Annotated in this window: 105 protein-coding genes and 4 pseudogenes (2 of these 109 running past the window's edge); 50 read left to right on the forward strand and 59 right to left on the reverse strand. The window is 59.5% G+C overall.

The window, feature by feature from the left end:
- Both chrA and ACYZT2_RS12690 read right to left on the reverse strand, forming a co-directional pair.
- Nucleotides 1–444, reverse strand: the 5' end (the start) of a protein-coding gene (gene chrA / locus ACYZT2_RS12685) for a chromate efflux transporter (RefSeq protein WP_461972550.1). The gene continues 915 nt to the left of window position 1, outside the view; only the first 444 of its 1359 coding nucleotides appear in the window; its start codon is at nucleotides 442–444; its stop codon lies off the left edge, out of view.
- 54 nt (nucleotides 445–498) lie between these two features.
- Entirely contained in the window at nucleotides 499–1350 is an 852-nt protein-coding gene (locus tag ACYZT2_RS12690) for a CAP domain-containing protein (RefSeq protein WP_461972552.1), read from the reverse strand.
- Nucleotides 1351–1537: 187 nt separating this feature from the next.
- Between ACYZT2_RS12690 and ACYZT2_RS12695 the strand changes: the two genes are divergently transcribed.
- The 3 genes from ACYZT2_RS12695 (at nucleotide 1538) to ACYZT2_RS12705 (ending at nucleotide 5037) form a co-directional block, all read left to right on the forward strand.
- Nucleotides 1538–2158 carry a cell wall hydrolase gene (locus ACYZT2_RS12695; protein WP_461973092.1) on the forward strand — a complete coding sequence of 207 codons (621 nt, stop codon included), beginning with the start codon at nucleotides 1538–1540 and terminating at the stop codon, nucleotides 2156–2158.
- A gap of 139 nt (nucleotides 2159–2297) precedes the next feature.
- Nucleotides 2298–4010: an amidase gene (locus ACYZT2_RS12700; RefSeq protein ID WP_461972554.1), complete on the forward strand. Its 1713-nt coding sequence runs from the start codon at nucleotides 2298–2300 to the stop codon at nucleotides 4008–4010.
- Between the two features lie 547 nt (nucleotides 4011–4557).
- Nucleotides 4558–5037, forward strand: coding sequence for a cupin domain-containing protein (locus ACYZT2_RS12705; RefSeq protein ID WP_461972556.1), 480 nt, complete (start codon nucleotides 4558–4560; stop codon nucleotides 5035–5037).
- 83 nt (nucleotides 5038–5120) lie between these two features.
- Here the strand turns inward: ACYZT2_RS12705 and ACYZT2_RS12710 are convergent, their stop codons facing one another.
- Nucleotides 5121–5861 carry a Mut7-C RNAse domain-containing protein gene (locus ACYZT2_RS12710; protein WP_461972558.1) on the reverse strand — a complete coding sequence of 247 codons (741 nt, stop codon included), beginning with the start codon at nucleotides 5859–5861 and terminating at the stop codon, nucleotides 5121–5123.
- 26 nt (nucleotides 5862–5887) lie between these two features.
- Here ACYZT2_RS12710 and ACYZT2_RS12715 point away from each other — a divergent pair, with 26 nt between their 5' ends.
- Nucleotides 5888–6118 (forward strand): hypothetical protein, encoded by a 231-nt coding sequence (locus ACYZT2_RS12715; RefSeq protein ID WP_461972560.1) that lies wholly within the window; start codon nucleotides 5888–5890, stop codon nucleotides 6116–6118.
- Between the two features lie 7 nt (nucleotides 6119–6125).
- Here the strand turns inward: ACYZT2_RS12715 and ACYZT2_RS12720 are convergent, their stop codons facing one another.
- Entirely contained in the window at nucleotides 6126–6425 is a 300-nt protein-coding gene (locus tag ACYZT2_RS12720; protein WP_461972562.1) for a hypothetical protein, read from the reverse strand.
- Nucleotides 6426–6575: 150 nt separating this feature from the next.
- On the opposite strand from ACYZT2_RS12720, the gene ACYZT2_RS12725 reads away from it, so the two are divergent.
- The 3 genes from ACYZT2_RS12725 to ACYZT2_RS12735 all read left to right on the forward strand — a co-directional run bounded on the left by ACYZT2_RS12725 (nucleotide 6576) and on the right by ACYZT2_RS12735 (nucleotide 8119).
- Complete coding sequence (locus tag ACYZT2_RS12725; protein WP_461972564.1) at nucleotides 6576–6968, forward strand: GFA family protein; 393 nt, start codon at nucleotides 6576–6578, stop codon at nucleotides 6966–6968.
- Nucleotides 6969–7044: 76 nt separating this feature from the next.
- Entirely contained in the window at nucleotides 7045–7662 is a 618-nt protein-coding gene (locus ACYZT2_RS12730) for a LysE family translocator (protein ID WP_461972566.1), read from the forward strand.
- 58 nt (nucleotides 7663–7720) lie between these two features.
- A complete protein-coding gene (locus tag ACYZT2_RS12735) occupies nucleotides 7721–8119 on the forward strand; it encodes a DUF1801 domain-containing protein (RefSeq protein ID WP_461972568.1) in 399 nt (132 codons plus the stop codon).
- A 75-nt stretch (nucleotides 8120–8194) separates the two neighbouring features.
- Here ACYZT2_RS12735 and ACYZT2_RS12740 read toward each other — a convergent pair whose 3' ends face one another.
- A complete protein-coding gene (locus tag ACYZT2_RS12740) occupies nucleotides 8195–9385 on the reverse strand; it encodes an MFS transporter (RefSeq protein WP_461972570.1) in 1191 nt (396 codons plus the stop codon).
- A gap of 145 nt (nucleotides 9386–9530) precedes the next feature.
- Here ACYZT2_RS12740 and ACYZT2_RS12745 point away from each other — a divergent pair, with 145 nt between their 5' ends.
- The 4 genes and pseudogenes from ACYZT2_RS12745 (at nucleotide 9531) to ACYZT2_RS12760 (ending at nucleotide 15580) form a co-directional block, all read left to right on the forward strand.
- The gene (locus tag ACYZT2_RS12745; RefSeq protein WP_461972572.1) at nucleotides 9531–9863 is read left to right on the forward strand and encodes a hypothetical protein; all 333 of its coding nucleotides are present in this window, start codon (nucleotides 9531–9533) and stop codon (nucleotides 9861–9863) included.
- 94 nt (nucleotides 9864–9957) lie between these two features.
- Nucleotides 9958–11214 carry a TolC family protein gene (locus ACYZT2_RS12750; protein ID WP_461972574.1) on the forward strand — a complete coding sequence of 419 codons (1257 nt, stop codon included), beginning with the start codon at nucleotides 9958–9960 and terminating at the stop codon, nucleotides 11212–11214.
- A pseudogene (locus ACYZT2_RS12755) lies at nucleotides 11211–12425 on the forward strand (efflux RND transporter periplasmic adaptor subunit); the annotation flags it as partial. The gene ACYZT2_RS12750 and the pseudogene ACYZT2_RS12755, both read left to right, overlap by 4 nt.
- An 11-nt stretch (nucleotides 12426–12436) precedes the next feature.
- Nucleotides 12437–15580: an efflux RND transporter permease subunit gene (locus ACYZT2_RS12760; RefSeq protein WP_461972576.1), complete on the forward strand. Its 3144-nt coding sequence runs from the start codon at nucleotides 12437–12439 to the stop codon at nucleotides 15578–15580.
- Nucleotides 15581–15631: 51 nt separating this feature from the next.
- Here the strand turns inward: ACYZT2_RS12760 and ACYZT2_RS12765 are convergent, their stop codons facing one another.
- The 3 genes from ACYZT2_RS12765 to ACYZT2_RS12775 form a co-directional block, all read right to left on the reverse strand.
- Complete coding sequence (locus ACYZT2_RS12765) at nucleotides 15632–16330, reverse strand: dienelactone hydrolase family protein (protein WP_461972578.1); 699 nt, start codon at nucleotides 16328–16330, stop codon at nucleotides 15632–15634.
- A 47-nt stretch (nucleotides 16331–16377) separates the two neighbouring features.
- Nucleotides 16378–16854, reverse strand: a complete 477-nt coding sequence (locus ACYZT2_RS12770; RefSeq protein WP_461972580.1) for an HvfX family Cu-binding RiPP maturation protein — start codon at nucleotides 16852–16854, stop codon at nucleotides 16378–16380.
- 95 nt (nucleotides 16855–16949) lie between these two features.
- A complete protein-coding gene (locus tag ACYZT2_RS12775; protein ID WP_461973094.1) occupies nucleotides 16950–17579 on the reverse strand; it encodes a ferric reductase-like transmembrane domain-containing protein in 630 nt (209 codons plus the stop codon).
- 229 nt (nucleotides 17580–17808) lie between these two features.
- Between ACYZT2_RS12775 and glsB the strand changes: the two genes are divergently transcribed.
- From glsB to ACYZT2_RS12795, 4 genes are all read left to right on the forward strand, one after another.
- Nucleotides 17809–18717, forward strand: coding sequence for a glutaminase B (gene glsB / locus ACYZT2_RS12780; RefSeq protein ID WP_461972582.1), 909 nt, complete (start codon nucleotides 17809–17811; stop codon nucleotides 18715–18717).
- Nucleotides 18718–18805: 88 nt separating this feature from the next.
- A complete protein-coding gene (locus tag ACYZT2_RS12785) occupies nucleotides 18806–19924 on the forward strand; it encodes a DUF3616 domain-containing protein (RefSeq protein ID WP_461972584.1) in 1119 nt (372 codons plus the stop codon).
- Between the two features lie 83 nt (nucleotides 19925–20007).
- Nucleotides 20008–21510 (forward strand): aldehyde dehydrogenase family protein, encoded by a 1503-nt coding sequence (locus ACYZT2_RS12790; RefSeq protein WP_461972586.1) that lies wholly within the window; start codon nucleotides 20008–20010, stop codon nucleotides 21508–21510.
- Nucleotides 21511–21774: 264 nt separating this feature from the next.
- Nucleotides 21775–22125: a BON domain-containing protein gene (locus ACYZT2_RS12795; RefSeq protein ID WP_461972588.1), complete on the forward strand. Its 351-nt coding sequence runs from the start codon at nucleotides 21775–21777 to the stop codon at nucleotides 22123–22125.
- Between the two features lie 102 nt (nucleotides 22126–22227).
- On the opposite strand, the gene ACYZT2_RS12800 is transcribed toward ACYZT2_RS12795, so the two are convergent.
- Entirely contained in the window at nucleotides 22228–22887 is a 660-nt protein-coding gene (locus ACYZT2_RS12800) for a carbonic anhydrase (RefSeq protein WP_461972590.1), read from the reverse strand.
- A gap of 199 nt (nucleotides 22888–23086) precedes the next feature.
- Nucleotides 23087–23554: a cyanase gene (cynS, locus tag ACYZT2_RS12805; protein WP_460146384.1), complete on the reverse strand. Its 468-nt coding sequence runs from the start codon at nucleotides 23552–23554 to the stop codon at nucleotides 23087–23089.
- A 118-nt stretch (nucleotides 23555–23672) separates the two neighbouring features.
- On the opposite strand from cynS, the gene cynR reads away from it, so the two are divergent.
- Nucleotides 23673–24575, forward strand: coding sequence for a transcriptional regulator CynR (cynR, locus tag ACYZT2_RS12810; RefSeq protein ID WP_461972593.1), 903 nt, complete (start codon nucleotides 23673–23675; stop codon nucleotides 24573–24575).
- On the opposite strand, the gene ACYZT2_RS12815 is transcribed toward cynR, so the two are convergent.
- From ACYZT2_RS12815 to ACYZT2_RS12835, 5 genes are all read right to left on the reverse strand, one after another.
- Nucleotides 24561–24860, reverse strand: coding sequence for a hypothetical protein (locus ACYZT2_RS12815; RefSeq protein WP_461972595.1), 300 nt, complete (start codon nucleotides 24858–24860; stop codon nucleotides 24561–24563). The two genes, cynR and ACYZT2_RS12815, sit on opposite strands and share 15 nt — an antisense overlap.
- Before the next feature lie 126 nt (nucleotides 24861–24986).
- Nucleotides 24987–25316 carry a hypothetical protein gene (locus ACYZT2_RS12820; protein ID WP_461972597.1) on the reverse strand — a complete coding sequence of 110 codons (330 nt, stop codon included), beginning with the start codon at nucleotides 25314–25316 and terminating at the stop codon, nucleotides 24987–24989.
- Between the two features lie 638 nt (nucleotides 25317–25954).
- Nucleotides 25955–26494, reverse strand: a complete 540-nt coding sequence (locus ACYZT2_RS12825; RefSeq protein ID WP_461972599.1) for a GNAT family N-acetyltransferase — start codon at nucleotides 26492–26494, stop codon at nucleotides 25955–25957.
- A gap of 179 nt (nucleotides 26495–26673) precedes the next feature.
- A complete protein-coding gene (locus ACYZT2_RS12830) occupies nucleotides 26674–28614 on the reverse strand; it encodes a DNA topoisomerase III (RefSeq protein WP_461973096.1) in 1941 nt (646 codons plus the stop codon).
- 115 nt (nucleotides 28615–28729) lie between these two features.
- Nucleotides 28730–29059, reverse strand: a complete 330-nt coding sequence (locus ACYZT2_RS12835) for a DHCW motif cupin fold protein (RefSeq protein ID WP_461972601.1) — start codon at nucleotides 29057–29059, stop codon at nucleotides 28730–28732.
- Between the two features lie 147 nt (nucleotides 29060–29206).
- Between ACYZT2_RS12835 and ACYZT2_RS12840 the strand changes: the two genes are divergently transcribed.
- On the forward strand, nucleotides 29207–29569 hold the full coding sequence (locus tag ACYZT2_RS12840; protein ID WP_367371855.1) for a DUF427 domain-containing protein: 363 nt from the start codon (nucleotides 29207–29209) through the stop codon (nucleotides 29567–29569).
- Between the two features lie 248 nt (nucleotides 29570–29817).
- On the opposite strand, the gene ACYZT2_RS12845 is transcribed toward ACYZT2_RS12840, so the two are convergent.
- Together ACYZT2_RS12845 and ACYZT2_RS12850 are read right to left on the reverse strand one after the other, a co-directional pair.
- Nucleotides 29818–31440, reverse strand: coding sequence for an MFS transporter (locus ACYZT2_RS12845; protein ID WP_461972604.1), 1623 nt, complete (start codon nucleotides 31438–31440; stop codon nucleotides 29818–29820).
- A 192-nt stretch (nucleotides 31441–31632) separates the two neighbouring features.
- Nucleotides 31633–33279 carry a GMC family oxidoreductase gene (locus tag ACYZT2_RS12850; RefSeq protein WP_461972606.1) on the reverse strand — a complete coding sequence of 549 codons (1647 nt, stop codon included), beginning with the start codon at nucleotides 33277–33279 and terminating at the stop codon, nucleotides 31633–31635.
- Between the two features lie 133 nt (nucleotides 33280–33412).
- On the opposite strand from ACYZT2_RS12850, the gene ACYZT2_RS12855 reads away from it, so the two are divergent.
- The 3 genes from ACYZT2_RS12855 (at nucleotide 33413) to ACYZT2_RS12865 (ending at nucleotide 35550) form a co-directional block, all read left to right on the forward strand.
- A complete protein-coding gene (locus tag ACYZT2_RS12855; protein ID WP_461972608.1) occupies nucleotides 33413–34309 on the forward strand; it encodes a LysR family transcriptional regulator in 897 nt (298 codons plus the stop codon).
- Nucleotides 34310–34529: 220 nt separating this feature from the next.
- Nucleotides 34530–34745 (forward strand): DUF4287 domain-containing protein, encoded by a 216-nt coding sequence (locus tag ACYZT2_RS12860; protein WP_461972610.1) that lies wholly within the window; start codon nucleotides 34530–34532, stop codon nucleotides 34743–34745.
- Between the two features lie 445 nt (nucleotides 34746–35190).
- Nucleotides 35191–35550, forward strand: a complete 360-nt coding sequence (locus ACYZT2_RS12865; RefSeq protein WP_461972612.1) for a DUF6124 family protein — start codon at nucleotides 35191–35193, stop codon at nucleotides 35548–35550.
- 133 nt (nucleotides 35551–35683) lie between these two features.
- On the opposite strand, the gene ACYZT2_RS12870 is transcribed toward ACYZT2_RS12865, so the two are convergent.
- Both ACYZT2_RS12870 and ACYZT2_RS12875 read right to left on the reverse strand, forming a co-directional pair.
- A complete protein-coding gene (locus ACYZT2_RS12870) occupies nucleotides 35684–36784 on the reverse strand; it encodes a DNA alkylation repair protein (protein WP_461972614.1) in 1101 nt (366 codons plus the stop codon).
- A 160-nt stretch (nucleotides 36785–36944) separates the two neighbouring features.
- Nucleotides 36945–38753, reverse strand: a complete 1809-nt coding sequence (locus tag ACYZT2_RS12875) for a monovalent cation:proton antiporter-2 (CPA2) family protein (protein ID WP_461972616.1) — start codon at nucleotides 38751–38753, stop codon at nucleotides 36945–36947.
- Between the two features lie 223 nt (nucleotides 38754–38976).
- On the opposite strand from ACYZT2_RS12875, the gene ACYZT2_RS12880 reads away from it, so the two are divergent.
- Nucleotides 38977–39441, forward strand: coding sequence for a hypothetical protein (locus ACYZT2_RS12880; protein ID WP_461972618.1), 465 nt, complete (start codon nucleotides 38977–38979; stop codon nucleotides 39439–39441).
- 162 nt (nucleotides 39442–39603) lie between these two features.
- Nucleotides 39604–39942 (forward strand): FKBP-type peptidyl-prolyl cis-trans isomerase, encoded by a 339-nt coding sequence (locus ACYZT2_RS12885; RefSeq protein ID WP_461972620.1) that lies wholly within the window; start codon nucleotides 39604–39606, stop codon nucleotides 39940–39942.
- A 230-nt stretch (nucleotides 39943–40172) separates the two neighbouring features.
- On the opposite strand, the gene ACYZT2_RS12890 is transcribed toward ACYZT2_RS12885, so the two are convergent.
- From ACYZT2_RS12890 to ACYZT2_RS12905, 4 genes are all read right to left on the reverse strand, one after another.
- Complete coding sequence (locus tag ACYZT2_RS12890; protein WP_461972622.1) at nucleotides 40173–40508, reverse strand: hypothetical protein; 336 nt, start codon at nucleotides 40506–40508, stop codon at nucleotides 40173–40175.
- 25 nt (nucleotides 40509–40533) lie between these two features.
- The gene (locus ACYZT2_RS12895; RefSeq protein ID WP_461972624.1) at nucleotides 40534–40773 is read right to left on the reverse strand and encodes a pyocin S6 family toxin immunity protein; all 240 of its coding nucleotides are present in this window, start codon (nucleotides 40771–40773) and stop codon (nucleotides 40534–40536) included.
- Nucleotides 40774–40788: 15 nt separating this feature from the next.
- Complete coding sequence (locus tag ACYZT2_RS12900; protein WP_461972626.1) at nucleotides 40789–42012, reverse strand: colicin E3/pyocin S6 family cytotoxin; 1224 nt, start codon at nucleotides 42010–42012, stop codon at nucleotides 40789–40791.
- Nucleotides 42013–42311: 299 nt separating this feature from the next.
- Complete coding sequence (locus tag ACYZT2_RS12905) at nucleotides 42312–42599, reverse strand: DUF6124 family protein (RefSeq protein ID WP_461972628.1); 288 nt, start codon at nucleotides 42597–42599, stop codon at nucleotides 42312–42314.
- Nucleotides 42600–43128: 529 nt separating this feature from the next.
- Between ACYZT2_RS12905 and ACYZT2_RS12910 the strand changes: the two genes are divergently transcribed.
- Nucleotides 43129–43404, forward strand: a complete 276-nt coding sequence (locus ACYZT2_RS12910; protein WP_019648873.1) for a metal/formaldehyde-sensitive transcriptional repressor — start codon at nucleotides 43129–43131, stop codon at nucleotides 43402–43404.
- An 11-nt stretch (nucleotides 43405–43415) separates the two neighbouring features.
- Nucleotides 43416–44345: a CDF family Co(II)/Ni(II) efflux transporter DmeF gene (dmeF, locus tag ACYZT2_RS12915; protein WP_461972631.1), complete on the forward strand. Its 930-nt coding sequence runs from the start codon at nucleotides 43416–43418 to the stop codon at nucleotides 44343–44345.
- Between the two features lie 8 nt (nucleotides 44346–44353).
- On the opposite strand, the gene ACYZT2_RS12920 is transcribed toward dmeF, so the two are convergent.
- The gene (locus ACYZT2_RS12920; protein ID WP_461972633.1) at nucleotides 44354–45460 is read right to left on the reverse strand and encodes a cytochrome P450; all 1107 of its coding nucleotides are present in this window, start codon (nucleotides 45458–45460) and stop codon (nucleotides 44354–44356) included.
- Nucleotides 45461–45541: 81 nt separating this feature from the next.
- Between ACYZT2_RS12920 and ACYZT2_RS12925 the strand changes: the two genes are divergently transcribed.
- Nucleotides 45542–46306, forward strand: a complete 765-nt coding sequence (locus ACYZT2_RS12925; RefSeq protein WP_461972635.1) for an ArsR/SmtB family transcription factor — start codon at nucleotides 45542–45544, stop codon at nucleotides 46304–46306.
- On the opposite strand, the gene ACYZT2_RS12930 is transcribed toward ACYZT2_RS12925, so the two are convergent.
- Nucleotides 46303–46911, reverse strand: coding sequence for a LysE family translocator (locus ACYZT2_RS12930; protein WP_461972637.1), 609 nt, complete (start codon nucleotides 46909–46911; stop codon nucleotides 46303–46305). The genes ACYZT2_RS12925 and ACYZT2_RS12930 overlap by 4 nt on opposite strands.
- Nucleotides 46912–47016: 105 nt before the next feature.
- Between ACYZT2_RS12930 and ACYZT2_RS12935 the strand changes: the two genes are divergently transcribed.
- Nucleotides 47017–47943: a LysR substrate-binding domain-containing protein gene (locus tag ACYZT2_RS12935; RefSeq protein ID WP_461972639.1), complete on the forward strand. Its 927-nt coding sequence runs from the start codon at nucleotides 47017–47019 to the stop codon at nucleotides 47941–47943.
- Here ACYZT2_RS12935 and ACYZT2_RS12940 read toward each other — a convergent pair.
- The 6 genes from ACYZT2_RS12940 to ACYZT2_RS12965 form a co-directional block, all read right to left on the reverse strand.
- A complete protein-coding gene (locus ACYZT2_RS12940) occupies nucleotides 47933–48274 on the reverse strand; it encodes a hypothetical protein (RefSeq protein ID WP_461972641.1) in 342 nt (113 codons plus the stop codon). The two genes, ACYZT2_RS12935 and ACYZT2_RS12940, sit on opposite strands and share 11 nt — an antisense overlap.
- 194 nt (nucleotides 48275–48468) lie before the next feature.
- On the reverse strand, nucleotides 48469–49488 hold the full coding sequence (locus tag ACYZT2_RS12945; RefSeq protein WP_461972643.1) for a branched-chain amino acid aminotransferase: 1020 nt from the start codon (nucleotides 49486–49488) through the stop codon (nucleotides 48469–48471).
- A 268-nt stretch (nucleotides 49489–49756) separates the two neighbouring features.
- Nucleotides 49757–51139: a dihydrolipoyl dehydrogenase gene (gene lpdA, locus ACYZT2_RS12950; RefSeq protein ID WP_461972645.1), complete on the reverse strand. Its 1383-nt coding sequence runs from the start codon at nucleotides 51137–51139 to the stop codon at nucleotides 49757–49759.
- A 17-nt stretch (nucleotides 51140–51156) separates the two neighbouring features.
- On the reverse strand, nucleotides 51157–52425 hold the full coding sequence (locus ACYZT2_RS12955) for a dihydrolipoamide acetyltransferase family protein (RefSeq protein WP_461972647.1): 1269 nt from the start codon (nucleotides 52423–52425) through the stop codon (nucleotides 51157–51159).
- Nucleotides 52426–53490 carry an alpha-ketoacid dehydrogenase subunit beta gene (locus ACYZT2_RS12960; RefSeq protein ID WP_461972649.1) on the reverse strand — a complete coding sequence of 355 codons (1065 nt, stop codon included), beginning with the start codon at nucleotides 53488–53490 and terminating at the stop codon, nucleotides 52426–52428.
- Nucleotide 53491: 1 nt separating this feature from the next.
- The gene (locus tag ACYZT2_RS12965) at nucleotides 53492–54727 is read right to left on the reverse strand and encodes a 3-methyl-2-oxobutanoate dehydrogenase (2-methylpropanoyl-transferring) subunit alpha (protein WP_008005369.1); all 1236 of its coding nucleotides are present in this window, start codon (nucleotides 54725–54727) and stop codon (nucleotides 53492–53494) included.
- Between the two features lie 185 nt (nucleotides 54728–54912).
- Here ACYZT2_RS12965 and bkdR point away from each other — a divergent pair, with 185 nt between their 5' ends.
- The gene (gene bkdR / locus ACYZT2_RS12970; protein ID WP_017339472.1) at nucleotides 54913–55401 is read left to right on the forward strand and encodes a Bkd operon transcriptional regulator BkdR; all 489 of its coding nucleotides are present in this window, start codon (nucleotides 54913–54915) and stop codon (nucleotides 55399–55401) included.
- Nucleotides 55402–55421: 20 nt separating this feature from the next.
- Here the strand turns inward: bkdR and ACYZT2_RS12975 are convergent, their stop codons facing one another.
- Nucleotides 55422–56285 (reverse strand): MBL fold metallo-hydrolase, encoded by an 864-nt coding sequence (locus ACYZT2_RS12975; protein WP_461972652.1) that lies wholly within the window; start codon nucleotides 56283–56285, stop codon nucleotides 55422–55424.
- 103 nt (nucleotides 56286–56388) lie between these two features.
- On the opposite strand from ACYZT2_RS12975, the gene ACYZT2_RS12980 reads away from it, so the two are divergent.
- The 7 genes and pseudogenes from ACYZT2_RS12980 (at nucleotide 56389) to ACYZT2_RS13010 (ending at nucleotide 61561) form a co-directional block, all read left to right on the forward strand.
- Nucleotides 56389–56724 (forward strand): ArsR/SmtB family transcription factor, encoded by a 336-nt coding sequence (locus ACYZT2_RS12980; protein ID WP_032830345.1) that lies wholly within the window; start codon nucleotides 56389–56391, stop codon nucleotides 56722–56724.
- A gap of 171 nt (nucleotides 56725–56895) precedes the next feature.
- Nucleotides 56896–57282, forward strand: a pseudogene (locus tag ACYZT2_RS12985) (FAD-dependent oxidoreductase); the annotation flags it as partial.
- 129 nt (nucleotides 57283–57411) lie between these two features.
- Nucleotides 57412–58218, forward strand: coding sequence for a sulfite exporter TauE/SafE family protein (locus ACYZT2_RS12990; protein WP_461972654.1), 807 nt, complete (start codon nucleotides 57412–57414; stop codon nucleotides 58216–58218).
- A 744-nt stretch (nucleotides 58219–58962) separates the two neighbouring features.
- A complete protein-coding gene (locus tag ACYZT2_RS12995) occupies nucleotides 58963–59508 on the forward strand; it encodes a reverse transcriptase domain-containing protein (protein WP_461972656.1) in 546 nt (181 codons plus the stop codon).
- 429 nt (nucleotides 59509–59937) lie between these two features.
- Nucleotides 59938–60243 (forward strand): annotated as a pseudogene (locus tag ACYZT2_RS13000) (porin); the annotation flags it as partial.
- Nucleotides 60240–60667 (forward strand): annotated as a pseudogene (locus ACYZT2_RS13005) (transporter substrate-binding domain-containing protein); the annotation flags it as partial. The pseudogenes ACYZT2_RS13000 and ACYZT2_RS13005, both read left to right, overlap by 4 nt.
- A gap of 273 nt (nucleotides 60668–60940) precedes the next feature.
- Nucleotides 60941–61561, forward strand: coding sequence for a TetR/AcrR family transcriptional regulator (locus ACYZT2_RS13010; protein ID WP_461972658.1), 621 nt, complete (start codon nucleotides 60941–60943; stop codon nucleotides 61559–61561).
- Nucleotides 61562–61704: 143 nt separating this feature from the next.
- On the opposite strand, the gene preA is transcribed toward ACYZT2_RS13010, so the two are convergent.
- The 3 genes from preA to hydA all read right to left on the reverse strand — a co-directional run bounded on the left by preA (nucleotide 61705) and on the right by hydA (nucleotide 65998).
- Nucleotides 61705–62979: an NAD-dependent dihydropyrimidine dehydrogenase subunit PreA gene (gene preA, locus ACYZT2_RS13015; protein ID WP_461972660.1), complete on the reverse strand. Its 1275-nt coding sequence runs from the start codon at nucleotides 62977–62979 to the stop codon at nucleotides 61705–61707.
- Entirely contained in the window at nucleotides 62980–64347 is a 1368-nt protein-coding gene (locus ACYZT2_RS13020; protein ID WP_461972662.1) for an NAD(P)-dependent oxidoreductase, read from the reverse strand. It lies immediately after the preceding gene.
- Between the two features lie 211 nt (nucleotides 64348–64558).
- On the reverse strand, nucleotides 64559–65998 hold the full coding sequence (gene hydA, locus ACYZT2_RS13025) for a dihydropyrimidinase (protein ID WP_461972664.1): 1440 nt from the start codon (nucleotides 65996–65998) through the stop codon (nucleotides 64559–64561).
- 622 nt (nucleotides 65999–66620) lie between these two features.
- On the opposite strand from hydA, the gene ACYZT2_RS13030 reads away from it, so the two are divergent.
- From ACYZT2_RS13030 to ACYZT2_RS13055, 6 genes are all read left to right on the forward strand, one after another.
- On the forward strand, nucleotides 66621–68105 hold the full coding sequence (locus ACYZT2_RS13030) for an NCS1 family nucleobase:cation symporter-1 (protein WP_461972666.1): 1485 nt from the start codon (nucleotides 66621–66623) through the stop codon (nucleotides 68103–68105).
- 243 nt (nucleotides 68106–68348) lie between these two features.
- Nucleotides 68349–69632 (forward strand): Zn-dependent hydrolase, encoded by a 1284-nt coding sequence (locus ACYZT2_RS13035; RefSeq protein WP_461972668.1) that lies wholly within the window; start codon nucleotides 68349–68351, stop codon nucleotides 69630–69632.
- 190 nt (nucleotides 69633–69822) lie between these two features.
- The gene (locus ACYZT2_RS13040; protein WP_056741746.1) at nucleotides 69823–70257 is read left to right on the forward strand and encodes a carboxymuconolactone decarboxylase family protein; all 435 of its coding nucleotides are present in this window, start codon (nucleotides 69823–69825) and stop codon (nucleotides 70255–70257) included.
- A gap of 3 nt (nucleotides 70258–70260) precedes the next feature.
- Nucleotides 70261–71154 carry an RNA polymerase sigma factor SigJ gene (sigJ, locus tag ACYZT2_RS13045; protein WP_461972670.1) on the forward strand — a complete coding sequence of 298 codons (894 nt, stop codon included), beginning with the start codon at nucleotides 70261–70263 and terminating at the stop codon, nucleotides 71152–71154.
- Nucleotides 71155–71305: 151 nt separating this feature from the next.
- Nucleotides 71306–72802: a helix-turn-helix transcriptional regulator gene (locus ACYZT2_RS13050; RefSeq protein WP_461972672.1), complete on the forward strand. Its 1497-nt coding sequence runs from the start codon at nucleotides 71306–71308 to the stop codon at nucleotides 72800–72802.
- A 192-nt stretch (nucleotides 72803–72994) separates the two neighbouring features.
- Nucleotides 72995–73243 carry a DUF1652 domain-containing protein gene (locus tag ACYZT2_RS13055; protein WP_461972674.1) on the forward strand — a complete coding sequence of 83 codons (249 nt, stop codon included), beginning with the start codon at nucleotides 72995–72997 and terminating at the stop codon, nucleotides 73241–73243.
- A 577-nt stretch (nucleotides 73244–73820) separates the two neighbouring features.
- Here ACYZT2_RS13055 and ACYZT2_RS13060 read toward each other — a convergent pair.
- From ACYZT2_RS13060 to ACYZT2_RS13070, 3 genes are all read right to left on the reverse strand, one after another.
- Entirely contained in the window at nucleotides 73821–74936 is a 1116-nt protein-coding gene (locus ACYZT2_RS13060) for a Gfo/Idh/MocA family protein (RefSeq protein WP_461972676.1), read from the reverse strand.
- A gap of 311 nt (nucleotides 74937–75247) precedes the next feature.
- Nucleotides 75248–76015 (reverse strand): SDR family oxidoreductase, encoded by a 768-nt coding sequence (locus ACYZT2_RS13065; protein WP_461972678.1) that lies wholly within the window; start codon nucleotides 76013–76015, stop codon nucleotides 75248–75250.
- A gap of 38 nt (nucleotides 76016–76053) precedes the next feature.
- Nucleotides 76054–77121, reverse strand: a complete 1068-nt coding sequence (locus ACYZT2_RS13070; protein WP_461972679.1) for a phosphotransferase family protein — start codon at nucleotides 77119–77121, stop codon at nucleotides 76054–76056.
- A gap of 189 nt (nucleotides 77122–77310) precedes the next feature.
- On the opposite strand from ACYZT2_RS13070, the gene ACYZT2_RS13075 reads away from it, so the two are divergent.
- Nucleotides 77311–77706, forward strand: a complete 396-nt coding sequence (locus tag ACYZT2_RS13075) for a DUF4280 domain-containing protein (RefSeq protein ID WP_461972681.1) — start codon at nucleotides 77311–77313, stop codon at nucleotides 77704–77706.
- A gap of 193 nt (nucleotides 77707–77899) precedes the next feature.
- Here ACYZT2_RS13075 and ACYZT2_RS13080 read toward each other — a convergent pair whose 3' ends face one another.
- The 11 genes from ACYZT2_RS13080 to tssB form a co-directional block, all read right to left on the reverse strand.
- Nucleotides 77900–78442: a toxin-antitoxin system YwqK family antitoxin gene (locus ACYZT2_RS13080; RefSeq protein WP_461972683.1), complete on the reverse strand. Its 543-nt coding sequence runs from the start codon at nucleotides 78440–78442 to the stop codon at nucleotides 77900–77902.
- A gap of 12 nt (nucleotides 78443–78454) precedes the next feature.
- The gene (locus ACYZT2_RS13085; RefSeq protein WP_461972685.1) at nucleotides 78455–80464 is read right to left on the reverse strand and encodes a type VI secretion system Vgr family protein; all 2010 of its coding nucleotides are present in this window, start codon (nucleotides 80462–80464) and stop codon (nucleotides 78455–78457) included.
- Nucleotides 80465–80585: 121 nt separating this feature from the next.
- The gene (locus ACYZT2_RS13090; protein ID WP_461972686.1) at nucleotides 80586–81251 is read right to left on the reverse strand and encodes a hypothetical protein; all 666 of its coding nucleotides are present in this window, start codon (nucleotides 81249–81251) and stop codon (nucleotides 80586–80588) included.
- A 120-nt stretch (nucleotides 81252–81371) separates the two neighbouring features.
- A complete protein-coding gene (locus ACYZT2_RS13095; RefSeq protein WP_461972688.1) occupies nucleotides 81372–81734 on the reverse strand; it encodes a hypothetical protein in 363 nt (120 codons plus the stop codon).
- Nucleotides 81735–81801: 67 nt separating this feature from the next.
- A complete protein-coding gene (gene tssH / locus ACYZT2_RS13100; protein WP_461972690.1) occupies nucleotides 81802–84345 on the reverse strand; it encodes a type VI secretion system ATPase TssH in 2544 nt (847 codons plus the stop codon).
- 2 nt (nucleotides 84346–84347) lie between these two features.
- Nucleotides 84348–85373, reverse strand: coding sequence for a type VI secretion system baseplate subunit TssG (gene tssG / locus ACYZT2_RS13105; protein WP_461972692.1), 1026 nt, complete (start codon nucleotides 85371–85373; stop codon nucleotides 84348–84350).
- Complete coding sequence (gene tssF / locus ACYZT2_RS13110; protein WP_461972694.1) at nucleotides 85337–87130, reverse strand: type VI secretion system baseplate subunit TssF; 1794 nt, start codon at nucleotides 87128–87130, stop codon at nucleotides 85337–85339. The genes tssG and tssF overlap by 37 nt, the downstream gene beginning before the upstream one ends.
- Nucleotides 87114–87557 carry a type VI secretion system baseplate subunit TssE gene (tssE, locus tag ACYZT2_RS13115; protein ID WP_461972696.1) on the reverse strand — a complete coding sequence of 148 codons (444 nt, stop codon included), beginning with the start codon at nucleotides 87555–87557 and terminating at the stop codon, nucleotides 87114–87116. Before tssE ends, tssF begins: the two co-directional genes overlap by 17 nt.
- A gap of 15 nt (nucleotides 87558–87572) precedes the next feature.
- Nucleotides 87573–88076 (reverse strand): Hcp family type VI secretion system effector, encoded by a 504-nt coding sequence (locus ACYZT2_RS13120; RefSeq protein WP_038984147.1) that lies wholly within the window; start codon nucleotides 88074–88076, stop codon nucleotides 87573–87575.
- A gap of 74 nt (nucleotides 88077–88150) precedes the next feature.
- Entirely contained in the window at nucleotides 88151–89638 is a 1488-nt protein-coding gene (tssC, locus tag ACYZT2_RS13125; RefSeq protein WP_123495146.1) for a type VI secretion system contractile sheath large subunit, read from the reverse strand.
- Nucleotides 89639–89666: 28 nt separating this feature from the next.
- Nucleotides 89667–90215, reverse strand: a complete 549-nt coding sequence (tssB, locus tag ACYZT2_RS13130; protein WP_320390854.1) for a type VI secretion system contractile sheath small subunit — start codon at nucleotides 90213–90215, stop codon at nucleotides 89667–89669.
- A gap of 228 nt (nucleotides 90216–90443) precedes the next feature.
- Here tssB and ACYZT2_RS13135 point away from each other — a divergent pair, with 228 nt between their 5' ends.
- The 5 genes from ACYZT2_RS13135 (at nucleotide 90444) to tssA (ending at nucleotide 98060) form a co-directional block, all read left to right on the forward strand.
- Nucleotides 90444–90893, forward strand: coding sequence for a type VI secretion protein (locus ACYZT2_RS13135; RefSeq protein WP_461972699.1), 450 nt, complete (start codon nucleotides 90444–90446; stop codon nucleotides 90891–90893).
- Between the two features lie 131 nt (nucleotides 90894–91024).
- Nucleotides 91025–92356 (forward strand): type VI secretion system baseplate subunit TssK, encoded by a 1332-nt coding sequence (tssK, locus tag ACYZT2_RS13140; RefSeq protein WP_461972701.1) that lies wholly within the window; start codon nucleotides 91025–91027, stop codon nucleotides 92354–92356.
- Between the two features lie 18 nt (nucleotides 92357–92374).
- Nucleotides 92375–93142: a DotU family type IV/VI secretion system protein gene (locus tag ACYZT2_RS13145; protein ID WP_461972703.1), complete on the forward strand. Its 768-nt coding sequence runs from the start codon at nucleotides 92375–92377 to the stop codon at nucleotides 93140–93142.
- Nucleotides 93139–96975 carry a type VI secretion system protein gene (locus ACYZT2_RS13150; RefSeq protein ID WP_461972705.1) on the forward strand — a complete coding sequence of 1279 codons (3837 nt, stop codon included), beginning with the start codon at nucleotides 93139–93141 and terminating at the stop codon, nucleotides 96973–96975. Before ACYZT2_RS13145 ends, ACYZT2_RS13150 begins: the two co-directional genes overlap by 4 nt.
- Nucleotides 96972–98060, forward strand: a complete 1089-nt coding sequence (tssA, locus tag ACYZT2_RS13155) for a type VI secretion system protein TssA (protein WP_461972707.1) — start codon at nucleotides 96972–96974, stop codon at nucleotides 98058–98060. Before ACYZT2_RS13150 ends, tssA begins: the two co-directional genes overlap by 4 nt.
- An 8-nt stretch (nucleotides 98061–98068) precedes the next feature.
- Here tssA and ACYZT2_RS13160 read toward each other — a convergent pair whose 3' ends face one another.
- From ACYZT2_RS13160 to ACYZT2_RS13170, 3 genes are all read right to left on the reverse strand, one after another.
- On the reverse strand, nucleotides 98069–99040 hold the full coding sequence (locus ACYZT2_RS13160; RefSeq protein ID WP_461972709.1) for a 2-hydroxyacid dehydrogenase: 972 nt from the start codon (nucleotides 99038–99040) through the stop codon (nucleotides 98069–98071).
- A 193-nt stretch (nucleotides 99041–99233) separates the two neighbouring features.
- On the reverse strand, nucleotides 99234–99671 hold the full coding sequence (locus ACYZT2_RS13165) for a hypothetical protein (RefSeq protein ID WP_461972711.1): 438 nt from the start codon (nucleotides 99669–99671) through the stop codon (nucleotides 99234–99236).
- A gap of 62 nt (nucleotides 99672–99733) precedes the next feature.
- On the reverse strand, nucleotides 99734–100246 hold the full coding sequence (locus tag ACYZT2_RS13170; protein WP_461972713.1) for a DUF4822 domain-containing protein: 513 nt from the start codon (nucleotides 100244–100246) through the stop codon (nucleotides 99734–99736).
- A 678-nt stretch (nucleotides 100247–100924) separates the two neighbouring features.
- On the opposite strand from ACYZT2_RS13170, the gene ACYZT2_RS13175 reads away from it, so the two are divergent.
- Nucleotides 100925–102205 (forward strand): serine/threonine transporter, encoded by a 1281-nt coding sequence (locus ACYZT2_RS13175; RefSeq protein WP_461972715.1) that lies wholly within the window; start codon nucleotides 100925–100927, stop codon nucleotides 102203–102205.
- Between the two features lie 217 nt (nucleotides 102206–102422).
- On the opposite strand, the gene acnB is transcribed toward ACYZT2_RS13175, so the two are convergent.
- Entirely contained in the window at nucleotides 102423–105023 is a 2601-nt protein-coding gene (acnB, locus tag ACYZT2_RS13180) for a bifunctional aconitate hydratase 2/2-methylisocitrate dehydratase (RefSeq protein ID WP_461973098.1), read from the reverse strand.
- 407 nt (nucleotides 105024–105430) lie between these two features.
- Between acnB and ACYZT2_RS13185 the strand changes: the two genes are divergently transcribed.
- On the forward strand, nucleotides 105431–105901 hold the full coding sequence (locus ACYZT2_RS13185) for a DUF1289 domain-containing protein (protein WP_461972717.1): 471 nt from the start codon (nucleotides 105431–105433) through the stop codon (nucleotides 105899–105901).
- Between the two features lie 104 nt (nucleotides 105902–106005).
- Here the strand turns inward: ACYZT2_RS13185 and ACYZT2_RS13190 are convergent, their stop codons facing one another.
- Entirely contained in the window at nucleotides 106006–106869 is an 864-nt protein-coding gene (locus tag ACYZT2_RS13190; protein ID WP_461972719.1) for a universal stress protein, read from the reverse strand.
- 161 nt (nucleotides 106870–107030) lie between these two features.
- Between ACYZT2_RS13190 and ACYZT2_RS13195 the strand changes: the two genes are divergently transcribed.
- Nucleotides 107031–107639: a MiaE family protein gene (locus ACYZT2_RS13195; protein WP_008010271.1), complete on the forward strand. Its 609-nt coding sequence runs from the start codon at nucleotides 107031–107033 to the stop codon at nucleotides 107637–107639.
- A 170-nt stretch (nucleotides 107640–107809) separates the two neighbouring features.
- On the opposite strand, the gene ACYZT2_RS13200 is transcribed toward ACYZT2_RS13195, so the two are convergent.
- From ACYZT2_RS13200 to ACYZT2_RS13215, 4 genes are all read right to left on the reverse strand, one after another.
- Nucleotides 107810–108298 (reverse strand): GFA family protein, encoded by a 489-nt coding sequence (locus ACYZT2_RS13200; RefSeq protein ID WP_461972721.1) that lies wholly within the window; start codon nucleotides 108296–108298, stop codon nucleotides 107810–107812.
- Between the two features lie 196 nt (nucleotides 108299–108494).
- Nucleotides 108495–109112 (reverse strand): DNA-3-methyladenine glycosylase family protein, encoded by a 618-nt coding sequence (locus ACYZT2_RS13205; protein ID WP_461972723.1) that lies wholly within the window; start codon nucleotides 109110–109112, stop codon nucleotides 108495–108497.
- 74 nt (nucleotides 109113–109186) lie between these two features.
- On the reverse strand, nucleotides 109187–109999 hold the full coding sequence (locus tag ACYZT2_RS13210) for an isocitrate lyase/PEP mutase family protein (protein ID WP_461972725.1): 813 nt from the start codon (nucleotides 109997–109999) through the stop codon (nucleotides 109187–109189).
- Nucleotides 110000–110044: 45 nt separating this feature from the next.
- Nucleotides 110045–111127 carry a bifunctional transcriptional activator/DNA repair enzyme AdaA gene (locus ACYZT2_RS13215; protein WP_461972727.1) on the reverse strand — a complete coding sequence of 361 codons (1083 nt, stop codon included), beginning with the start codon at nucleotides 111125–111127 and terminating at the stop codon, nucleotides 110045–110047.
- 126 nt (nucleotides 111128–111253) lie between these two features.
- On the opposite strand from ACYZT2_RS13215, the gene ACYZT2_RS13220 reads away from it, so the two are divergent.
- A complete protein-coding gene (locus ACYZT2_RS13220) occupies nucleotides 111254–111667 on the forward strand; it encodes a VOC family protein (RefSeq protein WP_461972729.1) in 414 nt (137 codons plus the stop codon).
- A 3-nt stretch (nucleotides 111668–111670) separates the two neighbouring features.
- On the opposite strand, the gene ACYZT2_RS13225 is transcribed toward ACYZT2_RS13220, so the two are convergent.
- Nucleotides 111671–112070: the 3' portion of a LysE family translocator gene (locus ACYZT2_RS13225; protein WP_461972731.1), read on the reverse strand. The gene runs 221 nt beyond the window's last position; 400 of the gene's 621 nt are visible here — the last part of the coding sequence; its start codon lies beyond the right edge, outside the window — the gene reads right to left on this strand; its stop codon occupies nucleotides 111671–111673.

The following is a 112070-nucleotide window of genomic DNA, read 5'->3' on the forward strand; positions in this document are numbered from 1 at the left end:
GCCGATTCGGTGGGCTGCCTGCACCACAATGGCGGTCACGGCAGGTTTGATCCCATAAAAAAGTCCGGCCACCACCGGCACTTCGCCAAAGGCGATGTATACCCAGGACAATACGATCAGGATGAACAGCGAAGGCAGCACAAACAGCGCGCCGGCAATCAGCCCGCCCCACGTCCGGTGCATCAGCCAGCCGATGTAGGTCGCCAGCTGCTGAGCCTCAGGCCCAGGCAGCAACATGCAGTAGTTTAGGGCATGCAGAAAGCGCCGTTCCGAGATCCAGCGTCGGCGCTCCACCAACTCCTGATGCATGATAGAGATCTGTCCGGCCGGCCCGCCGAAACTGATGAATCCAAGCTTCAGCCAGAATAGAAACGCTTCCCGCAGGCTGATCGCCTCAGGCTTCGACAGGTCCTGTTCGACGGTCGAGGAGGGGGCTTTATTCAAATGATGATTCCTTTTTCAAATAGTGATTCCTTATTCAAATGGCGGTTCAAGCCTTCACGGCGTACCAAACATCGCCGTCCAGTAAATCCCCGCGTCACTCTTCGGGTCCACGGCATAAGCCGCACCCAGCTCGCGAAATTGCGGGTTCATCAGGTTGGCGCAATGTCCCGGGCTGGCCAGCCAGCCATCGACCACCTTGCGCACCGTGTCTTGCCCGGCGGCGATGTTCTCAGCGACCTGCTGGCCCGCATAACCGGCCAGTTCAGCCCGATCACCCGGCGTGCGACCATCGCGGTCCTTGTGATCGAAATAGTTATTGTTGGCCATGGCCCGGCTGTGGGTCTCGGCCGCGGAGCCCAGCGTGGCGTTCCAGGCCAGCGGCGTCGTGGCGGTAAAGGCTTGGGTGCCGCACTGGCGCCTCTGAGCGCGGGCGCTATTCATCGCTTCAAGCAGCTTTTGCCCCTCTGCCTGCCAGTCGCCCAGACGCCCGGTCAACAGCGGACGCGCCAGCACGATGCGCCATTCACGGCCATCGCGGCTGACGCCGATGTCGACGAATTGCGGGTCCAGCACCACTTGGCAGAAGCTCTCCTGAATCGCCTTCATGGCGGACGGCGCATCACGCGGGCCAGACAAGCTGATCGCCTGCACATTGACCATCGGATAAGCCGCGCGGGCCAGTGCCTGCTGCAAGTCGCCGATGCTGTTGGCGGACAGGACCAGACGCGGATCGCTCGCCAGCGGCGGCAACTCCGCAGACGCCTGGCCGCCGCAGCGCTGCACCTGACTGCGGTAAACGTTGATCGACTCGACCAGCTGCGTTTCATCAGCCGCCGACGCGGCGACGCTGAACACCAGCCCGAATGACAACACGGCAAGATGCAAAACGGATGACAGGCTGCGCATGAAAATCTCCCTTGAACGGACTGCGCCCATGATGCGCGATTTCACCCCTGCGGACGCAATGCCTTTTTGCACCGAAACGCGTTTATTGTCAGGCGGCTGGAATGACTTGCGACGACTACAATCACAGCAGGTCAGCACGACAACATCGCCGTTTCATTGCTCAAGCCAGTGTCTCGGAAGGATCGATATGCAATTAAAATGGGTACTCACCTGCTTCGCAATCATCCTTCTGTGTGGCCAGGTGTCGTTGGCTGACCAGGAGCAAAAACAGGAAGTGGCCGAAGACAAGGCGCAGGTCCTTGAACAGAAAGCCGCCGAAAAGGACAGCGAACTTCCGGTGCCCAAGTCCGAAGCCATTACCACCTCTGAAGTGCAGGCAGTCGATCCGGCGGGCGCCGCGCCGCTGGACGACGCCATTACTTGCCTTGCACGCAGTATCTATTGGGAAGCCAAAGGTGTGGTACCTGCCAACATGGAAGCCGTTGCCAGCGTGGTCATGAACCGGCTCGGCCATGGTGGGTTTCCCGATACGGTGTGCGCCGTGGTCAAGCAGGGTTCTGAACGGGGCTCCTGCCAGTTTTCGTGGTGGTGCGACGGACGTGCAGATCAGGTAAAGGAAGACGACGAATATGCCCTCGCCAAGGAAATCGCGCGCAAGGCACTCAACAAGCAACTCACGGATCGCACCCATGGTGCTTTGTATTTCCACGACAGAACGGTAAAGCCCGCCTGGGCGAAGAAATACACCAGGACGGCCGAGACCCGAAAGTTTATGTTTTATAAACCTCGTGGCGGGACGGCGCAGTAGGCGGCCGCAAACCATCGCGGGTCCAGGCGCGCTGTCGCATAATGCCGTGCAATGACAACTGATATGAAAATCCATTTTGAGATAAGTGATGTCCCTGAGCCCAACATCAAGTAATCCATCAGCCGCCGGCGGTAATAGCATGATTGAGGTCACCGAGGTTTCCATTGCCCAACTGCGTGCTGCGCTCGAATCGGGCCAGACGACGGCGGTTGAGCTGGTCCAGGCCTATCTCGCCAGGATCAATGCCTATGACGGACCCGACACAGCCACGGCCCTCAACGCAGTGGTGGTTCGCAACCCCGATGCGCTCAAGGAAGCTCTTGCGTCCGATGCCCGTCGGGGCAAGGGTGAAACGCTAGGTCCGCTCGATGGCATTCCCTATACAGCCAAGGACAGTTATCTGGTGAAAGGGCTCACCGCAGCCTCCGGAAGTCCCGCCTTCGCGAACCTGATTGCTTATCGCGATGCGTTCACCATCGAACGGCTTCGTGCTGCTGGCGCGATTTGCCTGGGCAAAACCAATATGCCGCCCATGGCCAACGGCGGCATGCAACGCGGGGTCTACGGCCGTGCCCAGAGCCCGTACAACGCTGACTATCTCACCGCCCCCTTCGCATCGGGTTCATCGAACGGTGCCGGCACTGCAACCGCCGCCAGCTTCGCTGCATTTGGCCTCGCCGAAGAAACCTGGTCGAGTGGACGTGGCCCGGCGTCGAACAATGGTTTGTGTGCCTATACGCCTTCGCGCGGAGTGATCTCGGTGCGCGGGAACTGGCCGTTGACGCCGACCATGGACGTTGTCGTGCCGTTTGCCAGAACCATGGCCGACCTGCTCGAAGTGCTCGATGTGGTGGTGGCGGTCGATCCCGACCCACGCGGCGATCTGTGGCGGATGCAACCCTGGGTGCCCATCCCGAGTGTCGCCTCGGTGCGTCCCGCTTCCTACGGGTCGCTTGCCGCGAATACCGATGCCCTCGTCGGAAAACGCTTCGGCGTTCCTCGTATGTACATCAACGCGGATCCCGAGGCGGGCACGAGCGATGCGCCTGGTATCGGTGGTCCGACGGGCCAGCGAATCAATACCCGTGCCTCCGTGATCGGGCTCTGGGAAGAGGCTCGCAAGGCACTCGAAGCCTTTGGTGCCGAAGTGATCGAGGTCGACTTTCCGTTGGTCTCCAATTGCGAAGGCGATCGTCCTGGTACACCGACGGTGTTCAACCGCGGCCTGGTTTCCAAAGAGTTCCTTCACCATGAGTTGTGGGATCTGACGGCCTGGGCGTTCGACGATTTTCTGCGGGCCAACGGCGATCCAGAACTCAATCGCCTGGTCGACGTGAACGGGCCCCTGATCTTCCCGCACGATCCGGGGACGCTGCCCAACCGTGAGGGCGATCTTGCCGCTGGCATGGACGAGTATGTGCGGATGGCCGAGCGCGGCATCACTCCTTGGGATCAGATCACCACGGTGCCTGACGGATTACGCGGCCTTGAGCAGACGCGCCGAATCGATCTTGAGGACTGGATGGATCGGTTGGGGCTCGACGCGGTGATTTTCCCGACGGTGGCTGACGTTGGGCCGGCGAATGCCGATCTCGATCCGAAGTCTGCGGACATCGCGTGGAGTAACGGTGTCTGGGTCGCGAACGGCAATCTTGCCATCCGCCACTTGGGTGTTCCCACAGTGACTGTGCCGATGGGCGTGATGCCGGACATCGGCATGCCCGTCGGGCTGACCTTCGCCGGTCGTGCTTATGACGATTCGACGCTGCTGCGCTTGGCCTCGGCGTTTGAGTCGACGGGGACGAAACGATTGATTCCGCCTCGAACCCCACCGTTGTCGGGTGGTCAATAATAGGAAGGGCGGGATTGGAGCTCTCGGTACACGCTCCAATCCCGCCCGGTAATGGTAAGCCAGTCGCTTGCAAAAATACTTTGCAGCGCTGCCGATGCGTGTTCCCGGTAATGGTGCAATGCCTTGTCTTTCTAACGCAGTCCTGTCCAGGTTGAGAGGTGGATTTCATGAACAACATCATCTACATCGTCGGGGTAATTGTGATCGTCGTGGTTATCCTGTCGTTCCTGGGGTTTGCCTAGCGTCGAAGACCATCGTTGTATTGATTTTTCCTGACGTAGACGTCCGCCTCATCACCGCTGCTTCGATGGTGTCACGGGCGTCACCCGTCACATGACGATGGCGATATCGTCTGTAACCTGCTGCTGGTTAAAAGTAGGCGTTAGCAGATGGCTGCTTAACTACGTAGATCAACTCGCAGAGGAAATGATTGAGTCGTGATTGGATTCTGCAGCAGGTTTCAATCGGTCAGCTTTACAAATAGGCGGTGAATCAATAAATGGTGGCAGCCTTGGGCAACATTTGTTCCGCTCGAAAGGAGCAGAAAATGTACAGATTAAGAGTCTTTGTGATGTGCGCGTTCACATTCGCTGCATTCATGATGTTACCCGTGTCGAGCGCTGAGCAACCGATGGCGGGCCACATATCAGTTCTACCCTCCGATCTCAAATGGTCTGATGCGCCATCGGTCGCACCCGGCGCCCAAATCGTAGTCATTGAAGGCGACCTGAAAACTGCAGATCCGTTTACTTTTCGGCTCAAGCTACCTGCCAACTCTAAAATAGGTGTCCATACTCACCCGGTAGTGGAACGTGTCACCGTAATTTCCGGCACTTTTCACTTGGGAATCGGCGACAAATTTGACCCCGCCAAAGCCAGGGCCTACACGCCGGGCGGTATCACGATCATGCCTGTTGGTATGCCGATGTATGTATTTACCCAAGAAGAAACTGTCGTGCAGATCCATGGGACCGGCCCGTGGGGTATCAATTTTCTCAATCCCGCGGATGACCCCAGGAAGAAGTGACCTTATTTGACCGCTTTTAGCCGTTATCTACCTGATACAAAAGCCAGTTATCCCCGGCAACGCAGCCAACCCGATGCGCTCGGCTATCGGCCCAGCAGAGGTGCCAGCAGGGCACACATGCTGCGCCAGTGCGAACCCTCCCAGTAAACCCGTTGGCAGGCGTCGCAGCGCAGGAAGTGCGAATAGAGGACGCCAACGCGTGGCGGCACTTGCGACCGGGCCAGTTCCGGGCTGATCTCGCGTAGCGGCAGGTTGCAATGAAGGCACAGGCTGAATGGCCGCGCGCTACGCGCCAGGTCGAGGCGCTCGTACAATTCGCGCAGCTGCAGCGACGGCTTCAGGGCATGCACGTAACAGCCGTGGCTGATGATCCGCCGCTTGAGCAGTTCGCGGTCGCGGGTTAGCACGATGCGTCCTTGTTGCGCAGCGACCTCGGCGATCTCGCTATCCTCGAAACCATTGTCGTAGAGGGTGTCGAAGCCGCTCATGCGCAGCAGGTTGGCCAGCCCGCCAAGGTGCGCATCAGCGACGAAACGCAGCACCCGTAAAGGTTGCGCACGAACCTTGAGCAGCGGGCTGATGTCCAGCGCTTCGAACTTGGGATACACCGCCAGCCGGTCACTGTCGAAAATCACCCGTTCGAAGCCCACCGATTCGCCGTTGAGCAGCACCAGCTCGACTTCGGTGTGCGGTATCCCGAGCGCCTCGATCATATGCTTGACCGTCGCCCCTCGCGCGCACTCGCAAGTGAAGGACTGCCGCCGCCGTTCGGCCGGCAGGAAATCGTTGAGCTCCTCGTAGAAGCGGAAGGTTGCACTGGTCATGCTCAACAGTATGGCAGGGCTGCAGGATGAGCGAGTCTGGTCTGGACATCTTCCAACGCTGGTTAACCCTTAACAGCCGCTTCAATCGCAGTGATGTCGATCTTGCCCATCTCCATCATGGCGTGAATGCGCGCTTGGCCGCCGCTCGATCAGGATCGTTTATCACCAAATTGGCGTGTTATTCAGTGCTAATCGGTCATGACCGACTGGCATTTGTTCAGGCGATTGGCCGCGAACAGAATGGACCGTTTCGATGACGCTCTATTAATTTTTGCACTCCGCCAACACCACCTGGCAGGTATTGGGCGTACCACCGGATCGGCCGGCATAGCGGATGCAATTATCCATGGATTTTTTGCGAGCCATGCTCAAGGTATCGCCCCATGCCAGGCCACCTTCGCCGACAGTGGGCATCGCTTTTGCGTAGCAGCTTGAGCCTATGTTTGAGGCCGAATAGCGAGCCGTGGAAGCTTTGCCTGCACATCCCGCCATCAGCGCCAGGTTGATGGCGAGCAGGGAGGGCAGGACCCATGACGAGCATTGGCGCGCTGTTTTTCCGGTCATCCCGTTTCCCCTGAGGCTAGAGGCGTGTTTGTGATCGTGCTCTACTCAGATTAGTCGACCCATGGCGGTGGCTTCGCTACTATTTTCACAACCACTCGATAATGGCCGTTTGAAAGGTTACAACGGGCGCTTGATTAGAGGAGATGCAGCATGGACCGATTCACCGGCGGTTGCCTGTGCGGCAACGTCCGAATTGAGGCGTCGGGCCTCCCATACCGGGTCGGCCTTTGTCACTGTATCGACTGTCGCAAACATCATGGGGCGCTGTTTCACGCCTCCGCGATATTCCCTCAGGACGCGGTGACGATCGAGGGCGAAACACGTGACTACGCCGGGCGGTTTTTCTGTCCCCGCTGCGGCTCCTCCGTTTTCGCCCGCACCGGTGATGAAATCGAAGTGAACCTGGGATCCCTGGATGCCCCTGACCAACTGACGCCCACCTACGAAAGCTGGATCATCCGTCGCGAGTCCTGGTTGCCGCCGTTTCCGCTGACGCGACGATACGAGCGTGATCGTGACGCCACGGGTCGCTTTGAGGAGTAGGCTTGTCGGAATGAACACAAGATTCGACCTGTTATCGACTAGGTCTCCCGGCCCCAACTCTCGCAAAGGAATGCACATGATCGATGGTCCCGCCGTATTAACAGTTTTTTTGGTTTACCTGGCCGGTGTCGTTATTCCAGGGCCAAATTTCGTTGCAGTGGTCCACAAAGCGGTGGCGGCTACGCGGTCAGAAGCATTGGCCCTGGTCGCAGGTATCGTATTGGTCAACTTATTCTGGGCCACCTGTGCAATTGCGGGTATTGGCGTTGTATTTGCTGCGTTCCCTTGGGCGGCGCTAATCGTAAAAGTTCTGGGGGCAGCCTATCTGATGTGGTTTGGATTGCGACTCTTGATCAAGGCCGGGAAGAGTGCGCCTGCCCCTTGTAACAATGCTGTAGTCGGAAACTTTCGGCAGTCATTCATTCAAGGGGTCGTTACGAATATCGGGAACCCTAAATCCATGGCCTTTTACGCCGCTATTTTTTCAGCGGCAGCCCCGGCCCACGTTTCGCCAGGCACGTTTTTATCGATGCTGGCGGTCGTAGTGGTGGTTTCGATGACTTGGTATGGCGTGGTCGCAATCACTCTTTCGCAACCTGAGATCGCATCAGGGTATCGAAGGAGCAGGAAGGCAATTGATCGACTATGTGGCAGTTTGATTTTGGCTCTGGGGATCCGACAGTTGGTCCAATAAGCCACGATTGAGTCTCTTGCCGAATGGGTCGACGCCGGACACCCTGAGGAGTGACATCATGAAGAAAACCGACACAAAGGAAAGTGAACTGGAAGGCTCTGCCTCAGCGCTGATAGACGCAAAAATCAAGGCGCTGAGTGACTGGCGGGGCGAAACGCTCGCCCAAGTACGGACGCTGATCAAGCAGGCCGACCCCGACGTGGTCGAGGAGTTGAAGTGGAGAGGGGTCCCGGTGTGGTCGCACGCCGGCATTATCTGCACCGGCGAGACATATAAGAATGCCGTGAAGATGACCTTCGCCAAGGGCGCTTCGCTGGAGGACCCTTCAGGGCTGTTCAACGCCAGCCTCGAAGGCAACACCCGACGCGCCATCGATATTCATGAGAGCGAGAGGGTTGATGAAGAGGCGTTGAAGGCGCTGATCCGCGCCGCGGTGGCGTTTAACACGTCGGTGTGAACGGCTGACCGCACTATTCAGTCTCAGAGGTATCCAGGAGAGGGTTCTGCGGATCAGATTCGCGGCTGCGGTGGATTAAGGCTTACGCAACAGAAGCAAGAACAACGCCGCAGCCGCCAGCCCCGCACCGACGATGAAAGTGCTCGCCGAGCCCGAAGTCTCCCACAGTGCGCCGGCCAGCACACTGGCGATCAACAGGCACACGCCGCTGATCAGATTGAACAGGCCGAACGCCGTGCCTCTGAGATGTTCGGGCGCAGTGTCGGCGATCAGCGTCGCGAGAATGCCCTGGCTGAAGCCCATGTGCAGGCCCCACAGGGCCACTCCCGCGAGCATGGTCATGATCGAATCGGCTTGCGCCAATAACAGGTCTGCCAGGATCAGCAGGACTATGCCGATGCACAATACTTTGGTGCGGCTGATTCGATCTGACAGCCAGCCGGCGGGGTAGGCGGACACCGCATAGAGCAGCGACATGACCACCATCACCATCGGCACCCAAGTGGCCGTCAGGCCTGTTTGCTGTGCTTTCAATACCAGAAAGGCTTCGCTGAAACGGGCCAGCGTGAAGAACCCGCCGATGATCACGACCCACCAATAATTGCGCGAAAAATCCCACAGAACCTTCCAGTGGATGGGGGGGCGGAAGGTGCGTTCGCCAGCGCCAACGGTCGGTTCTTTTACTCCACCGACAATCAGCGCCACTGATATCACCGCCGGGATCACCGCAAACCACAACACCAGATGGATCTGCCCGAGCCAGAGCATCAACACGATAGCCAGAATCGGGCCAAGAATGGCGCCCACGGTATCCATCGACTGGCGCAAGCCAAAGCAGGCGCCACGGATTTCGGCGGGTGCGATATCGGCGACCAGCGCATCGCGCGGCGCACCACGAATGCCTTTGCCGATGCGATCCAGAAAACGCGCGGTGAACACCACCTCTACCGACTGCGCGAGGGGAAAGAGCGGTTTCGACAAGGCGGCCAGACCGTAGCCCATCAACAGCAGGCCTTTGCGCCGGCCGATAAAGTCGCTGATGGCCCCGGAGAAGATCTTGGTCAGCATCGCGGTCGCTTCGGCGATGCCTTCGATCACGCCGACGGTCAACGCGCTCGCGCCCAAGGTCGTGACCAGAAACACTGGCAGCAGGCTATGTACCAGCTCTGAAGACAGGTCCATAAACAGGCTGACAAAACCCAGGGCCCAGACCGTGGAGGGGATACGTAATGAGGCCGGTTTGGGCTTTGAGAGATGTTTGTCCATGCTTTGCTTCCGGGGTTGGATGCTCCACGAGGGTGTACCTGAACTGTGCGGCGGTATCGCGAGACGGTTTTACAGTGCAGTACGCAGGAGTGTAGAGAACAACTGTAATTGTAAGAGCCGTTTCCTGAAGCTAGACTCCATCTCCATGAAACGCTATCTGCGGTTTTGCCTCATCTTGCTGATCAGCTTCGCGCTTCCCCTTAGCGGAATGGCGGGTGTTCAGGCACCCACAGAACCTTGCCCGATGAAAACCATGGGCATGGCGATGATGGATAAAGATTGCTGCCAGGACATGAGCACCCCGTCCGAGCACGGCAAACCCTGTAAGCCCGGTCAGGAGTGCAAGACCGGCGGCATGCTGCAAGTCACCCTCGCCAAACCTCCAGTCACCTTGTTCAGCCCCATCATCGGCACGTTTTTTATAGACGCACTGCCTGCTCATACCCCGTCCGGGGTATGGCGCCCCCCTCGCGCCTGATTCCTGTTCCACGCTGAGCCCCATCCGCCTTCGCGGGATGGCGTTGCTGTGCGCCTTTGAAAGCGCGCAGCGAATCATCACAGGAATTGTGAACATGAACTCCATGTGCTTTCGCCCAGGGTGGCCGCTATTGGCTGCGCTGGCGGCAAGCGTGCTGGCTTTGCCGTGCGTTGCTGCGCCATTGACTCTCGATGAAGCCCTTCGGCTGGCTGACGACAACGCGCCGTCCCTCACTGCCCAGGCCGAAAAACTCCAGGCGGCACGAAGCGCCGCCATTCCTGCCGGCGAGTTGCCCGACCCCAAGCTAGTGCTTGGGGTACAGAACTTTCCCGTGAGCGGTCCTGATCGCGGGACGCTGGATCACGACTTCATGACCATGCAGATGGTCGGTGTGATGCAGGAAATGCCCAATGGCGACAAACGTCGGGCGCGCACTGAAGTCGCCGAGGCCGCGGTTGAACTGGCCGCTGCGCAAGGTCGTGTCGAACGCTTGAACGTGCGACAGGCCACGGCGCTGGCCTGGATCGGCAGTTATTCGGTGGAGCTGAAACAGACGCTGTTCCAGGAGTTCTACCGCGAAAATCGACTGCTCGCCGAAACCGTTCGCGCGCAGATCGCCAGCGGGCGTGCGCAGCCTGCCGATGCGGTGACACCGAAGCAGGAAGCGGCGCAACTGGAAGAGCAACAAGACCAATTACTGCTTCAGCGCGCGCAAGCCCGCGCGGCGCTCAAGCGCTGGATTGGTCCCGCCGCCAATGAACACCCGGTCGGAAATTGGCCCCAGTGGCCCATCGATGCGTCGGGTTACATCCACAAGCTTGAACATCACCCCGCTGTGGCTGCATTTGCGCCAATGACCCGTAAGGCTCAGGCCAAAGTCCGTGAAGCCGAGGCTGACAAACGGTCCGACTGGAGTTGGGAGCTCGATTATCAGCGGCGCGGGCGGGAGTTTGGCGACATGGTCAGCGTGCAATTCACCTTTGATCTACCGCTGTTCCCCGATACCCGGCAGAACCCGAAGATCGCTGCCAAGCGTGCTGAACTGAATCAACTGGAGGCCGAACGCGAAGCCCTGACTCGCGAGCAAACCCAGCAATTGGAAGAACAATTGGCCGACTATCAACGGCTGGACCGTGCTGTGCGGCGCCAACAGGAGAGCCTGTTGCCGCTCGCCAAAGAAAAGGCCGAGTTGACCCTAGCCAGTTATCGGGCGGGCAAAAGTGACTTGTCGGCAGTCGTCGCCGCCCGGCGAGAGTTGATTGAGGCTCGCCTGAAACAGATCGATGTCAACGAACAGAAAGCGCTGACCAGTGCTCGGCTGTATTTCGCCTATGGGGAGGCTAGCCAATGAGCATTCAGCGTTTTAAAGGTGTTCTATGGGTTGCTGGTGCATTAGCCCTGGGCGGTGTCGGCGGCTACTGGTTTGCCCATCAAGCAGAGCCCGTTGTTCAAGGCGCCATGACCCAGGAGGAACGCAAGGCCTTGTATTGGTACGACCCGATGTACCCGCAACAAAAGTTCGACAAGCCCGGCAAATCGCCTTTCATGGACATGGAACTGGTGCCGCGCTACGCCGACGGTGCCCAGGACACAGCTACCGTGCAAATCGACGCGAGCGTGACGCAGAACCTGGGGCTTCGTCTGGCTACCGTTACCCGTGGCGTTCAGGCTTCCAGCCTCGAAGCGGTAGGTGTGCTGACCTACAACGAACGCGATGTCGCGGTGATCCAGGCCCGCACTCCGGGTTTTGTCGAGCGGGTATATGCCCATGCACCGGGCGATGTGCTCAAGGCTGGCGCGCCACTGGCGGATGTTCTAGTACCTGAATGGGCCTCGGCTCAGGAGGAGTTCCTGGCACTCAAACGCATGGGCGATGCCAGCTTGTTGGCAGCGGCCCGCCAACGCCTGCGTCTGACCGGAATGCCGGCGGATTTGATTGCCCGGATCGAGCGCAGCGGGAAGGTACAGCTGAACCAGACCATCACCACGCCCATTGCTGGCGTGTTGCAGGAGTTGAATGTCCGTAGCGGTATGACCCTGGCTGTCGGCGATACGCTGGCCCGGGTCAACGGCCTTGATAATGTGTGGTTGGCGGTATCCGTGCCAGAGTCGGCAGCCGGGGGAGTCCAGGTCGGTCAGACGGTGGAGGCCAGGCTTGCGACGTTTCCGGATGCAATCCTTCGCGGTACGGTCAGTGCGGTCCTGCCACAAACCAGTCCGGACAGCCGAACTGTCAGCGTACGGGTTGAATTGCCCAATCCCGACGGCCGCCTGCGTCCCGGTCTCACGGTGCAGGTGCGGTTGAAGCGTTCGACTGAGCAAAGCGTGCTGTGGGTGCCGAGCGAGGCATTGATTCGCACCGGACGGCGCGTGTTGGTGATGCTCGCCGAAGAGGGCGGACGCTATCGCCCGGTAGAGGTGCAAGCAGGGCAGGAAAACGATGGACAAACGGCGATCCTGAAGGGTCTGGAGGAGGGACAACAGGTCGTCAGTTCGGGCCAGTTCTTGCTCGACTCAGAAGCCAGTCTCAAAGGCATTATTGTTCAGCCTCTTGAGAAATCCGGAGCCCAGCCATGATTGCCGGATTGATTCGCTGGTCCGTGGCCAACCGTTTCCTGGTGCTGCTGGCAACCTTGTTTGTCACGGCCTGGGGCATCTGGTCAGTGCAAAGCACCTCCATCGATGCGCTACCGGATCTGTCCGATGTTCAAGTGATCATCCGTACACCCTATGCAGGCCAGGCGCCACAGATTGTCGAGAACCAGGTGACCTATCCACTGGCAACGACCATGTTGTCGGTGCCGGGAGCCAAGACAGTGCGTGGCTATTCCTTTTTCGGCGACAGCTTTGTCTACGTGTTGTTCGAGGATGGAACTGATTTGTATTGGGCGCGCTCACGGGTGCTGGAGTACCTGAGCCAGGTCCAGAGTCGGCTGCCGGCCAGCGCCAAACCGGCGTTGGGACCGGATGCCACCGGGGTTGGCTGGATTTATCAGTACGCGCTGGTGGATCGCACCGGCAGGCATGACCTCGCGCAACTGCGCGCCCTGCAGGACTGGTTCTTCAAATTCGAACTCAAGACCCTGCCCAACGTTGCCGAAGTGGCCACCGTCGGCGGGATGGTCAAGCAATATCAGGTTCAGCTCGATCCGCTGAGAATGGTCAGCCTGGGAATCACTCAGACCCAGGTCACCGAGGCAATCGGCAAGGCCAATCAGGAAACCGGTGGTGCGGTGCTGGAGATGGCCGAAACCGAATTTATCGTGCGTGCTTCGGGCTATCTGAAAACGCTTGATGACTTCCGTGCCATTCCCCTCAAGCTCGGAGTGGGCAGCGTGCCCGTGACCCTCGGCGATGTGGCGACGATTCAACTGGGGCCAGAAATGCGTCGCGGCATCACTGAGCTCGATGGCGAAGGTGAGACCGTGGGCGGCGTGGTGATTTTGCGCAGCGGCAAGAATGCTCGCGAAACCATTGCGGCGGTCAAAACGAAGCTCGATGAATTGAAAAGCAGCTTGCCGGCCGGCGTAGACATTGTCACCACCTACGACCGCAGTAAGCTGATTGATCGCGCTGTGAAAAATCTCAGCCACAAGCTGATCGAGGAGTTCATCGTAGTCGCACTGGTCTGCGGGATATTTCTTTGGCATCTACGCTCGGCGCTGGTGGCGATCATCTCTTTGCCGATTGGCGTGTTGATTGCTTTTATCGTCATGCGTCATCAAGGGATCAACGCCAACATCATGTCGCTGGGTGGGATTGCGATTGCCATCGGAGCCATGGTCGACGCCGCGGTGGTGATGATCGAGAACGCCCACAAGAAGATCGAGGCCTGGCATGCCGCTCACCCGTTGGAAGAACTGAAAGGTGAGCGTCATTGGCAAGTCATGATTGACGCGGCGGTAGAGGTTGGACCGGCGCTGTTCTTCTGCCTGTTGATCATCACACTGTCGTTTATTCCGGTGTTTACTCTGGAGGCCCAGGAAGGACGCCTGTTCGGACCACTGGCGTTCACCAAAACCTACGCAATGGCCGCAGCGGCGGGGCTGTCGGTGACTTTGGTGCCAGTGTTGATGGGCTACTGGATTCGCGGGCGGATCCCCGATGAACAACGCAATCCGTTGAATCGCTGGTTGATCAGGCTCTATCAACCGGCCCTGGACGCGGTGTTGAACCGACCGAAAAGCACCCTGCTGGTGGCGTTGCTGATCTTCCTCAGCGCGTTATGGCCGATGTCTCGCTTAGGGGGCGAGTTCCTGCCGCCGCTGGATGAAGGTGATTTGCTTTACATGCCCTCGGCCTTGCCGGGATTGTCTGCACAGAAAGCGGCGCAGTTGCTGCAGCAGACGGACCGGCTGATCAAAACCGTGCCGGAAGTCGAACACGTTTTCGGCAAGGCTGGCCGTGCAGAAACCGCCACCGACCCGGCACCGCTGGAGATGTTTGAAACCACCATCCAGTTCAAGCCACAAGAACAATGGCGCCCAGCAATGACCCAGGAAAAATTGGTGGAAGAACTGGATCAAGTAGTCCGCGTCCCCGGGCTGACCAATATCTGGATTCCACCGATTCGCAACCGTATCGATATGCTCGCCACCGGCATCAAAAGCCCGATCGGGATTAAGGTTTCCGGGAACAATCTGGCGCAGATCGACACGGCCACGCAGGGGATCGAGCGCGCCGCCAAAGGCGTGCCGGGCGTCAGTTCCGCGCTGGCCGAACGTCTGACTGGCGGGCATTACATCGATGTGGATATTGACCGTAAGGCTGCTGCTCGTTACGGACTCAATATTGCCGATGTGCAATCGATCGTGGCCGGTGCCATCGGCGGTGAAAACGTTGGGGAAACGATCGAAGGTCGTGCACGGTTCCCGATCAACGTGCGTTATCCCCGTGAGTGGCGTGACTCTCTGGGCGCTCTGGAGCAACTGCCAATCTACACGCCGCTGGGAGGCCAGATCACCCTCGCTACGGTAGCGAAGGTCAAGGTAGCTGATGGTCCATCGATGCTCAAAAGCGAGAACGCCCGCCCGTCCGGCTGGGTGTATATCGACGTGCGTGGACGGGACATCGCGTCAGTGGTCGCCGACCTGCGCCGGGTCGTCAATGAGCAGGTCAAATTGCAGCCCGGCATGAGCCTGAGCTATTCCGGGCAGTTCGAGTTTCTTGAACGGGCCAACGCGCGACTCAAGTGGGTAGTGCCCGCCACGCTGCTGATCATCTTTGTGCTGCTTTATCTGACGTTCGCGCGTTTCGACGAAGCCTTGCTGATTATGGCGACACTGCCTTTCGCACTTGCAGGTGGGGCGTGGTTTCTCTATTGGCTGGGGTTCAATCTGTCGGTGGCTACGGGTGTCGGCTTCATTGCGCTGGCCGGTGTGTCCGCCGAGTTTGGCGTGATCATGCTGCTCTATCTGAAGAACGCCTTGGCAGAGCGTGAAGACGCTGGTGATCGCACTGAGCTCGGGCTGGATGCCGCGATTCGTGAGGGGGCGGTGCAGCGCGTCCGACCCAAGGCCATGACTGTTGCGGTGATCATTGCAGGGTTGTTGCCGATCCTGCTGGGTGGAGGCACCGGTAGTGAGGTCATGAGCCGAATCGCCGCGCCAATGGTCGGCGGCATGATCACCGCGCCCCTGCTTTCTCTGTTTGTCATCCCGGCAGCGTATCGCTTGATGCGCCGTCGTCAGCTCCAGATCGATCATGTAGTGAAATAGCGCTCAGCTTCCCGGCGGCACGAATGCGATTCGGCTGCCGGCTTGTCTGATTCAGAGGTTCTGACTCAAAAAGAGCAACGTATTGCCATGCGCCTCAACCGCCGCCCGCTGGTTGTAGCTGTCACGGTGTGAGCAGTTGAAGCCGTGTTCCGCCCCCGGATACACCTCGATATCGACGTCGTCGTTGAACTCGAAACGCTCGGCGATTTGCTTCACGGCGTCGATGGGGATGTGGCTGTCCTGTTCGCCGAAATGCATCAGCACGGGCACTTTGATTTCGTTGGCTCGATCCAATTGGTTTTGAATGCCGCCGCCGTAGTAGGCGATCGCCACGTCGACAAAACCGTTGGCTGCGGTGTTGTACGACAGCATGCCGCCGAAGCAGAAACCGATAGAAGCGATTCTGCCGTCCAGGCCTGGTTGCGCCTTCAGGGCGTCGATGGTCAGTTTGATGTCGGCCTGCGCTTCTTTGATATCGGTGGCGTTCATCAGCTCGACGGCGCGTTTCCAGCCGGCTTCGTCGTAGCCCAGTTCGATACGGCGGCCGTGGCGCCAGAACAGATCCGGCGCGATGACCAGATAGCCGTCGGCGGCGTATTGCTCGGCGACCGAGCGGATGTGCTCGTTAACGCCGAAGATTTCCTGAATCAGCACAATTCCCGGACCTTTACGGGTGTGGGGGATGGCCAGGTAAGCGCCGAATGTGCCCTCGGCGCTGGTGATCTCGATCCATTGGGTGGTCACGCTCATGATGGCTCCTTTACATAAGTTGGATGGGTTATCGAGACGCTGGCGTATCAGCGGTGACTGCGCCGCCAAAAGTATCGAGCCAACAGCGCGTCGACGCTGAGTTTTCCAGCCCCCGAGAGCAACAACGGCATGAGGGCTACGAGGTAGATCAGCGGTAGTTTGAAATTGCCGTGGCCTTTATTGCTGATGGCATAACCCTGGGCAAGTTCACTCAATGTAGACCAATCGGCCGGCCAGTGAACGGCAGCGGTCGCGACGATCGTGACCACGGTCAGAATAATCGCCGAGACCCGCGTCCCCAGGCCCACCAGCAGGGCGAGGGCGCAGATCAATTCGGCCCACATCGCCAGTTCCCAGTTCAGCGTGGCCGGCACGTGATTGAAGGGAAACGGTTCAGGTGCAGGTCTTTGATGGCTGATGAGAGAGAGGTGTTCATGGGCTTGAGCTCCGGAAAAACCAATGTGTGAGAAAGGCTTAAAAGCTTCGCGGGCAAGCCTCGCTCCTACAGGATTGTGGCGAACCATATTCGGTGGTCGACACAGATCCCCGTAGGAGCGAGGCTTGCCCGCGAAGCCTTTAAGCCTTCTCCTACAGGGGAAATGTTGATGTTGTTGAGACATCATTCGGTCAATAACGTGTTCCTGGCTAACCGTTTGTACTTCAGCGCAATCTTGCCCAGCAGCCGAACGACGATCGCCGAAAACATCAGGCCGAACGGCAAGACGTACCACCCGCTCATGGGGATGCGTTTGAAGTTGGAATAGGTGAACACCGCCGCAAGTACCCACATCCCGCTGACATGCAGGGTTTTCCAAGCTTTGGGGCCGATCAGGCGCGCCGTGGTTTTGAACGAGGTCAGCGCCATCAGCAGAATGAACAGATAACCAACCGAGCCCGGGATGTTGCCGACCGTGGTGCGGCCGGGCCAGAACTCGGGGTTCAGTTGGCCGTAGCTGTAGATCAGGATGGCGTGTACCAGGTGGGAAAACGCAAAGGCCAGGCCGATGAAGCGTCGCTCGCGCACCAATGATCGGGTGAAAGGCGAGGGCACCAGCACAGCCAAAGCGGAGGCGGTGAACGCGGCGAGAAATAGCACAAACGAGGTGCGCGCCGTGGCGCGAATGGCGCTGCGAGTGGCTTCCACCAGGTCCGGGTTCAGCAACAGAATCAGACCGGTCATCAACAGCACCAGCAAGGACAGCAGGCCAAACAGCGACCAGCCGTGGTAACGGGGAATTGGGGTCATTATGACAACACTCCTGAGCAAGGGCCGACCCGGTTTTACCGGTGGTCAGCGGAGGGCAGGAGTGTTTCAAGCGGGTGTATGGGCGGTATGTCCGAAAGGTCGCCCGGTGCAAGTTCATGTATCCCCGACCGCGACAGATACATTCCCATACAAAACTGTGATTCAGCCCCGACCAGCAGCGTCTAGCGACAGTGTCCCCGCAATCCCATGGGGCGAGACTTCGGAACCCGGCATGCAAGCGCTGTTGAACGAGATCCTTGACGCAGTCCGACCGTTGATCGGTCAGGGCAAAGTGGCTGATTACATTCCTGCCCTCGGCACCGTGCCGTCCAATCAGTTGGGCATTGCCGTGTACGGCAACGACGGCGAGTTGTTTTGTGCCGGAGACGCCGACACGCCGTTCTCGGTACAGAGTATTTCCAAGGTGTTCAGCCTGGTGCAGGCCATCGACCATTCCGGCGAAGCGATTTGGGAGCGCCTGGGCCACGAGCCGTCCGGGCAGCCGTTCAACTCACTGGTGCAGCTGGAGTTCGAGCGCGGGCGCCCGCGCAATCCCTTTATCAACGCCGGTGCGCTGGTGATCTGCGACATCAACCAATCACGTTTTGCCGCGCCGGCGTTGTCGATGCGTGATTTTGTCCGGCGTTTGTCTGGCAACCCGAATGTCATGGTGGACGGCAGGGTCGCCGAGTCGGAATACCAGCACCGCGCGCGCAACGCGGCCATGGCTTATCTGATGCAATCGTTCGGCAACTTTCATAACGACGTCGAAGCCGTGCTGCGCAGCTACTTCAGCCATTGCGCGTTGCGCATGAGTTGCGTGGATCTGGCCCGCACGTTCTGCTTTCTGGCCAACGACGGTTTCTGCAAACACAGCGGCGCCCAGATCCTCAGCGCCCGCCAGACCCAACAAGTCAACTCGATCATGGCCACCAGCGGGCTGTATGACGAAGCGGGTAACTTTGCCTATCGCGTCGGTCTGCCGGGCAAGAGTGGCGTCGGTGGCGGGATTGTCGCGGTGGTGCCGGGGCAATTCACGGTGTGCGTCTGGTCCCCGGAACTGAACACCGCCGGCAATTCCCTCGCAGGAATGGCGGCGCTGGAGTTGTTGAGTCAGCGGATTGGCTGGTCGGTGTTCTGATGGCATGTCTTGACTAGCGGCCGATGACCGCTACCGTGAAGCAGGCATTCTTTGACTCACCCGAACGGGTGAAGGGGCGGGTGGCGTCATGGTGAAATTCGGTTCCGCGCTTTTAGTCTTCAATGACACAGACGCTCATTTGCGCAAAGGGTTGTCTGCCGTGGTCCAGATAGGCAATACCCTGTGGGTCGCCAATGATGAATCCTTGAGCCTGGAGCGCCTCACCCTGCATGAGCGCACCGATGTGGGCGAGTTTCTGTTTGACCAGCACAAACAGTTCCCGTTGGCGTCCCTGTTGGCGCTACCGGTCATCCCGAAGGATGGCGAAGAATTCGTTGAAGCAGACCTGGAAGGCATGAGCTACGACCGCGACACGGGGTATCTCTGGATTGTGGGGTCTCACAGTCTGAAACGGAAAAAGCCCGACAGCACAAAGTCCCTGAAGAAAAACGCCGAGCGTCTGGCAACTGTCAGCCGCGATGGCAATCGTTTTCTCCTGGCCCGGATTCCGGTGGTCGAAGTAAGCGGGACGTTCACTTTGGTGAATAGCACCGCCAGCGATGATCGAGTCGCCGCCCAATTGGCCGGCAATCAACTGGGTAACGAATTGCTCGATGAACTCAAGAACGACGAGCATGTGGGGGCATTTCTGCACATCCCCGGCAAGGACAACGGGTTCGATACCGAAGGCCTGGAGATCAACGGCAAGCGTGTTTTTATCGGGTTGCGAGGGCCTGTGCTGCGGGGCTGGACGATTGTTCTGGAGATTGAACCGGAGAACCATCCCAAGACCGCCCATACGCTGACACTGAAAAAAATCGGGCCTGGGGGGCGAAAATATCGAAAGCATTTTCTCCAGCTGGATGGACTCGGTGTCAGGGACTTATGCATCGAGGGTGACGACATGTTGATCCTGGCCGGGCCGACAATGAACCTCGACGGGCCTGTCAGCGTATTTCGATGGCACGACGGCGCCAGGCCAACAGACGAAAGTGTTGTCTTCAGCGAACAATTGACGCCGGTCCTGGAGGTTCCTTACGGGCAAGGAGAGGATAAAGGCTGCGATCATGCCGAAGGAATGACCTTTATCAGCACCGCCGGCGTGGAAGAGCCCTTGCTGCTGGTGGTCTATGACGCGAACGCCGCGTGGCGCAAACAGGGGAGCAATTGCCTGGAGCAAGATGTATTTCGACTTGCGAAAAAGTAAGCGCCACTGCGCCCCGGTGAATGACGCTCCACGGATTTTCCTATACATTTTCTGGCCGCTCCCCTGCATGGTGAAACCGTTTCATGTCTCTTGCGCTCGAACGTCTAGTCGCTGGCACGCCGATCCCTTTTGCCGGTAATCGTGTCACTGTCGTCAGCCCCGAACTGGCGGCGCGCTTTCAGCCCGGCGACCATCTGCTGGTGGAGCAAGTCAGCGGCGAGTTGTTGCTGATCCCGGTGGCGGATCAGCAAGCAGCGGCAGTCGCCATCGAGGGCGCCGAAGCGGCATTCGCTGCAATGTCCAGCGTCTCGGATCACGCCATCAGCGAGTTCTTCGATCACTTTGCCCAACGCCTGGAAACGCCTGAATGCTGGGCCTTGATTGCGGCCGCCAACCTGGTCGACATCGAGCGGGCCAAGGCGCGCGGGCGCTCCACCACGCGGTTGCTCGCCGATGAACGCATGCGCGGCGACATGATCGCCGGCCTCAGGGCCTGGCGTGATGCACCGGCCACCCGCGGCAAGGTCGTGAGCTGCGTCGAGCACGACGGCTGGAAAGTCGAGCAAGTGGTTTCGCCGCTGGGCATTGTCGCCTTCGTGTTCGAAGGCCGGCCGAATGTCTTTGCCGACGCCGCCGGTGTATTGCGCACCGGTAACACCGCGGTGCTGCGCATTGGCAGCGATGCGTTGGGCACTGCCCAAGCCATCGTCACCCATGCATTGAATCCTGCGTTGGCTGATGCCGGATTGCCGACCGGCGCGGTGTCGCTGGTGGAAAGTGTCAATCACGCCGCCGGTTGGGCGATGTTCGCCGACCGGCGCCTGTCATTGGCTGTGGCCCGTGGTTCGGGACGTGCGGTTAGTCAGTTGGGCAGCATCGCGCAACAGGCCGGCACCGCGGTCAGCTTGCACGGCACTGGTGGCGCGTGGCTGATCGCCGACAAGGACGCCGATGCCCAGCGTTTTGCCGCCGTGGTGCGCAACTCGCTGGACCGCAAAGTCTGCAACACTCTCAACGTTTGCCTGATCCACCGCGACCGCGCCGCTGAACTGGTGCCGCTGTTTCTCGACGCACTGCAACAGGCCGGCACCGTTCGGGGCCAGGGCTGCAAATTGCATATCGTCGAGGGTAGCGAACAGCATTTGCCAACTGATTGGCAAACCGCGAGCGTCGAGGTGTACCGCGCCGAAGGCTATCAGACCGAAGCGTTGGCCGAACCGCTGCCCGAGGATCAATTGGGCCGCGAGTGGGAGTGGGAAGAAACCCCGGAAGTCAGCCTGAAGATCGTCGACGACCTGGACCAGGCCATCGTCTTGTTCAACCGCTACAGCCCGCAATTCACCGTGTCGCTGATCAGTGAAGATGCCCCGGCGCAGGAGCGTTTCTACAACGCGGTCAACGCGCCTTTTGTTGGCAACGGGATTACCCGCTGGGTCGACGGGCAGTACGCGCTGAACAAGCCGGAGCTGGGGCTTTCGAACTGGGAGAGTGGACGCCTGTTTGCGCGCAGCGCGATTCTCTCGGGGGATGGCGTGTTCACCATCCGTAGCCGCATGACCCAGACGGATCTGTCGGTCAAACGCTGAGACGGCACGCCAGTTCGGTAAGTTAAGCCGCGCAAACCTGTGGGAGCGGGCTTGCTCGCGAAAGCGGTGTGTCAGACGAGATCAATGTTGACTGTGCCGTCGTCTTCGCGAGCAAGCCCGCTCCCACAGGATATTCGTCGCTCTTACATCTTGCCGGCATCAGGGACAGCCCCCCGACCGCAGGCAACGGCAAGCACTATACTTAATGTGTGTGCGTGTCTGCGGTGGGGCGGGCGGCGCATCTGATTACGTGAGGATTGCGCCATGAAACTTCATTCCTTTCAACATTACTCTCATGATCTGGAAACGGTCGTTCACGACGCGTGGATTACCACCAGGGTGAAGTCGGCCCTGGCATTGGCCGACTCAACCCTTGGCCTGCATGTCCATGTCAAAACCCATGCGGGCAGGGTGGCATTGAGCGGTCGCGTCAACACTCACAGGCAGTGTGAGCAGGCTGTTGCTCTGGCCCGTTCGGTTCATGGTGTCGTCGACATCGATGCCAGCGAATTGCTCACTCACGTGTTCACACCGGGCAGTTTTCCAGAAGCGCCCAATGCCGAAGAGTCCTCCGAGCGTCGGTCACAATCGTCTTCAAAGATCGATGACAAATGATAAAGGCGATTTGTGAGTGGCACATTCCCGGTTGAGAAGTAGTGCGCCTGCCCACTTTGTAACGCTGCGCCAAGCCTGGCGCAGCTCGGACGGGTGACGCCTTCAGGCGGCTTCGACCGCTTGCCCATACACCGCACAGGTGTCTGGATGCTCGGCCAGCGACACGAAGTTGCGACGGCTGGCATCCAGAGCATCGACCGAACCGGTCTCAATGTCATAAATCCAACCATGCAGATTCAGCAGGCCTTTTTCCTGGGCCAGACGCACGCTCGGGTGAGTCTGGATATTCGCCAGTTGGGCGATGACATTTTCCCGGACCATCGAACTCACCTTGGCTGCGTCGCTGGCGTGAGGGCGGGAGTCATTGATTACCTTGGCCGACTCGGCGTGTTGCAACCAGCCACTGACGGCGGGCAGGTGATCCATGCATTTGCACTGGGCGATGGCGGTCATGGCGCCGCAGTCCGAATGCCCGCAGATCACAATGTCCGTCACGCCCAATACCGCGACTGCATATTCGACCGTGGCCGACACACCGCCGGGATGCGGACTGTAAGAGGGCACGATATTGCCGGCATTGCGCACCACGAACAGTTCGCCGGGTTCTTGCTGGGTCAGAAGCTCCGGCACTACGCGGCTGTCGGAACAGGTGATGAATAAAGTGCCGGGATGCTGGGTGGTGGCCAGGTGTTTGAACAGGTCGGTACGTTGGATGAAGGCTTCGTTCTGGAACTTCAATAAACCTGCGATGAGCGCTTTCATGGCTGATTTCCTTGCAATGAATGAGGGGGGGCTAATGCCGGTCAGTTAGGCACAATCCATGTGGGAGCGAGCCTGCTCGCGATGGCGGTACATTCAGCATCAATGTTGACTGGCCCGCCGCTATCGCGAGCAGGCTCGCTCCCACAGGTGGGCGGTGTTCAAATTCTTAACTGACTGGCATTAGTCGGTGCGGGCTATTTCAGAACGGACGCAGCGGCAGGAACTTGCCGTCCAGGGTAATCACCGCGCGAGAACCACCTTCCGGGTCTTCAACTTTCTTCATGTCCAGCTTGAAGTTGATCGCGCTGATGATGCCGTCGCCGAATTGCTCGTGAACCAGGGCTTTGAGCGTGGTGCCGTAGATCTGGATCATTTCGTGGAAACGGTAGATGGTCGGGTCGGTCGGGACACCCGAGAGGCTGCCGCGCAGCGGAATAATCTGCAGGCGGGCCACAGCGTCGGCGTCCAGTTCGAGTTTCTCGCCAATCACCTTGGCGGCGGCTTCCGGCAGCGGATGTTGGCCGAGCAGGGCGGCGGTGACGTAGGCCAGGCCCAGGCCGGTGCCGTCGGTCAGATCCTGCCAGGACAGATTCTTGCGCGCCTTGGCATCGAGGATCGAAGTGGTCAAGGCCAGACTCGGGTCTTGGTAAGCATGGGACTGTTGCATGGTGTGACTCCTATCGGTTGTCGCTGGAAAGTGGAGCCATCTTCGGTCGATTGATCCATAGGGTCCAAGACCGATATACAATGCTTCGCATAAGTCCTGCCTATAGAGGGTGTGCCCCATGCTGCTTCGACATTTGCGCTATTTGCTGGCGGTCGCCGACCACGGTGGCTTCACCCGCGCCGCCGAGGCGTTGCACGTCTCTCAACCGACGCTGTCCCAGCAGATCCGGCAACTGGAGGAAACGTTGGGCGTCAGCCTGTTCGACCGCACCTCGCGCACGGTCAAGCCGACCGATGCGGGGCTGGCCTATATTGAAAGTGCCCGTCGGGTGCTGGTGGAACTTGAAGCAGGGAAACGCGCGCTGCATGACGTGAAGGATTTGTCCCGCGGCAGTTTGCGACTGGCCATGACGCCAACGTTCATGGCGTATCTGGTGGGGCCGTTGGTGCGCGACTACGTGGCGAAGTTTCCAAACATTCATCTGCAGATTTTCGAATTGTCGATGGACGACATCGAGGCCGGATTGCTCGATGACTCGCTGGACATCGCCATCGCCTTTACCCCGGTGAGGAGCCCCGACATCGAATGCCTGCCGGCATTTGTCGAGACCTTGGGCGTGATGGTCGGGCGCAGTCATCCGTTGTACGAGCGCCAGAACCCGCTATCGCCAAAGGAGGTGACGCAACTGGAGTTCGCGTTGCTGACGCCGGACTTCATCACCCGATCTTCCATCGACGGGTATTTTCGGCAACAGAACATCACGCCCAAAGTGGCGATCGAGGTGAACTCGGTGAGTACTTTGTTGGAGGTCATTCGCCACGCGCCGATGGCCACCATACTGCCGGAGCCCATCGGCACTGCGGAACGGGCCTTGCACAAAATTCCGCTGCTGGGGGAGGCGCCCAACCGAGGGGCCGCGCTGCTTCGGCGCAAAAACAACTATCACAGTGCGGCGTCGGTGGCCTTTATGGAGCTGGTGTTGGGCGCTGCGGTCGAGTCGGCGAAGTCAGTCATCCACTGACTGGCACAGCCCATTGGGAGCCTTGCCGATGGAGGTCACGGTCACCGAATCGTCATCGGCGAGGACGATCGAGAGCGTGACGCCCGAACCCCTGGCTTCGAAGCGACGATCGTTGATGGCTTTGGTTACCGCCTCTTTACTGTTGATCAATACCGGGCCGCTCTGATCCGCATGGACGACGACTTTACCGGGGCAGTCCGCATCGAACGAGGGAATGCCAGGGAGGGTGTTCGCATGGGCAACATTCGCCATCGCGAACACTATGAATATCAGGATTTTGTTCATCGCAAGCCTCCAGAGATCCAGCAGGGCATACGGTTAACCATAGCTTCGTTTGGTGCGCACGAGACAAACGAAAAGGCCCCGCTCGATATTCCGAGCGGGGCCTTTTTTCTTTACTGAGGGGGGATATCAATACAACCGATCAATCACCCGAACTTCGTTCTGGTTCTGCATCGATGCCCACGCCTGTTTCAGCGTTTGCAGCACATTACCGATGAAGTCTTTGTCGGCCGCGGCTTTCTTGCCGACATAACCCTGGCCGCGACGGTACATCTTCAGTCGGGCGAGCAGGTTCTGGTTGCTCCGGTCGAACTCTTCTTCGTGGGCATGGGGCGACAGGCAGTCGATTTGAACCTGGCCCGATTTGCTGATCCACAGAATATGGCTGTCCTGGCTGTCTTTTTGCGCAGCGAACAAGCGAGCCAGTTCATCGATAGTAGGTTGATTGTTCAGATTCATTGTAAGCCCCTTGACCATTTGGTGATCTTTCAAAGTTGATTCGCTAATACAAGTAGCCCATCGGTTAGTTGATCCCTGGCACCGAAACCAGGACGTCAGCGGTCGGCCGTCAATACGACGGGGTCTCGCGTCTGTTGCATGTAGTCGTGTTGAATAACTGCTACGCAATAGCGTCACAACGAAGAGAAGCAGCGAATACCTGGAGGCCACTGCCGACGTTTTCAGGGTCGGCCACAAGCTTCATGAGGATTGATCGCCAGCGCTTCTCGTCCTTGTACTGGACGTTCGGGCCAGGTCAGCTTCTTCAATCTGCCTTGTGGGCAGCGTGTATCCGGGAAAAACAGCTCGGCGGTCAGACGAGCTTGCTCAAACGTGTTGCCTGTACTCCCGATCGGGGAGATGTCTGCATCATGCAAGGGCAAATCGGAGGCGTCAACGGTTTTGTAGTGATTATTTTTGTTCACTACATATTGTCGGACAAAGTGGTTTTGGAATTAGAAAGTCGGGTGTAGTTAACGCCTGGAGGACTAAGGCGTTGCTGGAATCAGCCTTCTGTAGGAGCGAGGCTTGCCCGAGAAGAACGATGACGCGGTCCATCAGTTTGTCCGCGTGATGGCCTTCGCGGGCAAGCCTCGCTCCTACGGGAGCCCCGTAGGAGTTGCCGAAGGCTGCGATGTTTTAAAGCGGTAAACGGTGCATGGATAACCATCGATCGGCAGGTGATGCAGGGTGAATTCACCGCCCGTGAGATCGGCCATCACCTTGGCCCAGAACAGCCGCGCAGGCTGGTTGGCATCGATGTGGAAAATCTGCCATTGACCGGGGAACCGACTCAAGAGGGCAGAGACGACAAACTTCGCGACGCCTTGGCCCCGAAAACGTCGACTGACAAAAAAGTAGCCGATGTTGTGCTCGGCGCCGCCGATATGGGTTTCGTTATCCACGGTCACAAAACCGGCAAGTTCGCCGTCCACCTTGATCAGAAACGGCCTGGTTGCCGGGTTGCGCCAATAATCAAGCCTGGGCTGGATGTTGAAGAAGCCATGTTCCCCAAGTTTCAGCGGCAGCCATTCGCTGAAGTCATACACGTAGAACTGCATCAGGTTTTCGATGGTTTCCAGTTCATCGCGCTGAGCGGCGTGCAGTTCTATTGAGGGCTGGCTTCTGATTGTCGTCATGGTTGTACCTTTTCAGAAAGCAGGGCTGTTGCCTGATGCCGATCAGTGTAGGAGCTGCCGAAGGCTGCGATCTTTTGATCTTGCCATTGCCTGTACCCGATCAACCAATAAAGCCAAAATCAAAAGATCGCAGCCTTCGGCAGCTCCTACATGTCCTCTTCAAGCCCTGAGCCTTTGCGTTAACCCGGTTTCGCCGTGCGTTTGGCACCGGTCGAGGGTTTGCGTTTGGCCGGTTTGCGTTTGTTTTTCCACGGTGTGGCGCCACGCCCGGCCGGGCTTGCCGGCCCGCTGATGGTCAGGTTCAGGCCGGCGCAACGTGCCACCTGCTTGCTCATCCATGCAGCTTGTTTGGTGACGAATTCTTCCAGGCTCATTTCACCGCTCTGCACCATGTCCAGGGCCTGTTCCCAGATTGCCGTGGTGCCGGGATCGGCAATCGCGCGCGGTACGGCATCGATCAGGCTGAACGCTGCCGGCGTCGCGGCCAGGGCCTTGCCGTTCTTGATCAGGTAGCCGCGGTCCAGCAGGCCCTGGATGATCGAGGCGCGTGTGGCTTCGGTGCCAATGCCGGTGGTGTCCTTGAGCTTTTGCTTGAGCAGCGGATCTTCCACCAGTTTGGCGACGTTCTTCATCGCCTTGATCAGATCGCCTTCGGTGAACGGCTTGGGCGGCTGGGTCCAAAGGTCCTTGAGCTTTACATCAGCCACTGCGCAGTCACGCCCTTCGGCCAATGCCGGCAGTGTTTGTGGTGCCGGTGCTTCACGGCCCTTGGCTGGCGCGAGGGCCTCGGGCAGGGCGCGTTTCCAGCCGGGTTCGACAATCTGCTTGCCCACGGCACGCAAGGCTTCACCGGCGCAATCGAAGTCGGCCTGGGTCCGGTCGTACTCATGGTTGGGCAGGAACTGCGCCAGATAACGCGCACGAATCAGGGTGTAGACCGCCCGTTGCTTGCCTACCAGACGCTCGAGGTTTTTCGCCGCCGCGGTGGGGATGATGCCGTGGTGTGCGCTGACCTTGGCATCGTTCCAGGCCCGTGAGCGGCGCTGGGGCTCCAGGTGATCGTGCAATGCGTTCAATGCCGGGTCGGCCTGTCTCAGCGCCGCAAGAATACTTGGGGCTTCGCTGTGCTGGCTCAGCGGCAGGTAACCGCAGTCGCTGCGCGGGTAGGTGATGACTTTGTGGGTTTCGTACAGCGCCTGGGCGATATCGAGGGTTTCCTGAGCGCCGAGCCCGAGCTTCTTCGAGCAGACTTCTTGCAGGGTGCCCAGATCGAACGGCAAAGGCGCGACTTCGCGCATGCGTTCGGTGCGCAGTTTGATCACCCGAGCGCTCGCTGCACCGCCAATGGCCGCAGCGGCTTTCTGAGCCAGCGCCTGATTCAGGCAGCGGTCCTGATCGTCGCAAACGTCGGAGGCCGCACGCCACTGGGCGGTGAACGCGGTGCCGTCGTGCAGCAGTTGCACATCGATCGTCCAGTAGGCGATCGGGACGAAATCGGCAATGCTGCGGTCGCGATCCACCACCAGCCGCAAGGTCGGCGTCTGCACCCGACCGACCGGCAATACACCCTGATAACCGGACTGACGCCCCAGCAGGGTGAACAGCCGACTCATGTTCATCCCGATCAACCAGTCGGCCCGGGAGCGCCCCAACGCCGAATGATAAAGGCTGAACGTCTCGGCCCCCGGCTTGAGCGCCGCCAGCGCCTTGCGGATCGATGCATCGTCCAGCGCCGACAGCCACAGCCGCCGGATCGGCCCGCGATAACGGCAATGCTCCACCAGCTCCCGGGCGATCATCTCGCCCTCACGGTCGGCGTCGGTGGCAATCACCAGTTCACTAGCCTCGCCGAGCAAGCGTTTGACCGCCTTGTACTGGCTGGCCGTGCGCGGTTTGACGGTCATCTTCCATTTTTCGGGAATGATCGGCAGATCCGCCAGCACCCAGCGCTTGTAACGCGCGTCATAGGCATCCGGCGGTGCGGTTTCCAGCAGATGGCCGATGCACCAGGTCACCGTGACACCCGTTCCCAGCCAGCAGCCGTCGCCCCGGCGCTTGGCGCCGAGCACGGCCGCGATGTCTTTGGCCTGGGAGGGTTTTTCACAGAGGTACAGCTGCATAACCACCATCATCAATCAGTGTTCGAGAGGTGCACAGAATGGCGGCTGATGAGCGATGGAGCAATCTTTATCTGTATGGATGTACAGCTTAAGCTGTTGCGGTTGATGACAGCGGTCAGTCCACCACGAACAACCTGGCGCCAATGGGGGTGGATGAACGATGCGCTTCGGCATTGTCCGCCACTTGATAGCTCATGCCCGGCGTGAGAACGAAGACTCGACCGTCTTCCAGTTCGGAGTGCAGTTCTCCCTCCAGGCAAAACAGCACATGCCCCTTTGAGCACCAGTGATCGGCCAGATACCCCGGTGTGTATTCGACGACACGCGCACGAATCGCGCCGAACTGCCGGGTGCGCCACAGGGCGCTGCCGGTCTCGCCCGGGTGTTCGGTGGGTTCGATTTGCGACCAGTCGGTGGTGCCGAAGGGGATGTTGGCAATGTCCATGCTGCTCTCCTGGTGGGGCATGCTGTTTTGGGACCTCACTGTAGCCCAAGCAAGCTCCGTTCGGCTGTGAAGCAGTCGCGATGCCGAAACATGAGGTATACCTGTCGGATCGCGATACAGCGCAGCAGCGACAGAGGATCCTGTTCTATGAAAGCCCCCGGACCCGGTAATCCCATCGCCATCAGCCCTCAACCCGGCTGCGTGGTGGTGAAGTTCCATGGCATTCAAGTGGCGTCATCCACTCGGGCGCTGGTCATGCATGAGGCCAATTATCCTCCGGTGTACTACATCCCGCGGGAGGACATCGCTGAACAGTATTTCGCCCGCACCGACCACACCAGCTATTGCCCGTACAAGGGCGATGCCAGCTATTTCAGTCTGCAAATCCCCGGGCATGAAGGTGCCAATGCGGTTTGGAGTTATGAGCACCCGAAGGTGTCAGTCGCGCAGATTCGCGGGTATGTGGCGTTTTATCCTGAAGAAGTGACGTTTGAAGTGCTCGACACCTGAGGTTGTAGCAGCTGCCGAGCCGGCGAGGCTGCATTCGGCTGCGAAGCAGTCGTAAAACCAAAGATTGCGGTACGTCAGGCAGACCGCGTTAGCCGAATTCACGACTGCTTCGCAGCCGAACGCAGCCTCGCCGGCTCGACAGCTGCTACAGCCGAACGCAGGCTTCGCCCGCGGCTACAAATCGCATCGCGGCTTAGCTGATTGGCGAGGGCAAATCCCCTCGCCACACATAAACCTCCCGCTAGCCGTTAGTTCGTGTCCAGATCCACATTCTTCGTCTCACGCAAACAGATCATTCCCACCACCAGGCTCACCCCGGTAATCACCACCGGGTACCACAGCCCATAGAAAATATCCCCGGTGTACACCACCAAGGCAAACGACACCGTCGGCAGGAAACCACCAAACCAGCCGTTGCCGATGTGGTAGGGCAGGGACATGGACGTGTAGCGGATTCGGGTCGGGAACAGTTCGACCATCAGTGCCGCCAGCGGGCCGTAGCACATGGCGGAGATGATGATCAGCGCGACGATCAGCGCCACGATCATCGGTTTGTTGATCTGTTGTGTGTCGGCTTGTGACGGATACCCGGCCAGGGTCACTGCGCCGCGCAGGGCCGCTTCGTCATAGCCATCGATTTTCACCTCGCCAATGCTGACCTGCACAGCGCTGCCAGCCGGGGCCGCTTCGCTATTGTAGGGCAGGCCCTGTTTGACCAGGAAGGTTTTGACCTTGTCGCACGGGCTATCAAATTTTGCCTTGCCCACCGGGTCGAACTGGAAGGTGCAGGTGGCCGGGTCAGCCAGCACGGTGATCGGTGCCTGACGGCTGGCCTGGTCGATGGCCGGGTTGGCGTAATGGGCCAGGGTCTTGAAGATCGGGAAGTACAGCGCGGTGGCCAGCAACAGACCGATCATCAGCACCGGTTTGCGCCCGACCTTGTCCGACAGCCAGCCAAAAAAGATGAAGAACGGTGCGCCAATGATCACGCTGACGATCAGCAGACTGTTGGCCAGGGCCGGGTCCATTTTCAGGAACTGGGTGAGGAAGAACAGCACATAAAACTGCGCCGCGTAGAAGGTCACCGCTTGCCCGGCGTTGATGCTGAACAGCGCAATCAGCACCACTTTCAGGTTGTCCCATTTGCCGAAGGAATCGCGCAGCGGCGACTTGCAGAGCTTGCCTTCCTCTTTCATTTTCACGAACGCAGGCGACTCGTGCAGGCTCAGGCGTATCCAGGTCGAGATGCCCAGCAGCACGATTGAAAGCAGAAACGGAATGCGCCAGCCCCAGACTTCGAACTGGTCACCGGTGAAGTAGCGGCAGCCGAGCACTACCAGCAGCGACAGCAGCAAGCCGAGGGTGGCGGTGGACTGAATCCAGCTGGTGTGGAAACCGCGTTTGCCCATCGGCGCGTGTTCCGCGACGTAAGTGGCCGCGCCGCCGTATTCACCGCCCAGCGCCAGGCCCTGAAGCATGCGCAGCACCACGAGGATGATCGGCGCGGAGATGCCGATGCTCGCATAAGTCGGCAGCAAGCCGACGCAGAAGGTCGCCACGCCCATCAGGACAATGGTCGCGAGGAACGTGTATTTACGCCCGATCATGTCCCCCAAACGTCCGAACACCAGCGCACCGAACGGCCGGACGATGAAGCCGGCGGCGAAGGCCATCAGCGCAAAGATGAACGCCGTGGTGTCGTTGACCCCAGCGAAGAATTGTTTGCTGATGACCGCCGCGAGGGCGCCGTAGAGGAAAAAGTCGTACCACTCGAACACCGTCCCGAGGGACGAAGCGAAGATGACTTTCTGGGTTTCCTGACTGGTGCCGGCGCTGCGGACGGCTTCCAGAGGCTGAACATGTTCTGACATATCGGTATCCCTCACAGTGATTGTTTTTGTTGTTCCACTGTCGGCGCCGGCCTTGTGGGCTGATGCCGCGTTTATCCATAAAGCGGGGTGTACGTCGATCTTTGTAGGAGCGAAGCTTGCTCGCGAAGGCGTCAGACCTGACACACCGCGTCATCGTTCTTCGCGGGCAAGCCTCGCTCCTACGGGTGTGATTCAGGGGTTAGTCAGCAGTTCCTTCTGCGGGTTGAAGCTCCTTGTGTCGGGGCTGAGGATCAATTGCGCGGCCTTCTCGGCAATCATCAGCGTCGGCGAACAGGTGTTGCCCGAGGTGATGCGCGGCATGATCGAGGCGTCGGCGATGCGCAGGCCGGGAATGCCGTGCACGCGCAATTCGGCGTCGACCACCGCGTCCGCATCGTTGCCCATCCGGCAGGTGCCCACCGGATGGAAAATCGTGGTGCCGATCCGGGCGGCGGCTTCATGCAGTTGCTCTTCACTCTGCAAGCTGTCGCCGGGCAGGTACTCGACCGGTTTGAACGTCTGCAAGGCCGGTGCGGAAACGATGCGACGAGTCAGGCGGATGGCATCGGCTGCTACTCGCAAGTCTTCGGGATGGCTCAGGTAGTTGGGCTGAATCAGTGGCGCTTCCCGCGGGTCGGCGGAGCGAATGTCTATCCGGCCACGGCTTTGCGGGCGCAGATCGCAGACCGATGCAGTGAACGCGGGGAAGGCGTGCAGCGGCTCGCCGAAACGCTCCAGCGACAACGGTTGCACGTGATACTCGAGGTTCGCCGAGGTCTGCTCCGGCCCCGAACGGGCGAAGGCGCCGAGTTGGCTCGGGGCCATGGACAGCGGACCGCTGCGGTCATACAGATAACGCAGGCCCATGCCCATTTTGCCCCACAGCGTGCCGGCGATCTGGTTCAGGGTGCGGGCGTTTTCCAGTTTATAGATCAGCCGCAGTTGCAGATGATCCTGCAGGTTGCCGCCCACGCCGGGCAGTTCATGGGCAACGCCGATGCCCAGTTTTTGCAGCAGCGGGCGAGGGCCGATACCGGAACGCTGGAGGATGCCCGGTGAGCCGACGGAACCGGCACACAGGACGATTTCCTTGCGTGCCTTGAAGGTTTTCGCCTGGTCTTGCCAGCGTGCGCTGACCGCTGAGGCACGGCCGTTTTCCAGCAGCACGCGGTCCACTTCGACGTCGGTCAGCACCGTCAGATTGGCGCGCTGGCGAATCGGTTTGAGAAACGCCTTGGCCGCGTTCCAGCGGATCCCGGCTTTCTGATTGACCTGGAAATAGCCGCAGCCTTCGTTGTCGCCCTGATTGAAGTCATCGATGCTGGCGATGCCGCTTTGTTCGGCCGCTGTGCGGAAGGCATCGAGAATCGGCCACGACAGCCGTTGACGTTCGATCCGCCATTCGCCGGCAGCGCCATGAAATTGCGAGTCGCCGGCAAAATGGTTTTCGCTTTGCTTGAACAGTGGCAGCACGTCTTGCCAGCTCCAGCCGACATTGCCCTCGGCCGCCCAGCCGTCGTAATCGCCGGCCTGGCCGCGCATGTAGATCATGCCGTTGATCGAGGAACAGCCGCCGAGTACTTTGCCGCGCGGGTAGCTCAGGGCGCGGCCTTGCAGGCCCGGTTGCGTTTCGGTCTTGAAGCACCAATCGGTGCGCGGGTTGCCGATGCAGAACAGGTAACCGACGGGGATGTGAATCCACGGGTAGTTATCGCGGCCACCGGCTTCGAGCAGCAACACGCGATGCTGCGGGTTGGCTGACAATCGATTGGCCAGCAAACAACCGGCCGGCCCGGCGCCGACCACGATGTAGTCGTATTCATCAAGGGAAGTCTGCATCCCTGACCTCGTATTGTTGTTCTTGTTGTCGGTCATCCTAGTTGTTAGCTTTTGTTAAAAGAATGTTAGTTTTTACGCAGCTGCTGTGCGTTTTTAAACAGCGTCGTTAACGGCATAACGTCAAGGATGGTTCATGTTCGACTGGAATGACCTGCGGTTTTTTCTCGAATTGCAGCGCAGCGGCCGCTTGCTGACCGCCGCTCGCCGTTTGAACACCACCCACGCCACCGTGGCCCGGCACATCGAAGCCATCGAAAAAAGCCTCGGTACCGCGCTGTTCGTCCAGCATGCCCAAGGCTACGAATTGACCCCGGCCGGCGAAGCACTGCTCAAACACGCCGAAGCCATGGAAAACGTCGCGCTGCTGGCCCAGGAAGAAATCACCCAATCATCCGCGCCGCTGGGCAAGATCCGCGTCGGGGTGACGGAAGGGCTGGGCATCATGTTCCTCGCCAGCCGCATGAACGGGCTGTTCGAACGCTATCCGGGGCTGGAAGTGGAACTGGTGGCGGTGCCGCGTTTCGTCAGCATCCTCAACCGCGAAGCGGAGATCAGCATTCATCTGGAACGCCCGGCCGCCGACATGCTGGTCACCCGCAAACTCACCGATTACCGACTGGCGCTCTACGCCAGCCAGGCCTATCTAGACCGCTCGCCACCGCTGCGCAGCCGCGAAGACCTCGGTCGGCATGCATGGATCGGCTACGTCGACGATTTGCTGTTCAGCCAGGAACTGATGTTCCTCACCAGCTTTTGCCGCAACCCCCAGGTGGTCTTTCACAGCACCAGCGTCATCGCCCAGCAACAGGCCGCGCGCTCGGGCCTGGGGATCGCCGTGCTGCCGTGCTACATGGCTAGCGCCGATCCGGACTTGGTGCCGTTGCTGCCGGATGAAAGCATCCAGCGCAGTTACTGGATCAGTACGCGGCGCGAGCTGCACAAGTCCGTGCGGCTGCGGGTGTTGTGGGATTACGTGGTGGAGTTGTGTGAGCGCGAGCAGGATCTGCTGCGAGGTTCCATTCCCCTGTAGGAGCGAGGCTTGCCCGCGAAGGCGTCAGGTCTGGCACACCGCGTTATCGTTCTTCGCGGGCAAGTCGGATCGCCGCACCGCTCGCTCCTACAGGGCACCCGCCGCGAGCTGCACAAGTCCGAGCAGGGGTGCTTGCCGGGATAGCGCTTGGCGTCCAATCTATGGCATGACGACAAGGAGCGTTATCCGACACTCCGTCGCGATAAAGGGAGCTCGCAACATGACCGACGATACAAAAACAAAAGGCCCGGCGTCGTATTTCCCATCAATCGAAAAAAAATACGGCCAGCCAATCGACCACTGGCTGGATCTGCTGGAATCAGTGAGCGGCAAGAAGCATATGGAAATGGTGGCTTGGCTGAAGGCTGAACACGATATGGGGCATGGCCATGCCAATGCTTTGGTTGCGCATTATCTAGCGAGCGCTAAAAAGTGAGCGAGAATTTCGAGTAGGACGGGAAGGGCACAGATTGCAATTGCTGGCCCATCCCCACCCACCAGCAGATCGCTTACAGCCCATTTAAACAAGAAAAATCACGAGCGTTTAAATGAAGCTTGCAGTTACCACCTAAGGGCTACAACGCCTTGCGCCACCCCCTACACGTAAGACAGAATCCGCCGGCTTGTGCGTCTAGGGGCCCGTCGGTAACTTGATTTCCGTCACTGCTCATCAGTGATCGGGTCTGCAAGCCCGCCGGAATACCAGTCGCATAGCCTTGCCAAAGGACGCTCGTTTATGTCCGCGAAATGGCGGCTTTGTGCGGGAGATCTTCGGATCTGCTGGGTTCCTGGTTTCCCGGTCTTGCAGACCCGCACATAGCTGCCACCCATCATCTGCAAGTGATGCTGGTAGCTCCTAATGAACAATCAGGAGTTTCTTCATGATCAAACCTACGCCCAATCCGCCGGACACCGATCCGATATCCCCGTACGAATCCGACTCAAAAAAACTCAACGAGGCCGCCAAGCGGGCTCTCGACTTCCACTTCCCGTCGAATGCCGACATCAAAGCCACCGCGCGTAAACCCGGCAAGCTGTTTGCCGTGGACCCAGAGGCGACTACCGAAACCCTGGCGGTTTTTTTGGTCGAGACGCTGGCCTCGGTCGATGTGATGGTCCATCAGTTGGTGGATCATCTGGAGGGTGAGTCGCGTCACGCCCTGCTGGGCATTTCAAACAGCATCATGATGGCGGAAATCACCGCGAACCGGGTTCTGGATCACATTAATACGCCTGAGTAGGTGTGGGCTGCATTCCCTTTGTAGGAGCGAGGCTTGCCCGCGAAGAACGATAACGCGCTGTGCCAGACCTGACGCCTTCGCGGGCAAGCCTCGCTCCTACAGGGGTCGTATTTCAAGCGAAGGCTGTGGTGCTTCAGGCGAGGATTTCAAACGCCGTGCTGGCCAGCCGTTCGCCGTTGACCAGAATGTGCACGGCGTGCAGGCCAAGGTAATGCTTTCGGGTGGTGAGTTGTTTGATGTGCTGGCTACGCGCAATGGATTCGGTAGCCTTGCCGGGCAGCGTCATCGCCTTGAGCTTGAATACCTTTGCCGACGTGCTGCCGTTGGCTTTGACGTAATCAATCGCGTAGTCGATCACCAGTCGCTGACTCTCCGGGACCGTGGATTTCATCGCGAAGGACAGGGTGATTTTCTCGCCCAGACGTATCACCGCCGGTTCGACCTTCACCTCAATGATTTCAACCTCGGGCTTGCCGCCCGCGCCAATGATTGCCAGCGCCCGCTGGTTGCCTTGTTTGATCAGGCTACGCAGGGCATGTCTGGCAATCCACGCCGTGTGTTTGTTGTCCAGTGACCAGCCCTCGATCAATGCCAGCACCCACTCGGGATGATCCTTGGTGATGTCGTTGAGGTGGTTGGCCACGGATTTGCGTACGTAGAGGCTGTCGTCGGCCTTGAGATTGTCGAGGATCGCGGCGGCCAGTGTCGGGTTGGCCTGGACCGGCTCCAGGCGGAACGACCATGGCAGACGCGGTCGGCTGCCTTCGCTGGCCAGGCGCCGGACATGTTCGTTTTCATCCAGCGACCAATCGTGCATCAGCGCCAACGAGCTCTCGATATCGCTGCGTAGAAAGTGCCGGATGGCGAATTCCGATGAGCCGAAGGCCGTGAAATATTTGAGCGCATTCATAGACAGATCGAACGTATGAGCGCCGTAGGTCGCGACGTAATGCGGCAAAAACATGCTGACGAAGGCGCTGTTCAGGCGCGGGGCGAGGGCGCGCAAGACGTCGAGGGATTCTTCATAACCGAGCGGTAATACCTCGTGCAGGCATTCGCTGACGCGGGCCATGCGTTGCATGACTGACAACTCCGAGAGGCCGGTTTTAGCCAGTTTCAGGAAGGCCTTCGCGTCGAAGCCGGGATAGACCGCCGTCATCTCGGTGGCGATGTGCGCGAGGCGTTCGGCGTTGAAGATTTCCTTCAGGGCGGGGGAGGTTTGGTCAGCAGCCATCGTGGATTCCTTGGTTGTTGTTATTTATCCGAAACACCGCGTTATCGTTCATCGCGAGCAGGCTCGCTCCCACAATTAACCGAGTCAGCCACAAGATTTGCGGCTGACATAGATCCCCTGTGGGAGCGAGCCTGCTCGCGATGAGGACATCAGATTCACCTCAACTCTTACCCGCTTCCTCTTCCAACTGATCCGACTCAAACAGTTTTGCCAATTCCGCCCGCGCTTCCTGCGCGGTCTGCATCACTTTGGCCGCATCGTCATACACCGCATGCTGGGCCTCCAGCACTTGTTCATCGTGATGGGTAAAGCGCTTGATCCGCGCATCGGCCTGAGCCTGCGTCAGCCCTAGTCCAATCAGCGTCCGCCGGGTCATTTCCAGGCTGGAGTAATAGGTTTCCCGCACCGCCTGAGCCCCGACATCCACCAACCGGTGCACATGCTGACGGTTTCGGGCGCGGGCGATGATTTTGATGTGCGGATAAAGCTTGTGCACCACCTCGGCCGTTTTGATGTTGGTCTCCGGATCATCGGTGGCGATCACGAAAAACTCCGCTTGCTCGACCTTGGCCGCGCTGAGGATTTCCGGGCGCATCGGGTCGCCGTAGAACACCGGCACGCCGCCAAAGCTGCGGGACAGTTCGATGGTTTCCACCGACGTGTCGAGGGCGACGAACTTGATGTTCTGCGCCCGCAGAATCCGCGCGACGATCTGCCCCATACGACCCATGCCGGCGATGACGACGCGCGGTGTGTCGGTGTCGATTTCGCGAAACTTCTGCGGCACCTCCACCGGTTGAACCTTGGGTTTGACCAGTCGTGCGCAGGCCAGCAGCAACAGCGGTGTCAGCGCCATCGACAGGGTGATGGTCAGCACCAGCAAGTCGTACAGGCGCGGCTCGAACAAGCCCTGATCCCGGCCGATCTTGAACACCACAAAGGCAAACTCACCACCGGCTGCCAGCACGATGCCCAAACGAATCGCATTGACCTTGCCCAAGCCGCCAGCCAGTCGACCGACCACAAACAGCAACGGCAGCTTGATCGCGATCAGCAGCACGGTCAGCCCCAGCACCGCGATCGGCGCACTGAGCAGCAAACTCAAATTGGCGCCCATGCCGACACTGATGAAAAACAGCCCCAGCAGTAGGCCTTTGAACGGCTCGATCTGCGCTTCCAGTTCGTGGCGATATTCGGAATCCGCCAGCAGCAAACCGGCGAGAAACGCGCCGAGTGCCATCGACACACCGACCAGGTCCATCAACCACGCCGTACCAATCACCACCAGCAACGCAGTGGCCGTGGACACCTCCGGCAGACCGGTCTTGGCCACCACGCGAAAAACCGGTCGCAGCAAATACCGCCCGCCAATCACCACCACCGCGATACTGCCCAGCACCCGCAAGCCATGGTTCAAATCTTCGGCGGCACTGGTGGTGTGATCACCGCCGGCCAGCAGGGGCACCATCGCGATCAGCGGGATCGCGGCGATGTCCTGGAACAGCAAAATCGCGAACGCCAACCGCCCGTGGGGGCTGGTCAATTCCTTGCGCTCGGCCAGGCTTTGCAAACCAAATGCAGTAGACGACAACGCCAGACCCAGGCCCAACACAATGGCACTGTTCAGGGATTGCCCGAACACGAACAACGCCAGCACGCCAATCACCGAACCGGTCAGCAACACCTGCGCCAGGCCCACGCCGAACACCGATTTGCGCATCACCCACAAACGTCGCGGCGACAGCTCTAGGCCGATGATGAACAGCAACAACACCACCCCGAGTTCGGAGATGTGGCTGACGCTTTGCGGATTACCGATCAAGCCCAGCACCGACGGCCCGATGATCACCCCGGCAAACAGATAACCCAATACCGCCCCCAGTTGCAGGCGCTTGGCCAAGGGAACGGTGAGCACCGCCGCGAACAAAAAGACGACAGCGGCTTGCAACAGGTTGCCTTCGTGGGGCATGACAAAACTCCAGAAACTCGATACGGCGGGGGCGCCTAGGATAAAGGCTGCGACGAGACGCGTCAGCCATGAAGGTACAACGTTGTTGGCTGATACACCGCTATCACGCTGGTGCCACTTCAAGCCGTCTGAAACAATTGGCCACGGCAGGCTGATTGATATTGTCCACCGTTCGAGTAAAACGCATCGGGTGTTTGATTGACTGGATGTCAGGAGCTACTCGTTGGAAAAGAAACCCCTCTACCGCAAGATCAACACTCGTACCAGGGGTGTTCGGCTGAATGATTACTCGGGTGAGTACCGGCATCAACGTCACACCAAAGCCGAAATCCACAATGAGTCGTCACGCGGTTCGATGCATGGAACCCGCCGGCACGGCCTGGATTACACACCGTTGTTCCGGTTCCTGCTGTCTCGCGTTGGAGGACAGTGGGATGAGGTTTTTAGCGAAGCGGTGGCTCGCCTCGATCGAGCAGAACCTGTGTTCTGGATGGTTGCCCTTCATGAAAGCGAAAGGCAGGAACAGGTGCGACTGGGGGAGTCGAGCTATTTCAGTGGCTTGTATGTCGATGATCAGGGGCGTCTGCGGATCGTCAATCCTGAGCTGACGGCCGAGCAAATGACGCCTTGTTGCCATTGCTGCACTCATACCTTCAACGGCATTCCTTTCGGTCAAAGCAACGACTGAGCATTTCATTCGACCTGACTATGGCTCAACGTCTGTTCGCCCAACCGATTTAGTTCACGGCCACTGCCGGAGACAGACTGAAACGGTTGCCAATAGCCTGTATTTCTGGGAAAACGGCGCCCATGAAGCCTGTTCGGGCAAGCGCGCAAAAGAGTGAATGTGATGAATGATGAATTGCAGGTCATCGACCTTGAAGTGGGCAACGGCAAAGCCGCCGTCAAAGGCGCGCTGATCACTACCCAATATCGCGGGTGGCTGGAAGACGGCACTGAATTCGATTCTTCCTGGAGTCGGGGTAAACCTTTTCAGTGCGTGATTGGCACAGGGCGGGTGATCAAGGGTTGGGATCAAGGAATCATGGGCATGCAGGTCGGCGGTAAACGCAAGCTGCTGGTGCCGGCGCATCTGGCTTATGGCGAGCGGACGATTGGCGCGATCACGCCGAATTCGAATCTGATTTTCGAGATTGAATTGCTGGAAGTGCTGACGCGGGATGATTGATGGCTGTGTGAGCTGAAACGACAAACCCCGCCATTTCTTTCCGCAGAAATGGCGGGTTTGTTGTCTGTGGCTAGTCAGTTAAGTGTTGGCTGCCCCAAAAGATCGCAGCCTGCGGCAGCTCCTACGGATTGGCGTTCGACTTCGACTCCTCGGGTGTACCCCGGTCGGCGTAGGAGCTGCCGAAGGCTGCGATCTTGGCGATCCCCAGTGTACTTTTGCTGACGGGCGAGTCAGGTGAATGTCTCAATATCATCAAGGGTGTCCGCAACAGTTCCTTCCAGGGAGGGGTATTTCTCCTTCACCTTTTCCAGAGCTGGGAGTACAGCACCCATGCCCAGTTCACCATGTCTGCGGGCTATGTGACCGAGCGCGGTGATGGCAGATGCTGCAACTGATTTGGTTTCACTCTCGAGGTACTTCAGGCAGGTGTTCTGAGCCCAGGTCTTGTCTTGTTCATTCAGACCGATAGAAACCAATGCGGCGGCAACGTTAGTTTCTACGTCGCTCGCTAGAAGCCTCGTCGCTTCCTGGTGGCTCATTGATGGATCTTGATAGAGAAAGCTCACTGTTTAACTCCCGTCTCAGTTGTACCTACTCCCGCACCCCTATGAAGAGATCCAGTTCAGTAGGTAACTGCTCATTGAGAGCTATAGCAATTTGTTGGACTTGCTCGCCGGTTAGTAACCATTCCCCATCCGCGCTTTCATCAAGATTTTTCCAGCCAAGAACACCCATTACCGCGACTTCAAACTCAGGTCGAACTGTAAGGTCGAATTTTAAGGAATCATCCTCGCCATCACCGTTTAAAAACCCACTAATCCATAAAAACATAAATAGCCTCTTAATTTATTTCGGGGTGGTTCTGCCGGGTTTTGCGGGGTCTATCTGTTCACCTGTTTCGTGGTTGAACTCGCCAAGATGTTTACCTTGACTGTCATACATCTCTATTGCGCCTGTCTTGCTATCCCATTCATATATTCGCCCCTTTCGGTCTTTCCACCGACTGCGCTTACTCCCTCCGCCCTGAACACTACTTTTTGATTTAACAGGTAGGGCATTTGGAAATGCAGGTAATGCCAACGGCGGCCGGTGGTACTTTATATCACCGCCGCCAGCAGATCTTGAAACCACAACATACAGCGTCTGCACACCGGAGTCAGCCGGGAAAACAAGGATGAAGTCCTTGTACTCAGGCGGGTAGATCGGGTTGACGATGATGTTATCTGCCTGTTCGGTAGGCGGATAAATCCAGATCTGAGGTGCTTGTGGTGCGGCCTCTAGCGGGGGAATCCCTGAGGTGCTGGATGGGTCAACAGCTGGCGTCCATATCAGGGTTATCCCATCGCCAAAGTCAGCGACCTGCTGAAAGCCCTGACTCTTGAACCGGACTACAGGAATCATTTCCCAGTCACGGCGCTTCTGGGTGTTGTATCCGTAACCCTTCAAGGTGCCATCCGCTTGTTGCTCAACATGCAGTCGAACCCGTGTTCGGCCTTTCTCGAGCGAATTGAGCTGTTCTTCTGTGTACAGGGAGCTGTCGCCCAAGCTCGACGGCCACAGCAATGCAACCATTCCGGCCAAAGCGCCAGCAGCAACTCCAGTCGTCACTACGCCGACACCACCAGCAGCACCCGTCCCGGTGCCGGCAACACCAGCCCGGCCCAAGAGAAGCGTTCCCAGTGCAACAGGTAACGCGCTGCCACTGATTTTTTTGAGAGGGATGTTTCCCGCTGCATCCCTTTCGCGGCCACCTAGCAGGGAGAAATTTCCGTAGTCGGTCAGTTTTTCGACAGGGACAAACTCGGATGGGTTGTCGTGGTTTATTACGCCGTCGGGGAGGTTGCAGCTTTTGGTGAGCACGCAACCCATGGAGCTGGATTGATCCTGCTGCAGAGGTTGCCTGACAAAACGGTCTTCATATGCCTGTTGTCGGGCCAATATGTCGTCATAGGATTTTTGTCTGGCGTCGCGCTCTGCCAGTTCGGTGGCGGTCATGTAGCGGCTGGTGATGTGGTGCCCGTCGCCTGACGGTGGGTTTTGAACCCGAGGTATGTCTGTTTTGCGAGCCATGAGCGTCCTTGTTTCATCTTTTGAAAGCGATGCGGACGCTATATCAAAGGGCATTTGATAGATGTAGGACTGATCTGAAACTCTGGCCGTTGTTACAAATGCTGCTTGTCGCTATGCACTGAGCTCGATCTCACTGATGTACCCGGTCGGCGTAGGAGCTGCCGAAGGCTGCGATCTTTTTTGATCTTTGGCGGCAGTTGAATCATTAAAGATCAAAAAAGATCGCAGCCTGCGGCAGCTCCTACATTTGGATCGGCGCAGTTTTATGATCGTTCCTACACGCAGGAACGATTAGCACGTTAAGCCTCTTGCGGGTCGATGTTGTCCAGCGCCCGGTTGACGGCCAGTTCACCCAGCATGATGACCTGCTGAATCCCCAGTATTGTGTTGCGATGCGAGCCTTCCAGGAGGTTTGCAAAGTCACTGACCATGACACTGGCTGATGCCAGTGATTCGCAGGCATTGGCCAGTAAGCTTTCGGTATCCATGTCGGGGGCGACGACGAACATTGTGCTGGGTTTGCGTGGGGTCTTGGGTGAAACCGATTCGGCTTCTGATTCAGGAGGGTTTGGAGTGTGTTTGAACATTGCTTAGGTACCTTAATTGATGCTGCAACCACCTCGCGACTAAACGAAGGGGGTGGCAGCTGTAGGCAGGTTAGTCGACCGGGTACCAAAGCTTTACCGGCGCACCCGAAGGTGCCCTGCGCACAGCTGCCATTGAGCGCAGGCATGTGAATACCTGACTGAACGGAGTGCGTGCTGCTTTGAGAACTACCGAGCGACTAAACCCGATCACTGACCATTCAGTGACGGGATTCAAGTTACCGACGGACCCCAAGGCACACAAGCCGGCGGATTCTGGCGTAGTTGTAGGCAATGACGCAAGGCGCTGTAGCCTGTTGCGCTAGTCGGAAATGATGCGTCGTTTGTCAGACTGACATCGCGAGCAGGCTCGCTCCCACAGGGGTATGTGTCGATCACAAATGCTGTGTACGGCAGCGATCAAATGTGGGAGCGAGCCTGCTCGCGATGAACGATGACGCGGTCAACCTGACTTGCCAACCCCGGCCATATCGGTGACCATGCACGCCATATAGGGGTAGGGGGTATACGTATGTCACACATCCACGAACACAAAGACGATCTGCTAAACCGCGTCCGGCGTATTGCCGGCCAGGTCCAGGCGGTGGAGCGGGCGCTGGAGTCCGACGCCGAATGCGCCAAAACCCTGCATCTGGTGGCGGCGATCCGCGGTGCGGTCAACGGTTTGATGGACCAGTTCATCGACGCCCACGCCCGTGAGCATGTGGCGCGTCCCGGGCTCAGTGATGAAGCCCGCGCCGAAGGCGTTGAAGACTTGTTGCAAGCCATCCGCCGTTACTCCAAATAGAGGCCCGAACCATGACGCTGACACCTCAGGCTTCGCGTTTTACCCACGATCACCTGTTTCTGGGGGCTGCCCACGATGACAATGCCCGCCGCACGTTGTGGGTGGTGGCGCTGACGTTTGTGATGATGATTGGCGAGATTGCCGCCGGTTACATCACCGGTTCCATGGCACTGCTGGCGGACGGGTTTCATATGGCGACCCACGCCGTGGCCTTGGGCATTGCCGCCGCGGCCTACGGTTTTGCCCGGCGGCATGCCAACAATTCGCGCTTCAGTTTTGGTACCGGCAAGGTCGGGGACTTGGCGGGTTTTGCTTCAGCCATAGTGCTGGGCCTAGTGTCGATCGGCATCGCTGGCGAATCCCTCGTGCGACTGTTTCAACCGACCACTGTGGCCTTCACCGAAGCGACGGTGATTGCGGTGATCGGGCTGGCGGTGAATATCGTCAGTGCGTTTCTACTGGCGGGCAACCACGGGCATCACGGCCATGAGCATCACAATCACAGTAATGCCCACGCTCATCATCACGACAACAACCTGCGTTCGGCGTATTTCCATGTGTTGGCCGATGCATTGACCTCGGTGCTGGCCATCGTGGCATTGTTGGCCGGACGCTACCTGGGCTGGGTCTGGCTGGATCCGGTGATGGGCATCGTCGGTGCCCTCGTGATCGCGAAATGGGCCTATGGCTTGATGCGCGACAGCGCTGCCGTGTTGCTCGACACCACCGATGAGCATGTCGCCGCCGAAATACGTGAGCTGCTTGAATCGACGGACGATGTTCGCATCAGTGACCTTCACGTCTGGCAAGTCGGTCCTCAGGCGCGGGCGGCGATAGTCAGCGTCGTAGCCGCGGCGGGTGTCAGTGCCGATGCCGTTCGCAGCCGTCTGGCACCGGTTCATGAGTTGTCCCATCTGACGGTCGAACATCGCCACGCTTGAGTTGTCTTTCAGGCAAACAGCGGAATACGGCCGTTCAGGGAAGGGCGGTAATGCCAGGTCAGTCGGTCCAGCGTCGGTTTCATTGCCAGAATCTCTGTCAATGTGGCGCTGGCGATGTGCAAGGCCAGTACCTGCCCCGGACATTGATGACGCCCCGCGCCGAAAGTGAAGCTGCGACGGTTCGGGCGGTCGAGCTGAAACGTGTCGGGATCATCATTAAGCTGCGGATCGCGATTGGCCGAGGCCAGCAGCACCAGGATGACGTCGCCGGGGTTCAGGCTCACGCCGTCGATTTCACACGGCGCGGCGACGAAGCGGCGGGTGTTTTGCACCGACGGGTCGAAGCGCTGCACTTCAGCGATCAAGTCATCAACTTGAGCCGAATCCAACGGTGGGTTTCGGATCAACGCCAATAGCGCATTGCCGATCAACCCGGCAGTGGCTTCGTAAGTCTGGGAGAACAATCCAATCAGGTTGGCGATCAAGATTTCTGCGTCAGTCGATGTCGCCGCGAAACGCTGCCGGATACTGGCGAGCAGGGCGCTTCGGTTGCTCGGGTCGTCCAGAAGCTCGATGAAGTAACCCTCCAGCTGTTCCGCCGCGGCATGGGCGGTGTCCAGTTGTGCCTGATCGCTGAGAGGCGACAGGCAGGCGACGAAGTCTGCGGTCAGCTCGCTGATGGCCCGGCCCTGAGCCGGAGAGAACCCCAGCAACGCCGCCACCACACAGACCGGCCCGCGAAACATCGCCGCGGACAACCCGTCGGCGCCCGGGGAGATCAACCGAGCGCCGACCAACGCATTGACCTCATTCACGTCAATCAACGCCAGCCCCGGCTCAATCGCCGCCCTCGGGCAACGCTGCCGTTCACCCTCGTTCATCCGCATCAACTGACCAAACACCTTGCCGGCCATGCCTTGAGCAATCACTTGGGGCACCGGTTCATGGGACGGTCGCACATGACAGTTCGGATGCGCCAGCACGGCAGCAACGGCCCGGGCGCTGCTGGCCACCCATAGTTTCAGTCCTTGATGAAAAACCAGCCCACCTTCGGCACGCAGTTGTACGTAATAGGGGTAAGGGTCGGCATGAGTCGCAGCGATGATCGGGTCCACGGGTCGCAGCCTTATCGGTGGTTGAAAAGTGTTGCTACTATCTCCAGTCCAAAAGGACCTTGATTCGTCCGGGAGCGAAATATGAACGCAGAACAACACGACATTGGCGTCTCTCAAGTGGCCGCAGCGATTGCGGAGCCGGCCCGGACGAAAATCCTCTGTTCGCTGATGGACGGCCACGCCCGCACCAGCACCGAGCTGGCAGCAATTGCCGAAGTCAGTGCCTCGACCGCCAGCGCCCATCTGGCCAAGCTCAAGGAACTGGCGCTGGTGCGTTTGCACGTTCAGGGCCGTCACCGCTATTACAGCCTCGTGGACAAGCGCGTGGCCCAGGCACTGGAAGCGCTGATGGTGATCGGTCAGAACGTCGCGCCGACGTTCAACCCGCGCACCCCGGACCGCCTGCAGTTCGCTCGCACCTGCTACGACCACATGGCCGGTACGTTGGCGGTGTTGCTGCATGACCGGATGATCGAAGCGGGGTGGTTGCTGGAAACCGATGAGCAGGCTTATCGACTGAGCGACAGCGGTGAAACGTTGTTCGAGGCATTGGGGATCGACGTCAAAAACCTCGGCACCTTGCGCCGCCGCTTCGCCTGCCCGTGCCTGGACTGGAGCATGCGCCGGCCGCACCTGGGCGGCGCCTTGGGCGCGGCGTTGCTGCAAACGGCGATCAAACGCAAATGGGTGACGCAGGATCTGGACAGTCGGGCGCTGGCGCTAACGTCAGTGGGGCGCAAGGAACTCAGTAGCCGGTTCGCCATTGAGCTGCCGGTTCAGGTGACGACAGCGCAACCTGCGTCCACTGAGAACAGGCGCCGCGCAATTGTCAGCCCTGCGGCTTAGCGACTCGAGGAGGCCATGAGCACGCCAAAACCGGCGAAGGTCATGCCCGAGACTTTCGCGGCCAGCCAGGAACCTTTCGGGCTCGATAACCAGCCTTTGGCGGCATTGGCGAGCAAGGCATAGCTGCCATGCACCAGAATCACCAGTAGGCCGTAGGAAGCGACCAGTTTGATGAACTGGGTGTAGAAGTGCGCCGAGGTGTCGATGAATTGCGGGAACACCGCCAGAAAGAAAAACACCGCCTTGGGGTTCAAAAGCTGCATCGAAGCCGCTTCGAGGAAGCGATAACCAGGGCTTGAAGGGCGCGTTTCAAGCAGCGTACTGAAACGATCCGAGCGCCAGCTTTTGTAGCCCAGGTACAACAAATACGCGGCCCCTGTGTATTTCAACGCGGTAAAAGCGTTCGCGGAGGTGCTGAGTATCAGGCCCACACTGGTGGCGCTGATGGCGGCGACGACAAACGCCCCCGACGCTATCCCCAGAATGCCCGGCACTGCCCCCGTCCAACCGTGGCGCACGGCATTGGACAGGGTCAGGACCACACCAGGCCCCGGGCTCAAAATAGTCAGAGTGGCGAAAAGTACAAAGAGTCCGTAGCTGTTCATGTCTTGCTCCGTCAGGTGGCGCTGGCTGCGTGCTGGCAGATTGGCGTGACGATGAGGGCGTGACAAACGCTTTAATTAACGCGCATAGGTGACTAAATTAGACGCATGAAAAATCAATTACCGCCGCTTAATGCTGTTCGGGCCTTCGCCGTCGCTGCTCGTCATCAGAGCTTCAGGTTGGCGGCCGAAGAGCTACATGTCAGCCACAGTGCGGTAAGCCGCCACATCAAACTGCTTGAGGAGCACCTGGGCGTGCTGCTGTTCGAGCGGCGTATCCGCCAATCGGTGCTGACGCCGGCCGGCCAGCGTTTTTATGAGCAGGTCAGCGCCGGGCTGTCGCAGATCGCCGACGCTGCCGCTGCGCTCAAGCAACATGCCGCGCTGCCTACCGTGAAGATTAATGTACGTCCGTCCTTTGCCGTGCTTTGGCTGACGCCCAGGCTAGCGGATTTCGTTGCGCAGCACCCGGACATCAAGCCGCAGGTGATCACGCAAACCCAGGCACCCGATCAGGCACGCGACGGGTTCGATATCGTCATTCGCCGTGGTCGTGACGATTGGGCGCCGGCGATTGAGGCGCGACCGCTGTTCGAAGACGAACTATTACTGGTCGCGGCGCCATCGCTGATTGAACGTCAGCCCCTTGAAGACCTCACTTCGCTGGGCCGGCATACGTTACTGACTGCCAAGGCTCGTCGCGAAGACTGGCACCATTGGGCGATGCACTTTGGTCAAAGTCTGTCAGCCACTCAGGTCATCCGGCAGTTTGATCACATGCACCGGGTGCTTCAGGCCGCCGTGGATGGGCAGGGCATTGCCTTGTGCCCGAGCTCTTTGCTGGGTACTCATCTTTTGAGCGGACACTTGATCTGCCCGTTGCCGGAGTTGCGTATGCCGTTGCCGCGTTATTACTACGGTGTTGCGCCGGACGTGACGGCGCAGACCCGGGTGTTTGTGGAGTGGTTGTTTGCCCGCATTGCTCAGGATGAGCTGTGTTGGCAAACACCTCGTGCTGTGACCGCTACGCCCTGAAAGCCCAGACTATTTCCACCACTCGCAAGGCCAGAATCAGATAAACCAGAAACAGGATGATTTGAAACGCTGTGTGATAAGGCAACCTGGACAGTCGACGCAGGCCATCACTGACACTGAGCAACATCAATATGGCTGACACTGCAATCAACCCCCAACCCGTGAGGCTTGAGGCGAGCAACCCCAGAAACAGAGAATGATCGCTGTGCAATGCGTTGCTGCCCGCCGCAAAAAGCAGGGCGCACACCAGCAGGTTCTTGATGTTGTCGAACACTTGCGTGGTGAAGTCGGTGTCCAGCAAGGCCAGATACTTTCGCCAGAGTTTTCCCATGGTTGTGGTGGCACCTGTTAATGGCTGTTGCACGTGGCGTTTTCCACGATACTCGGACGAAAAAAGCCCGGCCTTCAATATGAAGGCCGGGCTTTTATTGTGTTCAAACGGACAATCGCGAGCAGGCTCGCTCCCACAGGAACAGTGCAGAACCTGTGGGAGCGAGCCTGCTCGCGATAGCGGATCGCATCAAATCAAACCTTGACGATCCAGCCCGCTGGCGCTTCGACGTCGCCGGTCTGTACACCGGTCAGCTCTTTGTAGAGCTTCTGGGTGATCGGGCCGACTTCGGTTTCGCTGTGGAACACGTGCAGTTTGTCGTTGTAGCTGATGCCGCCGATCGGGGTGATCACCGCAGCAGTGCCGCAAGCACCGGCTTCCTTGAAGTCGGACAGCTTGTCGATCAACACGTCACCTTCGACCACTTCCAGACCCAGACGGGTTTTGGCCAGCTCGATCAACGACAGACGGGTAATGCCCGGCAACACCGAAGGAGAGTTCGGGGTGACGAACTTGTTGTCGTGGGTGATCCCGAAGAAGTTGGCCGAGCCGACTTCTTCGATTTTGGTGTGGGTCAGCGGGTCCAGATAAATGCAGTCGGCGAAGTGCGCCTTCTTGGCCTGGGAGCCCGGCATCAGGCTGGCGGCGTAGTTACCACCGACCTTGGCCGCACCGGTGCCTTGTGGGGCAGCGCGGTCGTAGCTGGAGATCAGGAAATTGTGCGGGGTCAAACCACCCTTGAAGTAGGCGCCGACCGGGATACAGAAGATCGAGAAGATGAACTCGGGCGCGGTACGCACGCCGATGTTGTCACCCACGCCGATCACGAACGGACGCAGGTACAGCGCGCCGCCGGTGCCGTAAGGCGGGATGAAACGCTCGTTGGCGCGTACCACTTCCTTGCACGCTTCGACGAACTGCTCGGTGGACACTTGCGGCATCAGCAGGCGACCGCAGCTGCGTTGCATGCGTGCGGCGTTCTGGTCCGGGCGGAACAGGTTGATCGAACCGTCCTTGCAACGATAGGCCTTCAGGCCTTCGAAGCACTGCTGGCCATAGTGAAGGGCAGTAGAGCCTTCGCTGATGTGCAGCACGTTATCTTCGGTCAGGGTGCCTTTGTCCCACTCGCCATTACGCCAGTGCGACAGATAGCGCTTGTCTGTCTTGATATAGTCAAAACCCAGCTTGTCCCAATTGATGCTTTCGTTACCCATGACACCCTCTATCACTTAACAACCGCCGAAACGGTTCAAGGCTTCTGACATTTTTCTGGATGGGGACAACAATACTTCATTCCGGGCCCATTTCGCAGCCCGGGCTGTCGGCTTAAGGGTAGAAATGATGTCGCCCTTGAGAAATCGCGAGCAGGCTCGCTCCCACATTTGATCTATGTTTGCCCTGAAACCTGCAAACACCTCAGCTTCCTGTGGGAGCGAGCCTGCTCGCGATGAGGCCATCCCTGATCCCATCAACCTCCCTGAATCACATGTGCAGTGCATGCCCCAAGGCACGCAACGCCGCTTCCTGCACCGCCTCACCGAGTGTCGGATGTGCGTGGATGGTGCCGGCGATGTCTTCCAGCCGAGCGCCCATTTCCAGGCTTTGACCGAACGCCGTCGACAACTCCGACACGCCCACACCCACCGCCTGCCAGCCAACAATCACATGATTGTCACGGCGCGCCACGACCCGCACGAAGCCGCTTTTCGACTCCAGCGTCATCGCCCGGCCATTGGCCGCGAACGGGAAGCTGGAAACGATGCAGTCCAGCCCCGCAGCCTTGGCCTCATCCGGGGTCTTGCCGACCACTACCAGTTCCGGGTCGGTGAAGCACACGGCGGCGATGGCGGTCGGGTTGAATTCGCGGTGTTTACCGCTGATCAGCTCGGCAACCATTTCACCCTGAGCCATGGCCCGGTGGGCGAGCATCGGTTCGCCGCTCAAGTCGCCGATGGCGTAGACGTTGCGCATGCTGGTCTGGCAACGGTTGTCGATTTTGATCGCCGAACCGTTCATGTCCAGGTTCAAGGCTTCTAGATTCCAGCCCCGAGTGTTGGGTTTGCGACCGACGGCTACCAGTACCTGATCGGTTTCCAGGTTCAAGGTGTCGCCATTCGGGTCACGAACTAGCAAGGTATTACCTTGTGAGTCAAAGCCTTCAACGCTGTGCTTCAAGTAAAGCTTCACGCCGAGTTGCTTGAGCGCTTCGTGTACCGGATGGGTCAGTTCGGCATCGTAGGCCGGCAGGATGCGATCCTGCGCCTCGACCACACTGACCTCGGCGCCGAGCTTGCTATAGGCAATTCCCAGCTCCAGACCGATGTAACCGCCACCGACCACGACCAACCGTTTCGGCACGGACATCGGCGCGAGGGCTTCGGTGGAGGAGATGATCGGCCCGCCAATCGGCAGCATCGGCAGGTTCACGCTTTTCGAACCGGTGGCCAGCACCAGGTGCTCGCACTGAATGCGCGTATCGCCGACTTCGACGGTTTTGCCATCGATTATCTTGGCCCAGCCTTGAATGACCTGGACCTTGTGCTTCTTCAGCAATGCCGAGACGCCGGTGGTCAGGCGATCAACGATGCCGTCCTTCCACTCGACGCTTTTGCTGATGTCCAGGGTCGGCGCCGACACGCTGATGCCCAGCGCCGAGTGTTGGCTGTGGTGCTGCGTCTGGTGGAACTGTTCGGCGACGTGAATCAATGCCTTCGACGGAATGCAGCCGATGTTCAGGCAGGTGCCGCCCAACGATTCGCCTTCCACCAGAATTGTCGAAATGCCCAGCTGACCGGCACGGATCGCCGTCACATAACCGCCAGGACCGCCGCCGATGATCAGTAGCGCGGTGTTCAAAGTTTGCATGCCTGCTCCATTCATAATCAGTCCACAAACAAGGTTGCGGGTTGTTCGAGCAGGCTGCGAACGGCCTGGATGAATTGCGCCGCGTCCATGCCATCGACCACGCGGTGATCGAAGGAGCTGGAGAGGTTCATCATCTTGCGAATCACGATCTGGCCTTTGACGACCATCGGCCGTTCGACGATTTTGTTCACGCCGACGATCGCTACTTCCGGCAGGTTCAGCACCGGGGTGCTGACGATGCCGCCCAGGGCGCCGAGGCTGGTCAGGGTGATGGTCGAGCCGGACAGTTCATCGCGGCTGGCCTTGCCAGTGCGCGCGGCAGTTGCCAAACGGGAGATTTCTGCGGCGCTGTCCCACAGGCTGCGGGTTTCGGCATGACGCACCACCGGCACCATCAAACCGATGTCGGCTTGGGTTGCGACGCCCACATGCACCGCGCCGAGGCGGGTGATGACTTGCGCTTCGTCGTCGTAACGGGCGTTGATCTGCGGGAAATCACGCAGCGCCACGACCAGCGCGCGGACCAGGAACGGCAGCAAGGTCAGCTTCCCGCGCGTCGCGCCGTGTTTTTCGTTCAGGTGTGCGCGCAGTTCTTCGACGGCGGTGACGTCGATTTCTTCGACGTAGCTGAAGTGGGCAGCACGCTGAGTGGCGTCTTGCATGCGCTGGGCGATCTTGCGGCGCATGCCGATCACCGGGATTTGCTCTTCGTCGTTGCGCTGGGCGTAAGCGGCGGTGGCGGTCGATGCATTCGACTGACCCTGAGCCAGCCAGGCTTCAAGGTCTTCATGCAGCACGCGACCGGCAGGACCGCTGCCACGCACCAGACGCAATTGAATGCCGAGGTCCAGCGCATGCTTGCGCACGGCGGGGGAGGCCAGCGGACGCTCATCGGCTTCACGGGCAACCATCGGGCCTTGGCACGCGGCGGCCGGACGAGGTGCCGCAACCGGTTTGCTTTCAACAACGGCTGCAACTTTCGGCGCTGCAACGGGTGCTTCTTTAACCGCTACTGGCTGAGCCGATTCTTTAACGTTGCCCGCGCCTTCGACTTCAATGCTGATCAGGATGCTGCCAACCGCCATGACTTCGCCAGGCTGTCCACCCAGCGCAATCACCTTGCCATGCACCGGCGAAGGGATGTCGACCATGGCCTTGTCGGTCATCACATCGGCCAACACCTGATCTTCGACGACCATGTCGCCGACCTTGACGTGCCACTGCGACAATTCAACTTCTGCAATGCCTTCGCCAATGTCCGGCATTTTAATAACGTGCGTGCCCATTCAGACCTCCATGACCCGTTTCAAAGCCGCGCCCACACGGGACGGACCAGGGAAATACGCCCACTCTTGCGCGTGCGGATAGGGGGTGTCCCAACCGGTGACGCGCTCGATCGGCGCTTCCAGGTAGTGGAAGCAGTGCTCTTGCACCAAGGCGACCAGTTCGGCGCCGAAACCGCAGGTGCGGGTCGCTTCGTGAACGATCACGCAGCGGCCGGTTTTCTTCACTGACTTGACGATGGTTTCCAGATCCAGCGGCCACAGGCTGCGCAGGTCGATGACCTCGGCGTCGACGCCGGTTTCTTCAGCCGCCACTTGCGACACATAAACCGTGGTGCCGTAGGTCAGGATGGTCACGTCCTTTCCCGGACGAGCGATGGCGGCGACGTCCAGTGGAACGGTGTAGTAACCGTCCGGCACTTGCGCGGCGGGGTGTTTCGACCACGGGGTTACCGGACGGTCGTGGTGGCCGTCGAACGGGCCGTTGTACAGGCGTTTTGGCTCAAGAAAGATCACCGGGTCATCGTTTTCGATGGAGGCGATCAGCAGGCCTTTGGCGTCGTAAGGGTTGGACGGCATGACCGTGCGCAAACCGCAGACTTGGGTGAACATCGCCTCGATGCTCTGGCTGTGGGTCTGGCCGCCGTAGATGCCGCCGCCGCATGGCATGCGCAGGGTCATCGGCGCGGTGAACTCGCCGGCCGAGCGATAACGCAGGCGCGCGGCTTCGGAAATGATCTGGTCCGACGCCGGGTAGACGTAATCGGCGAACTGGATCTCGGCCACCGGCCGCAAACCGTAAGCGCCCATGCCCACGGCGACGCCGACGATGCCGCTTTCGGAGATCGGTGCATCGAATACGCGGGAGGTGCCGTACTTGTTCTGCAAGCCTTCGGTGCAACGGAACACGCCGCCGAAATAACCGACGTCCTGGCCGAACACCACGACGTTATCGTCACGCTCAAGCATCACATCCATGGCCGAGCGCAGGGCCTGGATCATGGTCATGGTGGTCGTGGTCATGGCGGTTTCCGTGTTGAACTCGATTGTGTTGTTGTGATCGTTCATGTCAGATCCCCAACTCCTGACGCTGGCGCTTCAAGTGCTCCGGCATCTCTTTGTAGACGTCTTCGAACATGGTCGCGGCGCTCGGAATCTGGCCGCCGGCGAGGGTGCCGTACTGCTCGGCTTCTTTCTGCGCGGCGATCACTTCGGCTTCCAGTTCGGCGCTGACGGCGACGTGTTCCTCTTCGGACCACTGACCGATTTTGATCAGGTGCTGCTTGAGGCGGGCAATCGGGTCGCCCAACGGGAAGTGGCTCCAGTCGTCGGCAGGACGGTATTTGGAAGGGTCATCAGACGTCGAGTGCGGGCCGGCGCGGTAGGTGACCCATTCGATCATGGTCGGGCCGAGGTTGCGGCGTGCGCGTTCGGCGGCCCAGGCGGAAGCGGCGTACACCGCGACAAAATCGTTGCCATCGACCCGCAGGGAGGCAATGCCGCAACCAACGCCGCGTCCGGCAAAGGTGGTGGCTTCACCGCCGGCAATCGCCTGGAACGTCGAGATCGCCCACTGGTTGTTGACCACGTTGAGGATCACCGGCGCACGGTAGACGTGGGCGAAGGTGAGGGCGGTGTGGAAGTCCGATTCAGCGGTAGCACCGTCGCCGATCCAGGCCGAGGCGATTTTGGTGTCGCCCTTGATCGCCGAGGCCATGCCCCAGCCCACGCCCTGAACGAATTGAGTGGCGAGGTTGCCGGAAATGGTGAAGAAACCGGCATCCTTGACCGAGTACATGATCGGCAACTGACGGCCCTTGAGCGGGTCGCGCTCGTTGGACAGCAGTTGGCAGATCAGGTCGACCAGCGGCACTTCGCGGGCCATCAGGATGCTTTGTTGACGGTAGGTGGGGAAGCACATGTCGTCGATGTTCAAGGCCAGGGCCTGAGCGCTGCCGATGGCTTCTTCGCCAAGGCTTTGCATGTAGAACGACATTTTTTTCTGACGCTGGGCGACCACCATGCGGTTGTCGAAAATCCGCGTCTTGAGCATGGCGCGCATGCCTTTACGCAGGATCTCGACTGGCACGCCTTCAGCCCACGGGCCGAGGGCATTGCCTTGGTCGTCGAGCACGCGAATCAAGCCTTTGGCCAGATCAGCCGTGTCGGCCGGTTCAACGTCGATTGGGGGTTTGCGCACCAGGCCTGCGTCAGTCAGATGCAGGTAGGAGAAGTCGGTTTTGCAGCCGGGGCGGCCCGAAGGTTCGGGAACGTGCAGGCGCAGCGGTTCGTACGCTTGGTTCATGGCTTCTACGCTCGATCTTGTGAATTTCTTGTAGTGAGCTGGCAGTCATTCTTCGGTAAAAGAATTCTTGTCCTACAACAATCATAGGCCGGCCCAAGAAGAATATTTCTCTCTGTTTCGTTGCGCTTGAGATCATTTGAGGATAAAAATTCTGCATAAACATAAAAATCAGGTGGTTTTGTCTCATGCGCAAACTGGACCGTACCGATATCGGCATTCTCAATAGCCTTCAGGAGAACGCGCGCATCACCAACGCCGACCTCGCGCGCTCGGTGAACCTGTCGCCGACGCCGTGCTTCAACCGGGTCAAGGCGATGGAAGAATTAGGGCTGATTCGTGAGCAAGTGACCCTGCTGGATGCCGACCTGCTGGGGCTGCATGTGAATGTGTTCATTCACGTCAGCCTGGAGAAACAGGTGGAGGAGGCGTTGCAGCATTTCGAAGAGGCGATCTCGGATCGCCCGGAAGTGATGGAGTGCTATTTGATGGCCGGCGACCCGGACTACCTGATCCGCGTGCTGGTGCCGACCATTCAGTCGCTGGAGCGCTTCATGATGGATTTTCTGACCAAAGTGCCGGGGGTGGCGAACATCCGTTCGAGCTTTGCGCTCAAGCAGGTGCGGTATAAGACGGCGCTGCCGTTGCCGGCGAATGGATTGACGTTGGCCAACTGAAGATCACAGCTGCTACGGGATTAGAGTTGATTCAGGGGGATCTTCAGGTAACTCACGCCATTCTCTTCCGCCGGCGGCAAATTTCCCGCCCGCACATTCACTTGAATCGCTGGCAACAACAACGTCGGCATATTCAAACCGGCATCGCGCTGAGTACGCATGACGACGAAGGTAGCCTCATCAATGCCGTCGTGAATATGAATATTGTTTTTGCGCTGCTCGCCAACCGTGCTCTTGCATTGAGGGGCGCGGCCCGTGGGCGGGTAATCGTGGCAGACGTAAAGCCGCACGCTGGCGGGGAAGGCCAATAGTTTGTGGATCGAGGCAAACATCTGGTTGGCGTTGCCGCCGGGGAAGTCGCAACGTGCGGTGCCGACGTCCGGCATGAACAACGTATCGCCCACCAGAATCACATCGCCGTCGATCAAATAAGCCATGTCCGCCGGGGTATGCCCGGGCACATGCAACGCCGTGGCCTTGAGGTTGCCGATCCGGAATGACTCGTCCGGCGCAAACAGGTGATCGAACTGTGAACCATCGACGCTAAATTCCGGTTCGAGGTTGAACAGTGCCTTGAATACGTCCTGAACCTTACTGATCGACTGACCAATCGCAATCTTGCCCCCCAGTTCCCGGCGCAGATAAGGCGCGGCCGACAGGTGATCGGCATGGGCATGGGTTTCCAGCAGCCATTGCACCTGCAACTGATGCTCGTGCACGAAGGCGATGATTTTGTCGACCTGGACGGTCGCGGTGCGCCCGGCGGCGGGGTCGTAATCCAGCACCGGGTCGACAATCGCGCAATGCCCGCCATCGTGCTCGTAGATCACGTAGCTGTAAGTCGACGAGGCGGGGTCGAGGAAGGCTTCAATCAACGCAGACATGGGGACGAACCTGTGGAAAGGGCGGGAGGACAATAACCGGTTGCAACACTTTATGTTTAAACATAATGTCCGCAGCTTAAGTGACGTCGAAGGCATCCTGCAAATGCAATCCAGTCTGACCGAATGTGAAGTCGCCCAGCTCCGGGCCTCGGCCTCCAAGGCTTGTGCGCTGCTCAAGGCTTTGGCCAACGAGGACCGCTTGCTGATTCTCTGCCAATTGACCCAGGGCGAGCGCAACGTCGGCGAACTGGAGAAAATGACCGGCGTGCGCCAGCCCACACTGTCCCAACAACTGGGGATCCTGCGCGACGAAGGATTGGTCGTCACCCGTCGGGAAGGCAAGTACATATTCTATGGTTTAGCCAGTCACGAAGTGATTCAAGTGATGAAGACGCTGTCCGGCCTGTACTGCGGAGCGGTGCTGAAAAGCTGGGGCTGAACCTGATGCCGGTCCGGCGAAGGCTGCGTTCGGCTGCGAAGCAGTCGCCAATCCGGCTAACGCGGTCTGCCTGACACATCGCAATCTCTGATTTCACGACTGCTTCGCAGCCTCGCTTGAGCTCGACAGCTGCTACAACCCTGCGCCATGCGTGCAATAAAGGAATGAATGATGAACGATCAACACTGGGGCCCATCCATCAGTGCCGACATCGTGGTAATAGGCGGCGGGACCGCCGGCATTGGTTTGGTTGCCAGCCTGCTGAAACGCGATCCGGGCTTGAACATTACCGTCATCGAACCCGACAGCCAGCATTACTACCAACCGGCGTGGACGCTGGTGGGCGGCGGTGCTTACGCGGTGAAAAACACCGTGCGCCCGATGTCTTCGGTGATGCCGCGCCAGGCCACCGGGTTGCAGGCGTCCGTGACTGACATCGCCCCGGACAGCAAACAGCTGACCCTCGACGATGGCCGCACCGTCAGTTACCAGAACCTCGTCGTCTGCCCCGGTTTGCGCCTGGCTTGGGAGAAAATCGAAGGCTTGCAAGACACCCTCGACACGATCGTGCCGCGTCGTTCAGCCTGGTTTCTCAAGGCGACCCTGCTGCCGTGGTTCTACTGGAATGGCTTGCTCAAGGGCCGCGAATGGCTGACCCATCTGTCCAAGGTTGACTGAGAGAACTCTATGTTGCTGGCCAGTTTTTTCGGTGTGGTCATGGGCCTGGTGCTGGGTTTGACCGGTGCCGGTGGCGGTATTCTTGCAGTGCCGGCCCTGGTGCTGGGGCTGGGTTTGACCATGACCCAAGCGGCGCCCGTCGCCTTGTTTGCGGTGGGCAGCGCGGCGGCGATCGGTGCGATCGACGGTTTGCGCCATGGCCTGGTGCGCTATCGCGCGGCGTTGTTGATTGCGCTGCTCGGCGCGGTGTTTTCGCCGGTGGGCATCTACTTCGCCCATCAGTTGCCGGAAAAGATCCTGATGGTTCTGTTCAGTCTGCTGATGGTCATGGTGGCCTGGCGGATGCTGCGCCGGGAAAAGCCCGACGATGGCCCCAGCGATCACGGGCATGCCAACTGGGGTCAGAAGAACTGCATGCTCGATCAGCAGACCGGGCGCTTTTCCTGGACCGCCAAATGCACCGCAACCCTGGCGGCACTCGGCGCGGTGACCGGCGTTGTCTCAGGGCTGCTCGGGGTGGGTGGCGGCTTTCTGATTGTGCCCGCGTTCAAGCAACTGACCGATGTGCAGATGCGCGGGATCGTCGCTACTTCGTTGATGGTGATCAGCCTGATCTCGGTGATCGGCGTGATCAGCGCGTTTCATGCCGGGGTGCGGATCGATGGTTTGGGCGTGTCGTTCATTGTCGCCAGCATCGTCGGGATGATCCTCGGTCGAAAACTCTGCGCGCGGGTACCGGCCCGGGGACTGCAGATCGGCTTCGCCAGCGTCTGCGTGGTGATCGCCGTTTACATGCTGTTTAGAGCGAGCTTCTGACTGGTAGGAGCCGGCGGCCCTGTGGGAGCGAGCCTGCTCGCGATGAGGCCCTAACATTCAACATCTATGGTGCCAGTCACACCGCTATCGCGAGCAGGCTCGCTCCCAGTGTGCCCGGCATGGGCCAAAACCAGTCACCTGAAAAGTGGTGACCAGAATGAGTGACGAGAACTGTAGTGAAACGCAAGGGGGACGCCGCGAGGCCAGCCTGAAAGAAGCGTGTAGCAAAGGCGCGTCCGCAGGAACACGAACAAGCAGCGAGGCCGGATGCGGGCGATAAGTGTGCTGGGAGCCACGAAATCCAACCGTCACCGAAAGACGCATCAGGTAGAGCTTGGCGGCCCGAGCCGAAGGTTTTGGCACCTTACCCGGGGAGATCTCGCGGGCGTAGCCCGCGAGAAGTCAGCAGATGCCGTAGTAGTGAAGAAAGGTCGTAATGGATCTGGAGCGAAGGGCTGAAGAACAGAAACACTCACCATAGACTACTGCCTACAAAGCGAGAGCCCTTTGCAACCGCACCCGGAAATGCCATGTGGCACGTAGCGGGATGGCCTTGCGTAGGGACGTCGGGGGGTCGACGGAATCACTACCGACGAGCTCCCCGCCCACCTTCAGACGCACTGGCCGGCCATCAGGAGCAAGCTTCTGGACGGGACCTATAAACCGGGCCCCGTCAAAGGTCTCAGGATCCCCAAACCGCAAGGTGGGGAGCGACTGCTGGGCATTCCGAATACGCAGGATCGCTTGATCCAGCAATCGGTCCAGCAGCACCTGACGCAGCTGTGGGACGGCAGTTTCAGCGAACACAGCTACGGCTTTCGGCCTGGCAGAAGCAATCTCGACGCTATCCGAGCCGCCAAGGCCTTTGTCCTGGAAGGCAAGACCTGGGTCGTGGATATCGACATCGAAGCCTTCTTCGATCAGGTCAACCACGACCGGTTGATGAGCGCCAGCAAAAGCGGAACGGGACGGCCTTGGGATCGCGACTTCCTTGGCTACAACATCGACGAACAAGGGAATGGCCAGCTGTCCGGCAAGACCGTGAAGAAATACCGCAAGAAAGTCCGCGAGCTGTGGTCGGCCAGGCAAAGTCTGACGAGCGCAGAACTGGTGGCTCAATGGGGGCGTTACATCCGGGGGGGGTACGAATACTTCCGCTGGGTGAAGGACGACTTCAAGCGGTTATCGCAATGGACTCGCCGGCATATGCGCAAATGTTTCTGGCAACGCTGGCACAGTCGTGAGGGACGAATGCGCAAACTGCGCGGGCTTGGTATCGCCAGCCGGTAACTGGCGCGAGTAAGTTTTCACGACGGTGCCTGGCGCGCGGCGCGCCACCCAGTGATGCAACAGGCGATGAGTCTTAACATGATGCGTCGTTGGGGACTGTGGACGCCGCAGGATTTCGTCTCAGCGCCTCGCTGAGCTGTTCAACCGCCGGATGCGGAAAACCGCACGTCCGGTGGTGTGGGAGGGGTAACGGGCGCAAGCCCGTTGCCTCCACCCAATCAGGGCCGCTGACTCCTACGAAAAGCGGCCCCTGGGGTCTACAGGCCTACACCCTAAGTTCCGGGCCCTGCCGACGAGCAGTCTTACGCCGTAACTGTCGCGTATTGCCGGTCATTCCAAAGCACTTCAAAAACGCACCCAAGGCAGCGTATGACGCCGCCGGTCAGCTTTCGATAATCGCCTCCGACATCAAGTCCCCCGGAGCGTGCCATGCACAACAATAAGAACTTCAAGCATCGTTTCTTGCCGGCCTTCATCGCCAGCCTGTCGTCCCTTGGCCTGAGCTCGATGGCCGAGGCCGAGATCATGCTGTACGACAAGGACCAGACCACGTTCTCCACGGATGGCTACATCAACGCCTTCTACGTGAACAGCGACGTGGACCGGGCCGGCGAGCAGTACGACCGGCGCCAGGCGCGGGTGAAGATGGGATTCCTGCCCAACTACTTGGGCTTCAACATGGGCAAGCAGGTCGATGATCTCAAGCTCGGCGCCCGCGCCTCGTTCTGGGTGACCAAATGATCGCCGCCGCCGAGCTGAAAGTCGCGGTGTACAAGGACTTCGTGCCCTACAGCTTTGAAGACGCTGGCGAGGCTCGCGGGGTCGATGTCGAACTTGCCCAGGCCCTGGCCAAGGCCATGGGGGTACGCCTGAAACTGATCTGGGCGCCCGCGGGGAAAAGCTCGACGACGACCTGCGCGATTGCATCTGGCGGGCCAGTCAGTTGCACAATCAGCAACTGGCCGACCTGATGATGCGCGTGCCGTACGATCGCGATTACTCACAGAAACGCAATGAACTGGGTGAACTGGAAAACGGCCATGTGGTGATGTTCGGGCCGTACCAGACCGAACAATGGCAAGTGGCTTATGACCGTCGTCGTCTGGACTCGGTGGCCAGTGTCGCGGTGTTCCAGAAGGCGCGACGACGAGTAGAGGTTGTCGTCAGGACGCAGGTGCGAGTTCCACGGCGGAACTGGCCGCGCGCCTGGATGAACTGGAAACCGAACGCAACCGCTACAAATGGCTGTTCGAAAACGCGGAGCGGTCTGTCATTCAACAATTGATGTCGGCTGACAGTCCCTCTTCGCGGGCAAGCCTCGCTCCTACAGAGTATTTTTTGTTCAGGCGGTAAGCATCGGTGGCATTTTCCCCAGTCGCCGCGATCCAGAGCGGATGCTAGTCTTGACCAACGCTGTTGTCAGGGAGCCCTCATGGGCAATCACAAGATCGAGATTCGTCGCAGTAACGTCGAAAAGATTCTGCTGGGGGCCGAAAAAGTCTTCGCCGAAAAAGGTTTCGGCAGCACCGCCATGGCCGACATCGCCGCCGAAGTGCAACTGCCGCGTTCCAACCTGCATTATTACTTCAGCACCAAAAGTGATCTGTACAGCGCGGTGCTGTTGGGTTTGCTGGAGGTCTGGAAGCAGGACGCCCTGTGCTTCGAGATGTTCGACGACCCGCGAGTGGTGCTCAGCAGCTACATCCGCGCCAAGATGAACCATTCCCGCAGCCGCCCTTATGGCTCGAAAGTCTGGGCCAATGAAATCATCCACGGTGCGCCGACACTGGGTGAGAAACTGGACGCCAGCCTGTACGACTGGGCCAAGATGAAAGAAGCGAAAATTCGCCAGTGGGTGGAGGACAAACGCATCCTGCCGGTGGAGCCTTCCAGCCTGCTGTACATGATCTGGGCTTCGACCCAGCACTACGCCGACTTCGACCATCAGGTGAACATTCTTAATGATCACCAACCGTTGTCGGACATGCAGTTCGAACGGGCGGTGCAGACGGTGACCAGCGTGATATTGCGGGGGATCGGCTTGGAGCCTTGAGGTCGGCGGCGTTAGGGTTGGCCTCATCGCGAGCAGGCTCGCTCCCACATTAGATCTTTAGCGAACACAGGATTTGTGCGCGAAGGTGATCCACTGTGGGAGCGAGCCTGCTCGCGATGGCGTCCGTTCAGACGCCACTGATTTCAAGGGGCGACATGGTAGGGATTTCTCGGATCATGGTTCCAATCCAGAAACGGCTTGCCCGTATCCATCGGCACCATCTCAATGCAATCCTGCACCGGACACGTGATTTGGCACAGGTTGCAGCCCACGCACTCCTCATCGATCACTTCATATTTATGCGTGCCGTCTGCTTGCTTGAGGCTGGCAATCGCCTGGTGCGAGGTGTCTTCGCAAGCGATGTGGCAGCGACCGCAACCGATGCACGCTTGCTGATCAATCTTGGCAATCACCTGATAGTTGATGTCCAGGTACTTCCAGTCCGTGGTATTGCCTACCGCACGTCCGGAGAACTCCGAGACACTGGCGTAGCCCTGACTGTCCATCCAGCGTGACAAACCGTCCTTCATCTCCTCGACAATCCGGAAACCATGCAGCATCGCCGCCGTGCACACCTGAACCGAACCGCTGCCCAGCGCAATGAATTCCGCCGCATCGCGCCAACTGCCAATCCCGCCAATGCCACAGATCGGCAAGCCCTGGGTCTGAGGGTCGCGGGCGATTTCGGCGACCATGTTCAGCGCAATCGGCTTCACCGCCGAGCCGCAATAACCGCCATGGGTGCTTTGGCTGCCGACGGCGGGATTGGCGACCATGCGCTCCAGGTTGACGCTGGTGATCGAGTTGATGGTGTTGATCAGCGACACCGCGTCGGCCCCGCCACGGTAAGCGGCACGGGCGGCGACGCGGATATCGGTGATGTTCGGCGTTAGCTTGACGATCACCGGCAGCGAGCAATAAGTCTTGCACCAGCGGGTGACCTGTTCGACGTATTCCGGCACTTGGCCAACCGCCGCGCCCATGCCTCGTTCCGGCATGCCGTGGGGGCAGCCGAAATTCAGTTCGATGCCATCGGCCCCGGTGGCTTCCACCAGCGGCAGGATGTTTTTCCACGACTCTTCGACGCAGGGCACCATCAGCGACACGATCAGCGCGCGGTCCGGCCAGTCCTTTTTGACCTGAGTGATTTCCCGCAGGTTGATGTCCAGCGAACGGTCGGTGATCAGTTCGATGTTGTTAAAACCAAGCACCTCCCGATTAGCCCCGAAGTGTGCCGAGTAACGCGATGACACGTTGACCGCCGCCGGGTCTTCACCCAGGGTTTTCCAGACCACGCCGCCCCATCCGGCCTCAAACGCGCGAACCACGTTGTAGGCTTTGTCAGTCGGTGGCGCGGAGGCCAGCCAGAAAGGATTGGGGGCTTTGATGCCGGCGAAAACAATCGAGAGATCGGCCATTTACGCAGCCTCCACGTTGAGCATGAGTTGAGCGTTGATGGCCTCGGCGGCCAGCTTGCCGTGCTGCACGGCTTGCACGGTGAGGTCCTGATCGAGGCTGGTGCAGTCGCCGCCGGCATACACGCCGGGGATGCTGGTGCGCAGCTGTTCGTCGACGAGGATGCGGTCGCCCTGACGCTTGAGTTCGCGGGCCAGTGGATCGGCGAGGGCGTTGTTGTCGAAAGCCTGGCCGATGGCTTTGAAGATCGCGTCGGCGGCCAGTTCGAAGGTTTCGCCAGTGGTTTGCAGGCGACCTTCCACCAACCGGGTGCGGGCGAAGCGCATGCCGCGCACGTTGCCCTTATCGTCGAGCAGCACCTCTAGCGGTTGCGCCCAGGTCAGCAGCCGCACCTGATTGGCCTTGGCGATGTCCTGTTCGTGACCGGTGGCGCCCATGTCCGGGGCGCCGCGGCGGTACACCAGATTCACGTCGCGGGCACCGAGGCGAGCCATTTGCACGGCCATGTCGATGGCCGTGTTGCCGGCACCGAGGACGATGCAGCGCTCGGCCAGCGGCAGTTGCGTCAGGTCATCGGCCTGGCGCAGTTCGCGGATGTAGTCGGTGGCGGCGAGCAGGCCGGGGGCATCTTCGTGGGCCAGTCCCAACTGTTTGCTGGCGGCCAGACCAAGGCCGAGGAACACCGCGTCGAATTGCTGATGCAGTTCACTGAGGGTCAGGTTGTCGCCGAGTTTCTGCCCGTGACGAATCTCGATCCCGCCAATCCCCATCAGGAATTCCAGCTCCTTCTGCGCGTAATCGTCCACCAGTTTGTACTTGGCGATCCCGTATTCGTTGAGGCCGCCGGCCTTTTCCCGCGCCTCGAAAATCACCACGTCATGGCCGTGCATGGCGCTGCGGTGCGCGCAGGACAAACCGGCCGGGCCGGCACCGACCACGGCAATGCGCTTACCGGTTGCGGCGGCGCGTTGGAACGGGTGTTCGCTGAAGTGTGCGTTGTCCACGGCATAGCGTTGCAACAGGCCGATCAACACCGGCGCGCATTCCTGAGCGTTGTTGCGCACGCAGGCTTGCTGGCACAGGATTTCCGTGGGGCAGACGCGGGCGCAACTGCCACCGAGGATGTTCGCCGAGAGGATTTTCTGCGCGGCGCCCTGAACGTTTTCCTGATGGATATTGCGGATGAACGATGGAATATCGATGTCGCTCGGACAGGCATCCACGCACGGCGCGTCGTAGCAATACAGGCAGCGCGAGGCTTCCAGATGCGCCTGACGGTCGTTGAGCGGTGGTGCCAGATCGGTGAAATGGCCGGCGAGGGCGGCCGCGTCCTCATGGGGATGCGGGAGGTGGTTCAGGGTCTTGATCACGGTTTAAGGCCTCATGTTTTTTGAGGTACTGCCTCTGGTGGGCATTGATTGGTTCACACACGTCCCCCTGTAGGAGCTGCCGAAGGCTGCGATCTTTTGACTTTGCTTTTTAAGATCAAGATCAAAAGATCGCAGCCTTCGGCAGCTCCTACAGGGAAATGCATTCCAAAATGTGGGAGCGAGCCTGCTCGCGATAGGCCGAAGGCCGCTCTCAGCGTTTCACTGCCGTCGGCTTGTTCATCTCAGCCCGCTTGCTCAGCAAATCAAACACCGCCGGATACGCCGGCCGTTCGACATACCGACCGGCCCCACGCTCGGCCCGCAAGTCACCATCGGCCCACACCACTCGGCCCTGGCTGACGGTGTGGCTCGGTACGCCGCGCACGGTCTTGCCTTCAAAGATGTTGAAGTCGACCTGTTGGTGATGGGTCTTGGCTGAAATCGTCCGCGTGCCTTCCGGATCCCACAGCACCAGATCCGCATCGGCACCCACACGGATCGCACCCTTGCGCGGATAGAGGTTGAAGATCTTCGCGGTGTTGGTGGAGGTGAGGGCAACGAAGTGCTGCATCGACAAGCGCCCGGTGTTCACACCTTCATCCCAGAGCACCGCCATGCGGTCTTCGATACCGGCGGTGCCGTTGGGGATCTTGCTGAAGTCGTCACGGCCGGCGGCTTTTTGCTCGGCGCAGAAGCAGCAGTGGTCGGTGGCGGTGGTGTGCAGGTTGCCTGATTGCAGGCCATGCCAAAGGGCTTCCTGATGGCCGCGAGGACGGAAGGGCGGGCTCATCACGTAACCGGCGGCGGTCTGCCAGTCCGGGTGTTGGTAAACGCTGTCGTCCAGCAGCAGATGCCCGGCCAGCACTTCGCCGTAGACCGGTTGGCCTTTGCTACGGGCGTAGGTGATTTCGTCGAGGGCTTCCTGGGTCGAGACGTGGACCAGATACAACGGGGTACCGAGGGTTTCGGCGATGCGGATCGCCCGGCTCGCGGCTTCGCCTTCCACCTGCGAAGGCCGCGACAACGGATGCGCTTCAGGGCCGGTCATACCCTGGGCCATCAACTTGCGTTGCAGGTGATAAACCAGTTCGCCGTTTTCCGCATGCACGGTGGGCACTGCACCCAATTCCAGACAACGCTCGAAACTCGCCACCAGCGTATCGTCCGCGGCCATGATCGCGTTCTTGTAAGCCATGAAATGCTTGAAGCTGTTCACCCCGTGATGGCTGACCAGCTCGGCCATTTCTTCGCGGACCTGCTCGCTCCACCAAGTGATAGCGACGTGGAAACCGTAGTCCGACGCCGACTTCTCCGCCCAGCCGCGCCATTGATGAAATGCCTCCATCAACGATTGCTGCGGGTTGGGAATCACGAAGTCGATGATCGAGGTGGTACCGCCGGCAAGTCCCGCCGCGGTGCCGCTGAAAAAGTCTTCGCTGGCCACCGTACCCATGAAGGGCAACTGCATATGAGTGTGCGGGTCGATGCCGCCGGGCATCAGGTATTGGCCGCTGCCGTCGAGCACTTCGGCATCGGCGGGAACATCAAGGTTTTCACCGATGGCTTTGATCACGCCCTCGGCGCAATAGACGTCGGCGCGATAACTTTCATCATGGGTAATAACGGTGGCGCCACGGATCAACAGAGACATTCCGAGTTCCTCGCAGGCATGACCGACTAATGCCGGTTCTAGATGTTTTTATATGAAGCAGACGCCAATCGGTGTATTCCTGTCAGCGCTGTCAAGAATAGACGCTAGCTGCACTTTGTCGATTGAGCAAGAATATTTTTTATAAGCTTATGACTGTTTTAAATAATTGATAAATAACGATAAAAAATGAAAATCACCAAAATGGTGAGGCCTCTCACCATTTTGACGCACTTGACAGGTTCAAAAAATAGACGAGATTTTCTATGTGAAATCAGCCGCTTGTGGATGGTCTATGGTTGAGGCGCAGTCTTTCAAAAAAGATCGACGCACCAGATTGAGTCCTGACTGTTCGGACAACTTGCCTGACATTCGGCCTGAGTGGCATGGCAACTCACCGCGGATTCAATAGTTGGATAAATAAAGCTGATTAACATCAGTTGGTTAGCGAAATTTTATGGCACGGCCCGATGCGCAAGCGGGGCACCCGGCACGTTTATTGATGCCGCCGCTGACACCTTGGCCGGTCCGTAAAAGTTGTCAGTTTCTCCGGCCATCGTCCGGCTCGCGCACCTCGCGCCAGCCCCTGATGAGCAAAAATAATCAAAAGAACAGTGGAGCGGCCATGCAACAGATCAGATCGCAAGTGACCGAGCGCGACGGCTTGTTTGAGCTCGAAGCCGGCAGCGACGTCCTCGACAGTCCCCGTTATAGCCACGACATGGCACCGACCAAGGTGCGCGAACGAACCTGGAACAAATGGCACATCACCGCCTTATGGGTCGGCATGGCAATCTGTGTGCCGACCTACACCCTCGGCGGCGTGCTCACCGCTTATTTCGGCCTGAGCGTCGGCGAAGCGCTGCTGGCGATTCTGTTCGCCAACATCATCGTATTGATTCCGCTGACCCTGAACGCCTTCCCCGGCACCAAGTACGGCATTCCGTTTCCGGTGTTGCTGCGCTCATCCTTCGGCATTCTCGGTTCCAACATTCCGTGTCTGATCCGCGCGCTGGTGGCGTGTGGCTGGTTCGGCATCCAGACGATGTTCGGCGGGTTGGCGATTCACCTGTTTCTCGGTTCGGTGTTCGATGACTGGAAAGCCCTTGGCGGCACCGGTGAAGTGATCGGCTTCATGATGTTCTGGGCCTTGAACCTGTGGGTGGTGATTCGCGGCGCGGACTCGATCAAATGGTTGGAAACCCTTTCGGCGCCGTTGTTGGTGCTGGTGGGCGTGGGGCTGCTGGTGTGGGCGATGCCGAACGTATCGATGAGCGAATTGATGGCGATCCCGGCCAAGCGTCCGGAAGGGGCCAGCGTGGTCAGTTACTTTGCCGCCGGGCTGACTGCGATGGTCGGGTTCTGGGCCACTTTGTCCCTGAATATTCCGGACTTCAGCCGTTACGCGAAAAGCCAGAAGGATCAGATCGTCGGGCAGATCATCGGCTTGCCCCTGACCATGTTCCTGTTCGCCTCCCTTGGTGTGGTGATGACGGCCGCCTCGGTAAAACTGGTGGGCGTCACCGTCTCTGATCCGGTCACCCTGATCGGCCATATCCAGAGCCCGGTCTGGGTCGCTTTGGCCATGGCGCTGATCATCATCGCCACGTTGTCGACCAACACCGCGGCCAACATCGTGTCGCCGACCAACGACTTCCAGAACGTTGCGCCCAAGATCATCAACCGCACCAAAGCGGTGATTCTCACGGGGCTGGTCGGGTTGGCGCTGATGGCCCATGAACTGTTGAAGAAGCTCGGGCTGATCGTTTCGGATTTGAGCCTGGAGACGGTGTATTCCAACTGGTTGCTGGGCTATTCGAGCCTGCTGGGCCCGATCGCCGGGATCATGGTGGTGGATTATTTCCTGATCAAGAAACAGCAACTGGATCTGGCCGGACTTTACCGCGATGACGTTTATCCAGCGTGGAACTGGTTCGGCTTTATCGCGTTCGGCGCGCCGGTGGTGTTGACACTGCTGTCGCTGGGCAGCGATGCGTTCAGCTGGTTTTACAGCTACGGCTGGTTCACCGGCTCGGTCCTTGGTGGGCTGATTTATTACGGGTTGAGTGTGATGCGGCCGAGTCCTACTGCTGTGAAATCGGCGGTGTGACGTATGGCCCCTTCGCGAGCAAGCTCGCTCCCACATTTGAAATGCATTCCCACTGTAGGAGCTGCCGAAGGCTGCGATCTTTTGATCTTGCTCTCCGGTGGCCCCAAAAAGATCGCAGGCTGCGCCAGCTCCTACATTTGAAATGCATTCCCCTTGTGGGAGCGAGCCTGCTCGCGAAGACGGCCTCAAAAGCACCAATGCAATACCTGACGAAACTCATAAGAACAGCCTGAGGAGATCACCATGAACGCTGCCATAGACGTTCTGCAGTCCACCCATCAGCACATCAATCGCGACCGTCTGTGGCAGTCGCTCATGGACCTGGCCAAACTCGGCGCCACCGTCAAGGGCGGTGTCTGCCGGCTGGCCCTGACCGACCTCGACCGTCAGGCCCGGGATATCTTCGTGAACTGGTGCGAGGAGGCCGGCTGCACCGTCAGCATCGACGCCGTCGGCAACATCTTCGCCCGCCGACCCGGCCGCAATCCGAACCTGCCGCCCGTAATGACCGGCAGCCACATCGACACTCAACCCACCGGCGGCAAGTTCGATGGCTGCTTCGGCGTGCTGGCTGGCGTCGAAGTGCTGCGCACCCTCAACGACCTGGGCGTGGAAACCGAAGCGCCGCTGGAAGTGGTGGTCTGGACCAACGAAGAAGGCTCGCGCTTCGCCCCCTGCATGATGGGCTCCGGCGTGTTCGCGGAAAAATTCACCCTCGAAGAAACCCTGGCCAAGGTCGATGCCCAGGGCGTGACCGTCGGCGAAGCCCTGAACGCCATTGGCTATGCCGGGCCGCGCAAAGTCAGTGGCCACGCCGTCGGTGCGTATTTCGAGGCCCACATCGAGCAAGGCCCGATTCTTGAGGACGAACGCAAAACCATCGGCGTGGTCATGGGCGCCCTCGGGCAGAAATGGTTCGACCTGAAACTGCGCGGCGTCGAAGCCCATGCCGGCCCGACGCCAATGCACCTGCGCAAGGACGCTCTGGTCGGCGCCTCGGTGATCGTCGGCGCAGTCAATCGCGCCGCCCTCGGCCACCAACCCCACGCCTGCGGCACCGTCGGCTGCCTGCAAGCCTACCCCGGCTCGCGCAACGTGATTCCCGGCGAAGTGCGCATGACCCTGGATTTCCGTCATCTGGAACCGGCACGACTCGATTCAATGATCGCCGAAGTCCGCCAAGTCATCGAAACCACCTGCGAGGAACACGGCCTGACCTTCGAACTGACACCCACCGCCGACTTCCCGCCGCTGTACTTCGACAAAGGCTGCGTCGAAGCGGTACGCGGCGCCGCTCAAGGGTTGGGTTTGTCGCACATGGACATCGTCAGCGGAGCAGGGCACGACGCGATCTTCCTCGCCGAACTCGGCCCGGCCGGGATGATCTTCGTGCCTTGCGAAGGCGGCATTAGCCACAACGAAATCGAAAACGCCGCGCCGGATGACTTGGCCGCCGGGTGTGCGGTGTTGTTGCGGGCGATGCTGGCGGCTTCGGATGCCATTGCCAGCGGAGAACTTGCGGCCTGAAGATCAAAAGATCGCAGGCTTCGCCAGCTCCTACAGGGGTTGCGTACATCCGCGGGTGTACACGGTCAATGTAGGAGCTGCCGAAGGCTGCGATCTTTTGGTTTTATGCGTTAAAAAAAACGTCCCCACGTCACAAACCCGAATCCTCAATCGTCATCCTGTTGAACCCCTCAATTAGCGGAGCAACACGATGTCGTCCAACACCCAACCGGTCAATCTGCTGCAGTCCATCCCTCAGGTTTTCGAAAGCCTGACCCAAGTCCATGTCACCCTCGACAGCCATGACCTGGACCCGACCCTCAAACACCTGCTGCACCTGCGTGCCTCGCAGATCAACCAATGCGGTTTCTGCGTGAAGATGCACACCCGCGAGGCGCGCGAGGCCAATGAAACCAACGAGCGCCTGGACCGCCTGATCGTCTGGCGCCATGTCAGCGATTTCAGTGCCTCGGAACGCGCCGCCCTGGCCTGGACCGAAGCCCTGACCGTACTCGACGAAAAGACCGATTACGCCAGCCTGCGCGGCGACTTGCGCGAACATTTCAACGATGCACAGATCGGTGCCTTGACGGCCGAGATCGGCATGATCAACCTGTGGAACCGTTTGCAGGTGTCGAGGCACTGATCGATGAGTTCCGCTGAAAACGCCGCCGCTGTGTTCGAACAACGCCGGCCCTTTTTGCTCGGTCTGGCGTATCGCATTCTCGGCTCGCGCACCGACGCCGAGGATGTGGTGCAAGAGCTCTTCATCAAATGGCTGGAGGCCGACCGGGCCTCCATCACCACGCCGGCCGCCTGGCTCACCACCGCTTGCACCCGGCACTGCATCGACCTGTTGCGCTCGGCGCACACGTCACGGGTCGATTACATCGGCACCTGGCTGCCGGAGCCGATTCACACCATCCATCAGCATTCACCCGAACACATGCATGAACTGGCCTCGTCATTGTCCACCGCGTTCCTGCTCTTGCTGGAACGGCTGACCCCCAAGGAACGCGCCGCGTACCTGCTCTACGAAATTTTCGACATGGATTACGCGCAAGTGGCCGAGGCGATCGGGGTCCAGGAAGCGGCTTGCCGCAAACTGGTGTCCCGGGCCAAGGCCGGTTTGGGTAGCGGGCAAATCCGCTATCAGCCGGAACCCGCGCGTCAGGATCAGTTGCTGAACGCCTTCCACAGCGCCATCGCCAGCGGCTCAACCGCGTCCCTGACCGCGCTGCTGGCCGAAGACGTCGAACTCTGCGCCGACGGCGGCGGCAAGGCCTCGGCCATCCGCGAAACCCTGTTCGGCATCAACAGCGTGCTGGATTTCATCGGCCAGTCGCTGCACACCTACTGGCAGACGTACGAATGGCTGCCCACGCAAATCAACGGCGCTCAAGGCGTGATCATCAAAACCGACGGTGAACTCGTTGCATCGCTGAGTTTTGGTTTTGACGAGGATGGGCGAGTAAACCGGATTTTCATCATGCGTAATCCGGATAAGTTGGCGGGGTTGGAGACGGGGTTGGACGTGCGGTAATGCACCAGCGCGAAAGATCGCAGCCTTCGGCAGCTCCTACGACGACCAAGTACACCCGTGATCGCGCGGATGTATGCACTATCGCAAACGCCGGCGGTCGTAATCTTCACAGGGCAGCGCGTAACGGCGCCGCCGCAATCGTGGAGATCCAATGAGCCAGGACGTCCTGACTACCGAAACCAATCGCCGCCAGTTGCAGCAGATCATTGCCGGGCTGTCCGATGGGGTGATTCTGCTGGAGCTTGACCAGACGATCCTCTGGGCCAATGACGCCGCGCTGACCATGCACGGGGTCAGTCGGATCGGTGAGCTGGGCGCCAATGCCGAGGAGTACGCGAAGCGGTTTGCCTTGCGCTATCGCAACCATCACCCGGTAGCGACCGAGCATTATCCAATCAGGCGCGTCGCCCGCGGCGAGATATTCAGTGATGTTCTGGTTGAATTGACGCCAGTCGAAAACGACGAGCGCACCTGGGTTCATAGCGTGCGCAGCATGGTGCTGGCGGATCGGGCCGGCGAGCCGGAGTCGTTGGTGCTGATCATGAACGACGTCACCGAATGGGCCAGTGCCGAGCAGCGTTTCGAAAAGACCTTCAATGCCAACCCGGCCCCGGCGGTGATCTGTCGCCTCAGCGATTTGCGCTACATCAAGGTCAATCAGGGCTTCCTGGAAATGACCGGCTATGCCCGTGATCAGGTGATCGGCGCTTCGACCTATGAGCTGGATGTGCTGGAGCGCGCTGAAAACAAGGACCTGGCCAAGCAGCGTTTACGTGACGGGGCAACCATTCCGCAGATGCAGGCCGAGCTGCAATTGCCCGACGGTAGCAGCAAACAGGTGATCGTTGCCGGGCAGCCGCTTGAACTCAACGACGAAGATTGCATGCTGTTTTCCTTCGTCGACATGGAGTTGCGGCACAAGGCCGAAATTGCCCTGCGCCAGAGCGAGGAACGGTTCGCCAAAGCCTTTCGTCTCACGCCGGTGCCAATCCTGGTGTGCAGCGCCGAGGATCAAGTGGTAATGGACTTCAACGAAGCCTTTCTCGATACCCTCGCGTCCCCCAGTGAAGAGGTGCTCGGCAAGACCGTGGCGCAACTCGGCTTCATCGATGATGCGGGCATTCGCACGCGATTGTTTGCGGCCCTGGAGAAAACCGGGAGCGTGGATCGCGTCGATGTCAGGGTGCGCCGCAAGGATGCCGGGCTGATCGATTGCGCCGTCTCGGCGGACACCGTGAACATTCAGGACGGCACTTGTTATCTGCTGGTGTTGATGGACATCACGGAACGCAAACGCACCGAGCTGGAATTGGTGTCGGCGATTGAAGAAGTGATGAAAGATGCCTCGTGGTTCAGTCGCACGCTGATCGAAAAACTGGCCAATGTGAAGAACGTCAATTCGCCGCAATTGCCCAGTGTGTCGTTCACCGAACTGACCGCCCGGGAACGCGATGTGCTCGGCCTGATTTGTGAAGGCCTCGCCGACAAGGAAATCGCTGCGCGCCTGAAACTGGCGCCAAATACCGTGCGCAATCATGTCTCGACGGTGTATTCAAAACTCGATGTGCACAGCCGCAGTGAGGCGATTGTATGGGCTCGCGAACGGGGTCTGTTCTCCAGTGAGAGTCGGCCCAAGGGGCAATGTTAAGGTGCAAATGCACTAGATGGGGTGGTGCAATTTGATGTTTTGCTGAAGGGCTGGTTTTTCTAGGCTGTAAGGCTCGATACGTGGCTTCGGGTCGGTATCGGGTCCTCTTCGATGCAGCTAAAGGAACAGCCACATGAGTGCGAACAGATCAAGCGTGGGGTCGATTTTGCGTCGTCGCCAAGGTGAATCGGGATGATTTATCTGACGCAATTACGTATGCAATTGGAGCTCAGCTTTTCGCCATTGGCCTGTGAGTGTGCACTTGCGGGGGATAATTCGTTGACGGTGAAGCTTTATCACGCGGCGACGGGGCAGGTGGATCTGGTGGTCAGTGGGTTGAGCATGACAATGCTCAGGACGCCAGAGGCGGTGGCGGCGTTGATTGAAGAGTTGCGATATGAGCTTGAGAGTAGTGGCCTGCATCGGTCCGCTGCTTCATAGGCGCTGGCTTGCAGCAACGGCGTCCTGTCTCTCGCAGATGTACCCTAATGAAATGGCTACCCCGTGATTGTGCGGTGTACGCAATCCCTGAGCTGCCGCAGGCTGCGATCTTTTGATCTTGTCGTGGCCAACGACGCCGAAGATCAAAAGATCGCAGGCTTCGCCAGCTCCTACATTGACCGCGTACTCCCGTGATTTTGGCTGTACGCAACCGGTCCGTGGATTTTGTGCGGATGTTTTGTTGTCACACATAGGTGTCGATCACTTATCGCGGGTCAGCCTATGAACAGTTTTGGAATGCATATTTTTTCGCCGCTGTCGCTCGTACTCTGCGCGGCGATTCTGGGTGGTTGTGCGAGTCCGCCGCCTCCACCACCGGCTGCGCCGCCACCGGCACCGGTTCGTACTTGTCAGACCTCCGATAACACCGATGTGCAGGGTGATATGAGGGTTGAAGGGCAGGTGACCCGGACCACGACCCTGACCCGTTGCGTCACTCAGTAAGCCTGCTCCGGTGTGATGGCGTGTACCGCCAGTGGCCCTCTGTGCGACTGGCGGGCGTGGCCCGAGCGGAGATTCAGACTTCTTCGATCCTGACCCACCGCGACTCCTGTGCCGCCAAACGGATCGCCGTCGCCAGGCGTTCGACTTCCCATGCCTGTTCGAAATCTGTCCCGTCCTGACCGAAGCCGGCCAGTGCCATCACCAACTCATGCACTTCCAGGGTCTTGAGTTCGTTGTAACCGAGCTGATGCCCCGGCGCCGGGCTGAAGGCGGCATAACCCGGTAAGTCCGGTCCGGCTAGCAGCCGTTGGAAACCGCCTTGCCCTGCGCGATACATCCGCAGTTCATTCAAGCGTTCCTGATCGAACGCCAGGGTGCCCCGAGTGCCGCTGATTTCAAAACTCAGGTGATTCTTGTAGCCGTGCTTGAGCCAACTGCTGCTGAACGTGCCTCGCGCGCCGTTGGCGAACCGCAGCAACGCGTGGACCTGGTCGTCGACCGCGACCTCGCGTCGTTCCTGACCACCCAACGTAACTGGGCGTTGCGCATGAACGGTTTGGGTATCCGCGCACACCGCCTCGATATCGCCCAGCAGATGATGAGCCATGGCCAGCAAGTGGCTGCCCAAGTCCGCCAAGGCACCGCCGGCGTAATCGGCATCGCAACGCCAGGACCAGGGTGAAACGGGGTCGGCCATGAAGTCTTCGCTGAATTCGCCCTGGAAACTGATGATCTGCCCCAGCGCTCCGTTTTGAATCAAATCCCGAGCGAGGCCGATGATTGGGTTGTGTTGATAGTTGTAACCGACCCGCGTCACCACGCCCGCTGCTTTGGCGGCCAGACGCATGGCACTGGCCTGTTCGAGGCTAACGGCCAGCGGCTTTTCGCAGTACACCGGTTTACCGGCGGCGAGAGCGGCCATGGCCATGGGGCAGTGCAAATGGTTGGGGGTGGTGATGGCGATAAGATTGACCTTGGGGTCATCGATCAGCTGTTGCCAATCACTGTGGGCTGTTTCGAAACCCCAGGCATCGGCGCAGGTTCGGGCGCGCAACGGGTCGGCATCGGCCAGGGCCGCGAGTTTGAGCTTCAGGGGCAGTTCGAAGACCGCGCTGACGTTACGAAACGCCAAGGCATGGGCGCGACCCATGAAGCCTGTGCCGATGAGTCCGATACCGAGTTCGCGCATAGCCGGGGTCCTTCTGGTTTTTTGTTTTCAGGAACGCTATTTATGGAATAAATATTCTTAATATGCAACTTGTGGAATAAATATTCTTTGTGTCGCGGATCCCCCGTGGGAGCTGCCGCAGGCTGCGATCTTTTGATCTCTAGCAATTCAACTGACGCCGAAGATCAAAAGATCGCAGGCTTCGCCAGCTCCTACACCGACCGCGTACATGCGTGATTTGCGCTGTACGCAACTCCTGCGTCGGGATCGCGTTCCGGCAGAAATAAAGAAGGCAGCCCGGAGGCTGCCTTTGGTTTATTTGCAGAACCGGATCAGGACAAGAACCCCCCATCCACATTCAACGAAACCCCGGTTGTGTAGCTCGACGCATCACTCGCCAGGTACAACACCGCACCGGCCATTTCACTCGGATCCGCTACACGCTTTAGCGGAATCTGCTGCAACGCGGTTTTCAGGATGGCGTCGTTCTTCACCAGCGCCGAAGCAAACTTGGTGTCGGTCAGACCCGGCAGCAGGGCGTTGCAACGGATGCCGAATTGCGCACATTCCTTGGCGAAGACTTTGGTCATGTTGATCACCGCTGCCTTGGTCACCGAGTAGATGCCCTGGAAGATCCCCGGCGAAATACCATTGATCGAGGCGACGTTGATGATGCTGCCGCCGCCGTTGTCGCGCATCAGCTTGCCGGCTTCCACCGACATGAAGAAGTAGCCGCGAATGTTCACGTCGACGGTTTTCTGGAAGGCGCTGAGGTCGGTGTCCAGTACGTTACAGAACTGCGGGTTGGTCGCGGCGTTGTTGACCAGAATATCCAGGCGCCCGAACTGTTCGCGGATGCCGGCGAAGACTTGGGTGATCTGTTCCATTTCGCCGATGTGGCAGGCGATGGCGGTGGCTTTGCCGCCAGCGGCGATGATTGCGTCGGCAACGTGCTGGCAGCCATCGAGTTTGCGGCTCGAAACGATGACGTGGGCACCTTGCTGCGCCAGCAGTTTGGCGATGGCTTCACCGATGCCGCGGCTGGCGCCGGAGACGAAAGCGATCTTGCCGTCGAGGTCGAACAACTGGGTCTTGGACATGATTTTTCCTTGTTTTTGGGCCCGGTCAGCGGCCGTGATCAGAGGCTGGATTTCGAGATGACTTGCAGGCTCATCTGCTCCAGCAGTTTGTTCATGTGAATGAACTGCGCGAAGCGTTTGTCCTGGGTCTGACCATGGAAGAAGCGGTAGTAGATCTGCTGCACGATGCCGGCCAGACGGAACAGGCCGTAGGTGTAGTAGAAGTCGAAATTGTCGATCTGGATACCGGCGCGCTCGGCGTAGTAATCGACGAACTCACGGCGGGTCAGCATGCCGGGGGCGTGGCTTGGCTGGCGGCGCATCAATTGCACCGGCGCCGGGTCGTCGGCTTCGATCCAGTAGGCGAGAGTGTTGCCCAGGTCCATCAGCGGGTCGCCGAGGGTAGTCAGTTCCCAATCCAGCACGCCGATGATCTGCATCGGGTTCTCGGGGTCGAGGATGACGTTGTCGAAGCGGTAATCGTTATGGACGATGCTCGACGTCGGGTGATCGGCCGGCATCTTGTCGTTGAGCCAGGCCTTCACCGCTTCCCAACTCGGCGCATCCGGGGTCAGGGCTTTTTCGTAGCGATCGCTCCAGCCTTTGATTTGCCGCGCGACATAACCTTCGGGTTTGCCGAGGTCGCCCAAGCCGTAGGCCTTGTAGTCGACCTGGTGCAGTTCCACGAACTTGTCGATGAAGCTTTTGCACAGGGCTTCGGTCTTCGCTGAATCAAGGCCCAGTTCCGGCGGCAGTTCGGCGCGCAGGATGATGCCCTTGACCCGTTCCATCACATAGAACTCGGCGCCTATCACCGACTCGTCGGTGCAGTGCACGTAGGCTTTGGGGCAATAAGGAAAACCGCCCCGCAGCTGATTGAGGATGCGAAATTCGCGGCCCATGTCGTGGGCGGACTTGGCCTTGTGACCGAATGGAGGCCGACGCAGGACGAATTCCTGTTCGGGGTATTCCAGCAGGTAAGTCAGGTTCGACGCACCGCCCGGAAACTGGCTGATTTTCGGCAAGCCGCTCAGTCCCGAAATGTGCGCCTTGAGGTACGGATCGATCAGGCTGGCATCGAGTTCTTCGCCGGAGCGGATACGGGTGGACTGGTCAGTAAGCGCCATGCTTATCCCTTCTGCTTATTTTGGAGGCCAGACATCATTGGCTAATCTAATGGTGCGCCGGTGTGGCGACAAGCGCGGCACGGTCTTATAGGTTAGCGTGTTGCCGGATAATCAGCGTTCCTGATGTGCGCGAACAGGCTCGGCGGACTATGGTTCAGAGGAGCGCTGCCTCCAGGAAGGACATTCGATATGGGCTGCCCGCAAGTTTGCTCCACCGCGACCCTGCAATGCAGTTTCGGCGCGGCACCAGCAGTTCTTAACGTGCTGCCGGTGAACCGCACGCTGACCGGGGGTATGCCGGCGGCGAACATCATGGATCACATTCCGCTGGTGAACGTCATGCCGTTCGGCACGTGCATGAGCATGGCCAACCCGATGGTCGCGGCCGCCACCGCTGCCGCGCTTGGCGTACTGACGCCGATGCCGTGCATCCCGGCCACCGCCACCGCGTGGATCCCCGGCGGCGCGCCGACCCTGCTGCTGGGCGGAATGCCGGCCATCGATGCCAACAGCACCCTGATGTGCAACTGGGCAGGGGTGATCAAGATCGTGATGCCGGGACAAATGCAAATGCTGATTCCCTGAATGCACACGATCAAAACTGTGGGAGCGGGCTTGCTCGCGAAGACGGCGTGTCAGGCGACATCGATGTTGAATGTGCCGGCCTCTTCGCGGGCAAGCCTCGCTCCTACAGGGTTTGGCGTTCCCGATGGCATACGCTAATCCCGTAGGAGCGAGGCTTGCCCGCGAAAGCGGTGGATCATTCACCGCAGCAGGCTCAGGCCTCAGCAGGATCCGTCCACTGCCGAAACCACCAGCGCACCCTCGAAATCGGCTTGCCCTCGGCATCCAGCGGTCGCCCATCGCTGGCGAAGCCCTGTTCCGGTTCGAGCAACTGACCATTGAGATATCGAGCCTCGACGGCAGTTTTACCGTTGGGGTGAAAGCGCTGATAGCGCCCGTCGCGCACGCCATCGCGGTAGAACTCGGCCTCCGCCAGTTGCCCGTCGGGAAAGTAGTTGAACGCCTCGCCATGCAGCAGCCCTCGGCGGTAGGTCGCCTTGCGCTGTAGCCAGCCTTGCGGCGCATAGAAACTGGCGATCCCTTGCAGCTTGTCACGAACAAACGGCAGCTGCGCCGAGACCTTGCCATTGGGGTGGTAAAGCAGGGTAGTGCCTTGTAGCTCGCCCTGGCTGTACTGCAAATCGGCTTGTGCGCGCCCGTCATCCTTGATCTGCAGCGCACCGTCAAGCTGGCCATCCAACAAGCGACCTTTGAGGTGTTTATCGTTCTGCTGCAGGTCCAGCGGCGTGATGGCCATGGGTTCTCCTTGTCAGTTGACCTGCACCAGACCACCCTTGATGGTCAGCATGCCGCCACCATCCACGGTCTGCGAAGCCGCGCCCTTGTTGGTCAGGCTGATCCCGGCATCGTTGGTCATTGTCGTGCCGGCCTTGTTTTCCAACGAGGTACCGGCCTGATTGCTCAGGGACGTACCGGCCTTTTGGCTGATCGAGGTGCTGGCCTCGGCCGCCAGATCGGCGCCGCTCTTGATTGCGAAACTGCCGCCGCTTTGCAGGGTCAGGGTGCCCGTCACTTTGATGGTCAGGTTGCCGTCCACTGTCAGGCTGTAATCACCGGTGACTTTGTGCGTGTAATTGCCACCGGTGCTGTGGGTCTGGTCAGCGCCCACGGTCACCGTACGACTGTCCTTCACATCGAGATTGTCGCTACCCGTCTGGATCGTCACGCTGCGTTTGCCTTTCTCCAGAGTCACGGTCTCGTCGCCTTCCTTCACCGTGCGCGTGCGGGCGTTCTGCACCGTGAGGGTTTCGTCGTGGCCGACGGTGGCGGTGGTGTCGTTGAGCACGTTGATCTTCAGATCCTTCTGCGCCTGCAGAAACACCTCTTCGGCGTCCTTCTTGTCCTCGAAGCGCAATTCGTTGAAACCGCCGCCGCCCTTCGACGATTGGGTCTTGATCCCGGACTGGGTCTGATTCGCCGGCAGCGCATAGGGCAGGGCGTTGTCGCCGTTGTAGACGCAACCGGTCACCAGCGGCCGATCCGGGTCGCCATCGATAAACGTCACGATGACTTCCTGGCCGATGCGCGGTACGAACTGCATGCCGAAACCCTTGCCGCTCCAGGGCAATACCACCCGAACCCAGCAGGAACTGGCTTCGTCGTTCTTGCCGTCGCGATCCCACGGGAACTGCAACTTGATCCGCCCGTATTCGTCGGTCCAGATTTCTTCGCCCGACTTGCCGACGACAATGGCGGTCTGGGTGTGCATTCGCGGCTTCGGTGTAATTCTCGCCGGGCGAAAAGGCGTGGCCTTGGGGATGGCTTCGAAGCGGTTGCGATAACTGTCATGGCTGGCTTCGTGAGTCACCGCCGTCACCACCCAATCGATATTCAACGTCGAATCATCGTGCCCTGCGAGAGTGAACCAGTGCCCCGGCACCAGCCAGCGGCAATCGCTCTCACCGACAAAGCGCTTCTCCTGACTGCGTAAACCGTCGACGCGCTGCTTGGTCAGCGCATCGCCCCGGGCCTTGGCGTTGTAACCGCCGGGGTGTTCATACATTGATCGTGGCCCGGCCACCGCTTCGGCCTGACCGTATAGCGAAGTGGTCGGGGTTGTGAACTCGTAATCCGTAGCCCGATAAACCCCGGCGACCGCTTGCACGCATACCTGTCCGGAGCGAATACCGTGCAGTTCGCGTTCGCCCAACTGCTGGCCGAGATAACTCACCTTTGGCCCGTTGGGGATGGGCACGAAGGCATCGTTACTGTCACCCAACACCAGTGTGTGCTTGCCGTCCTCGTGGGTAAAAAACCAGAAAATCCCTTCCTCTTCCAACAGACGCGAAACAAAGGCGAAATCGGTTTCGCCGTACTGCACGCAGTATTCGCGCGGGGTGTAACTGCCGCTGAGTGAGAGCTTGAAATCGGTGAAGGCGTGGGCCTTGAAAATCGTGGTGACGATGTCTGAGGTGCTGAGGTTCTGGAATACGCGGTTGTTGCTGGCCAGGGTCAGCCACCAGAGCCAGGGTCTGAGAACCACTTGATAGCGTTCGGCGGTGGCGTCGGCGGGGAGTTGGCGGATTTCGGCGACCAATGCATCGAGAGGGCGGGTTTGGGCGTCGTGGTGCAGGGTAGCGGTGAGGTGGGTGGCGACGGCGGTGGTCAGGGTAAGTGAGGCACCGTCGTTGAGACCGTTGAGGATTTGGGCGCCGAGAGTGTTGAGGGCTTCTTCACCGGATACGGACTCAGGATAAAGCGCCGACAGTGATGAGGCGGTGAGGGAGAGGGACGTGGTGCTGTCGGTGGTGCGCGGCATCTAGCGGCCTCGGTGAGGGTCGATTTTTACGAGTGACTAAAAATAAATATGTTCCCTTTTTTTCCATCAACTTGTTGCCAGTTGAACACCCGGCCAGGGAAGGAAACACAAGGATCAAGGCTCACCACCATCGAGCATGAACGCCTGGATCGATCCAGGGTAAAGCCCGCTGCGTATGGAAATAGGAGTAATCAATGCCCAGTTGCGTCAGTCTGCTCGCGCAGCTGGAGCAACAAGGTTTTGAAACGCCAATCTGGTTCTTGTCAAAAGGAAGCCCTTGGCTATGCAGGAAATTTACAAGTTGCATTTCAGCATGAAATGAAGTGTCTTCCGGGCCGCCATAAAATACCCAGGCAACCGTTGAAAAAAGAGAGTCAGGAACCGGAAGGTGAATTTCCTCCCCAGGAATTGCATATTCCCATTCAAGCTCCATGTTTACCAAGCTCGTTAAATAGTCTTGTAGCTCTGGGACTTGAGCGGTGAAGGTAGGTTTGGGGTTTTTGCTGGATGAACTGGAGTCGGAAAAATGTCGTGTTGTCAGCACATTATTTTGAGCCACATATAAGGTGCCTTTACTCAGCGCCACGGCCAGCGTTCGCTGTCCGATAAAGCCTTGTTCCCTATCCGTCGCAGCATAGTTAGCAGAGTGAGCCACTGCCATGATGAATCGGGCGATGCGATCCAATGGGTTCAACTCGTCGTAAACGACTGCGGTGTACACGACGTTTGAACTAGACGCACTGCTATCGTCGGGAACATTTTTTTTTGCGACGGCATCTTTTGGCATGTTCGGCTCCTCAATGATTCAGATGTTTTAACAAAGTAACAAAGGCGACAGATCTATTTTCTGCGTACCTGGACCACCCACGGCGCTTGATCAATAAACCTGTCTCCTTTGCTGTTTCAATCAGCCCAATTGTCCAAGCACATTGATGAGTCTCAGACTCGCTCCAGCCGCCTGGAATAACCGAAAATCCGGATTTCCCAAATGTGCTCTTACGTCGTTGAACGCATCATTGAACGGTGCCGTCTGTGCGGGACCCTGCAGCACAACCTGAATGCCATTGGCGTAAGTAAGGCCGGTGACATCGTTCCAGCCAAAAGGGTTTGCACCGCCGTTCTGGGTGATCCAGTCCTGGAGGTTGTTAAAGTAGGCTGTAAAGGCTGGCACCATGGGGCCCTGATTTTGCAGGGTGGAATCCGCCCATACCTGCAGATCATTACGGCTGTTATTGATCTGCGCAGCCAGTTGTACGGTTGTAAATGCCATATAAACACTCCTTGTTCACTACATTGGTTTGCATTGCTCTAAGAACGGGGCGGGTTGCAGCCTGTATTCACTCCAACACCCACTCCGCCAACTTCCCAGTCACTTGGGTCATCAATACGTTTTCTACATCCCTTGCACCGGCAGCGCTGCACTTGGCCAACACCGCCTGCACAATCCCGGCATCAAACTCAAACTGCTTCCCGGTCGCGGCTTTGTAGCGGCCACGCAATTTCTCCAACTTAGCCAAGACAATCCCTTCCAGCGTCGCCTCATCCAGCGGCCGATACGCCACCACCGTCATGCGCGCCAGAAACGCTGGTCGAAACGCTTTCAGCAGCACTTTGTGCAACGCTTCGTTGAAGGCATCGCTGCCCAGTTGTGGGGCTGGTGTGTCGAGCAGTAATTCAGCACCGACGTTACTGGTCGCCAACATCACGGTATTTTTGAAATCCACCACCAACCCGGTCCCATCCTCCATCACGCCTTTGTCGAAGACGTTGTAAAAGGCTTCGAGCACATCCGGGTGGGCTTTTTCGATTTCGTCGAGCAGCACCACTGAATAGGGTTTGCGCCGCACCGCTTCGGTGAGTACGCCACCGCTGCCGTAACCGACGTAGCCGGGCGGGGCGCCTTTGAGTTGGCTGACGGTGTGGGCTTCCTGGTATTCCGAAAGGTTGATGCTGATCAGGTTGCGTTCGCCGCCATAGAGCGCATCGGCCAACGCATAAGCGGTTTCGGTTTTGCCCACGCCCGTGGGGCCGACCAGCAGGAATACGCCGACCGGTTTCTGGGGGTCGGTGAGGCCGGCGCGGTAGGCTTGCAGGCGTTGGGCGATGGTGTTCAGCGCGGTGCTTTGGCCCATGACCCGCTGGCCCATGCGCTGGCCGAGGGTGCGTACGGCGTGGGCTTCGTCGGCGAGCATCTTGCCTACCGGAATGCCGGTCCAGCCAGCGATCACGGCGGCCACGGTTTTTGCGTCGACCTGTTCCGGCACCAGCGGATCGTCCTGGCGAATGGCGTCCAGACCGGCCTCGAGTCGAACCAATTCGGCGGCCAGATGATCGATGCGGCTGTCGGTGGCTTCGTCCGGTTTGTCGTTGTCGGCGCGTTCGCTCAAGGTGAGTAACTCGCGGCGGGTTTCCAGCAATTCGCGCACGGCAATCCGCTCTTCGTTCCAGCGGATTTCCAGGTCGCGAATGGCTTGCACATTACCGACGGATTCGGTTTCCAGCAGGGTGATGCGTTCACGGTGATCGAGCCCGGTGGCTTGTTCGCGACGCAGGCGTTCGACTTCGTCTTTGAGGCTTTGCTGGCGATGGCGCAGGCTTTCCAGCGGTGGCGGCACGTCGTGCTGGCCGAGGGCGACCCGGGCACAAGCGGTGTCGAGCACACTGATGGCTTTGTCCGGCAACTGGCGCCCGGAGATGTAGCGATGGGACAGTTTTACCGCTTCGTGAATCGCCGCGTCGAGCACTTGCACGCCATGGTGCTGTTCCAGCTTCGCGGCGACGCCACGGAGCATTTCCACGGCAGTGGTTTCGTCTGGTTCCTCCACTTGCACCAGTTGAAAACGCCTCGCCAGTGCCGGGTCTTTCTCGAAGTATTTTTTGTACTCAAGCCAGGTGGTCGCAGCGAGGGTGCGCAACTCGCCACGGGCCAGCGCCGGTTTGAGCAGATTGGCCGCGTCGCTGCCGCCTTCCGCACCTCCGGCGCCGATCAGGGTGTGGGCTTCGTCGATGAATAGAATGATTGGCTTGTCGGCGCTGCGTACCGCGTCGATCACACCTTTGAGCCGCTGCTCGAACTCGCCTTTGACCCCAGCACCGGCCTGCAACAGGCCGAGGTCGAGCACCCGCAGGCTGACTTCCTGCAGCGACGGCGGTACATCACCGGCGGCAATGCGCAGGGCCAGGCCTTCGACCACTGCCGTCTTGCCCACGCCCGGCGCGCCGACCAGGATCGGGTTGTTCTGCCGACGCCTGAGCAGGATGTCGATGCACTGGCGAATCTCGCCATCGCGGCCGACGATGGGGTCGATGCGCCCGGCGTGGGCGTCGGCGGTCAGGTCCTGGGTGAACTGATCGAGCACCGAATCCTGTTTCGGCTGCGGATTGCCGGCATTGACAGGTCGTGCGCCGCCGACGTGTTCGCGAGAGTTTTCAGTCCACTCCAGCAGGTTGCTGCGCAATGCTTCCCGCGGAATTTTCAACAGCGACGAGGCGCTATTGAGCAGCAGGCTGCGGCGTTCATCGCGGTCGAGCAAGGCCAGCAGCAGCAAGCCGGAACGGATGCTGTCGAGTCCGAGCACGCTGGCCTGAACCACCGCGTCTTCGAGCAGGCCGATGGTTTGCGCCGAGAGCGCCGGGGTGCGGGTGCTGCCGGATTTGAACAGTTCCAGCGCCTTGTTGATTTCCGCCGTCAGGGCATCGCGCTCCAGGCCGAAGCGCGGCAGCAGCCAGGCGAAGTCACCGCCCTCTATGTCCAGCAGCTCAAGCAGCAGGTGTTCGATTTCGACGTAATGATGACCCCGTTGCAGGCAACGTTGCGCGGCCCGTTCGAGGGCTCGACGATTGTCCGGGTTGAGGCGTCCGATCAGGCTGGCCAGTTCCATGTTCAGGTGATCTCCAGCTGACGAAGGCGGGTTTCGATCTGTTGCACGGCGAGGCTGGTCTGACGTTGCAGGCCACCGTTCCAACTGAGCAAAGGCGGAGCCTGGCGACCGAGTTTTATCGGGCTGGCACCGCGTACCAACAGCACCAGGGTGCAATCCAGATCGGGGCCGAAATACAGCGCGCTTAGGCTGGCCAGCGCCGGATGGGATTCACCGTTCGGCAGAAATCGCGCTGCCTGCGCCGAAGTCAGCGGGCCAAGGGTCAGGCGATAGCCTGCGTGTTCATCCCAGACTCGGGTACCGGCTACGGCGCTGCGGCCCAGTTGCAGATTGCGGCCTCCCGGTTGCAGGCGACTGCGACTGGCAGGCGGAATTTCCCGCCAGGCACCTTCGTAGGCGCTGAGCGCGACTGGCAGTTCGAAGTGCTCGCGCACGATCGCGGCGAAGCCGGCGAGGGAGCGACGACCGTCGGCAAACAGCGCGCTGCACGCCAGCACGGCGGAATCGGGAACGGCCTGACGTTCCTGCAAGGCTTTGGGCAACAACCCGGTCAGCGCGCGAAGTTGCGCCTGCACCGGGGACGCGCCGGGGGCTGTGAAGCCGACGGCAATCCGGTGTTTGCGCATCACCTTGTACAACAGGCTGAGCAAGCGATGCTGGAACAGGTCGAGGAACTCGGCCGGTGCATGATCCTTGGCGCGGGCCCGTTGTTGCAGCCATTCCTGATAGGCGTAGGGCAGGGGACCGTCGGGCCCGCCGAGGCCAAAAACCGGGGTACTGAGTGTCGGTTGCTGACCGGGTTCCTGGGTCAGGCTTTCGATTTCGCTGGCGGAAAAAAGCGGCGTCAACGGCCCGCGCAGACGAAGGGCTTCCGCTTGAGGCGCGGTGCCGCTGCCCAGGGATTCGGCTTGCGGATGTTCGCGTTCCAGCAGCAGCAATGCCTGCAATAATTCGAACGCCTGCGGGTCGCGCCGCAGCTTCTGGCTCAGGCTCAGAGGGAGAGCGGCATGCCGGCTTGGGGTTGCCATGTCTTGACCTCCTTGTCTGACTGGACCAGGGCCGTGCGCACGAAGCGATTGGCGGTGGCATAGAGTGAAAAGAATTGCGCCAGCACCGCTGAAAACAACACGGCGCTGCTGCCGACGAAATGCTGCGGATCGAGTTGCAGCTGAACTTCCAGCCCATTGCGCCAGCCGCGCCACGCGTCTTCGCCGACATGGGCGATCACCCGTTCGCAGCCAAGGCCGAGTAAGCCTTCGATCTGCCGCAAGGCGCTGGCCTCGTCGCGCAGGTTGTGCAACTGGAGGATTTCCTTGAGGGCATCCAGCGCCTGCGGCCCCTCGACCAGCGACAAATGATTGAGGGTCAGTTGCGACACCAGCCGCCAACGGGATTCTCCGTCCAGTCGCGGCAAACTCTGCGGGCTGGGTGGGTTGCGCAGGCGGGCCCAGGCCACCGGCCCCGGTCGTTCGAAACCCAGTGGCGTTCCGGCCGGCAGGCTCTGGGCCAAGTGTCGATTGGTACACAGCAGTTCGGCGGTGAGGCTGTATTCGGTGGCCTCGGACAATGGATCGAGTCGGGTGTCCACCAGGCTCACCATCAGGTCGGTGCCCAGACGATTCGGGGTCATGCCGCTGACCCGTCGCGCGTGCCAGTAGCATTGCTTTTCACCGCCGATATGCTGGCTGCCGTAATAGGCGGGAACGCGCAGCACACCCTGACTGGAACTGGCGCGCATCGCCCGGATGCTGTGGATCTCGACGCTGTTTTCCCGATGACTGTCGGCCACGAGGCGATACTCGCTGCGGGTGCCGTCCGGGCGCAGGGGCTCCGAGGTTCGTGGAAACAGGTTGATCACCGGTGCACAGCCCAAGGCGAAGTCGCTGGCCTGAAGGTGTAGACGGTTGGCCGGGGCGCGGTCGAAGACGATGTACAGGTACAGCGTCTGGCTGTCGCTGGTGGCACCGGCCAACGGAATATCGAAGAAATTGAATTTGTCCGGGAAGGCGAAATACTCGGCGAGCAGGCGCATGCCCGGATGCACACCGTCCTCGTCCGGCAACAGCACTTCGTCGCTGGCAAAACCGACGATGTCTGGCAACCCCGCCAGCACTTTCGGCACGCTGCCGACGGGTCCGGCCAGCACCTTTACGGCATGGGCACCGATCAGGTCATACAGGCAGGCGTTGATCACCGGGGAGGCGGCCAAGTGCACGCGCAACTGTTTGATCGCCAACTCCGACCACTGACTTTCACCGAGGCAACGCAGACTCAGGCGCAGGGCCGAGCGCGCTTGCGCAACACCGGTCAGCGCCTGGGCTTCGTCGCTGCCCAGCAGCAGTGCTTCGTTGATTTCTATCGGCCATAAGCGAACCGCGGCGCTGGTGCGGAAATGGATGCTTTCGCCTTTGCTGGTGGTGACGAACAGCGGCGTGTCCCTGGGCAGCGGGTAACCGCCGGCGAGGTTGCCTTTGCTCGGGTCCGGCTCGAACTGCACGATTGCACAGGACGGCAACGGCCGCATGGCCAACGGGTAAAGCTGTTCGAGCAAGGCATCGCTGAATTCGGCGTAGTCGTCATCGAGCCGCCGTTGCAGGCGTGCCGCGAGCAAGGCGAAACCTTCGAGCAGTCGTTCGACATGCGGGTCGGGGCATTCACCGGGGGACAATTCCAGGCGTCTGGCGACCTTGGGGTAACGCTCGGCGAAAATGCTCCCGGCGTGCCGCAGCCAGGTCAGTTCGCGCTGGTAGTAATCGAGCAGTTGCGGGTCAATCGAGTCGCTCATGACGCACCTCAAGGCCATCGCTGACCTTCTCGATGACAAATGCCACGGGCCAGTGCTGCTGGCCGCTGCGCAACTCGCCCAGTAGCCGAATGCTCAGTTGCTGCGGATGGCCGAGGACCGGATTGACCTGAACCTCGCCCAGTCGCAGGCGCGGTTCGAAATGGGTGATGGCCTCGCGGACTTCCCGCGCCAACTGACGACGGTCATCGCTGCGCTGCTGTTGCAAGGCGGTCCAGTCAGCGATGCCGTAGTCGAGAATGCTCGGCGGAGAGGTCAGTGGACGTTGGCCGCGTCGGGTGTTGAACAGGCGCAGCAACTCCGTGTGCACCGAGTCGAGCAGCCCCTGGCGATCGAACACCTGCACGGTGTCGACCTCGCTTGCGGCGAGGCGCTCGAACAACGGTGGGAGCATGCCCGTGCCTGCCATGGCCGACGCGTCCGCTTACTTGGCTTTGATGAGTTTGTTGGCTGCCATGTCCCAGGTCGAGGCGGCCGTGCCTTCCTTGGTGCCGTCGTCTTTCTGGGCGGTGAGTTCCCACTTGATCTTGGTGAAGTTCAGCGACAGGGTTTCCACCGGTTTGCCACCGGTACCGCCACTGACGCTGACGTTGGACAGCACGACGTTGGTCAGGGTGTAGATGATGAACGGCATTAGCTGGCCACTGCCTTCGGCGGCGTTGCGGCCGATGGTGATTTTGGCTTCCGGGATTGGTTTGCCGGCGCAGCAATACTCGTTGAGAGAGGGCGTCGAGCTGTCGACGAATTTGGTCAGGGTGAACTCGCCGATGTGCGGCTTGCCGGAGGTACGCTCCGAGTTGCTGACGTCGTTGGTCACCTGCATCGCCACGTTGTGGCTGTAGGACATGACTTCGATCTTGTCCTTGTAACCCTCGAGCAGGCTATCGCCTTTGATGTCGCCGCCGAGGTCGAGAATGATTGCATCCATCGCATGAAACTCCTGAAAGTAATCGTGCTAGATAAGCAGGGAGGATCCCGCCGGGTTGGCCGGCGGGAGGCAGGTCAGGCGGCTACCGGTGGCGGCAGGGTCGCGACCAGGCGGATCGACGCGGTCAGCTCTTCAAGCTGGAAGTGTGGCCGCAGGAACACCGTGGCCTTGTAGGCACCCGGTTTGCCGGCGACTTCGGTCACATCCACCCGGGCTTCACGCAACGGGTACTGCGCCTTGATCTCTTGCGGCGCGTTGTCGTTGATCAGCACGTAGTCGGCGATCCAGTTGTTGAGGTAGGTCTGCACGTTGTCGCGGGTCATGAAGCTGCCGACCTTGTCGCGCATGATCACCTTCAGGTAGTGCGCGAAACGCGAGGCCGCGAGCACGTACGGCAACATTGCCGAAATCCGCGCGTTGGCGTTCGCCTCATTGGTGTTGTAGAGCTTGGACTTGTTGGTGGTCTGGCCACCGAAGAACACCGCCACGTCGCTGTTTTTCTTGTGGCAAAGGGCGATGAAACCGAGGTCGTTGAGCTCTTTCTCGCGACGGTCGGTGATCGCCACTTCGGTCGGGCATTTGAGCGACAGATCGCCAGAAGTTGTGCGGAAGGTATGGGCCGGCAATCCTTCTACTGCACCACCGCCTTCGGCACCGCGAATCGCTGCGCACCAGCCGTATTTGGCGAAGGCTTCGGTGATTCGTTGCGACAAGGCCCACGCAGCATTGCCCCACAAGTATTTGCCGTGGTCGCTGCCGTTGACGTCTTCGACGTAGTTAATGCCTTCCACTGGCGACGTGTCAGGGCCGTAGGGCAGACGCAGCAGGAAGTGCGGCAGCACCAGCGACACATAACGCGAATCTTCGCTTTCGCGGAACGAGCGCCACTTGATCAACTCCTGGCTTTCGAAGACTTTCGACAGGTCACGCGGCACGGCCAGTTCGGTGAAGCTGTTCATGTCGAACAGCCGGGGGCTGGCGGCAGCAATGAACGGTGCGTGAGCGGCCGCGGCAACGTTCGAGAGTTTCTCCAGCAGGCCGATGTCTTGCGGGTGCCGGCCGAAAGTGTAGTCACCTACCAGCAGGCTGAACGGGTGGCCGCCGAAGGTGCCGTATTCCTCTTCGTAGATCTTCTTGAACAGTGCGCTCTGGTCAAACTCGACGGCTTTTTCCAGATCGTTCTGCAGCTCTTTCTGGGTCACATTGAGCAGGCGCAGTTTCAGCCGGGAACTGGTTTCGGTGTTCTGCACCAACAGGTGCAGGCCGCGCCAGGAGGCTTCGAGTTTTTGCAGGTCCGGGTGGTGCAACACTTCATTGAGCTGAGCGCTGATCAGTTCGTCGATCTGGCTGATGCGGTCGTTGATCATCGCCACAGTGTCCTTGTCGATGGCCATGCCTTCGTCGAGTACCTGGGTGGCGAATTCCGCGAGCATGTCGCGGGCGTAATCCTGCTGGCTGTCGTCATGGGCCATGCGGCCTTTGGCGATTATTTCATCGAGCAGGGACAAGGTCTGGGCTGTACTGTCGCTGGCTTGGCTCTGCGCGGCGGATGAGGCGGGCATGGCGAATTCTCCCTAAGTGGATGAGCGATCAGGCTTGCGGTTCGGCCGGTACTTCTGCATCGCCTGCGGGGGCGGGAGCGGCGGCTTCCGGACGGGCCGACTTGATCTCTTGCAGTCCCTCGGTGTTGGCGATGACGTCGCGCAACAGCTTGTCCAGATCATCGTTGCCATCGAGCTTGGTCAGCAGATCGCGCAGACGCTGACGAGCTTCGAACAGACGCCGCAGCGGGGTCACTTGCTCAACCACCTTGACCGGGTCGAAGTCGTCGATGTGTTTGAAGTTGAGCTCGATGTTGAGTTTGCTGTCGTCGCCGCTGAGGGTGTTGGTGACCTGCAAGGTGGCGCGCGGGCCGATCGAGGCGAGCACTTCGTTGAAGTTGTCGCGGTCGATTTCGGTGAAGCGCCGTTCATTCAGTTTCGGGAGTGGCTCGAGAGGCTTGCCGGAGAGGTCGGCAAGAATACCGACAACCAACGGCAATTCTTTCTTCTCGATGGCGTTGCCGATTTCGACGTCGTAGGTGATTTGCACCCGGGGCGGGCGAACCCTGTCGAGCTTGTGCTGAGTACTTTCTGCCATGGTGGCTGACTCCGATGCATGAGGCGGGCGCAATGCATCGGGAGGCCCGTTTCATCGCATTCCCTTACTGGACCGTAGGTTAGAAAGGGAGGGCAGAGGACCTGTCATTCCTTTGACGAACCTTCCACATTCGTCGTGCCGACCGAACTACCCAAGACGCTAGAACAGGTCTATAAAAAAGCAAACAAAAAACGTTTTTGGACCGTGTCGAGAAAAGGAAAATTCATTTTGGACACACGTTTTTTTTCTGTGGTTCTCCTGTTGTCACTCGCCGGGTGTTCGCTGTTCGGGCCTCGTGTCGACCTCGATAACCTGACGCTGGACGTCGCGCCCCGCGCCAACGATGACACGCCGATCGCGGTGGACTTCATTGCGGTGAACGACGCGGACCTGCTCAAGCAGTTGTCGGGCATCACCGCCCGGCAGTGGTTCGCCGAACGCGAACAGTTCCAGCGCGACTACCGACAGCTGATGACGGTCTGGGGGCTGGAACTTGTACCCGGTCAATTCATCGACAAACAACCCTTCCCGCTGGGGGGCAAGCGGGCGGCTGGACTTTTAGTCTTCGCCAGCTATAACACTCCCGGAGCACACCGGTTACGGCTGGACGATCAGAGCAACGCCTGGCTCAAGTTCGACAGTCGCGAAATGACGCTGGTCAGCGATCACCCGAACTGAACACCTGTAGGAGCCAGGCTTGCCGGCGAAGGCGTCCTTAAGAGCGCCTTCGCCGGCAAGCCTGGCTCCTACGAAAAGCGGGCCAAGTGGTCCTTTTTTGCGCGGCGCCACCAGAGGTCGAAGGGAATCGTATGAGTCTGCTACCTGACGCGGTTTGCTGGCATGAGGGCATGCAGTTGTTGCCCCAGCATTTTCAGTTGCAAGGGCTGCGGGCCGAGGCGCTGGTGGCGCATTTTGCCCAGGCCTGTAATCCGTGGTTCTGGGGCGTGACTCGGGTCGAGTTCGATCCCTCGGCACTAAGCGCCGGGCTGGTACGACTGATCAATTTGCAGGCGACCTTGCCGGACGGTTTGCCGGTCAATCTGCAGGCCGGTGTGGGGCCGATGCTGGAGCTCGACGTCAGTGAAGCGATCGACGCCACGGACAATGCCACCGTCACCGTTTACCTGGCGATCAGTCCCCTGTGGCGCGCCGGGCAGTTGCTGCCGCTCAAGGGCCGATTGCAATCGGTGGTCGGCGATGCGCTGCCGGACCTCACGAGCGGCGAGTACCCCGAATCGATCACGGTCTGGCGTCCGAACCCGCGTTTGTGCACACAGTTGAACAAGGCGGACTCCGTCTGCCTGCCGCTGCTGAGAATTCGCAAGGAGGGCGGCGGCTTTCTTCAACTGCCTTACACACCGCCGACGCCGTGCCTGTTGCCCGAATCGGTTGTGGGTCGGCGCGTGGCGGGGCTGTGTGCCCGGGCGCGGGAGAAATGCATGTTCCTCGCGGGTCGTTTGCGCCAGGCGCAGCAGGCTGGCAATCAGGACGACGCGCTGGAAATTCGCCGCCAGTTGACGGCGCTCTGGGCGCGGCTGCCGGAAGTCGAAGGCCTGCTGAACAGTCGAGTGGCGACGCCTCAGGCGCTGTATGGTTTGCTGCTCGGGTTGGCCGGCGCCTGGTCGGCGCTCGATCCATTGGCCGGTGTTCCGGCGTTCGCTCCTTTGGATTTTCTAGAGTTGCAGCGCGGCTATGACGCGGTGCTCGACTGGCTTGAAAAGACCCTCGAACTGATCCGCGCCGGTTACCGCAGCCTGGCGTTCGAGCGCAGTGAGCAGGCCTTCTCGATTCAATTGCCCGACGATCAGCCGAGCCAACGGCTGGTCATCGGTTTGCGCATGCCCAACGGTGCCAGCGAACAGGCCGCGAGTGAATGGCTGCGCGGGGCGATCATCGCGTCGCAGCCGCACATCGCGCTGCTCAGTCGCCAGCGCATGAGCGGTTTGTCCCATCAGGCCATGAGTCGCAATGAACAAGTGGCCTACAGCGTCGGTGACGATACGCGGTTGTTTGTGGTGACGGCCGAAGGCCAATGGTTCGACGGGCAGTTGCCGTTGCTGATTGCCGCCCCGGCTTCCAGGCTGGCCAGCAGTCCATGGCAAGTGGTGTTGTTTGTCGCCCAGGCGGGTGAAAGTGCTTGATCAAGGAAGGAACGTCATATGTCTGAGGGCAATGTCGGGTCGGGTACACGAGGCCTCCACGAAGCGCCGCTGAGCAGTGCTTTTCGCCAGGCCTGGCGGCAATGGTCCCAGGACTGGAACCAGTTGCCCAAGGACAGCGAAGACGAGGCGCTGGTGGAAGCGGTGGTCGAACTGTCCACGCAAATCTCCCAACGACTCTGGCGAACCGCATTCGCCAAAGTCGGTGACGCCGCCACCGAGCAAGTCAAGGCGCTGGTCTATGCCTTTGTCGCGCTGGTTGATGAAACCTTGCTGTTCACACCGTGGCCGGGCCAATCGGCTTGGCAGGAAAAACCCCTTGAGTCGCGTTTGTACGTCAGCCGTCAGGCCGGTGAGCGGATACCGCTGGCGATCAAGGAACTGCTGGACGAGCAAATCCCCACCACCCGCGATCTGGCCAATGTCTATTTGCAGTGTCTGGTGCTGGGGTTTCAGGGGCGTCTGCGCGGCGAACAGAATCAGGCCCAGCATGAAAAATGGCGCCTGGCGCTGTTCACCTTTGCCTGGCAGCACGAGGCGGATTATGCCGACGTCAGTGCCCGGCTCGAACAACCTTCGGCCGTGCCGCCGGTACAATTGCCGGTGCGCCTTTCGTTGCCCGACGGTTTTCGCCTGGGCCTGGGGATTCTCGCCATGGTGCTGCTGCTGACCGGGTTGGGGCAGTTGTTCTGGCGTGACATTCGTCTGGAGCTCGAACCGGTCTTGCAACTGACCGATTCCGTGATCGCCTCGGAGCAAGACTCATGAGCACTCTGGGGATTATCGGCCTCATCGTCGCCGTGCTGTTGGTGCTGGCGATTGTCGGGGTGGCGGTCTGGTGGTTGCGCACGCAAAGCGGTGCGGCGATTCGCAGTTTTTACCTGGCGGTGCGGCACATGGAGCAGGAGCAGGGCACCCAGGATCGCTACCAGATTCCATGGCTGCTGATGCTCGGCAACGAAACCCAGGGCTCGCAGTTATGTACTCAGTGGCGCTTGCAGCCCACCGACAAACCGGCCTGGTTCGGTCGCTGGTGGTCGGACCCTGAAGGGGCGGTGCTCGTGGTGCCACAGGCGCTGTTTTTGCCGGATGAAGGCATGCATCTGCAACGCGGTGGCTGGTGGCGTTTGCTGGGGTTGATCCTGCGTTTGCGCAGTCAACGTCCGCTGGACGGGGTGATCTGGACGGTGCCGGTCAGCCGGCTGGGCAACGTCGAGCAAGCCACGACCCTCGGATTGGCGGCACGCCGACGCTTCATCGATCTGTTGCAACGGTTCGGGCTGAGCTTGCCGGTTTACGTGGTCATTACCGGCATGGAAGAGTTGCCGGGATTTCAGGAATTGATCACCGCGTTGCCGGTCGAGGCCCGCGAACGCACGCTGGGCTGGTCTTCTCCCCATGGGCCCGATGCGGTCTGGCAGGCGCAATGGAGCGATCAGGCACTGGATCAGGTTACTCGGGCCTTGGCGGAATCGATCATCGAAATCGGTGCCTTGTCCGGGCAGTTGAGCACTGAGCTGTATGGCTTGCCGGAACGCTTCGAAGCGTTGCAGCGCCATCTGCAATCCTTGCTGGAGCCGGTTTTCCAGGGCAATGCTCAAGGCGAGGCGCCGCGCTTTCGCGGTATTTATTTCACTGCCAATCAGCCCTCGGAAGACAGCGCCGACGGATTTTCGGCCTACGACACAGGGTTGCAGCAGAGCGCCTTTGCCCGTCAATTGTGGCAGCGGCGGATGGTCGCCGAGCGCGGCCTGGCCCAGGTGGTGCCGCGTCTGTTACGCCTGCGTCAGCGCTGGCAGCGCGTGACCGGAGCAGTGGCGCTGGTGGTCGCGGTGGTTTGGGGCGCGGGCATGCTGTGGGTCTGGCAGGATTCGGTCAAGGAGGCCCATGAACTCTCGCGCCTGTTGCAAGGGGCGCAGAAAAACTACGCGGCGGTCACCGATGAATCTCATCGGCTGGAGTCGACCCGGCGCAACGTCCAGGGTTTCTGGCGAGTGCTGGAAAAGGCGCCGGGCTGGAACTTCACCTCGGTGGTATTTCCGACCTCCTGGTTCTCTTCGCTGGATGCGCAGCTGGCAAGCGAGTTGCGCCTGACCGCCCACAACCATTTGATGCTGCCGCTGCGTGACCTGTTGAGCGCGGAGCTGGCGCAACTCAAGGCCATCCGCAACACCGAACGACGGGGCAACGTTGAAAGCGAAGATCCGGCCCAATGGCAAAATTACGTCAAAGCCAAGGATCTGGTGGAGCGCGCGGTACGTCTGGAGCAGCAGAACCAGTGGTTCAGTCAGGCGCTGAACAGCCCCAAGGCCCCCCTCGCAGACCTGGTGTTGCTGAGCAACAACGCGTTATCGCTGAACCTCAACGTCGGCACTTTGCACCGCGCCGGTTTTTACAACCGGGCGTTATTCGATGTGGATGGCAGCGACTTGCGACCACTGGATCTGACCGTCGAGAGTCCGGTGATCGAGGAAAATTTCCTCGGGCTCATGGAGCGCTGGCTGGATCAGTATTTCCTGGCCGACAATTTCGTGCGTCAGGCCGGTTATCTCAAGTTGCATCTGGAACGGCTCGAAGCCGGCAGTGGCAACACCCTCACCGAGCTCGAAGATTTGCGAGCACTGGTCGATGACCTGCAAACCGTGATCGGCCTGACGAATTCGGCGTGGGGCCGGGGCAAAGGTCAGGACCTGGTGCCTGGCTATCGCGAGTTGCTGGACAACGTGCGCAAAAGTGTCTTGCTCGGACCGCAACTGGAACAACAGTTGGAGATGCAGGCGGCCAAGCTGCAGCAGAGCTTTCGCGATCAATGGATCGTCCAGGCCGGTTCCCGGGATAATTTGTTGATTCAGCAAGGCAGCGGGCAACTGGTCTTGCAGGAACATGTGGTGCAGCTCAATAACGCCGTGCAGGCGCTATTCAAACGTGACTTTGTGGCCATCGCCTTACAGGCGGATCGGTCCGAAGCCCCGAGTGGGCAGGGGCAGGGCGTTGATGGCGACGACCTCGACAGTGCGCTGAACTATTTCGCCAGCTACAAGAGTTACGCCGCCGAAGAGTTGCCACGCATTCCCCCGGCGTATCGCGGCGCATTGCTGCAAGCGGCCGAAGGCGCGGTGGTGAAGGCGATGTTGTCGAGCCTGCGCGAGCACAATGCGCAGGCCCACGGCGGCGTCTTCAATGTGCAGGCCCCCCAGGCGATTGCCTTGCAGAAAGCCTTTATCGAGGTGCGTCGCAGCGATCTGGCCACGCGTTTGCAAACAGCCTTGAACCGCCGCGCCCTGGCCGAAATCGTCAACGGCCTCGACGAAATCGTCGCCCAGCCGCTGTTCAGCGGGCGCACCGAAATCAGCCAGTGGGACGGCTCGAAAAACCTGGGGCTGCAACTGTATGGCGCCAACGACGTGCAGGATTTGAAACTGAGCCTCAAGCAGCAATTCAACACCATGCTCGGTATCACCGAGCGCCGCACTTCGGCGCTGGAATGGCTGAAAGTGCAGCAACAGAATCTCTCGGCGCTGGATTATGAACGCGTGACGCAGTTCAGTGCGCTCAACGACGAACTGCTCAAGTACAAAGAGCAGAATCCCGCCAGCTCGCCAGCGCAGATCGAGCAGTTGGTGAGCCGCGACTTCATCGAAATGGACGCCACGTCCTGCGGCCAGATCCTGCAAACCGCCAACCTGTCTGGCGGGCGCGGAACATTGGCGTTGCGGGCGGTGGATCTGCAACAAACCGCCATGCAACGCTGCCAGTTTCTGCAACAGCAACAGGCTGCGGCAGCGTGGAACGACCTGGCTAATTATTTCAATCAGTACCTGGCGGAGCGCTTTCCGTTTGCCAATGGCCTTCAAGCCGCCGACGCCGATCCGGCCAGGGTTCAGCATTTGCTGGAGCTGATCGACAAGCGTTTGCCGGTGGCGCAGGCCGGATTGGTTCTGAGCCAGACCCCGGAGCGCTTGGCCGCCGAGGACTTTCTCAATCGTCTGAAGCAAGCCAGCACGTGGCTGGGCCCGATGTTCGTACGCGACAAGAGCGGTGTGTTGGGGCTGGAAATGGACGTGCGCTGGCGCACCGATCGAGAGGAAGAGCGCGGTGCCGATCAGGTGATCGCCTGGGGCTTGAATGCCGGCAATCAACAGCTCAGCTACCCCGGCGAGCCTCAGCAGAACCTGCGCTGGATGGTCGGCCAACCGGTCCGGCTGACCTTGCGTTGGGCCCGAAATGGCTACCAGCGTCCGGCCAACGATCCGTTACAGCCAAGCCTGGTAGTGCGGGATCTGGAAGCCGGCTGGGAGTACAGCGGTCCGTGGTCGTTATTGCGCTTGATGCGCTCGCACGTGTCGGTGCAACGCCAGCCGAACATGGACTACACGGATTTTCCGTTGACCTTGCGCCTGCCCGTGACGACGCAGGCCAGCACCACCACCGCCGAGCAAACCCTGATGTTTGTGCGTTTGTCGTTGATGACCCAGGGCTCGAAATTGCCGCTTTCCATTCAGCCCTTGCCAACCCGGGCCCCACGCTCACCGTTCATGGTGACGAGATCGACCGCGGGCATTGAAGCCCATGACATCGAATCCCAAAAGGAGGGCCTGTGAATCAACCTTCAACGCCGTTGCCGGAACTGATTACCCAACTGCTCGAACCGATCAGCGTGGAGGCGCCCTGTGGCCAGGACCTGCGTTATGAATCTGAGTTCGACCGGTTGCGCGAAATGCGCCGTGAGGACGACACCAGTTTGCCCACGGGGGTGTGGCAGTCGTCGATCAAGCGCGCCCAATGGCCGGAACTGGAAAAACTGACCACCAGCCTGCTGCTCGAACGCAGCAAGGATTTGATGCTCAGCGCCTGGCTGGGGGAGGCCTGGCTGCATCAGGACGGGCTCGAAGGTTTGCCGGGCAGCCTGGCGCTGGTGGCCGGGTTATGCGAGCGCTATCCCGAACACCTGCATCCACAGGCTGAGGACGGCGATCAGTCATGGCGGGTGATACCGCTCGAATGGCTGGCTCGACGCTACGCTGAAGTGTTGCTGACCCGAGTGCCGTTGTTCGAGCCGCGCAACAATGAATTCGATGGTTTCTGTCTGGATGCCTGGCGCCGGTTACAGCTGCAACAGGTACAGGCCAGCGACAGTAAAACAGCCAAGACCTCGGCCGAGAACGCACGCAACGAACAGAAAAAACTGACCGAACAGATTCGCGCCACCCCGTTGTCATTCTGGTTGCGCAGCCAGGGCACGCTGCTGCTCAGCCAGCAGCATCTGCAACGCCTGGAGGTGTGGAGCGACGCGTATCTCGGCAATCAGGCCCCAGGCTTCAAAGCGCTGCAGGATGTGATCGAAGCGTTGTTGACGCTGGTTCAGGAGTTCATCGCCATGCACCCACGAAAACCAACCCCGGCGCCTGTCGAAACGCCGGCGGTAGCGGTATCGAGCCCGGTCGCCGTGCCGGACATCACTCCGACACCCCAGGTGTTCAGCGAGCCGGCGAATCGTGAAGAGGCGTACCGGCAATTGCTGTTGATCGCCGAGTACCTGGCGCGCACCGAACCCCACAGCCCGGTGCCCTATTTGATCAAACGGGGCGTGGAGTGGGGCAACAAGCCCCTGAGCGAGCTGCTTGGAGAACTGATCAGCGCCGATGCAGAATCCCGGCGACTCTGGACGCTGCTGGGCGTCCTTTAGTGCGTCCTTTAATGAGTGTTCCGGGTGGCAGCCGTCGGCGGCGGTAAAGCAATCGGGGTCAGGACCGGTTGACCGGAAAAAAACGCCGTCAGGTTTTTGCCGACCAGTTCCACGGTGCCTTGGGTGGCTTCCGGGGACAATCCGGCGACATGCGGAGTCAGAATCACGTTGGCCAACCCCTTGAGGGCGTCCGGCACCTGGGGTTCATTATCGAAGACATCCAGCGCGGCGCCAGCAATCCGTCGTTGTTCCAGCGCGCTGATCAGGTCTGCCGTGACGATCACGCTGGCCCGCGCGATGTTGACGATGAACCCCTGGGGGCCCAAGGCGTCGAGCACCTGTCTGTTGATCAAGTGCTGAGTACCGAGCCCGCCGGGTGCGGCAACGATCAGAAAATCCGAATGGCGCGCCAGTTCAGTCGGCGTCGAGCAAAAGCTGTAGGGCACGTCGCTACGATGCTGGCGGTTGTGGTAACTCACGCTCATGTCGAAGCCGTTGGCGGCACGTTTGGCGATAGCGATGCCGACGGCACCGAGGCCGAGGATGCCCAGGCGTTTGCCCGCCAGGGAAGGGCGCATGATTTTCGGCCATTCGCCCCGACGCACGGCGGCGTCGGCCCGAGGAATATCCCGCACCAGCGCCAGCAGCAGCGCCATGGCGTGGTCGGCGACGGAGGAGGCATTGACGCCGGCCCCGTTGGTGACGGTGATGCCGCGGTCGGCGGCGGCTTGCAGGTCCACGTGTTCGTAGCCGGCGCCGATCACGCAGATGATTTTGAGGTTGGGCAGGGCGGCAATTTCATTGGCCTGCAGGCCCAATGGACCGCGGGTCAGCACCGCATCAATCTGACTGCCCTGGCGGGCAATGGCAGCGGCGCGCTCGGCCGGGGTCGGAGCCAGGATCAAATGAAACCCTTGGTGTTCGAGAATCGGCAGGTATTCATTGATGGTTTCAACCAGTACCAGAACGGTTGCGGGCATTGCGCGGCTCCTGTGATCGTCGGCGGGTTGGCCCCGAAAGTCGTTTCAGAGTGCTGATTGCGGAACTGCTTGGCAATGGTCGTCATTCGCACAGTGGTCATTTCAGTCTGGACGGCTTCGCGCAAGAAGCAAGGTCACGGGAGGGGGAATGCTGGCGGCAGCAGCACACGGGAGATCCAGTGTGCTGCCAGCATCACTGGGCCGTTTGCGTTTGTTGGGCTTTGGTTTGTTCCGCGAGGGCGATCGGCTTGAAATCATAAGTCGGATAGAACTCGGTTCTGTAACTTCCCCACGCGGTGTTTTCAAGTGCGAGGTTCACTTCCGCCAGACGGGAGGCCGGGAAGCGCACTGTGACGACTTGCCCGATACCCATCATGATGTTCCAGCTGACAACCTCGACGCCCGCAGGGGGAAACGTCTTATAAAATCCTTGCTGGGCAAGCTGAGCCTTGAGTTCGCTCAAGGGCCGCGACTGATCATGTTTGAGGAATACGGTCAGCATGACGGCATTGTCTGGCGTGGCAACGGCTGCTTTTTCAAGTGGTTTGGTGGTTTGCGCACTGACCGCTGCGCAGTAGGTCGAGGAGATCAGTAGCGTAGACATCAGTAGTGTTTTGAGTGTTATTTGCATGTTGAACTCCGTGTTTCATTGGACGAGTTAGGATTAAACCGATAACAGGGAGCTGACTGAGGTTATAGGTCGGGTTTGATGGCGGACTTTGTGTCCACTGTTCCGGTATAAGGGGCGTGAACGACATAGATACGCACAAGAGGGTTGTTGTCTACCATGTCGCGGGGCACTTCACGAGAATAAGTGAATTCACTTTTGTTCAACGTTTCCAATCGCCTGACTACGGTTTTGGTTGGCCCGACATCGGGCACAAGAATGTGTTTTTTTTGGTCGCCAGTGACAAAGAAGTAACCACCACCGCCCTGGTTGTACTTTGACTCTCCTGTATCGGTATAAAAGAACTCATAACGATTGCGTTCGGGGTCCCACGTCGATATTCCGACTACTCCAGGGTAATTCGCCTTGACGTCCGTTGCGGGGGCGTCCTCGATATAGACCTTGGTGGTCAGCCATCGAGGGGAGGAGGCCAGCTCGCGAACGTCGGCAGGGGCAGGGGCCTGTTGCGCGGAGCTGGCGAGGGGGAAAAGCAGCGCTGCAAGCAGCAGGCATGTAGACGTCATAATGTTTGTTTGCATGCGGATATCTCTTTATCAAGTTTGGAAGGTCGCTTGCGATTAATCATTCGAATTCCAGGCAAAAAAATATAGTCCTGAAAGGGTGGGTTGATCAATGACTGGGTAGTTGTTTGTAACAAATTAGCATTATTTGATTTTCAGCAATATTTTGTTGTGATCATTTTTGGGTGTTTAAGTTATAGGATCTTTCCTAGGTGTCGAGATGATTAAGTGTTTAATGTTGTTTGGCTAAATATCAATGCTCTCGACAACAAAAGGATACTGGAGTTATGGCTTGGGTCGTCGCAGAAAAATCAAAAGCAGGGCGACCTGCCAACCGCCTGACTTCATGTGAACGCGTTTCCCCTGTAGGAGCTGCCGAAGGCTGCGATCTTTTGATCTTGCTGTTGCTTTTGATGGGGAAGTAGCCAAACAAATGTGTCGATACCTGATTCGGGGGGTGAACCAGCTATAAGGATTGCCAGAATCCGACGCATTCATACCTGTCAGCGACATTGTTTTGAGTAAAAAACGACAGCCCATTGATCTGATCCGCATAACCATTCCTCAGCTAAGTCTTTGCTTGCGCTCATTTATCCCGGAGAATCGCGCCCTGTTTCGGCCAGGGCGCTGTCTGTCGGTTTTTTCCGACTCGTCCTGACCGGGTGGCAAGTGACCGGAAAGCGGAGATCCGACCGGATGAATGATCAGGCCAATAGCGTCGACGAACGCTATGTAACGGCGACACCAGCGAGTCTCGAAAGCTGGAATCGCCATGACACCACCTGGATGCTGGGCCTGTTTGGCACGGCAATCGGGGCCGGTACCCTGTTTTTGCCGATCAACGCGGGGCTGGGCGGCTTCTGGCCGCTGCTGGTCCTGGCGTTGCTGGCGTTCCCCATGACGTTTTACGCACACCGTGGTCTGACCCGCTTTGTGTTGTCTGGCCGCGAAGGCGCTGACATCACCGAAGTGGTGGAAGAACACTTCGGCATCAAGGCCGGCGCGCTGATCACGTTGCTGTATTTCTTTGCGATCTTCCCGATCCTGTTGATCTATAGCGTGGCGCTGACCAACACCGTGGGCAGTTTCCTCGAACATCAACTGCACATCATGCCGCCACCGCGCGCCGTGCTGTCGTTCGTGCTGATTCTCGGCCTGTTGGCAGTGGTGCGTTGCGGTGAGCAGGTGATCGTCAAGGCCATGAGCCTGATGGTGTATCCGTTCATCGTCGCGCTGCTGTTCCTGGCGGTGTTCCTGGTTCCGCACTGGAATGGCGGCATTCTCAGCACCGCGACCACGCTGCCTGAGCCGTCGGCGCTGCTGCACACCCTGTGGCTGGCGATTCCGGTGATGGTGTTCTCGTTCAACCATTCTCCGATCATCTCGGCGTTTGCGGTGGACCAGAAGCGTCGCTACGGCGTGCATGCCGAAGAGCGCAGCTCGCAGATCCTGTCCCGCGCCCACCTCTTGATGGTGGTGATGGTGCTGTTCTTCGTCTTCAGCTGCGTGCTGACCCTGTCGCCGACGCAACTGGCGGAAGCCAAGGCGCAGAACTTGTCGATCCTTTCGTACCTGGCCAACCACTTCAGCAACCCAACCATCGCCTTCGCGGCGCCGTTGATTGCTTTCGTGGCCATTTCCAAGTCGTTCCTGGGGCACTACATCGGCGCCAGCGAAGGCTTGAAGGGCCTGATCGTCAAGAGTGGCAAACGCCCGGCACCGAAGACGCTAGACCGTATGACCGCGGCGTTCATGCTGGTGGTCTGCTGGATCGTTGCCACGCTGAACCCGAGCATTCTCGGCATGATCGAAACCCTCGGCGGCCCGATCATCGCGGCGATCCTGTTCCTGATGCCGATGTACGCGATCCGTAAAGTGCCAGCGATGGCGCGCTTTCGTGGTCAGGCGTCCAATGTCTTCGTGACGGCGGTGGGCCTTGTGGCGATTTCGGCGTTGATCTATTCGCTGACCGCCTGAATTTGAGTGACCACTGACGTTTCTGCGGGCCTGTGAGTCCGCTATCGCGAGCAGGCTCGCTCCCACAGGTTCTGCACCGTTCCTGTGGGAGCGAGCCTGCTCGCGATGGGGGCGCCTCGTTCTTCAGGTGAGCCAGGCAGTGAGCCCCACATTTCTTCAGGCATAAAAAAACGCCGCTCATCTCACGATGGGCGGCGTTTTTTATGGCGTTGTAACGTTAGGCTTGAACGACCGGGATGTTGGCGTTCGCAGCCGCTTCACGGAACTCGGCGATCTGGTCGAAGGACAGGTAGCGGTAAACATCGGCCGCCATACTGTCGATCTTGCCAGCGTATTCCATGTACTCCTCGACGGTCGGCAGGCGACCCAGGATGGACGCAACGGACGCCAGCTCGGCCGAAGCCAGGTAGACGTTCGCGCCGTCACCCAGACGGTTCGGGAAGTTACGGGTCGACGTCGACACAACAGTCGAGTTCGGCTCTACACGTGCCTGGTTACCCATGCACAGCGAGCAGCCTGGCATTTCCATGCGTGCGCCGGCCTTGCCGTAGATGCCGTAGTAGCCTTCTTCAGTCAGCTGGTGAGCGTCCATTTTGGTCGGCGGCGACAGCCACAGACGGGTTGGCAGCTGACCCTTGACCTGTTCCAGCAACTTGCCGGCAGCGCGGAAGTGACCGATGTTGGTCATGCACGAACCGATGAACACTTCGTCGATCTTCTCGCCAGCAACGCTGGACAGCAGACGGGCGTCGTCCGGATCGTTTGGCGCGCAGAGCACAGGCTCTTTGATGTCGGCCAGGTCGATTTCGATGACTTCAGCGTATTCGGCGTCAGCATCGGCAACCATCAACTCAGGGTTGGCGATCCAGGCTTCCATCGCCTGAGCACGACGTTCCAGGGTACGCACATCACCGTAGCCTTCACCGATCATCCAGCGCAGCAGGGTGATGTTCGATTGCAGGTATTCGGTGATCGACTCTTTCGACAGCTTGATGGTGCAACCGGCAGCCGAACGTTCGGCGGAGGCGTCGGACAGCTCGAAAGCCTGTTCGATGCTCAGGTTGTCCAGGCCTTCGATTTCCAGGATGCGGCCGGAGAAGGCGTTCTTCTTGCCTTTCTTCTCGACGGTCAGCAAGCCTGCCTGAATCGCGAAGTAAGGAATGGCGTGAACCAGGTCACGCAGGGTGACGCCCGGTTGCATCTCGCCTTTGAAGCGCACCAGGATCGATTCCGGCATGTCCAGCGGCATCACGCCAGTGGCAGCGGCGAATGCGACCAGACCGGAACCGGCCGGGAACGAAATGCCCATCGGGAAACGGGTGTGGGAGTCACCACCGGTACCGACGGTGTCCGGCAGCAGCATGCGGTTCAGCCAGCTGTGGATGATGCCGTCGCCCGGACGCAGGGAAACGCCGCCGCGGGTCATGATGAAATCAGGCAGGGTGTGGTGGGTGGTCACGTCGATCGGCTTTGGATAAGCCGCGGTGTGGCAGAACGACTGCATCACCAGATCAGCGGAGAAGCCCAGGCACGCCAGGTCTTTCAGTTCGTCACGGGTCATCGGGCCAGTGGTGTCCTGGGAACCGACGGTGGTCATCTTCGGTTCGCAGTAGGTGCCTGGACGCACACCGACTACGCCGCACGCCTTGCCGACCATTTTCTGCGCCAGGGTGAAGCCCTTGGTGCTTTCGATCGGGGCATCCGGTTTCTTGAACAGGTCGAACGCTGGCAGACCCAGTTCGGCGCGAGCCTTATCGGTCAGGCCACGGCCGATGATCAGTGGAATACGACCGCCGGCACGGACTTCGTCCAACAGCACAGGGGTCTTCATTTCGAAGGTGGTGATGACTTCGTCGGTACCGTGCTTGCAGACTTTGCCTGCGTGCGGGTACAGGTCGATCACGTCGCCCATGTTGATGTTAGTTACGTCAAATTCGATTGGCAGTGCGCCGGCATCTTCCATGGTGTTGTAGAAGATTGGAGCGATCTTGCTGCCGAAGCAGAAGCCGCCAGCACGCTTGTTCGGCACGAAAGGAACGTCGTCGCCGAAGAACCACAGCACCGAGTTGGTGGCCGATTTACGCGACGAGCCGGTACCGACCACGTCACCGACGTAGGCGATCGGGAAGCCGCTGTTGCGCATTTCTTCGATCTGCTTCATCGGACCGATGGAGCCTTGCACGTCCGGAACGATGCCGTCGCGAGCCATTTTCAGCATGGCCAGGGCATGCAGCGGGATATCCGGACGGGACCAGGCATCAGGAGCAGGGGACAGGTCGTCGGTGTTGGTTTCGCCAGTCACCTTGAACACGCGCAGGCTGATCTTGTCGGCCAGCACCGGACGGTTCTTGAACCACTCGCCGTCGGCCCAGGATTGCAGAACGCCTTGAGCGTGAACGTTGCCGTTCTTGGCTCTTTCAGCCACATCGTGGAAGGCATCGAACATCAGCAGGGTGTGCTTGAGTTCTTCGGCGGCCACTGGCGCCAGTTCGGCGTCGTCCAGCAGATTGACCAGCGTCACGATGTTGTAGCCGCCCTGCATGGTGCCGAGTAGTTCAACAGCGCGTTTCTTGTCGATCAGAGGGGATTTGGCTTCGCCTTTGGCGAGGGCAGAGAGGAAACCGGCCTTTACATAGGCAGCTTCGTCCACGCCTGGCGGAACGCGATTGGTGATCAGGTCAACGAGGAAGGCTTCTTCGCCAGCCGGGGGATTCTTCAGCAGCTCGACCAGGCCTGCAGTTTGTTCGGCGTTAAGCGGCTGGGGAACGATACCCAGTGCTGCACGCTCTTCGATATGTTTGCGGTAGGCTTCAAGCACAGTTATTACCCTCATCAGTGGTCCCAAATGGGTGTCCGGGACGCTCATCCCGAAATTGCCGTACTCATGCACTGCGTGGCGTTGTGGGCCGCTTAGCCAGAATTACCGGCAATTCCTTACAGAAGCTGCTTTCAAAGTTTTACGCCTGCAGAACGGGGAGCTGATGAGGGTTGGCGTCAGGTTTTTCACCGCTGAAAAACCCTTCGCCAACACCGCTCTGAAGGAACGACTGTGCTCGTGACGCTTTGAAAACAGCTTCTAACGGACATTGGCGCCTTAAAAGGCTGGCTGATTCTACGGCAAAAAAAAATTAAAGGTAAGTTAGGCCCTGAATTTTGAGGGGTGATGAATGTTAGACAAAGGGCTAACATGCCGATCTGTTCTGCTTTCCCGTGTTTTGCCTACCTATGCCCAATCAGACCATCAAGACCCCCTGCGTCGGCCTATGTTCCACTGTTTACGGTGATCTGGTGTGCCGTGGCTGCAAGCGTTTTCACCATGAAGTGATTCGCTGGAACGGTTACAACGAGGAAGAAAAACGCGCGGTGTGGCTGCGTCTTGAGCAACTGCTGTCGCAGGTGATGGCCGGCAAGGTAGAGATTTTCGACCCCGCGTTGCTGCGCCTGCAGCTGGAACAGCGCAAGATCCGCTTTGTGCCGCACCAGTCGGAATATTGCTGGGCTTACCAGCTGATCGCCCGCGGCGCGCGGGTCATCAATAATCTGGAAGCTTATGGGATGGTGCTGCTGCCGGAGTTCCGCGACTGGAACCTGCCGGAACTGCGCGATGCCATTGATCGGGAATTTTTCCTGCTGTCTGAGGCGCATTACCAGCGCTACATTGCGCCGGGGTTTCTCAAGGATGCGTTCGGCGGTTAAGAGCATTGCGAGCAGGCTCGCTCCCACAGGGGATTTGTGAGCGCCACAGATCCAATGTGGGAGCGAGCCTGCTCGCGATGGCGTCCTGCCGGGTACCGCAGATTTCAATGTTGGGTCACGATCTCTTCCAGATGATCCATGACCGTATCCGGCTTGAGCACCAGCACATCGCTCTCCAGCGCATCCAGCACCACTTCCGCCGTATTACCGATCAACGCCCCCGACAACCCGGTCCGCGCCACTGTGCCGATTACCGTCACCGACGCTCCCAATTTTTTGGCCATATACGGAATCAACACATCCGCCGGACCTTCCTCAATATGCAAGTGGTCATCATCAATATCGAACTCGGCCTGGAACGCCTTGCACTGCTCGCGGTAACTGGCCTCGATGGTTTCCTTGAGCTGAAACGTCGGGTCGGCCGCCGACAGCATTGGCGACGGGTGAGCGCTGATTACATGTAAATGGGCCTTGGCCAGGCTGGAGATGTCGTAGCCATGATCGATGATGCTGGCGTGCAAGGTGCGGTGTTCGCCGTCGATATTGCCGACATCGATGGCCGCCAGGATCACGCCGCCGGTCCAGGGTTTGGCGGTTTTCACCAGCAGCACCGGAGTAGGGCAGTAGCGCAGCAGTTTCCAGTCTGCCGGGGTCAACAGGGCTTTTTTCAGCGGGCTGTCAGCGAAATGCTGCTTGATCACCAGCCCACAGCCTTCGGCTTGCTGCACATCGACGATGGTTTCGTGCAGGCTGTCGTTCCAGGCCTGTTCGGTGGTGACGCTGTAACCGTCCTCCAGCAGTGCCGCCTTGAGCACACCCAGCATGCCAGCGTGGTCATGCTTTTTATCGCAGACCAGCAGGTGCAAATGGGCCTGGGTCACGCCAGCGATCAGTTTGGCCCGTTTGAGCGCCAGACTCTCCGAGTGCTCGGGTTCGATGACCACCAGAATGCTGCGAATGGCTTGCATGATCGGAATCTCCCTGGAAGGTAAAAAACACTGCGTTGGACAACTATAGTTGCTGGTCGGCATTCGGCGACTTGATGCATATCAACGGTCGCGGCTGGTGGTCTGTCGGCAGGCCGGTATAATCGGCGCCCTTCGTTCTGTACCTTTTATCCGTGAGCCCCATGATCCTTCCCGAAATTCACGAGTTCCTCGGCTGCCGCACGCCTGATGGCTGGGTCCAGGCCGCGCTGGCCGATCAGGAAACCTTGCTGATCGACCACAAAAACTGCGAATTCAAGGCGGCCAGCACGGCGTTGAGCCTGATTGCCAAATATCACTCCCACGTCGATCTGATCAACTTGATGTCGCGTCTGGCCCGGGAAGAGCTGGTGCACCACGAGCAGGTCATGCGCCTGATGAAGAAGCGCAAAATCGAGTTGCGTCAGCTGTCCGCCGGGCGCTACGCCTCGGGGCTGCGCAAAGTGGTACGCAGCCACGAACCGGTGAAGCTGGTGGATACGCTGGTGGTCGGCGCCTTCATCGAAGCCCGCAGCTGCGAGCGTTTCGAGGCGTTGGTGCCGCATCTGGATGAAGAACTGGGCAAGTTCTACTTCGGTCTGCTGAAAAGCGAGGCGCGGCATTTCCAGGGTTACCTGAAACTGGCCTATCAGTACGGTGACGCCAAGGACATCGCCCAAGTGATCGACAAGGTTCGTGACGCCGAGCAGGCGTTGATCGAGTCGCCGGATGTGGAGTTTCGCTTTCACAGTGGTGTGCCGGTAGCGGCGTAACCCCCGTGTGCGGACTCGCCGTGGGCGCCTGGATTAGCTGTGTCGTTCTTGCGGACGCCTTCGCGGGCAAGCCTCGCTCCTACAAGTGATCCGTAGGAGCGAGGCTTGCCCGCGAAGGGGCCATCTGCAACACCTCAACATCAAAAGGTGTACACCGCCTGCTTAGCCCCCTAACGGCTCAAACCCAGACGCTCATGCCATTGGGCGATGGACTCTTCGGGCCAGACCTCGCACTGTCGATCAGCGGGCTGCGTCTGGACTTCCACCCATGCTGCTTTTGAATCGAGCATCACGTGCGTGTGCTCGGGTGGCACCGGCAGCGGCGTGTCGATGACCGAGGCGAATGGGTGGACAAGGTCCGGCCATTCAGGACTGAACACCCATAATCCCGAGCCGCAAACGGAACAGAAATGCCGCTCGGCAGTGCTGCGGTGGGCGCGTTTGTCACCTTTTTCCTTGAGCCGCGCATGGTAAATCGAGATGTGCTTGCGACCGCGCACTTTGAGGCTGGCGGTATCGCCCGCGATGTTGATCGCATAACCGCCACCGCCCTGGGTCTTGCGACAGATCGAGCAATAGCAGCGTTGATAAGGGTAGGGGTGGGCGCTGGTCAGGCTGAACGACACTGCGCCGCAATGGCAGGAACCTTCGAGCTGCATGGGAACCTCCGACGGGTCTTGGTATGGCTCAACACAGCCTAGACTGTCAGTGTTTCCGGGCCGTTGAATTCAGGGTGGCTGAGCGGCCGCTATCGCGGGCAAGCCCGCTCCCACAGGTTCCGTGGGAGGGACAAAAATCTGTGAACAGCCTCGATCCTTGTGGGAGCGAGCCTGCTCGCGATGAAGATAACGCGGTCTATCGGCTGGGCACCCGCCACAAATACCACGCCGCCACCGTCCGATAAGGGCGCCACGCCAACCCGATTTCAATCATCTGCTTGCGAGTCGGCTGTACCTCCAGGCCCTTCAGCCGCCGATAACCCTCACGCACGCCAAAGTCATCGGCCGGCAAAATGTCTGGTCGCTCGAGGCTGTAGATCAGCAGCATTTCCACCGTCCAGCGACCCACTCCGCGCAAGGTAATCAAGCGCTCGATCAGCGCTTCATCGTCCATGGCCAGGGCGGTGGCGTAATCCGGCACCACGCCGTCCAGAGCCGCTTGAGCGACGCCCTGAATGGTCGCGATTTTGCTGGCGGAAAACCCGCAACCGCGCATCTGTTCGAAGTCTGTCGCCAGAATCTGCTCGGGTCTGGGGAAGGTGCTCGCCGGAAACAACGCCAGCAGCCGACCGACAATCGCATCGCCGGCCTTTGCATGCAGTTGCTGATAGGCAATCGCCCGCACCAGCGACTCATAAGGATCGCGAGCCGCATGGGGCTGATGCAGGCAGGGGCCGATGGTGCTGATGTGGCGTTGCCAGTCGGCATCGAGGGCCGAGAGAAATTCGCTGGCCAGTTGATAGGTATCGGGCATGGAACATCCTGAAGTGCGGGTGACTGCGGGAAGATTAGTCGTCGCCCCGTAGCGCCGCACTCCATTGCTTGCGGTCAAACTTTGCCGGTGGTGGCCAGCAGGGCGTTCACTTGGCCATAAGTGAAGGCCTTGAGGTCGCTGGTATCGAGTTTTCCGGTTTCCAGAAAGCTTTTCGCCACCGATGCCATGGCACCGTAGAGGAATTCGGCGATGCTCGAGCCGGCGCTCAAACGGCGCACGCCGAGGGCTTGCAGTTCTTCAGGCGAAGGCAGGCCGGCGAAACCGAGCACGTTCACCGGCAGCTTCGTTCCACGGCACAGCGCTTCGATCTCATACGCCGCCGTGACGCCCGCCGCGAACAGCCCATCGGCACCGGCGGCCTGATACAACGCGGCCCGTTTGAGTGTCTCCGCGACACGATCTTCGGCCGGCACCAAGCCCTTGAGATACACGTCAGTGCGAGCGTTGATAAATAGCTTTACGTCCCGGCGATTGGCAACCTGGCGAGCGATTTCGATCTTGCGGGCCAGCAGCTCGGGTGGCGAAGCACCGTCCTCGATATTGATCCCCACGGCACCGACGGCAATGACGGCGTCGATCACTTGCGCAACCCGCTCCAGGTCATCGGAATAACCGGCCTCAATGTCGACGGTCAACGGCACCGTAATGATTCGGGTGATGGATTCGACCGTGGAAACGAGCCGTTCAAGCGGCAAGGTGTTGCCATCCGGGTAACCATGAACCCAGGCCACCGCCGCGCTGCTGGTGGCGACGGCCTTGCTGCCCAGTTGCTCGACCAGCCGCGCCCCGGTGGCATCGGCAACGTTGGTCAGAATCAGCAGGCCGCTCTGGTGCAGTTGGTGGAATTGGTTGTCGAGTGTGTCCATCGAATGTCCTCCCTTATGACTTTTTTTGAATAAACGGTGGAGTGATCAGAACGCGAGTTGTTGGGTGATTTGCACCGCGGCGCTTTCCAGCCTGAGCAGAAACGCCTTGCGCGGTTGTCCTCCACCATAGCCGGTCAACGAGCCGTCTGCACCGATCACCCGGTGACAGGGCAGGATAATCGCCAGGCGGTTTTGTCCGTTGGCCAGGCCCACGGCGCGACTGGCGCCGCGCTTGCCCAGTTGCGCGGCAATGGCGCCATAAGTAGTGGTCTGGCCGTACGGGATCTTCATCAGCTCAGCCCACACCTGCCGGGCGAAAGCGCTGCCGGGCAGGTGCAGTAACACGTTGAATTCGCTCCGTTTACCAGCAAAGTATTGCGCCAGTTCTTCTTCGATCTGCCGCAAATGCCCGTTGTGACCGGGGGCCACGGCGTAGCCATAACGGTTTTGCAATTCTTCGATTTCTTTGGTCAGCGCCGGTCGATCGAGAAACTCCAGCAGCACCAGACCACGCTGTTCGGCCATGGCGATCATTGGCCCCAACGGCGTGGTCAGCCGAGTGAACAGCAGCGGCTCGCTGTGGGCGGCGCGGCCGGGCGTGATGTGGAACGACTTTTGAAACGCATCGCGAAAACCGCTGAGGGATTCGTAGCCGGAGTCGAACGCGGCGTTGTCGATGGATTCGCCCTGTTTGATGCCACCGAGGGCGATACCCAGGCGCCGACTGCGCAGCCAGGCGTGAAAGGTCATGCCGAAATGCTGCTTGAACCAGCGGCGCAGTTTCAGCGGCTCGATGCCCTCGGCGAGCAACTGGGCATCGGTCCAGCGCAGGTCGGGATCGGCGTCCACGGATTTGAGCAGCCGCTGCACCCAGTCCGGCGCGATGGCCGCGGCGTCCAGCGGCTTGCAACGCAGGCAGGCCCGATAGCCCGCCGACATGGCCTCATCGGCATGGGCGAAGAACTCGACGTTTTCCGGCTTCGGTTTGCGCGCCGTACAGCCGGGGCGGCAGAAAATGCCCGTGGTTTTGACCGCGGTAAAGAACACCCCCTCGTAGGCGGTGTCGCGTTCGAGCATGGCGCGAACCATCTCGGCGTGGGGCGGAAGCACAGCGTTTTGTAGGTTCATGGGCTGAGCATATGCCGCGTTGTCCGGCGCCTCCACCGGAAAATCGACAGTGAATTTTTGTCGCCCTGAGCTACAGTCATCGGGTCACCGGTCATGCTGTAAACGATATTTACAGGAATCCACCCAATGCAAGCATTCACCATTAAACACATCGATCACATCGTCCTGCGCGTCAAGGATCTAGAACGAAGCATCACTTTTTACGGCGAGGTATTCGGCGCCGAACTGGTAATGCGCCGCGACGACTTGGGCCTGGTGCATTTGCGTGCGGGCACCTCGATGATCGACCTCGTCGACATCCAGGGCGAACTCGGGCGCAAGGGCGGTGCCGCCGCTGGCCACGAACGGCGCAACGTCGATCACTTCTGCCTGCGCATTGAACCGTTCGACGAGGAAGCGCTGGTCAGTCACTTGCAGTCCTTCGGCCTGACGCCCGAGAAAGCCGCCGTACGTTTCGGCGCTGAAGGTAAAGGGTTGTCGATCTATTGCTTCGATCCGGACGGCAATCAGGTCGAACTGAAAGGGCCGTCCCAAGGTTAAAGATCAAGTTCGTTTCGCCATCAACAGCACCGAAGCCGCCGCCGACAGCAATCCTGCGCAGCAACGGTTGAAAATCCGCTTGCCCCGGGGTTCGGCGAACCAGCGGCGCATGTGCAGGCCCATGTAGGCGTAGGCGCTGATGGCGATCCATTCCAGCAGCAGGAACAACGCGCCGAGCTCGACGAATTGCGCGGCAATGGGCTGAGTCGGGTCGACGAACTGCGGCAGGAAGGCGGTGAATAGCAAAATAGCCTTGGGGTTGCCCGCCGCCACCAGAAACTCCTGCCGCGCCAGAGCGACAATTCCAATCGGCGCGCCGGTCACAAGCTGCTCGGCCTCGGGATTGGCGCGCCACAGTTGCCAGGCCAGGTACAACAAGTAAGCGGCACCGATGATTTTGATC

This window comes from Pseudomonas sp. MDT1-85, from assembly GCF_054898065.1.

Excerpts from the sequence above, each read along its gene's own strand:
- ACYZT2_RS12690 (WP_461972552.1), bottom strand. The coding sequence starts at position 1,350 with ATGCGCAGCCTGTCATCCGTTTTGCATCTTGCCGTGTTGTCATTCGGG.
- ACYZT2_RS12695 (WP_461973092.1), top strand. The coding sequence starts at position 1,538 with ATGCAATTAAAATGGGTACTCACCTGCTTCGCAATCATCCTTCTGTGT.
- ACYZT2_RS12700 (WP_461972554.1), top strand. The coding sequence starts at position 2,298 with ATGATTGAGGTCACCGAGGTTTCCATTGCCCAACTGCGTGCTGCGCTC.
- ACYZT2_RS12705 (WP_461972556.1), top strand. The coding sequence starts at position 4,558 with ATGTACAGATTAAGAGTCTTTGTGATGTGCGCGTTCACATTCGCTGCA.
- ACYZT2_RS12710 (WP_461972558.1), bottom strand. The coding sequence starts at position 5,861 with ATGACCAGTGCAACCTTCCGCTTCTACGAGGAGCTCAACGATTTCCTG.
- ACYZT2_RS12715 (WP_461972560.1), top strand. The coding sequence starts at position 5,888 with ATGAGCGAGTCTGGTCTGGACATCTTCCAACGCTGGTTAACCCTTAAC.
- ACYZT2_RS12720 (WP_461972562.1), bottom strand. The coding sequence starts at position 6,425 with ATGACCGGAAAAACAGCGCGCCAATGCTCGTCATGGGTCCTGCCCTCC.
- ACYZT2_RS12725 (WP_461972564.1), top strand. The coding sequence starts at position 6,576 with ATGGACCGATTCACCGGCGGTTGCCTGTGCGGCAACGTCCGAATTGAG.
- ACYZT2_RS12730 (WP_461972566.1), top strand. The coding sequence starts at position 7,045 with ATGATCGATGGTCCCGCCGTATTAACAGTTTTTTTGGTTTACCTGGCC.
- ACYZT2_RS12735 (WP_461972568.1), top strand. The coding sequence starts at position 7,721 with ATGAAGAAAACCGACACAAAGGAAAGTGAACTGGAAGGCTCTGCCTCA.
- ACYZT2_RS12740 (WP_461972570.1), bottom strand. The coding sequence starts at position 9,385 with ATGGACAAACATCTCTCAAAGCCCAAACCGGCCTCATTACGTATCCCC.
- ACYZT2_RS12745 (WP_461972572.1), top strand. The coding sequence starts at position 9,531 with ATGAAACGCTATCTGCGGTTTTGCCTCATCTTGCTGATCAGCTTCGCG.
- ACYZT2_RS12750 (WP_461972574.1), top strand. The coding sequence starts at position 9,958 with ATGAACTCCATGTGCTTTCGCCCAGGGTGGCCGCTATTGGCTGCGCTG.
- ACYZT2_RS12760 (WP_461972576.1), top strand. The coding sequence starts at position 12,437 with ATGATTGCCGGATTGATTCGCTGGTCCGTGGCCAACCGTTTCCTGGTG.
- ACYZT2_RS12765 (WP_461972578.1), bottom strand. The coding sequence starts at position 16,330 with ATGAGCGTGACCACCCAATGGATCGAGATCACCAGCGCCGAGGGCACA.
- ACYZT2_RS12770 (WP_461972580.1), bottom strand. The coding sequence starts at position 16,854 with ATGGTTCGCCACAATCCTGTAGGAGCGAGGCTTGCCCGCGAAGCTTTT.
- glsB (WP_461972582.1), top strand. The coding sequence starts at position 17,809 with ATGCAAGCGCTGTTGAACGAGATCCTTGACGCAGTCCGACCGTTGATC.
- ACYZT2_RS12785 (WP_461972584.1), top strand. The coding sequence starts at position 18,806 with ATGGTGAAATTCGGTTCCGCGCTTTTAGTCTTCAATGACACAGACGCT.
- ACYZT2_RS12790 (WP_461972586.1), top strand. The coding sequence starts at position 20,008 with ATGTCTCTTGCGCTCGAACGTCTAGTCGCTGGCACGCCGATCCCTTTT.
- ACYZT2_RS12795 (WP_461972588.1), top strand. The coding sequence starts at position 21,775 with ATGAAACTTCATTCCTTTCAACATTACTCTCATGATCTGGAAACGGTC.
- ACYZT2_RS12800 (WP_461972590.1), bottom strand. The coding sequence starts at position 22,887 with ATGAAAGCGCTCATCGCAGGTTTATTGAAGTTCCAGAACGAAGCCTTC.
- cynS (WP_460146384.1), bottom strand. The coding sequence starts at position 23,554 with ATGCAACAGTCCCATGCTTACCAAGACCCGAGTCTGGCCTTGACCACT.
- cynR (WP_461972593.1), top strand. The coding sequence starts at position 23,673 with ATGCTGCTTCGACATTTGCGCTATTTGCTGGCGGTCGCCGACCACGGT.
- ACYZT2_RS12815 (WP_461972595.1), bottom strand. The coding sequence starts at position 24,860 with ATGAACAAAATCCTGATATTCATAGTGTTCGCGATGGCGAATGTTGCC.
- ACYZT2_RS12820 (WP_461972597.1), bottom strand. The coding sequence starts at position 25,316 with ATGAATCTGAACAATCAACCTACTATCGATGAACTGGCTCGCTTGTTC.
- ACYZT2_RS12825 (WP_461972599.1), bottom strand. The coding sequence starts at position 26,494 with ATGACGACAATCAGAAGCCAGCCCTCAATAGAACTGCACGCCGCTCAG.
- ACYZT2_RS12830 (WP_461973096.1), bottom strand. The coding sequence starts at position 28,614 with ATGCAGCTGTACCTCTGTGAAAAACCCTCCCAGGCCAAAGACATCGCG.
- ACYZT2_RS12835 (WP_461972601.1), bottom strand. The coding sequence starts at position 29,059 with ATGGACATTGCCAACATCCCCTTCGGCACCACCGACTGGTCGCAAATC.
- ACYZT2_RS12840 (WP_367371855.1), top strand. The coding sequence starts at position 29,207 with ATGAAAGCCCCCGGACCCGGTAATCCCATCGCCATCAGCCCTCAACCC.
- ACYZT2_RS12845 (WP_461972604.1), bottom strand. The coding sequence starts at position 31,440 with ATGTCAGAACATGTTCAGCCTCTGGAAGCCGTCCGCAGCGCCGGCACC.
- ACYZT2_RS12850 (WP_461972606.1), bottom strand. The coding sequence starts at position 33,279 with ATGCAGACTTCCCTTGATGAATACGACTACATCGTGGTCGGCGCCGGG.
- ACYZT2_RS12855 (WP_461972608.1), top strand. The coding sequence starts at position 33,413 with ATGTTCGACTGGAATGACCTGCGGTTTTTTCTCGAATTGCAGCGCAGC.
- ACYZT2_RS12860 (WP_461972610.1), top strand. The coding sequence starts at position 34,530 with ATGACCGACGATACAAAAACAAAAGGCCCGGCGTCGTATTTCCCATCA.
- ACYZT2_RS12865 (WP_461972612.1), top strand. The coding sequence starts at position 35,191 with ATGATCAAACCTACGCCCAATCCGCCGGACACCGATCCGATATCCCCG.
- ACYZT2_RS12870 (WP_461972614.1), bottom strand. The coding sequence starts at position 36,784 with ATGGCTGCTGACCAAACCTCCCCCGCCCTGAAGGAAATCTTCAACGCC.
- ACYZT2_RS12875 (WP_461972616.1), bottom strand. The coding sequence starts at position 38,753 with ATGCCCCACGAAGGCAACCTGTTGCAAGCCGCTGTCGTCTTTTTGTTC.
- ACYZT2_RS12885 (WP_461972620.1), top strand. The coding sequence starts at position 39,604 with ATGAATGATGAATTGCAGGTCATCGACCTTGAAGTGGGCAACGGCAAA.
- ACYZT2_RS12895 (WP_461972624.1), bottom strand. The coding sequence starts at position 40,773 with ATGTTTTTATGGATTAGTGGGTTTTTAAACGGTGATGGCGAGGATGAT.
- ACYZT2_RS12900 (WP_461972626.1), bottom strand. The coding sequence starts at position 42,012 with ATGGCTCGCAAAACAGACATACCTCGGGTTCAAAACCCACCGTCAGGC.
- ACYZT2_RS12905 (WP_461972628.1), bottom strand. The coding sequence starts at position 42,599 with ATGTTCAAACACACTCCAAACCCTCCTGAATCAGAAGCCGAATCGGTT.
- ACYZT2_RS12910 (WP_019648873.1), top strand. The coding sequence starts at position 43,129 with ATGTCACACATCCACGAACACAAAGACGATCTGCTAAACCGCGTCCGG.
- dmeF (WP_461972631.1), top strand. The coding sequence starts at position 43,416 with ATGACGCTGACACCTCAGGCTTCGCGTTTTACCCACGATCACCTGTTT.
- ACYZT2_RS12925 (WP_461972635.1), top strand. The coding sequence starts at position 45,542 with ATGAACGCAGAACAACACGACATTGGCGTCTCTCAAGTGGCCGCAGCG.
- ACYZT2_RS12930 (WP_461972637.1), bottom strand. The coding sequence starts at position 46,911 with ATGAACAGCTACGGACTCTTTGTACTTTTCGCCACTCTGACTATTTTG.
- ACYZT2_RS12935 (WP_461972639.1), top strand. The coding sequence starts at position 47,017 with ATGAAAAATCAATTACCGCCGCTTAATGCTGTTCGGGCCTTCGCCGTC.
- ACYZT2_RS12940 (WP_461972641.1), bottom strand. The coding sequence starts at position 48,274 with ATGGGAAAACTCTGGCGAAAGTATCTGGCCTTGCTGGACACCGACTTC.
- ACYZT2_RS12945 (WP_461972643.1), bottom strand. The coding sequence starts at position 49,488 with ATGGGTAACGAAAGCATCAATTGGGACAAGCTGGGTTTTGACTATATC.
- lpdA (WP_461972645.1), bottom strand. The coding sequence starts at position 51,139 with ATGCAAACTTTGAACACCGCGCTACTGATCATCGGCGGCGGTCCTGGC.
- ACYZT2_RS12955 (WP_461972647.1), bottom strand. The coding sequence starts at position 52,425 with ATGGGCACGCACGTTATTAAAATGCCGGACATTGGCGAAGGCATTGCA.
- ACYZT2_RS12960 (WP_461972649.1), bottom strand. The coding sequence starts at position 53,490 with ATGAACGATCACAACAACACAATCGAGTTCAACACGGAAACCGCCATG.
- ACYZT2_RS12965 (WP_008005369.1), bottom strand. The coding sequence starts at position 54,727 with ATGAACCAAGCGTACGAACCGCTGCGCCTGCACGTTCCCGAACCTTCG.
- bkdR (WP_017339472.1), top strand. The coding sequence starts at position 54,913 with ATGCGCAAACTGGACCGTACCGATATCGGCATTCTCAATAGCCTTCAG.
- ACYZT2_RS12975 (WP_461972652.1), bottom strand. The coding sequence starts at position 56,285 with ATGTCTGCGTTGATTGAAGCCTTCCTCGACCCCGCCTCGTCGACTTAC.
- ACYZT2_RS12980 (WP_032830345.1), top strand. The coding sequence starts at position 56,389 with ATGCAATCCAGTCTGACCGAATGTGAAGTCGCCCAGCTCCGGGCCTCG.
- ACYZT2_RS12990 (WP_461972654.1), top strand. The coding sequence starts at position 57,412 with ATGTTGCTGGCCAGTTTTTTCGGTGTGGTCATGGGCCTGGTGCTGGGT.
- ACYZT2_RS13010 (WP_461972658.1), top strand. The coding sequence starts at position 60,941 with ATGGGCAATCACAAGATCGAGATTCGTCGCAGTAACGTCGAAAAGATT.
- preA (WP_461972660.1), bottom strand. The coding sequence starts at position 62,979 with ATGGCCGATCTCTCGATTGTTTTCGCCGGCATCAAAGCCCCCAATCCT.
- hydA (WP_461972664.1), bottom strand. The coding sequence starts at position 65,998 with ATGTCTCTGTTGATCCGTGGCGCCACCGTTATTACCCATGATGAAAGT.
- ACYZT2_RS13030 (WP_461972666.1), top strand. The coding sequence starts at position 66,621 with ATGCAACAGATCAGATCGCAAGTGACCGAGCGCGACGGCTTGTTTGAG.
- ACYZT2_RS13035 (WP_461972668.1), top strand. The coding sequence starts at position 68,349 with ATGAACGCTGCCATAGACGTTCTGCAGTCCACCCATCAGCACATCAAT.
- ACYZT2_RS13040 (WP_056741746.1), top strand. The coding sequence starts at position 69,823 with ATGTCGTCCAACACCCAACCGGTCAATCTGCTGCAGTCCATCCCTCAG.
- sigJ (WP_461972670.1), top strand. The coding sequence starts at position 70,261 with ATGAGTTCCGCTGAAAACGCCGCCGCTGTGTTCGAACAACGCCGGCCC.
- ACYZT2_RS13050 (WP_461972672.1), top strand. The coding sequence starts at position 71,306 with ATGAGCCAGGACGTCCTGACTACCGAAACCAATCGCCGCCAGTTGCAG.
- ACYZT2_RS13055 (WP_461972674.1), top strand. The coding sequence starts at position 72,995 with ATGATTTATCTGACGCAATTACGTATGCAATTGGAGCTCAGCTTTTCG.
- ACYZT2_RS13060 (WP_461972676.1), bottom strand. The coding sequence starts at position 74,936 with ATGCGCGAACTCGGTATCGGACTCATCGGCACAGGCTTCATGGGTCGC.
- ACYZT2_RS13065 (WP_461972678.1), bottom strand. The coding sequence starts at position 76,015 with ATGTCCAAGACCCAGTTGTTCGACCTCGACGGCAAGATCGCTTTCGTC.
- ACYZT2_RS13070 (WP_461972679.1), bottom strand. The coding sequence starts at position 77,121 with ATGGCGCTTACTGACCAGTCCACCCGTATCCGCTCCGGCGAAGAACTC.
- ACYZT2_RS13075 (WP_461972681.1), top strand. The coding sequence starts at position 77,311 with ATGGGCTGCCCGCAAGTTTGCTCCACCGCGACCCTGCAATGCAGTTTC.
- ACYZT2_RS13080 (WP_461972683.1), bottom strand. The coding sequence starts at position 78,442 with ATGGCCATCACGCCGCTGGACCTGCAGCAGAACGATAAACACCTCAAA.
- ACYZT2_RS13085 (WP_461972685.1), bottom strand. The coding sequence starts at position 80,464 with ATGCCGCGCACCACCGACAGCACCACGTCCCTCTCCCTCACCGCCTCA.
- ACYZT2_RS13090 (WP_461972686.1), bottom strand. The coding sequence starts at position 81,251 with ATGCCAAAAGATGCCGTCGCAAAAAAAAATGTTCCCGACGATAGCAGT.
- ACYZT2_RS13095 (WP_461972688.1), bottom strand. The coding sequence starts at position 81,734 with ATGGCATTTACAACCGTACAACTGGCTGCGCAGATCAATAACAGCCGT.
- tssH (WP_461972690.1), bottom strand. The coding sequence starts at position 84,345 with ATGGAACTGGCCAGCCTGATCGGACGCCTCAACCCGGACAATCGTCGA.
- tssG (WP_461972692.1), bottom strand. The coding sequence starts at position 85,373 with ATGGCAACCCCAAGCCGGCATGCCGCTCTCCCTCTGAGCCTGAGCCAG.
- tssF (WP_461972694.1), bottom strand. The coding sequence starts at position 87,130 with ATGAGCGACTCGATTGACCCGCAACTGCTCGATTACTACCAGCGCGAA.
- tssE (WP_461972696.1), bottom strand. The coding sequence starts at position 87,557 with ATGGCAGGCACGGGCATGCTCCCACCGTTGTTCGAGCGCCTCGCCGCA.
- ACYZT2_RS13120 (WP_038984147.1), bottom strand. The coding sequence starts at position 88,076 with ATGGATGCAATCATTCTCGACCTCGGCGGCGACATCAAAGGCGATAGC.
- tssC (WP_123495146.1), bottom strand. The coding sequence starts at position 89,638 with ATGCCCGCCTCATCCGCCGCGCAGAGCCAAGCCAGCGACAGTACAGCC.
- tssB (WP_320390854.1), bottom strand. The coding sequence starts at position 90,215 with ATGGCAGAAAGTACTCAGCACAAGCTCGACAGGGTTCGCCCGCCCCGG.
- tssK (WP_461972701.1), top strand. The coding sequence starts at position 91,025 with ATGAGTCTGCTACCTGACGCGGTTTGCTGGCATGAGGGCATGCAGTTG.
- ACYZT2_RS13145 (WP_461972703.1), top strand. The coding sequence starts at position 92,375 with ATGTCTGAGGGCAATGTCGGGTCGGGTACACGAGGCCTCCACGAAGCG.
- ACYZT2_RS13150 (WP_461972705.1), top strand. The coding sequence starts at position 93,139 with ATGAGCACTCTGGGGATTATCGGCCTCATCGTCGCCGTGCTGTTGGTG.
- ACYZT2_RS13160 (WP_461972709.1), bottom strand. The coding sequence starts at position 99,040 with ATGCCCGCAACCGTTCTGGTACTGGTTGAAACCATCAATGAATACCTG.
- ACYZT2_RS13165 (WP_461972711.1), bottom strand. The coding sequence starts at position 99,671 with ATGCAAATAACACTCAAAACACTACTGATGTCTACGCTACTGATCTCC.
- ACYZT2_RS13170 (WP_461972713.1), bottom strand. The coding sequence starts at position 100,246 with ATGCAAACAAACATTATGACGTCTACATGCCTGCTGCTTGCAGCGCTG.
- ACYZT2_RS13175 (WP_461972715.1), top strand. The coding sequence starts at position 100,925 with ATGAATGATCAGGCCAATAGCGTCGACGAACGCTATGTAACGGCGACA.
- ACYZT2_RS13185 (WP_461972717.1), top strand. The coding sequence starts at position 105,431 with ATGCCCAATCAGACCATCAAGACCCCCTGCGTCGGCCTATGTTCCACT.
- ACYZT2_RS13190 (WP_461972719.1), bottom strand. The coding sequence starts at position 106,869 with ATGCAAGCCATTCGCAGCATTCTGGTGGTCATCGAACCCGAGCACTCG.
- ACYZT2_RS13195 (WP_008010271.1), top strand. The coding sequence starts at position 107,031 with ATGATCCTTCCCGAAATTCACGAGTTCCTCGGCTGCCGCACGCCTGAT.
- ACYZT2_RS13200 (WP_461972721.1), bottom strand. The coding sequence starts at position 108,298 with ATGCAGCTCGAAGGTTCCTGCCATTGCGGCGCAGTGTCGTTCAGCCTG.
- ACYZT2_RS13205 (WP_461972723.1), bottom strand. The coding sequence starts at position 109,112 with ATGCCCGATACCTATCAACTGGCCAGCGAATTTCTCTCGGCCCTCGAT.
- ACYZT2_RS13210 (WP_461972725.1), bottom strand. The coding sequence starts at position 109,999 with ATGGACACACTCGACAACCAATTCCACCAACTGCACCAGAGCGGCCTG.
- ACYZT2_RS13215 (WP_461972727.1), bottom strand. The coding sequence starts at position 111,127 with ATGAACCTACAAAACGCTGTGCTTCCGCCCCACGCCGAGATGGTTCGC.
- ACYZT2_RS13220 (WP_461972729.1), top strand. The coding sequence starts at position 111,254 with ATGCAAGCATTCACCATTAAACACATCGATCACATCGTCCTGCGCGTC.